We start from the raw sequence: 111,887 nt of genomic DNA, 5'->3' as shown, positions 1-111,887 counted from the left end.
TGGCGACGGTGGGCGAGCGCAACGGGGACTTGGACGCCGCGCTCGCTCAGCTGCCGGACTTCACGCACCAGCTTCAGCAGGCCACCGGAAGCGTCGGCGCGCTGAGCGCGCAGCTGAACCCGGTCCTGGACAAGCTGCGCGAGGTGAGCGGGACCCTGCCCGGTTCCCTCGAGAAGTTCACCGGGACAGTCGACAAACTCGGGGAGACCGTCGACTCCGCGCGACCGGTCGTCGACAAGGCAGCGCCCGTGGTTCGAGACCTGCGTCCGTTCGTAGGTGACCTCGACGCTTCGCTCGGTGACCTACAGGGCGTGACCGGACGGCTGGGCCCGATCACAACGGCGGTGGTGCCGTACCTCGACGACCTCGGCGCGTTCGTCACGAACTCCCGGTCGATCACGAGTCTGCGTGACGGGACCGGCGGCGCGTACCGAGCCATCGCCCAGCTGTCGCCGGAAAGCATCACGGGCCTGCTGCCGCTGTTGCCCGCCCTCCTAGCCGCTGCTCGATAGGGAGTGTCCAATGAGGATTCCCAGTAGGCAGGTGCCGCACATCCGGACCTTGGTGCTGGCCGTGTTCATCGCCGCCTGTGCCGCACTGTTCGGGTACCTCTGGCTGAACTCCGGCGGCCGGCTCCCCGGCATCTCCAAAGCCGGGTACACCGCCGACGTGCAGCTCCGCACGGCCTCGAACCTGGTTTATGACTCCGACATCACCATTGCCGGGGTCAAGGTCGGCAAGGTCCAGGCGCTGCGCACCGAGGGCGACTTGGCGCACGTCACGATGCGGCTGGACCGGAACGCTCCACTGCATGAGGGCGTGACCGTCAAAGTCAGGAACAAGACCCTGATCGAGGAGACATACCTCGAGATCACCGATGGCCAAGGCCCCGCGCTGCCGAACGGTGTGGTCCTGCCCGCGTCGGCGGGCAAGGAGGCCGTCGAACTCGACGATGTGCTCACCAGCCTCGACAAACCGACGAAGGAGTCATTGGGATCGCTGGTCCGCTCGCTCGGCGCAGGTACGAAGGACACCAAAGAAGGGATTTCGCAGGCGATGCGGGGCCTCGGTGATCTCGGCCGAGAGGGGCATGGAGCGCTCGACGCGCTGGCGGCTCAGTCCGGGGATCTGCGACAGCTCACCGGCAACACCACCAAGCTGCTCGCGGCGCTCGACACCCGGCAGGGACAGATCGCCGAACTTGTGTCGAACGCCGAAAAGCTGTCTCAGGTGACCGCAGGCAGCGACGCCGAAATCCAAGAGGTTCTGCGGAAGCTGCCTGGCCTGATGGACACCGCCAAGAACGCGAGCGGCGGGCTGAGCCTGCTGTCCTCCGCACTCGCACCGGTCGCGAGCGGCCTGAACACGGCCGCGCCCGACCTCAACGCCGCGCTGCAGGAATTGCCTTCCACCTCAGCGGACCTGCGCGGCCTGCTGCCTTCGTTGAATGGTGTACTCGACGCGGCTCCCGGCACTCTGCAAAGGGTGCCCACGGTGGCTGCGGATCTGTCGACGTTCGTTCCGACTCTCAATGTCGCTCTTGGCGACGTGAACCCGATGCTCTCCTATCTCGTGCCCTACGGTCGCGACGTCGCGGCGTTCTTCACCAACATCGGCCAGGTGACGGCGCGTGGTGATGCCAACGGCAACGCGATCCGCCTTTTCATGGTCTTCAACGAGCAGAGCGTGAAGGGTTTGCCGGTGAACATCGACGCCGGTCCTCTCAAGAAGAACAACCCGTTCCCGGCGCCGGGCCAGTCAGCGAATCCCGGCCCGTTCACAGGGTCCTACCCGCGGGTAGAGAAAGATCCGCCGAAGTGAGGCGCCTGAAGCCGAGGAGGCCGTCCGTCAGGGTTCTGGCGCTGGCGGCGGCGCTGCTCGTGCTCATGGCACTCATCGGTATCGGCATGGGCAAAGCGCGCCTCGAGACCGGTGTCAGCTCGTTCCTTCCTGGCGACGACCCCGCCGTCACCCGCTTCGAGGAGCTGAGCCGGTCGTTCGGGGCCGACCCGGTGGTCGTCCTGCTCGAGGCCGAGGAGCCCAGGCTGTTACTGGACCAGCCGCACCTTCCGTCGCTGGTCAAACTCGAGGGCGAGTTCTCGAAGCTCCCCGACGTCGCGGCCGTCTACGGCCCGGGGACCGTGTTGAACCAGGCCGCGGGCCGGGCGCAGGACCTGATGGCCGAGCTTTCCGGCCGTCGTGACCGGCTGCGCGCGCAGGCTCAAACGCAGGCCAAGGAGAGCGGCTCGTCCGATGCCGCGGCGGTCCGAGCCGCCGACGCCGCGGTCGCCGCGTTCGATCAGCGGTACGGCAAGCTGCTCATCCAGGCACTGCCTGCCGGTCTGCCCACGTTGAAGAACCAGGCGTTCGTCGATGCCGTCGTCTTCGGCGCGGATGGGAAACCACGGCCGCAGTGGCATTTCGTGGTGCCGTCGGAGAAAGCCGCGGCGATCCTCGTGCGGCCCCGGCAGAACCTCGATCAGGCCGCCACCGAACGCCTCGTCCAGGGTGTCCGCGACGCGGTCGAGGCGGTCCACGTCGACGGGGCGAAAGTGACTGTGTCCGGCGTCCCCGTGATCGCCAGCGCGCTCGCCGACGAGGTTCGAGCGGAACTGCCCCTGCTCGGCGGTGCCGCTCTCGTCGCGGTGACCCTGTGTTTCCTCCTGGTGCCGTGGCACCGCCGACGGCACCGGCTTATCCCGTTGGCAGGCTCGCTGGCGGCTACCGCGGTAACCGTGGCGGCGTTCGGCTGGCTCGGCAGGCCACTGTCACTTGGGGTGGTGGCGTTTCTCCCGGTACTGCTCGGGGTCGGCAGCGATTTCCCGGCCTACCTGGCGCGGCGGGCCGATCGGCGGGTGGTGTTCGCGGTCGCCGCGGCCACCGCGGCCGCCTTCGGCGCGCTGGCGTTCGCGCCGCTGCCGTTCGTCCGGGATCTCGGCATCGCGCTCGGCATCGGCGTGCTGATCGCCTTCATGATCGGCTTGGTGTTCCGTCCCTCAGTCGCCGAACCCGAACCCGAACCCGCCGCGGGCGGAAGCGGATCCGCGAGGAGTCTGCCGGTGCGAGTGGGAGTGGGGTTGGTGGTGGCGGCGCTCGCGGTGGGCGGCTGGGCGACACTGCCGAAGCTATCGCTGCAGAGCGACATCGAGAGCTTTGTGCACGGGCTACCCGCGTTCGACGATGCGAAACAGGTTGAGCGGGTTATCGGTTCCTCCGGAGAGGTCGACATCGTCCTGCACGGCCCGGATGTCACCTCCCCCGAAGCGCTGGCTTGGCTTCGTCAAGCGCAGGACGTGACCGTTTCCCGGCACGGAGACCGCCTCCGCCCAGTGATCTCACTCCCGACTTTGCTGAACTTTCTCGGGCCCACACCCACCAAAGAAGAGATCGTCGCCGCGGTCCGGCTACTACCGCCGTACCTGACAGGCTCGGTCCTGAGGGCGGACGCACAGCAATCAGTTCTCGCGTTCGGCGTTCGGCTCGACGACGTCGAGAGCCTGATCGGCTTGCGCGACGATCTGCTGAGCCTGCTTCCCGCGCCGCCACCGGGTTATCGCTCCGAGTTGACGGGGCTTCCGATCGTCGCGGCACGTGGGTACGAGCTGGTGTCCGGCAATCGGTACTGGACCAACGGTCTCGGCATCGCCGTCGCCGGGCTCGTCCTCGCTGTGGTGCTCGCCCGGCGGAAGGACGCTTTGCGCGCGGTCGCCACCGCCATCCTCGCGACCGGCGCCGGTTTGCTCGGCATCTGGCTGACCGGTACGGCCCTGACACCGATCACCATGGCGCTGGGATCCCTTATCGCCGCCGTCGGCTGTGAGTTCGCGGTGCTGCTGGCCGAGGCCGAACGTCGTCGTGACCACGCGTTGCGCAGATCCGTGCTGCTGGTCGCCGCGGTCTCGACCGCCGGCTATCTGGCTCTCGCGCTCTCCAGGCTCGACGCGATCCGGCAGTTCGGTCTGCTGCTCGCGGCCGCTGTCCTGCTGTCCATCGCCGCGGCGCGGCTCGTTGTCTGGCTCGCACCCAGCCGCCCCCGGGCCGTCTCCGCCTCCGAAACCATTCCGGCAGCCGATCCAATCGTGGGAGTGACCTCATGAAGCTTGCCGCACTATCTGGCAAGGTCCGATTGCCGCGTACCCGCCGTGGGCGAATTCTGATCTTGCTGACGCTCATGGCGCTGCTCGGCGGAGCCGGGTTCGGTTGGTGGTCGTCGCGTGCTGACGAACTGCCCGAAGGCGTGGCTTTCATTTACGGTGATCAGAGTCTGACCGTCGAACAGCTGCACAATCGGATCCAGACCTTGAAAGCGCTGTACGGGGTGGAGCCACCGGATCCACAGGACACCGTCAAAACAGATGGATTCCGGCGTGATACGGCGAAGGCGGTCGCCGTGGGAATGGTGCTCGACCGGGCGGCGCGTGATCGAGGGATCGTCGTCGCCGACAAGGCCGCCCGAGATGTATTGACCCGGTTCATCTCGAAGCAGATCGGGGAGGGGCCGGACGCGAGAAGCAAGTTCGTGCAGGCTCTGGGCACGACCGGGACATCGGAGGACGCGGTGCTCGACGAGATCAAGCGCCAGCTCGCGGTTTCACAGTTGTTCGATTCGGTCACCAAGGGGACGGTGGTCGCCGACGCCGACGTCGCGGACGCGTTCGCCAACCGGAAGGCGCAGTTGGACGCTCCGGAACGGAGGCAGATCTCCAACATCGTGGTAGGGGCGAAGGAGGACGCCGAGCGGGTACTTTCCGATCTCAAGGCAGGCGCGTCGTTCGAAGCGCTGGTGGCGCAGCGGAGTCTGGACGGTGCTACGCGCGACAAGGGTGGCGACCTGGGACAGGTGAAGGCGGCGCAGCTCGAGGACGAGTACGCGAAGGCGGCGTTCACGGCGCCCGTCGGCGGACTGTTCGGTCCCGCGCAGACGACGCATGGCTGGAACGTCGGCCGGGTCCGCCAGATCTTGCCGCCTCAGCCCGCGGTCTTCGATCAGGTCAAGGACGAGCTGAAACAGCAGCTGGTGCTGGAGAAGGCGCTCGCCACCTGGCGAGAATGGCTTGGCGCGCAACTCGTGGGGGCGGACGTCCGGTACGCCGAGGCATACCGCCCCGTCAACCCGGCCGAACCGCCACAACAGGCGCCGGGCTGGTCTACGGGACAGGTCCCGCAGCAGGGACCCGTACAGCCTCGGCCGTCGCGATGATCGCGGATCTGACGATGTTCACGGTGGTGGGTGCGGCGCTGCTGGCGATCGGATGGTGGGGCCGCCGCGCGGCGGCCGAGAGGATCAGCCCCGCCCTGCCTGAACACGAGCGGCTGCGACGCATCGGAAAGCTACGTGTGAGCGGATACGCGCTCCAAGCCCTGGGTGGGGTGTTCATTCTCGCCGCGCTGTCGCGGCTCTGGTGAGGCTCAGGCGGGCGCGTGGGTTTCCCACGCCCGCTGCATGCGCAAGAACAATGAGACCGCTTCGGCTCGGTTCGCGGCACCCAGCTTGCGTAGAATCTGCTTGACATGGGACTTCGCGGTGTCCTCGGAGATCGTAAGGCGGTTGGCGATGCCGGCATTGGTCTTACCGTCGCCCATGAGCTTGAGCACTTCCAGCTGACGGGGGGTGAGCGCCGACTCCACAAAGGAGCGGGCCGGCACCGGTCCGGGCGGCGGGATCGGGTCACCGGGGATCGGAGTCGTGGGAAGGCCGGTGCTCAGTATCCGGTCCATGGCGGCGGAAATGTTCATCGTGAACTGGCCGACCTCGGTCCGCAGCGACTGGAGGCGTTCGACGAGCACGGTGCGCCTGAAGGCGATGCCAAGCCCCTGGGCGAAGGTTCCGAGTACTTCGCGGTCGAAGTCGTCGACCTGCCGACCTTGGACATGCCGGTCCGCGTGTACCAGCCCCAGGACGCCGTCGTCACCGATCACGGGAGCGACCACATAGGACTCCAGCCGGGCGGCCTCGACCAGGCAGGCGAGTCCACGGGCTTCGCGCTGCGCATCGGAGACGAGCAGGGCACGCCGTCGGCGCACGGCTTCGGTCTCGACGACCGTATGATCGAGTACCGGGGACTCCGCGCGGCCGATCCGCAGTATGTCCGCGGCCCAATCTGGATCACCTAGCACGACGCAGGATTGCGGCACCCACACCGATTCACGGATCTCGGAGAACAGCGCTCGGTCGAAGCCGAGCTGACACGCGGCCTGTGGAACGCACTCCGCGAGCTTGGCCACCGAGTGTGCGTCCTGTAGCCGGGTCAATGCCTCCTGCACTTGGGTATGGACGCTCACGCGAAGATCGAGCTGGGCTTGACGCAGGCGTTCGCGGACGTTGGAGACCGCGACGAACAGCTCGAGAACCTCGCCATCGCGATCGGTCGTGGCGAGCTCGCCGACTCGTTCGGCGGCTTCAGCCAGAATCTCCTGCGCGACGGAGAAATCATCTGCCACTTCCGGAGCGGGGTCGCTGCCGGACAGGGCCGAGACACGCGTGATGACGGCTCGGATCTCACGCAGAACGACTTTGGGAACTTGGTACCCGCGGGCGAGCCGAGGCGGAGTCAACGCTGACTTCATGATTTCCTCTCAAGCCGGGACGAGATACGCGGGAGGCCGGGCCCGCTCACGACACCGTCGTCGAACGCACCCGGCGTGCCGTGGCCGGAAAATCAACCGTCAGCGGAAATGGCGGTGGTGACGGCGAAACCCGCGACCCATTCCGGCACCGGCTCATAGAATCGATAATTCATCACATACTTCCCGCGGGCTGCCAGTGCGGCATACGCGGCGATCCAGGTCCGCACCTCGTGTGAGGAATTCCCGGCCTGCTCCGCGAACCAGGTGTTCTCCCAGGCGTCGATGTGCTGAAGCTCGCCTGCCGAGACCAGGTCGAGAAACTGTCCGTCCCACTCCGGGTTGATCGGACGCATCGAGGACGTGCCTGCTGCGAGGTCCAGGCCGGAGGCGATCACCCGGGCCTGCCGCCTGGCGCGCTCTTCGGGTGTCGGGTTGCGGCCGTCGATAAGGCGAGCCGCGACTTCTTCGGTGGCGTTCTCCAGTTGAGGCACTGGGGGATCGTGTGAGAGGCCACCAGAGCCAAGGAAGAGTACGCGCTGCTCGTCGAGTCCCGCGCTCGCGTGGCCGATCGCCGTGCCGAGCTGTCGGATGCGGCTGACGGGGCAAAGCGGCGCGGCGACAGAGTTGATGAAGACCGGGACGACCGGAACCTTGTCGAGCCCGCCGAAAAGGATCTCCAGCGGTTGGGCGAATCCGTGGTCGACATACATCCTTTCGGAGACCGCGATATCAATACCGGCAGCCAGCACGTCCCTGGCCAGAGTACGTGCCGATTTGGCGACGGAGAGTTCGCCCGCCGCAGTTCCGTAGTCGCCGAGCGCGGTAGCCCGCATGCCGACACAGAATTGTGGCATCATATCGTAGAAGAAACCATTGTAATGGTCTGGTGCGAAAAGTACGATCAGATCTGGGTTGAATTCCGAGATAAAACTCCGGGCCCGTTCAAAAGCGGCTTCCACGCGGTTTTCGACAGCCTTTGGTGGATGGTTGAAGCCGATCAGTGGTGAATGGGACAGGGCACATGCGGCTACGGGCACAGATCCACCCTCCTCGCGTTGTAGACATTGTCCAAGGCGGTCAACATGCTAGAATCTTAGCATACCAACCCCTGGTTTCGCGGTTGCGCGGAAAGGACCTGGCATGGCAGAGCCGATTCGGAATCGTAGCGAAGGTAGTCACAGGGCGCCCCGGGTAAAGCGAAGGCAGATGCGAGAGCGTCACCGGGCCGGGACCGCCGCCTACGCGGCTGTCGCGATGGCGAGCGTGGCCGTCATCGGAGGCGGGGTGCTGGTCGAACCGGTTGCGGACGGGCGGGCTCTCTCGAGCACCCCCATAGGCCGGACGTGGTCGGCCTTGACGGCGGAACCGGCTTGGCCGCCCGTTCCGATGAGTGGCCTCCCGGCGCTGCTCCCTGGAGTGACCGCGCCGCCGCCGCTTGCGGCACCCGCGGGTCACCAGCTCGGAGTTACCGCTGGAGAGGATCGAAGTGCGGGTATTCCGGCCACGGTTCTCGATGCCTACCGCCGAGCCGAGACCTCGCTCAAGGGTGCGAAGCCGGGTTGCCGCCTGACTTGGGCGTTGCTTGCGGGGATCGGCAAGATCGAGTCCAACCACGCCCGCCGCGGCGACGTTGATCCACATGGCACTCTGGTACGTCCGATCTATGGCCCCGCCCTGGACGGTTCGCCGGGCTTCGCCACGATCGTCGACCGGCGGACCGGGAAGTGGGCCCGCGCCGCCGGCCCGATGCAGTTCATTCCTTCCACCTGGGAAAAGTGGGGTACGGACGGTTCCGGTGACGGCAAGGCGGATGTGCAGAACATCTACGATTCCGCCGAGTCGGCGGGCCGATATCTCTGCGCGGGCGATCGCGATCTGGGGACCGGGACGGGACTGCGCGGCGCGATCCTCAGTTACAACAATTCCGAGAACTATCTGAACAACGTCGTGGCGTGGATGCGAGCCTATTCCGCCGGATCGTTCGCCATCCCGGATGCTCCTGGAAATACCGACCAGGATCAGCTGAGCGACGGTAAGAACGCGGGCGTTCCCGTCCGTCAGGCTTCGGCGTCCGGCAGTGGCGCCCCGGAGCCCGCGCCGGTGAAGCCCGCGCCCGCTGAGCCGGTCAAGCCCTCCACGCCTCCGGCGCCCGCGCCTGCCCCGCAACCCGCTCCGGCTCCGGCTCCGGTCGGGGGTCTGCCGGTCAGTGTGCCCGCCCCGCTCGACAGTGTGCTCACGGATCTCGGGCGGACGGTAGGCGGGCTTCTCGGCCCTCTCGGCGACTCCTGATCTCACGTGAACGCCCTGATGGCGCCGCCCCGGCTGGTTGGGGCGGCGCCATCAGGTCCGCGGCCCGGACGCGTTACACCCAAACGCGCCCGGGTGGGTTTCAGGAGGTCGAGCCGCGAACTTCGCCGACCAGTCGGCGCCAGCGGCGACCATTTTCACGTGCCCCTTCTGCATAGGCATCCGGGACGATGTGATACGGCGGACGTGCGGGACCCGCGGTGACGTAACCGGCTTCGTCGAAACGGATCTTCTCGAGGGTGATGTTGTACTTCGAGAACTCTGGAAAGTTGGTTCTCGCGAGGAACGGCTCGTAGGTCCATTCGATGCGGTGGGTGAGGTGCCGAGCCCTCTCGACGTCGCCACAGCGGATCGCGTCACGCAGGGCGAGCACTGGCTGTGGTCCGCAAAGGGCACTGCTGCTCCAGCAACCGAGTGATGCTTCCGGGTGCAGCGTTTGTGCCGAGAGCCAGTCGCTCTCGAGCGGCAGGAGCCGGATCCGGCCGGCGACCGCCGTCAGATCCGCGGTGAACTTCGGAGTGATCGCAATGTATTTCGCGCCGATGATCTGAGGCACTTCGGCAAGCTGGCCGTAGACCTCGGACGGGATCGGGCCCTTGAACGCCTCGGGGTTGTCGTAAAGAAGGATGGACATCTCTGGGAACAATTCCGCGACGTCGCGGTAGAAGGCCAGCAGGGCATCGAAGCCAAGCGCGCTCCACATCGGGCGGCCGAGGATGACACCCCGTACACCAAGATCACGTAGAAAATGGATCCTGTCGACGGTTTCTCTCGTATTCGGGGTGGTCGCGCCAATGAACAATGGCAGGTCCGGGGAGGTTTCTGAAACCGCATCCGCGACGCAGGCGGTGAAATCCTGCCATTCTTTCACCGTCAAGGTCGCCATCTCGCCGAGCGTACCGTTGGTGATGATTCCGTCCACACCGTCGGCGATCAGCGCGCGAATCATTCGGTCGGACTCGTTCAGATCGACGGTGTCACGTGCGGTGAGCCTGTCCGCCCCAGGCGATGCGGGGGTCGGCGTGACGGCGATGACACCGCTTATATCGTCCACACCGAATTTTTGCGACACACGGTCTCCTGTCTTGTGGGAAGGGAGATTCGCCCGGAGTCCGGGCGGGGGGATTCCCGATGCTCCGGGCGAATCTCGTCTTGGTGGAGCCGTCAGGAAGCGTGGCCGAACGACTCTGGCGGCTGCAGACCCCACGGGCTGAACGCCTTCGGGAAGTCCTCCCACACCACTGGGTCATTCCGTCGCACCCGCGGCATCTCGGCTGAAAGCTCGTAGCGGTTGCCCGCGGCCCAGAAATAGGTGTAGACATTTCCGCCGACACCGTGCCTGCCGGGGCCGACCTCGATCGGTACTCCGTGCCGAGCGAGTTCGTCAGCGGCCAGCTTGAGGTGGTCGAACGACTCCATTCCGAGTGCGTAGTGGTGCAGCGACTTCCCCGCCTCGGGAGTGGAAATGACGGCGATGTCGTGATGCAGCGTGCTGGCCCGGCACCAGGCCGCGCCGATCACCCCGGGTGCCGGGGCGAAGATGTCGGAGACCTGGAAGTCCAGCAGTTCGACGAGGAAGTCGACCAAGGGTTTGGGGTCTTGGGCCTGGACGGTGATGTGGTCGAAATCCAGAGCCCGGATCCCGCCGCGCCGGCCGGCCTTCGACGGATGAATGTACTGCGGACCGGATGAAAGCAACGCCAGTTCCATGACATGCCCGGAAGGCGCTTGGAACTGCAGAGACTGGACCACTCCGGGGTGTTCGTCAGTACGGGTCTCGGCCTTGACGCCCGCTTCGGCGAGGCGTCGCGCGTACCTGTCGAGATCCGCGACGTCGTCGACACGCAACGCGAACTTCCGGACCCCGGTCCCGCCGGAGGTCAGTACCAGGTCGCAGCTTCCGTCGACACCGACCGAGAGCCGTACCGCGCCGTCGGAGCGGCCCAGTTCCTGCATACCCAGGACGTCGGTGTGGAAGCCGATCGCTTCATCGAGGTCGGCGACGGCGAGTTCGGCGTGGGCCACCTGTGAAATACCCATCGGTGGATCAACTCCTGTCCATCTTGTCGTACGGGATGTTCCCGGCGCTTTCCCGCCGGTTGATACCGAGGGCATCGAGCTGCCGCGAGTTTTCTACGAGGATCATGCGGACCAGCCCCGCGCCGTCGTTGTAGTGCCGGTGCCACACCCACGGCGGGGTGTAGACGAAGTCCCCGGCCGACCACCGCAGGACTTCCGGACCGATCTCCGAGTAGCCTGCCCCTTCCAGCACACAGTGCACGGACTCGTGCAAGTGACGCTGAAGGTCGGTCGCGGTGCCGGCCGGGATCTCCTGGAGGTAGAACTCCATCGACTTCGCCGGCACGTCTGCCAGCACGCCGACCCTGCTCGGGTTGCCTGTCACTTCCTCTTCGAGCCATCGTGCGGTCGCCGAGCGGGTGATCAGATGTTCGGGCATCGATCGTTCTGGATCATAGTCCTTCATCTCGTGGAGTTTGTGCATCCACTGGTCGAAGTTCGTCATGGTTCTCCACCTAGGTCGAGGTCATCCCGCCGTCGATGACGTGTGTCTGTCCCGTTTGGAATCCGGTGTGGGGCGAGCAGAGGTGGGCCACCAGCTCGCCGACCTCCCGGGGGCGTCCCCACCGGCCGACGGGCAGTTCGTCCGCCAGCTGCCGTCGTTCCAGTTCTTCGACTGCGACGCCCGAGGCGGCCGCGCGGGTCGCGACCAGCGAACGACGTCGCGGTGTATCGATATGAGCGGGGGCGACCACGTGCGTGGTAACCCCGTGCGGTGCGACCTCCGCGGCCAGTGATCGCGCGAGGGCGGCGACACCCGCCCGCATCACATTGGACAGATGCAGCAGTGGCAGGGGCTTCACGACGCCGACCGAGGTGATGTAGATGAGCCTTCCCCACCCGGCCGATGTCATCGCCGGCAACACCGCACTCGTCAGACAGATCGCGCTCTCGAGAAGCAACCGGTAGGCCGAATCCCAGTCTTGCGCCGAGAGGTCAGCGGCCGTCGCCGCCCGGGTGCCGCCGGTGTTGGACACCAGGATGTCGATGCCTCCGAGCGACTCACTCGCGGCGGTCGCCGCCTCGGTCGCGGCGCCGGGCTCGGTGAAGTCCGCGATCGTCCAGCCCGCCGCACCGATCTTGCGCGCGATTTCGCCGGTGTGCGGCCCGGTTCCAGTGATGAACACTTCCGCTCCACGTTCGCGCAGCGAGGTCGCGATCGCGGCTCCGAGCCCGCTTGACCCGGCGGTCACGAGTGCCCGGCGCCCGTGAACCGTCATGCTGCGGAATCCTCCGTGGTATTGCCGGGCAGTACCCCTGATTGCTTGATCGAGCTGGCCAGTAGCCCGTCGACCAGGCTGAGAGGCTCCGTCCAGTCGTATTGGTTGAACTGGGTGTTGACACGGAGGAACAGCGGGTCACCCGCGTAGAACCGCTCGTAGAGTTCGTGGCGGCCACCGAAGGCGGAGACGGCGAGATCGGCTGCGATCTTGTAGATCGCGATGCGGTCCAGGCTGTTGGTCTCCGGTCCGCGATAGAAGCGGGCGATGTCTTCGGCGATCGGCGAGTCGAACGCGCTCACGTCGGCGGGCTGGTAGAGCAGGCCGCCGGCGAGGATCTGTTGCAGGATCTCCCGCACTCGCGGGTACCAGCGGTTCCCGGAGTTGCGAATCGCGTAGAGCGGGCGTACATCGGGGAACAGAATTCCGTCGGCGCCGTGCCGTGCGCCGGCTTCGGACGCGTGAACGGCGGCCCTGGTCAATTCGATATAGGTGGTGATCTCGCCAAGCGCGTCGCGGACCTGCGGGAACTGGTCGGTCTTGACGACTTCCGTGGCGCGTTTGGTCAGGCCGGCGACGAACTGGAGTTTGGCGAGCAGCCGGACCGAGGTCTGGACGCCGGTGAAGGCATTGGAGTTGATCGCCCAGATGTTGTTGACCCGTTCGTAGTCCTGGTTGATGAAGACTCGTTCCCAGGGCACGAGAACGTCATCGAACACGACCACGGCGTCCATCTCGTCGAACCTGCTGGACAGCGGGTGATCGAATCCGTTTCCGCCGCCGAACGGCTCGCGGCAGATCAGCCGGACGCCCGGCGCGTCGGTCGGGATGGCGAACGCGATGGCATAGGGCTTTTCCTCGGCAGCGTACTTCCTGAGCGAGAACGGCCAGACGAGGATCTCGTCAGAGTAGGGCGCCGCGGTGGCCAGCATTTTCGCGCCGCTCACGATGATGCCGTCCGGGGTCTCGCGTTTCACGCCGAGATAAGTGTAGGGGTGGGGCTGTTGTGACGGAGGCTTCGAACGGTCGACCGGTGGGTCCGCCAGCGCGTGGGACAGGAACAGGTCGTTGTCGCGGACGTACTTGTAGTAGGCGCGCACCCGGTCGGCGCCCTCCCCGAAGAACTCTGCGTTGGCGTTCCACGCCACCAGCATCGCGCTGACGAAGTCTGTACTGCGCCCCATCATGCCAAGACTGGAATCCGCCCACTGCTTGTGCATGACACGGCGAAGTTCGAGGTCCGCCGCGGTGCGGGGCATCAGGAACTGCACTCCGGCCGAACCGTCACCATCGCCGGGCGTGAAGAGCAGGTTGTTGTCTTCGAACTGCAGATCGTAGAGGCGGGCGATCTCGGCCGCGGCGCCGGACGTCGCCTTGTGCCCGGCAACGTCGGTGATCTTCTCGGATCCGACCCACAGTTCGGGACTGTGCGTGCGCAGCCGGTCGAGATAGCCGGCGCCGTTTCGTGCGGTCATCACTTTCCTTTCAGGAACTTGGTGTGGGTCTCATTGAACTGGTCAGGCTTCTCCCATTGGGGCCAATGACCCGCGCCTTCGATGATTTCGAGCCGACTGCCGGGGATGAGCTCTTCCAGTAACGACGCCTCGTCGACGGACGCCGTCGGGTCATGGTCGGTCCACAGCAGCAGCGTGGGCGCCGCGATGTTGTGGCACCACTGCGGGGACCAGATATACGGGCGGCGGTGTTCCCAATCTTGAACCGCGAGGATGTTGCGCATCGCGTTTTCGAAGCCCGGTTGGCTGTAGATCCGCAGCCGCAATTCGACGAGTTCATCGGTGACCAGGCTCTTGTCGTGAAAGAGCCATTCCACTCGAGTGCGTACGGTCTCGCGGCTTGCCTCACGGACCGCCTTCAGGCTCGATTCCTTCAGGCGTTCCATGACTTCGGGTTTGTTCGTGACGTTGCCGGGCGTGTTGAGTACCAGTCGATCGACCCGGTCAGGGTGATGTGCCGCGGTCCAGGCTGCCACCCAGCCGCCCAGTGATTCGCCCGAAAGATGCGCTTTATCGATCTCCAGCGCGTCCAGCAGTGCGATCAAATGGTCGCTCAGGTAGTCGATCGTATAGGGCCGGTCGGGCTTGGCCGAGTATCCGTGTCCCGCCATGTCGTAGAGGACGATCCGAAACGTCTTCGCGAGGTCGCGGAGGTTGCGGGAATACGCCTCGAGGTGCCCACCCGTTCCATGCACCATGACCAGAGTCGGACCGTCCCCGGCTTCGACCACCCGGGTGGCGACGCCACCGGCGTCCACCGTTCGCTGGCGAAGGTCGACTCCGGTCAAGTCGCCCCAGATGCTCACGTGCTGCTCCACGGCACTCCTTCCTGTGTCAGGCTTCCATATTGGCATACTAGAATCTCAGGGGCAACCGTCAGGTGACGAAGCCTTCGCTGGGTGACGAAACAGAAATCGGGTGTCATGGCCGTGTGGTCATGACACCCGACTGTGGCGTGAGGGGCTACACTTCCACGAACTTCCAAAATCGTGAAACATGTTCCTCCATGAGCCGTCCCGCGTGCTCCGCGTCCCCGCGTCCGATCGCCTTGGCGATTTCGGTGTGCTCGGCCTGTGCCTTCGTCAGGTCCGTGCTCAGTCGGTTCTTCTGAAGGTAGAAATCGTTGAGATCCCAGGTGTCCATGGCCAGTTCGGCGAGCCGTTGGTTTCCGCTGGCTGCCAGGACTGCCGAGTGGAAGTCCCGGTTGGCTCCGGCGAATGAAATCGCGTCGTTGCGTTTTGCCGGGCCGGCGCCTCGTTGCAGCATGTCCTCGATCTCGGCGAGCTGGGCGTCGGTGGGCATGGTCGCCGCGAGGCGCGCCCCCGCCCCCTCGAGTATGCCAGCCACTGCGAAGTGGTCGCGCACTTTGTGCTCGCTGGGAATCGCGACCTGGCAACCGACTTGCGGAATGATCGAGATGAAGCCCGCGGTGGCCAGCCGCATCACCGCATCCATTACGGGCCGACGGCTCACGCCGAACTCGGCCGCCAGTTCGTAGGTACTGAGGATTTCTCCGAACTGATATCGTCCCTCGAGTAATTGTGTGAGTAGCGCGCTGTAGATCTGGTCCGTCTTGTTGACTGTCGCGATCATGGGCATGGGTTTACCCGGCCCTTCGGTGTGGGAAGGTCGGTTCCTGTGTACTGGAGATCACTCAGAGATTCTAGCGTGTCAGTGGGTTGACTGAGAGTGATTTGCGGTACAGGCCGGATGAAACGGTCCACATTAGGCTGATTGCGCGGGGTGGAGTCGACCAGGTGGTGGCGCCCCTGGAGCCGAAGTGTGCTGACTTCGGCTCCAGGGGGATCGCGGCTTCAAGGCCTCGGTCAGCCGACCGACCAGTCGGTGTCGTCGACCTGTCCGAACATCAGCATGGCGGCCTCCAGGCCGGGCAGATTGCTGAGTGCCACTGACATGGCACCTCGGAACTTGACCTTCCTCGTGACCATCGCCTTCGCCGCGGGCAGTTCCCCGGCGCCGAGGCGCTGCCAAGTCTCGACCTTCGCCGTGAGCACGAAGTCGGACTTCACGCCTTCGACCGGCGCGCCGGCGCGCACGACTTCCCCTTCTTTGACCTCGATCTGCCCCGCGCGGGTTTCGTCCTCGGCGAGTCGGTACTCGACGAACATGCTCAGCTTCTTGAGGCCCTCGCGGGTGGCCTCTGTGGAGTTCCAGATCTCGGCGTAGGCCTTCATCCACTCCGGCGACAGGACGGGTGTTCCCATGTGAGCTCTCCTTCGGTTCGCCTCCGCGGCGGCCAAGTAGGGTTTGACAACTCCGGTAAAGATACTAGTATCTTAGAAAGCCAGTCAAGCTGTCGACGCGGACCCGCTCCCCGCTGGGCCGCGATTTTCGGAGGAGACAAAGATGTCTGACACCAAGGCGGCCACATGTTGAGGGACGAACTTCGGCAGATTCTGGAGAAGGGGCTTCGCGACGTAGAAGCCGACTGGACCGTTCCAGCCGCGATTATCAACGATCCAGAGATGCATGACGCGGAGCGCGAGCGGGTATTTGGTCGATCCTGGGTCTTCCTTGCGCATGAAAGTGAGATTCCGGAACGCGGTGACTACGTGGTCCGGTACATCTCGGAGGATCAGTTCATCGTCTGCCGGGACGAGGACGGTGAGATCCGCGGCCACCTCAACAGTTGCCGCCATCGTGGCATGCAGGTGTGCCGCGCCGAAATGGGAAACACATCGCACTTCCGCTGCCCCTATCACGGCTGGACGTACAACAACAAGGGCAGTCTGGTGGGTGTTCCCGCTGGTCGGGAGGCGTACGGCAACAAGCTGGACAAGTCCCTGTGGAAGCTGAAGCCGGTTCCGAAATTGGGAACCTACAAGGGCCTCATCTTCGGCTGCCTGGACCCGGAGGCACAGTCTCTCGAGGACTACCTCGGCGACATGAAATTCTACCTCGACATCGTTCTGGACCGTAGTGATGCCGGGCTGGAGGTCGTCGGCGCCCCGCAGCGCTGGGTCGTGGACGCGAACTGGAAACTCGGCGCCGACAACTTCATCGGCGACGCCTATCACACGATGATGACGCACCGGTCCATGGTGGAACTCGGGCTCGCGCCGCCGGATCCGAAGTTCGCGCTCTACGGCGAACACGTGCATACCGAGAACGGCCACGGGCTTGGCATCATCGGCCCACCGCCCGGTATTCCGCTCCCTGAATTCCTTGGCATGCCGGAGAATATCGTCGAGCAGTTGCAGCGCCGGCTTTCTCCGGAACAGGTCGAGGTATTTCGGCCGGTCGCGTTCATCCACGGCACCGTGTTCCCGAACCTGTCGATCGGCAACTTCCTGATGTCGAAGGACCACGTTTCGCCGCCCACGTCTTTCCTGACCCTTCGGCTCTGGCATCCGATCGGCCCCGACAAGATGGAGGTCATGTCCTTCTTCTTGGTCGAGAAAGAGGCGCCGGACTGGTACAAGGAAGAGAGCTATCAAGCTTACGTTCGAACCTTCGGCATCTCCGGTGCCTTCGAACAGGACGATGCTGAGAATTGGCGGAGCATTACCCGCGTGCTCGGCGCTCAATACGCGAAGACCATGGAGCTCAATTACCAGATGGGTCGTGGTGTCTACGAGCCCGATCCCGACTGGCCCGGACCGGGTAAGGCGTTCCCGATGGACTATGCCGAGGCGAACCAGCGCAACTTCATGGAGTACTGGATGCAGTTGATGGTCACTGACCCGGCGTCGCGCAACGGCAAGGTCCCCGCCGCCGCCGCCGAGGCGCTCGCACGGGCGGAGGCGTAGAGCCGATGTCCACTGTAACGGAAGTCACCGACAGCACGATTCGCGAAGTCACCGATTGGCTCTTCGCCGAGGCCGAACTCCTCGATGGTGGCAGGTATCGGGAATGGCTGGACCTGATCGCAGCAGATCTGTCGTATGTCGTGCCTCTGCGCGTCACTCGTGAGCGTGAGGCCGACTCGGACATCGTCGAGGGAATGACCCTTATGGACGATGACTGGGACTCGATGGAAATGCGTGTCCTGCGGCTGGAGACCGAATACGCGTGGGCCGAGGATCCGCCTTCTCGTTCGCGTCATTTCGTCACGAACGTGCGGGTCGCGGCCGGCGAGTCGGCGGACGAGGTGGCGGTGAAGTCCAACTTGCTTCTCTATCGCACCCGTGGAGACGTCCCGGTGTTTGACATTCTTTCCGGTGAGCGACACGACGTGCTCCGCAGGGGGGAAGCCGGTTTCCGGCTCGCGAAACGGGTAGTCGTACTGGACCAGACCACAATCATGACTCATAACCTCGCTCTGATCATGTGACGGAGGCTGTTCGGTGACGATCATCAACAATGAGGGCCAAGACCCGATCATTCAGATTGCGAACGAGTTCACGGTGATTCAGGTCAGCTATACCACTACTGGTCAGCGTGAACGCCTCCTCATCAACTCCCCCCGGCTGGGGTTTCAGACCCTGCTGGACCCGCTGCAGCTGGAAAGCCTTACCTGGCAGACGCCGGAAATGTATTCGAAGCTGCTTGACACCCCTTACGGACCCGGTGTGAAGCTCGACGCGCGTCCGTTGTCGGCTCTGTTGGGAAAGGACTGATTCACTTGGGTTTCCTGGACGGAAAGGTGGCACTGGTCACCGGTGGTGGGTCGGGTATCGGCCGTGCTGTCGTCGAGCTGTACGTCAGCGAAGGGGCCAAGGTCGGGGTCCTCGAGATCTCTCCGGACAAAGCCAGGGATCTGCGGGAAAAATTTCCCGACGACGCCGTCGTCGTCACGCAAGGCGACGCGACGTCGATGTGGGACAACGAACGCGCCGTGGCTGATGTGACCGAGGCGTTCGGCCCACTGACCACACTTGTGTGTGCGGTGGGGGTGTTCGACTATTTCACCGAAATACCGCAGTTGCCGAAGGACAAGATCGGTGAAGCGTTCGACCAGCTATTCGCCGTCAACGTCAAAAGTAACCTTCTGAGCGTGAAGGCGGCGCTGGATCAGCTTGTCGAGAACCGAGGGCAGATCATTCTCACCATTTCCAACGCCGGGTTCTACCCCGGCGGCGGTGGCCCCCTCTACGTATCGTCGAAGTTCGCTGTCCGAGGTCTGGTGACCGAGCTGGCGTACGAACTCTCGCCGCATGTACGGGTCAACGGGGTGGCGCCCGGCGGGACGATCACGGATCTGCGCGGAATTCCCGCGCTGTCAAGCGAAGCTCAGTCGCTGAAGGACGTCCCGGACATCGAGGGATTGATCAAGGGGATCAATCCGCTGGGTATCGTTGCCCAGCCGGACGATCACTCCTGGGCTTACGCGTTCCTCGCCGCGAAGGAACGTGCACCAGCGGTCACCGGCACGATCATCCACAGCGACGGCGGCCTGGGTGTGCGCGGGATGACGCGCATGGCAGGACTCGAACCCTGAGCCTGCCCGCACCAGCCGGGAGGCGATCTCGGGATCCCCGAATTTCGAGATCGCCTCCTTTCCATCCTTGCAAGGAGGCTTCGATGAAGACGGTAGTGGCTACCGAGGAGAGCCAGGCCGACCCGGCTACGGCAGTGTGGATCTGTGATGTCTGTCAAGACGTGTACGACCCCCGTCTCGGCGACCCAGAGGGCGGTATCGAGCCGGGTACCGCGTTCGGCGACATTCCCGATGATTGGGTATGCCCGGTGTGCGGCGCGCGTAAGAAGGAGTTCCGGATGCTTGCCCCGGGGGAAGAGTACGACATTGACGAGGAAATGTACGCGGGAGTGCAGGGGTGAGCAGGCCGGGCCGTATAGTCGTCTGCCTCAAGCAGATCCCGGCACCTGGCCGAGGTGCCTTCGACCAGCGCACCAAACGCATCCTTCGTGACGATGATCAAGCCGTCACCAACCCGCCCGACCTGCCGGCGCTGGCGCAGGCACTGGCTCTGCGAGGGCAGACCGGCTGGGAAGTGGTGGCCGTGACGATGGGACCTCCGTCGGCCATCGAGATCCTCCGCGACGCGCTGCGCCGTGGTGCCGACCGGGCCGTGCACCTCGTCGACCGCCGGTTCGCCGGTGCGGACACGCTTGCGACCGCCCGTGCGCTTGCCCGGCTCGTCGCGAGGGAGGAACCGGAGCTGGTGCTTACCGGCAGGTGCACGCTTGACGGTGGTACGGCCCAAGTCGGGCCTCAAATCGCCGAGCTCATGGGACTGCCGCAATTGACCCAGGCCACGAACCTGCGGGCCGACGCCGATGTGGTGTCAGCTGAAGTGGAGACCGACGTCGGCCACGAGACCTGGACCGTCGCATTGCCCGCGGTGATCTCGCTCGGCAGGGGGGCCGAACCGCCGTGCGTAACAGAGGCGGACCCCTCGGCTATCGAAACATTGTCCGCGGAAGAACTCGGGGGAGGACCGAGGGAGTTCGGCACGCGGGGGTCTCCGACGTTTGTCTCGGAGATCAGGGAGGGGGGCGGCGAGCGCGCCTCGACGTACACCGACGTCGGCTTCGATGCCGCAGATCTGCTGAAGTACGCCTTTGCGTCGACGGGCACTGCGACCGAGAGCGATGTCTCCGTGCCGTCGCGAGAGATTTGGGCCGTTGCCGAGCCGCTGCCTGGAGGTGGCCTGCACCCCACCAGTCTCGAGGCGATTTCCTGCGCCCGGACGGTCGCGGGTTCTCTGGGGGCCACGATCGTAGCGGTGCTGCCGGACGGGCTGCCGGACGACTTGCCCCGGGTGCTCTACGCGCACGGTGCCGATCGCGTGCTCGTTCTGCGCGGCGTCGAATGCGCGGAGTACCGTACGGAGCTGGTCACCGCGGCGTTGGCCGGGGCTATCGCCGAGTATTCGCCTTTCGCGGTGATCGCCCCGTTCAGCGCCCGTGGCCGGGACTACGCGCCACGCGTCGCCGCACGCCTCGGCCTTGGCCTGACCGGGGACTTCACCGCGCTGGAAGTTCGTGACGCCGATACCGACGAGCCGGATCTGCTGTGGCTCAAGCCGGCGCTGACCTCAGATGTGGTCGCCCCGGTGATCGCGCATTCCACGCCGTCGATGGGCACGCTGCGTCCGGGTTCGTTCGAGGCGGGTGTCGTTCGCGAACAGCGCGAACCGCAGATCGATTTCATCGCCGCTGCCGGGGACGAAGGCGGCGGGTACACGCTGGTCGAGCGCCGGGTCGAGCTGCCGGACGCCCCGAAGCTGGCTATCGCTCGGCTTGTGCTCGGCCTCGGAAGAGGCCTTGGCACCGGCGCACGTCGTGTCGCCGAACGCATCGCCGGGACCCCGGGGATCGCGCTCGCGGCGACGTCGGCCGCGGTCGCGGCGGGAGAGGTCGCTCCTCAGCTCGAGATCGGGGTGATGGCACGAAGCATCGCACCCGCGGTCTATCTGGGACTGGGGCGGCACGACCTCGGCACTTTGCATGCGGTCAGATCCGCCGGTCGAATCGTGGTGGTCGATCCAGGAGCCCGGCTCCAGGAGTTTTCCGGCCTGCTGGACACACTCGTCGCCGCCAATGTCGAGGGGGTGCTGCTGGATCTCCTGCTGGCGACGACGGACGCGGTCAAGTGCTGACAGTTTCAAGATGGGCCAGCCCTTTCTCTTACTGGTCGAGCCATCGCAACCTTGAGGAGAGCTATGGAGATCGCCGTTCCGACGCCGAGCGTTGATCCGCGGCGGTTTCGCGACGCCATGGGCCGGTTCGCTACTGGTATAACGATTATCAGCACGCCGACCCCCGCCGGACCGCACTGTATGACCGCGAACGGTTTCATGTCGGTTTCCCTCGAACCCGCTCTGGTCGTGATTTCCATCGCCAAACGTGCGAAGATGCACGCCCACCTGTTGGCCAGTGGAGTCTACGGCGTAAGCGTCTTGTCCGCCGCCCAGGAGCCGGTGAGCAGACACTTCAGCGGCAGGCCGGATCCGGATCTGACGCCGCGATTCGACGATCGGGGCACTGTCCCTCTTATCGCGGGAGCGCTGGCGCAAGTATCCGCTGAAATCGTCCAATCGCACTCCGCGGGAGATCACACGTTGTTCGTCGGCGAGGTGCGACACCTCTCCGACGGAGCCGGAGAACCTTTGGTTTTCCACGCGGGCCGCTACCGTCATCTGCTCAGCCCGGCGGCGGACCCTGAGTACTCTGAGGCTTGGTCCGGCTTCTGTCTCGATCCGTTCGGTCTTCCTGCATACGCATGAACTTGGAGGTTCCCGTGTTCGCTCGTCCTGTTCGGCGGCTGCCTTGAGTGCGCCCGCCATCCGCGAAGCCGCGGATCTACTGCGGAACGCCACCGAAGCCGGCAAGGCATGCTTTCCGGTTCGTGACCTCTTTACGTTCGGTGATATCGAGGCCGCCTACTCGGTACAGCGACTGAATACCGAACACGCGCTAAAAAAGGGGCGACGCCTGGCAGGTCGTAAAGTCGGCTTGACTTCGCCTGCTGTCCAGCGTCAGCTCGGTGTCGCCCAGCCCGACTTCGGCGCGCTCTTCACGGACATGGCGGTAGCCGACGGCGGTATCGTGCCGGCGCGGCGGTTGTTGCAGCCCAAGATCGAGGCCGAGGTCGCTCTCATGTTGAATGATGACCTGCCGAATCCGAATTGCGGCATGGCGGAACTCGTTCACGCCACCGAGTTCGCGGTCGCCGCACTGGAGATCGTGGACAGCCGTATCGAGGGCTGGGATATCTCGATTGTCGATACCGTCGCGGACAACGCCTCATCCGGCCTTTTCGTGCTTGGTGGCACGAGGGTGACGCTCGACTGCGTCGACTTGCCTTCGGTTCGCATGACATTGTCACAGAACGGCGCGGTGGTGTCGGAAGGTACCGGCGCGGACTGCCTTGGCAGTCCCCTGAACGCCGCACTTTGGCTGGCCTCCACATTAGCCCGTCGAGGCGATCCTTTGCGCGCGGGTGACGTGGTGCTCACGGGTGCGCTCGGGCCGATGGTCACCGCTGCGCCGGGAGACTTTTTCGTCGCGGAACTGTCCGGACTCGGTTCGGTGAGTGTGGGCTTCGCGCTCGATGAGAAGCTTTCCCCCATTCTGTAGTTCCAGGTAACGCGAGAAACCCGCAGGCGAAGGAGACGGCGAGGCGATTTCGGTGGCGGTGCCCCTGGTATCAGGTCTTCGCCACTCGCGACCGCCCGCGAAACCAGGCAGTCAGGCATGAGGCGACCGGCAGTTACCCGAAAATGGGCTATGTCGACACCAAAGGCCTCGGGTGGCCGAGAACTTGCCGTTCAGCCGATGAAAGCCTGTGCGTCACAGCGTCCACGACCTGCCCCGTTTGCCTTGCCCTCGGAAAATGGCTGAAACGCGTTGTCGCCGACCGGGAGACCGCGATTCGGGCAAATCGGTTCGGGGCCGACGAGGGTCCCCGTTCACTCGTGGACGAGAATTGTGACGACGGGCTCGACTGGGTCTGGTCTTCGGGCGGTTGAGGTGTCCGCTCGACGGCGTGCTTCGCATTGGCCAATGCCGATGCACGCTCCCCGTGACAGCGGCGATGGTGCCGTCCTGTCGAGCACCATTCACCCGCTTGGGCTCAGCGAGTCGGGTGGCTTTCGTGGAACCGCAGTGGATCGAAGGGGGTGAGTGCCGGGGCGGGCTTGCCTGTGGTGATCGCCTCGACCAGCAGCTTTGCGCTGATCGGGCCGAGGGTCATACCGAGCATGGCGTGGCCGGTGTTGACGAACAGGCCCGTCAAGCCCCGAACCGCGCCGAGCGCAGGCAGACCGTCGGGCAGCACCGGCCGGGCACCGGACCAGAGTCGCGTGCGTGGCCCCGTGGTCCAGTCGGCATAGGTCGACGCGGCCTGCGCGATCGCCGCGATCCGCCGAGGCTCGACGCGCGGCCGTGGGCTGGTCAGATCGAATCCGCCGGAGACTCGGACACCACCCGGAAGCGGGGTGACCGCGATCTTGGCATCGAGCAGGTAAAGCGGCCGCTGCGGGGTGATCGCGGGAGCGACGTGAAAGCTGTGCCCGGTGCCGGCGCGGATCGGGATCCGCAGGCCGAGACGGGCTGCCAAACGACCGGTGGCCGTCCCGGAGGCCAGCACCACGGCGTCGGCGGGCACGATTCCCGCGCTCGTCCCGACGCCTTGCACGGTGTCCTTGCGGATCACGACTTCCTCGGCCGGGCAGTCGAGATGGATCTCGACACCAAGCTCCGCGACCCGGGCCGCCAACTGTGTGAGCAGCTCGGCGGGGTCGATCGAGCGGTCGGTGCCGACGATGAACCCGGACACGTCGGCGGCGGTCAGCGCCGGTTCGAGCGCACGCAGCTCGGCGTTGTCCAGAACCGTTGCGGGAACCTCACAGCCGTAGGGCGCGAGGGGTTCGAGCGCTTTCAGTGCCCTGCGGGTCGTTCGGCCGCTCTTGCCGACGTAGAGCAAGCCGGTGCGCGCCAGGTGAAAGTTCAGGCCGTCAGCGGCCAGCTCGTCGTAGCAGGCCAGGCTGTCGCGGGCGAGTTCAGCCGTCGCGCGTAGACCGGCTTGATGCTGTGTGGCCGTACAGTGTCTCCAGAACCGATACAGCCACGGAATGGCCGAAAGAGACTGGCCGGCCGGGATGCTGAGCGCACCGGAACGGGAGACCAGTGCCTTGGCCGCCACGAGGTGCATCCCGGGTGCGGGTAAGGGTGCTACGAGCGAAGGCACCAGCCAGCCCGCGTTTCCGGTGGATGCGCCTTCGCCCACTCGAGTTCGCTCCACGACCGTCACCCGGTGTCCTGCCCGGTGCGCGTAATACGCGGTAGACAACCCGGCGATCCCGCTTCCCACCACCACGATATGTGCCACACCTCGATTGTGGTGGGCCGGACTCGTGACGGCGATCGACGGAAGTCGCATATCGTGTAGCTGAACACGACACCTGTCGCCAGAGTTCGACGTTACGATAAGGCGATGCCGATGCTTGACGACTTGCAGCGTCTGGTCGACGACCTGGCCAGGCGGTTGGGCCGGGCGGTGGCCATCGACGACCCTCATCTGCGGTTGATCGTGTACTCGGCGCACGACCACGAGGTCGATCCCGTGCGGAAGGCGGTCATCCTCACGCGGAAGGCGCCACCGAGTGCGGCCGCATGGGTGCAATCGCTCGGCATCGCTCTTGCCGAGGAGCCGATACGTATTCCTGGGAACGACGAGTTCGGCAGCTTGCCCAGGGTGTGCATTCCGATGCGGCTACATGGGGTGCGGTTCGGGTATCTGTGGCTGATCGATGCCGAGCAGGGCGTCGACGAGTCCGACCTGGCCGCCGCTGTCGCCGCCGGGAACGAGGCGAGCGTGATCCTGTTCCGGGACCGGGTGCTCGGCGAACGGGTGCGGGCACGTGAGCGCGAGCTCCTCGCCGAATTGCTCGGAACGGAGCCGGACACGCACGGCTTGGCCGCTGAGGAGCTCCTTGGCCGGGACGCGTTCGTCCGCGGCCAGCCGGTGCGGGTGCTGATCGGGGCGCCTGGCAGTGAACGGCTCGACGAGGAGCGCTTCCTCGCGCTCGAACACGACATCGGGCGAATGGTCTCCGGCCTTCCGCGGCGACACACGCTGGTGATGATGCGGTCGAACCATGCCGTGCTGCTGATCACTGCCAAGGCACTGGCGCGCAACCCGCATACTCCCGGCCTTCTTCTCGGCAGCTGTCGCGCCGCTGACGCCGGCGAGCGGACCGCGGTCGTCGCGTGCGGATCCGAGGAACGCGATCTCCGGGGAGCGTTCACCTCGTACCAGCGAGCCATGGTCGCGCTGCGGGTCGCGACAGTCGTGCCGACGATGCGCCCCATTGTCTCCTGGGACGCGCTGGGCGTCTACGGCATGCTGGCCGGTCTGCCCGTCGACGCGCTGCGCGCGACCGCGCTGCACCCCGGCGTCGACGCCTTGCAACAGCAGGCTCCGGAGCTGGTCGAGACCCTCGAGACCTTCCTCGATCTCGCGGGCGATACCCGACGCACGGCAGAACGACTCGGCCTTCATCGAGCGAGCGTTTACCAGCGGCTCGCCCGTGTCGAGCGGATCACCGAGCTGGACCTCCGCAACGGCGAGCACCGGCTCGCCGCGCACCTGAGCGTCAAACTCACCCGGCTCGCGGGGGACACTCAGTCCTGAGCGGCGACCGCGGCGACCGCGCACAGCTCGATCCGGGCACCCGGTAGGGCCAACGCGCAGCCGAGCGTGACTCGCGGGGCTTGATGATCGCGGAAATAACGCCGATAGACCCGATCGAAGCCGGCGAAGTCGACATCGACGTCGGTGAGGAAGATCTGGATGAGGCACACGGTGCCCAGATTGGCACCCGCGGACGTGAGGACCGCGTCGAGATTGTCGAGGGTTTGTGTTGTCTGCGCCTCGATGCCACCGGTCACCACACAGCCAGTCGAGGGATCGATCGGCACGACACCTCCGGTGAACACCGTGCCGCCGACCGCGGCGGCCGGGCGAAGGGATATCCCGGATAGTCGAGGGCGTTGCCCACACTGATCAGTCGCATTCGCCTGCTCATTTCTCGCTCGGGTTGCCGAAGTGGTCGAAACGCCCCGGGGTGACCACCGGGACGTTACGGATGCCGGTTGACCGTGACAATCAACTACCGTCGTGTGGGCCGGGGCCGCGGGTCGCACGCTGTCGGTTCCGGGGCCGAGCCCGCTCTGCGCGCCCATGACCACCGGCGCGGTCGACGGTTGTCTCATGGATGGCGTCCCGATGTCGACAACTTTCGCGTGCCGGTGGTGCGGCCGCTGGATACGCTGAGGTGGCCGAGGCCACAGGAGTGGCGGTCCTCGGCTCCACGAGTCCTGTTCGGCACGCATTCCGCCGGACTGGTGACGAAACGGTGCGTCGTCACTCCGCATCGACCTCAGACAAGGAGCGCCACATGGTCCGGAGCGAACGGCTGTCCCGCTTCATCAGCCACTCCACGAGCGACCCGGTCAGAGCGCTGGAGGCGTTACGGAAGGACCTTGACGAGGCCCACGGGCCGTTGGTGGAGGACATTCCCGGTAGTGACAGCCTGCTGGTGACGTTCGTCTACGAAGCGCCGTCCGATGCGAGATCCGTGCGGATCTCGTGTGAGCTCTGGCCGTACGAGCTGGAGAAGCCGACCCTCGGGCCGGAGCTGACACGCGTGGCGGACACCGACGTCTGGTTCGCCTCGGTAGAGGCTGATCCTCGCTCAGTGATCCCGTACCAATTTCAGATCGACCCGCCCTCCTTCGGCGAGAGCCTGGAGGAGGCGCATGCCTTGATCGCGGACGAGGAACGGCTGGCCGTATTCATGCGGCGGTTGTTCGACCGCGGGAGAGCCGACCCCTATAACCCGAATTGCTACTACCCGTACAACGCGCTCATGGGGGGAGACCCCGACGGGACGTCCGGCCGGGACAAGTGGGAGTCGATTCTCGCGCTACCCGGAAGCGACACCTCTCCGGACCTCGTCGGGCAGCCACTGCGGGGCCGCCTGGAGCGGCACACGGCGACATGGAGGGCGCTTCCGGGAGAACGGAACGTCTCCGTGTACCTCCCGCCGAGCTATGTGGCAGGCGATGATCACCCGCTCGTCGTCATGCTCGACGGCGAGTTCATGCTCCAATGCGGGCGCTTGGCCGAAGTGATCGACTCGGCCATCGAGCGGGGCGTCATCCCCCCGCTCGTCGCGGTGTTCTGCGACAACGTGACGATCACCTCCCGCATGACCGAATTGGCCTGTAACCCCGCACTTCCGGACGCCCTCGCCGACGAGCTGCTGCCCTGGGTGCGCGCCACGTACGGCGTGACGGCCGCCCCCGCGCAGACTGTGATCGGCGGGCAAAGCTACGGTGGTCTCGCCAGCGCATGGGTACCGTTTCGGCGTCCCGACGCGTTCGGCGCCGCCTTCATCGTGTCGCCTTCGCTCTGGTTCACGCCGTCCGAAGCGGATGAGCCGGAGGAGGGCGCTCCTGGCGGCTGGTTGACGCGGCAGTATGTCCTGGCTGATCACAAGCCGATCCGGATGTTCGTCTCCGTCGGAGCCCAGGAGAGCCGGCCGTTCCCCGCCGGCCCGGCCGCTGGGCAGTCGATGGTCGACCTGGCGCGGCACTTCCGGGACGCGGTGACCGGCAAAGGCTACGAGGTGGTCGGCTTCCGCGAGTTCCCCGGCGGCCACAACCATCTCACGGTGCGGCACCTCTTGATCCCCGGTTTGAGCGCACTTCTGGGAGGGAGCGACCGGTGACTGACCGGCTGCCCGGTGAGGAGGTCCGGGTTCACCTCGAGCGGCGCGGGCTTCCTCCGATCACACCCGCCCCTGAGTATCGACGAGTGCGGGCGACCCAAGGACGACTCGTCCTCACCGGTCTCACGGTGATCGACGGTACTGGTGCTCCGCCGTACGGTCCGATGGACATCGTCATCGAGAACGGCAAGTTCGTCGCGATCGGTCCCCGATCTTCGAAGGAAGCGCCGCCTCCGTCGGCCGACCGGGTGATCGATGCGTCGGGGATGTATGCCATCCCCGGGCTTGTCGACGCACACGGTCACTTGTCGATGGCCTGGCACGGCACGTTCGGCGCACCGCCGCCCGCCGCGTACGTTCAGAAGCTCTGGCTCGCGCACGGGGTCACGACCGTCCGTGACGCGGGCGCGATGCACGGGCTCGGAATGGCGCTCGACGAGAACCGTCGCGCCGAATCCGGGGAGATCGCCGCACCCCGCGTCGTGCCACACGCATACGTCCCGATCGACGGTGGTCACTTCGCCGGCACTCTGTTCGACGAGACGCAGACCCGCCGCTGGGTCAACGCGGTCGCCGACCGCGGGGCCGCGGGGCTGAAAATCTTGGGTGGAAGACCGGACCTGATGCGGGCGAGTATCGACGAGGCCAACCGCCTCGGACTTCGCACCATGTGCCACCACGCCCAGCTCTCCGTCGCGGAGCAGAACGTGCTCCACAGTGCCCGCATGGGCCTGACGAGTATGGAGCACTGGTATGGCCTGCCCGAGGCACTGTTCGATCGCCGGACGGTGCAGGACTACCCGACCGGCTACAACTACCTCGACGAGGCGGCCCGCTTCGGTGAAGCGGGCCGCCTCTGGGAGCAGACGGCCGCCCCGGGATCGGCGAAATGGGATCGCGTCCGTGACGAATTGTTGTCGCTGGATTTCACGATCGACCCGACCTTCGCCATCTACGAGGCCAACCGTGACGTCATGCGAGCCCGTCGCGCCGACTGGCAGGACGAATACGCATGGCCCGCGTTGACGCGCTACTTCGAGCCAAGTCCGGACGCGCATGCTTCGCACTACTTCACTTGGACGACCGCGCACGAGGTCGCTTGGCGACGGAACTATCAACGCTGGATGCAGTTCGTCGAGGACTACAAAAATCACGGTGGCCGCGTCACGACCGGGAGCGACGCAGGCTTCTGCTACCAACTGTACGGCTTCACAATGATCCGGGAACTCGAAATGCTCCAGGAGGCCGGGTTCCACCCGCTGGAGGCCCTTCGCTCGGCCACTCTGCACGGCGCCCAGGTGGTCGGGCTCGCCGACGAGATCGGCAGCATTCAGGTCGGGAAGCGCGCCGACCTCGTACTCGTCGCCGAGAATCCTCTCGCCGACTTCAAGGTCTTGTACGGCACGGGCGCCTTGCGCTACGACGCGCACGCCGGCTCCAGCGGACTGCGTCAGCTCGTCAGGTACACGATCAAGAACGGTGCGCTCTACGAACCGGCCCTGCTGCTCGCCGAGGTGCGTGATCTCGTCGCGGAGCAGAAGGAGAAAGAGCTGGCCAAGGCAAGGGCTTGAGTCGCCGCGCCCGGGGCTCGGCAAGGAAGGAACGGTATGTCGCTTCAACAGTTGAACGACGAGCTGCAGGCGATTCTCGCTGGTCAGAGTAATGTCACAGGGGTCGCCGGGGCAGCGGTTGGGGTAGCGGTGGGCGATGAGCAGATTCAGCTGGCGCACGGCGTGGCGAACCTGAACACCGGTGAGTCGTTCCGCACCGATACCCGATGGCTGATCGGCTCCGTCACCAAGACGCTGACGGCGACGCTGTTGCTGCGCCACGTCGCCGACGGCACCGTCGATCTCGAACAGCCGGTCAAGAAGTACGTGCCGGAGTTCGCCCTGCGTGACTCCGACGCCGCGGACGCGATCACCGTCCGGATGCTGCTCAACCACACCAACGGCATGGACGCCGACACGTTGATGCCGGCCGGCGTCCGTGGCCGCCACGCGCATCGCCAGTACACCGAGTCGCTTGCCGAGCGTGCCTGCCTGTTCGAGCCGGGAAGCTGGCTCCACTACTCGAATCCTGGTTTCGTTCTGGCCGCCCGGATCGTGGAGGAGCAGACCGGATACGCCTTCGAGGATGCGATAGACCGGTATCTGTTCGGTCCGTGCGGGATGACTTCGGCGACCGCGATCCAAACCCAGGCGTTGCTGCACCGGACCGCCATCGGGGCCTTCGCCGGCACCGACCGGCGATTACGCGCGTCACGCTTGTTCAGCCTGCCTGAATCAGCCGCGGGTGCGGGCGCGACCCCTATCGCGACCGTGGCGGACATGCTCGCCTTCGGCCGGATGCATCTGCGCGCAGGGTGCGGCCCCGCGGGCGAAAGGATACTTCCGGCCGTCCTGACGGAGGCAATGCGCAGCCCGACCTTCGACGCGGATCTCCCTCAAGCACCACCCATCGGCATGGGCTGGTGGCTCGTACCGCTCGCCGGGACGACCGCGGCCTGGCACGGCGGCGGCTCTCCCGGCGGTACGTCGAGTCTGTGCCTGCTCCCCGAATACGACGCGGTGATCGTCAGCTTTGTCAGCGGTCCAGCAGCGGCGCTGCACGACGCGCTGGCCATCGCGACCGTCGAGCACCTGACCGGCCGGGCGGTCGAGCCACCTCTGCACTTCACTGACGCCGGCATCCCGGCCGACATCGGTGGCACGTACGCGACCTTCCAGATCAAGAACAGGGTCGCCATCGATGAGGGCCTGCTGCGGGTTACCACCCGCTTCCTCCCGTGCGACCAAGACCACCACACGATCATGCAGGACTACGGCCTGTCCGATGCTGAGCAGACTTATCGGAGCGTGGCGCCCGATCTGTTCGCGATCGTGGATGCCGACGCCTCCGCGCACCGGGGTCTGTGGGGGCCACGGACGCTTCTCGGATACGTCCCAGCCGGGCCTGGCCGTCCAGCAGGGCTGCAGCAAGGTACGCGATTCATGCCGTTAGTGGACAACGCATTGGAGGAAAAGACATCGTGAGTACCGAGCGTTTCGGGACGTTTCCGTTCGGCTTGGACGAGCAGCAGGAAGCCCATGCTGCCCGGCTGCACAACGAGTCGATCATCGTCGACACCCTGTTCCAAGGGCCGGTAGGCTACCGGGTATTCGACGACGAGATGAATTTCGAGCTGCGGTCCCGATTCGAAACCCACCACGATGTCGCGCGCGCGATGTTCGATGCGATCGACCTGCCCGTCCGCCGAGCCATCGACGGACGACTGGCCGGCTTCAGGCAACATTGGGACGCCAGTGGCGTCACCTGCGGAAACCGGCAAGTCGATCTGGCCGACGACCGACTCCGCGATTCGACTTTCGGCATCACCCAGCTGCAGTTCGATCACTTCGACTGGCTCACGAAAGCTCTGACCGCAGCCGACATCCGCCATGCTCACACCACAGGAGGCCACGCAGGCATCGTCAGCGCACAGGTCCTCAGTGGTCCCTGGCGTGACTTGGACGCGCTGGGCCACTATCACGACTTCGGTTTGCGCATGTGCCAGCTCACCTACAACAGCCTCACCGCCGTCGGGGCCGGGTGTACTGAGCGTACTGACGCCGGCCTCTCGTCCTTCGGGGTCGCGAGTGTCAGGGCGATGAACCAGCTCGGCATCATCGTCGACATCGGACACTCGGGGCGGCAAACCACCCTGGACGCCTGCGAAGTCTCCGAGAAACCCGTCGTGGCCTCGCACACCGCGGCCCAAGGTGTGTATGACCACCCCCGAGGGAAGAGCGACGCCGAGCTGTGCGCCATCGCCGCGAGCGGCGGGATCATCGGTGTCGTCACGGTCCCCTTCTTTCTGGCCGACGGCACGGATGTCGACATCAACGTGATGCTCGACCACATCGAGCACGTGGCGGAGGTGGCGGGAATCGACCATGTCGGCGTCGGTACCGACTGGCCTATGCAGATGCCTGACTGGGTACTAGCCGACGTCATGCAGCCCCTTGCCGCCGACATCGGCTTCCGGCCCGAGGACGGCATCGTCGCCACCCAACGGCTCATCGGCTTCGACGACTACCGCGACTTTCCCAACATCACCCGTGGACTCATCGCTCGTGGGTGGACCGATAGCGATATCCGCAAAGTGCTCGGCGAGAACTTCCTTCGTGTCTTCGAAACCGTCTGCGGCTGACGCTGGATCGATATCACGTCGGAGAGGGCGTTGCGGATTCTCCATTGTTTGCCGTCGATTAGTTCGAATTGGAGTGTGCCTCAGCAAGATTCCATCATGGCATTGCCCTGGCAATCGCCGACGGTTCCCCAGGGAAGCGAGCAGTCCAGCCGTGCGGGGTCGTCGTTCGAATTCCCCATCAGGCGAATCGTGGCCGGAACGCGGGACTGTGGCGTCCTCCCTCGGGATGACGGCGGGGCGAGATCGAGGGACATGGCGCCGTGGCCCGCCAGGAGCTGTCCTGTAAGTCATCGAAGCCAGAGGACGATCGCGGCGATGGTGAGTTCGGCCCGGTGGTAGGCGGCACGTTCGACATAGCGGGTGGCCAGGTCGCGGAATTGTTTGAGCTGGTTGAAGCACCGTTCAACCACATTGCGCTGCTTGCAGACCTCTGCGTCGAAGGCCGGTGGTCGCCCGCCGCGGGAGCCTTTGACGACACGGCGGGCGATCTGGTCATCGCGTTCCGGACTGACAAACGTGATCTGCCGGTCCCGCATAGCCCGGCGGGTCGAGGGATGCGAGTACGCCTTATCAGCGATCACCGTCTCCGGCCGGCACCGCGGACGCCCCGGTTCGATACGGGCGACGCTGATGTCGTCCAGCAGCGGAATCAACTGCGGATTGTCCCCGGATTGACCAGGGGTGAGCAGGAACCGCATCGGCAAATCCCGGCCGCCGACGGCGAGACGGATCTTGGTGCTCAGCCCGCCGCGGAACACTGCACGCCGAACCTGGCGCGATGTTCGGAGATGAACGGCTAGACAGGGCTGGGGTGCCACGACGTCTCCGATTGGGCTCCGTTGCCGAAGTGGAGCCTGATACGGCCCGGCATGGTCTGGCACTCGGATGGGTAGGGAAGTGCCCGTTGACCTGTACGAATGGCCAAAATCCGGCACCGTGCGGCACTCGCTGACATGGCGGGGAGGCGTCTTGTAAACAGAAGGTCAGGGGTTCGAGCCCCCTTGGCGGCTCAAGATCAAATATGGCTCCGAGCAGTACGTTTCTTCGGAAAAGGCTCGGGCGGACCACTCTGAAGTGGATCTTGGTCCACATATCGGTCCACCGACCCTGCTAGCTTGAATTTCGTGGCGACCACGGGCTCGATCGAAGGCGGGCGGCAGCGCGGCAGCGTTCGCCGCCACCGTGATGCGTTCCAGGTGCGAGTGTCCGCCGGGAAGGACCCCGTGACTGGGGAGCGGATCGTTCTCACGGAATCGGTGTCGATCGAGAGGCCGGGGAACGAGAGGTCCGAGCGTGCCGCCTTGAAGGAAGCCGAGAAAGTCAGGACGCGGCTTCAGCATGAAGCCGACTCCTTGAAGGTCGCCCGAACGAGGTCGACTTTCGGCGCACTCCTCGACCAGTGGCTTCCACAGGCGGAGATTGATCCCACGACCCGCATGAACTACGAGTGGATGATCAGGGATCACATTCGTCCTGTGCTCGGCGACCTTCCGTTGGTTCTGCTCATGCGTGACGCTCCAGAGCGCTTGGAGAAGTTCTACGCGGACTTGCGTCGCTGTCGCCAGCGTTGCGACGGAAAGCCGTTCGTCGAGCACCTAGTCGACGGAAAGCACGAGTGTCGAGTTGTGGTGAGACATCGTCGGCGACCTGGACGACCCACTGTTGAGGAGTTGACGAACCACGACTGCGAGTCGGCAGGTTGTGAAGTGGTCGAGTGCCAACCACATGTATGCAAGCCCTACTCGGCGTCCTCGGTTCGTTCGATCCATGGCGTCATCAGCGGAGCGCTGAGTGCGGCTGTGCGTTGGAAGCGGATTCCATATAACCCGGCGCCGAGTGTTCGCCTGCCCGCCAAGCGGAAGACGCAACCTCGCCCACCGTCGAGCCAAGAGATGGCGCGGATAATTGAAGCTGCACACGAGGTCAGCCCCGAGTGGGGAACCTATGTCTGGCTGTCCGCGGTGACAGGTGCTCGCCGCGGCGAGGTCGCAGCGCTCCAGTGGAAGGACGTCGACCTCGATGCCGCGGTCGTGACTCTGGATGAGAACTACGTCCGTGGGCCGGGCGGAATGATCCTTAAGGACACCAAGACTCACCAGGGAAGACGAGTGTCTCTTGACCCTGAGACCGTGCGGTTGCTCGAACAGCTTAGGGCTGCCACGATTCGGCAGCTGTCGAGTCTGGGGCTCGCACTGAGCGGTGAAACTTGGGTCTTCTCCGCGCAACCTGACTTCAGCAAGCCTCGGGACCCTAGTTCGCTCACCCGCCGGTATGGCCGGCTCGTTCGGAAGCTCGGCGTGAAGACGCAGCTCAAGGAGCTACGTCACTATTCGGCGACACAGCTGCTTACCGCCGGCGTAGACCTTCGGACGGTTGCCGGTCGACTCGGACATGGGGACGGCAGTACCACGCTTCGGCACTACGCGGCGTGGGTCGGAGCTGCCGACAAAGCCGCGGCAGAAACGATCGGTAGCACGATGCCGAAGCTTCGACAGCCCCGGACCGCATCCGAAGACTAGGCTAGGGGCTTACAGAACGACTGCCGCTAACGCCTTGTCGTCGCTGACCTTCGCTCGCGGGAGTGCATGGCCGTTTGGGTCGTTTCGTTTCTCCCAATCCGCGCAGATGTCCAGTACGTTCGCCAGCTCAGCTTCACTTCCGTGTGCCAAGCGTGCCCAGTTCGCGAGTCCTAAGTGGAGCATTGGACTGTAAGCGCCGTCGGTCGCGAGTACCGCCCACGAGATTTCCTTTCGCGGAACGGTCTTCACAACCGCGTGAAAGGCGGCATCCGGGTCTGCCTCGGCTATCCAGTAGCCGCCCGCTCGGTTGCGCCGCTTCCGCTGCTCGCGTTGCAATGCCGCGAGCAATTCGCGGTGCCGGGAGTCGTAGCCGTGGCCCGCTGCCACTCGTTCGCGGTAGGCCTTGTGCTCGGGAATCCCGAGCTTGGACAGTCGAGCGTCGGTCAGCATGTTGACCTCATCGCTGTCCGCGCCGTAGTAGATCGCACTGTCGCCTAAGCAGAGTAGATCGATATGGCTTTCACGGGCGCGGAGCAGGCTGATCGTGCTGGACGGCGAGTTGCCTGGGTGAAGTCCGAGCCTGCTTGCGGTGTCTCGGATCGCGTCGGCGACGACCGTTCGCAGGTCGACGTCGTGCTCCTCCTCAAGGTAGGCCTGGATCGAGGCTGCGAGGTAGTCAACGTAGAGCGCCGTCGACACGTCAACGGGTTCAAAGGCGCTGGCTCCGTCGAGAACAAGCACCATGCGCTCGTTTGCCAGCACCCGGTCCTGACTTTCCGAAGGGGGAGGCGTTTGAGCTGTAGCCGTCCGCATACGCGTCACCACCTGTATGGGCCTGCGACCAGTTCGCTCGACGTAACCGTTGTGTCGCTTGAAAAGCTGCACTTGACGATCATGCTGAACGAGACGTCACCTTGCTTCGTGAACAGATCTCTCACGTTTGTTTGTAGGTAGTGCAGCACGCCGCTGGAGCCGACCGCGGTGATGCCCGCCACGTGGATCACGACGCGATCTTCTTCGCGGTGTCGCGCGAAGTAGCCGAACTCTTCGTCGCGAGGAGGCTCTTCGAGTCGAGGTGAGAAGTAGCGCTCGCCCGAGTCGCGATCGTCGATTCGCCAGCGTTCGTCCTCACGTGTGAAGCCGAGGTGGTTGTCGCGAGCTAGGAGCCGTGATCCGACGGGAGCTGAGCGCGGGCCGCAGATGACGATCGTGTCGCCTGCCGGCGGCGTCTCCAGATCCGGTTCGATATTGAAGGTCTCCGCAGCCAGCGAGAGGCTTGCAAGGATGCCTTCAGCCTGAGCTTGAGCGGTCATGTCCGCAGCGTCGACGTACGTCCGCATCCGGTGGTCGGTGCCGTGCCGGAGCGGAACTCCGACACTCACCGGTCCCACGCCAAAGAACGCGCGCTCCGGAGCAGGCGCACTGCCTCGGATTTGGGTGATCCGACCCTTCGTGATTCCGAGTGCTTTCGCGATCTCGGTGTAGCTCAGGTTCAGGTCGCGGTGCGCTTCTTCGATCGCGGCTTTCCGCAAGCGAGACAACTCGGTGGCCCGTTGCTGGTAGTGCGTCTGTAACGCCGCCGCGCGGCGCGCGCGGCGAATCGGATCGTTGTCCCCGCGCACAGCGTCGAAGTCATCCACATCCGCCATGGCCGTCAGTTTAGAGGGGGTTGACACCTCTCGCGGAAGGGGCCTACTCTACCGTTTATCCCCCCTAAACAACGCGATGCCAACCATGCGGCTCACAGAGTTTAGGGGGAGTAAACACCGGGTGGAGTGGCCGCTCGGTCCAGGGGAAAGGCTCTCACGTGGACAACGCAGTTCAGGCAGGTCGATCGCCGGAAAAGCCGTCGTCACCTGCACACCTTCGAACCGAACCGACCTTCTACAACGTCGCTGAGGCTGCGGGACTGTTCCGCCTCGACCAGTCGACGATGTATCGCCATCTGCGTTCCGGAAGCTTTCCGGGGCTCAAGATCGGCGGGCGCTATGTCGTGCCCCGCGTCGTCGTCGAACGCCTGATCAGCGACGTGCTGGCCGTGGGCCAGTGCGTCGATGTCGCCGAATGGGCGTCGCGTTGGCGCGACCAGGCGGCCGCAGCTGGGGGTGCGGCCTGATGCGCACGTTCGGGGCTCTTCTGACGGCGGTCGTGTTGATCGCGCTGGGCAATTTGTTGAGTGACTGGCATGTGAAGGCCGCGGTGGTGTGGCCGTGGTTCGTGGTCGCGGGTGTCGCGGCCTGCGTGTTCGGCCTGGCGGAGCTGGTGCGCGGGAACGCGGCGCGCCTGGTGACCGTGGCGGCCGGGCTGACCGGGTTGTCGATCTGGTTCGCGGGCTGGGTCCCGGAGGTGACGCCGGGCTACGACGTGTGGCCGTGGGGTCTGCTGCTGGGCGGCCCGGTGCTGGCGGTCGCGGCGTTCCTGGGGCTGCGGGGCCGGAACGGTTCGGCGGGGTTGATCGGGAAGTGGTCGCGTCGTTCGCGCCGCAATGGCGGTGTGGCGTCGCGGTGGCAGATCTGGCGGGTGGCGTCGAAGTCGGCGATGCGGCGCAAGGTGAAGGTGCTGAAGCCGGGGTTGAAGAGGGCGATGTGGTGGACCCGCCGCCAGGTTCCGGTGACCGAGTACGCCACGGCGGTGGCGCGGGTGGGGTTCCAGCGGATCTGGTCGCCGGTGGAGGACGTGACGCTGCGGCTTGGTGGGCCGCGGTCGGGCAAGACGGGGGAGCTGGCGTGCCGGATCCTCGACGCCCCGGGCGCGGTGATCGCCACCTCCACGCGGACGGACCTGATCGAGCTGACCGCGCAGCTGCGCGAGCAGCAGCACGGCCCGGTGTTCGTGTTCAACCCGTCGGGTTTGGGGAAGCTGGACTCGACGATCACGTTCGACCCGTTGGCCGGGTGCGCGAACCCGGTGACCGCGACGCACCGCGCGTCGGATCTGCTGCCCGATGGGGGCAGTGACGAGCGGGAGCACTGGGTGTCGCAGGCCCGCCGCGCGCTGGCCGCGCTGATGCACGCCGCCGCTCTGGGCGAGCTGGACATGGTCGATGTGCAGTCGTGGGTCGCGGACCCGGACGGTGCGGCCGATGAGGTGCTGCGCTTGCTGCGCCGCTCGCCGGAACCGGCGTTCGAGACCACCGCCCGGCAGTTCCTGACCACGAACGACCGCACGAGGTCGTCGATCACGACCACGATCATGCCCGCTCTCGGGTGGCTGACCGACCCGACCGCGCGGGCCGCGGCCACCGGTGGCGCGTTCGACGTCGCCGAGCTGCTCGACACGCGCGGCACCGTCTACATGCTCGGCGCCGAGGAGGGCCACACGGCGCCGCTGGTGGCGGCGCTGACCGCGCACATCGCCCGCGAGGCCCGCCGCATCGCCTCCGAATCCCCGGGCGGCAGGTTGGACCCGGCGTTGACGATGGTGCTGGACGAGGCGGCGCTGATCTGCCCGGTTCCTTTGGACAACTGGACTTCGGACATGGGTGGCCGCAATATCACCATCCACATCGGTGCCCAGTCCCGCGCGCAGCTGCGTAAGCGGTGGGGCGACACCGGGTGCTCGGCGATCCTGACGAACTCCTCGACGCTGCTGGTGCTGGCCAACCAGAAGGACCCGGACGACCTCCAGGCGTATTCGCTGCTGACCTGCGACCGGCAGGAGATGGTCGCCACCGAGGACAACGACGGCCGAGTGACCGGGCGGACGCCGCAGCGGGTGCCGGTGCTGTCGCCGGGACAGATCTCCCAGCTCCCGGAGCTGCACGCGGTGATCATCCGGCGGGGGATGCCCGCCGCGATCGGGAAACTCCAGATGGCGTGGAAGCGCCGCGACGTCAAGGCCATCGAGCGCCGCTGGCGCCACGCCGAGCTGCTGATCCGCTGGGCCGACCGGCGCGAGTTGTGGCTGACCAAGGCCGGGGCGTTCGTCGACATGCTCGCCGACCGCGTCGAGCCGTGGGTCGCCCGCGCCCAGGACTGGGCCGCCGAGCGCCGTGCTGCCCGCGTCGAGGCGGTCGTGCCGCCGCAGGCCGAGCACGAGGCCGGGACGGTCCGGGTCGAGGCCGTGCGCCTCGACGGCGACCCAGGCCCCGTCGCCGGCGACCGCACCGCGGATCCGCTCGCGGCGCTGGACGCCGAACTCGACGCCCACATCGCCGGGACGAGCGAGTTCCCGGGCACCGATGAGCGCGGGGAAGGCCGGACGCGATGAACTCGAACCAGCCCTTCATGCCGGTCGACACGTTCCGGATCACGACCGTCATCGGCCAGCTGACCCGCGAGTTCGTCGAGCACTCCGGAGAACAGACCCGCTTGGTGGCGGTGCTGGTGGAGATCACCGTATGGCGCACCGTGCACGGCCAGACGGCCGGGCAGATCACCCGGTTCCTCGACGCCCACGTCGCACCCGGCGTGCGCGAGGACTTCGTCGCCTGGGTGGTCTCCGAGACCGGCCGTCGCCTCGCACCGGTCCCAGGTGGGGGTGCGCGATGAAGGTGCACATGCCCGCCCTGGTCGACTCGACCCGGCTGCGCGTGGCCGTCGGGTACCGCGCCGACGAGCCGTTCGCGGTGACGCTGACGTTCCCGACCGAACCGGAGGCCCGGTGGGTCCTCGGACGGGAACTGCTGGACCTCGCCCTCAACACCGGTACCGCCGGGCTCGGGGACGCGCGGCTCACCGCCCGCGGTGACCTGCTCGTGCTCGCCCTGTCCACACCGGACGGTGAGGGCACGGCGATCTTCCGCCGCGACGACCTCGCGACCTTCCTGTCCCTGACCTACCGGATGGTTCCGGCCGGGACCGAGGAAATCGACTGGTCGGCCGCCGCCAAGGTGTTCCCGGAGGTGACGTTCTGATGAGCGCCCCCACCGCGCCGCGCGTGTGGCTCGCCGCCGGCGTCGCCGACAAGCCCGCCCCGGCCGACCACCCGGTGGTCCGCGACGAGCTGATGCACCTGTGGTTCCCCGGCGATGACGGCTTGTGGCACACCGCCGACGGCCGCCACCACGCCGCCTGGACCGAACTCCATGCCCGGTTCGACCTCGTGGAGGTCCCCCGATGAGCACGAACGAGAAGAAGGAGCCCGAGTTCGCGACCACGGCCGCGGTCGCGGGTCTGGCCCGTGAGGTTGAGGGCCTGCGGATGACGCTGGAGGCGGTGACGCCGCTGCCGGAGCAGGTGCAGACCTTGCACGAGCTGGTGGAGCCGTTGCCGGAGCAGGTGACGAAGCTGGCGAAGGTCGTCAAGGGCCTGGTGGAGCAGCTCAACGACGAGGAACCGGGGACGAAGACCCGGCCGTTGTCGTGGCTCGATCTGGCCGACGGCGAGGACGCCGACGGCGCCGACGAAGCGCAGACGGTCCTGACGGAGTTGTCGTTGTGGCTGAGCCGGGTGTATCTGCGCTACCACGGCGCCGAGCTCCCGGAGTGCTGGTGGTGGCACCCCGACGTGGTCGAGGAACTCGTCAGCCTGATGCGGTCGTGGCTGGCCGCCTACGTCGACCGGGACGCCACCGTGGCCCGCGCCGCGGACTGGCACGACCGGTACCGGCCGGGTGTGGTGAAGCGGGTCAAGGCGGCGACGGCGAACTGTTCGCTGGAGAACCACCAGGACGGCGGCACCCTGTTCCTGCCCGGACCGCGTGTCCCGTCCGGGACGGCGCTCGCGCCGATCGCCGCATGGTGGGGTACGGCCCGCACCGAGACCGCGCCGGAACCGGACGCTGATGTCGTCGCCGACGCTCGTGCGGCCGAGGCCGCGCGCCGCCGCGCCGGGGGTGGTCGGCGATGACCGAGTGGATGGATCAGCTGACCCAGGCCGCGACCCGGCTGGCGGCGGAACGGCACCGCGATATCGCGTTCCTGCGCTCCACCGCCGCCGCCGGGGCCACCGACCCGGTGGTGCGGGCACGGTTGGAACGTGAAGCCGCCGAGGCCACCGCTCTCGCCGACGGCTACGCCGCCCGGGCCGCCGAGCTGGCCGTCGGCAACGAGCCGTGGGAAGAGGTGGAGATCGAGCAGCAGGTCGAGCAAGCTCGTGTGGCCGCGACGTATGACGTACTCGACGATCCGGGTGAGACCACGGAGCAGTTGCGGCAGCGGGAGATCGCCGACGCGACGATGCTCTCGTACCTGACTTGGCAGCGGGAAGGTGTTCCGCCGCAGGAGATCGCGCACCGGCTGGAGCGGGTCTCGCCGATCGGTGCGAAGGCCGTCAGCGACTACGAGCAGCTTCTCGCCATCGGCTACGAGCCTGACGAGGCGCGGGCGATCGCCGCCGACACCGCCGCCCACGACCCCGTCCCCGCAGACGGCGCCGCCGAGGACGAGGCCGAAGTGGAGCTGTTCGAGCCGGACGTGCCCGACCCCGTCGCCGCCGAGGTCGAGCAGCTGGCGTTCGACCACAACGACCGGGTCGGGCGGGACGCGGTGGCGTTGTTCGAGAAGGCCCGCGGGGACGGGCGCAGCGAGGACGACGCCTCTGAGGAGGTGCTGGGCACCTTCCCCGTCGAGGACGTCCCGGTCGCCGACACCGCGCTCGGTCACTACCTGGAATACCGCCGGGACGGGTTGGAACCGACCACCGCCGCCGAGCTTGCCGCCCTGGTCGCCGCCGACGAGCTGACCCCTTTCGAGTTCGGACGCGAGCCCACGGTGGACGACACCGACACCGACAGCGTCGACGATCCGGAGGTGTTGATCGACCCGGACGAGCTGATGCCCGCCGGGGAGGCGATGCGGAATTACTTCGTCGCCGAGGACGCGGTGGGCCGCTTCGCGCAGCTGCGCTCCGAGGGCTGGGACGACGACGCCGCGCACCGCCGGGCGGTCGAAGCCAGTGACGACGACCCAAGGCTCGCGAACGCGGCCGTCCTGTCCTACCGCAGCCAGCTCGCCGCCGGCCAGGACCACGAGGCGGCTCGCTTCACGGCGGTGAGCGATACGGCCACCGCATTCACCTCACGTATCAGCGCCGAGCAGGCCGAGCAGGTCCGCGCCGCGCTCACCCAGCCCGCTGACGCCACCGAGCACGCGGCGGCCCACGACACCGAAGAAGAGTCCACTGTGGACGACTACGAGCTGACGAACTCGGCCCAGGACGCCGGTTCGCGCGAGGACTACGACGACATTTTCTCCGAAGAGGCGTACGCCGAACGCGACACCGCCGGCGCGGGGTTCTGGGCCGAGGTCGCGCAGCGCCGGGAAGCGCTCATCGCCGACGGCATGGAGATGAACGAGGCCGCGGACCGGGCATGGCTGGACGTGTGTGGTGAACGCGGCATCGATCCGGCCTCGACGGTGTCGACCGCCCAGCCCGACGAGAGCGGCCTCGACCCCGCGATCGGCGAGCGCGACGTCGACGACGCCGGGATCGCGTACATGGACCCGACCTCTCCTCTGCCCGAACGCGCCCCGGAGGCGGGTAGCTGGATCGCCCGCAACCTGACTTACCACGAGCAGGACGAGGCCGACGCGCGCGCCGAAGACCGGGAGGAGATGGAGCGCGCACGGGATGTGGTGCGGAGCCTGCCGGACGGGCCGATCACGGACGACGACCTCGCGCGGGTGGGAGTCACGGCCGAGCAGTACGACCGGCTCATGATCGAGGAGTGGAGCCCCGAGGCCGATCGCGCCCCGGAACCGGGCAGCTGGATTGACCGCAACTTCCCGGCCCAGGCCGCCGAATCTCCCGACGTCCCGATGTATGAACGGGACGCGGGCGACCGGTTGCAGGACTGGATCGAGGAACGCGAAGACGAGCTTGAGGCCGACGAGCGCGACGCCACCGAGCAGGTGCTGGACGAGATCGACGACGTGCTCGCCGAGGAACGCGGCTACGCCCTGATCGACCGGGAACGAGCCAGGCGCGAGAACGCGGCAAGCGATGCCGACACCGCCGAGCCGCCGTTGGCGGACCGGATCGCGGAATGCGAGCGAGCCGTCGAGGCGGTCGCAAACTTCGTTCCGCACCACGAGACCAGTGACGAGGACAGCGAGCGCGCCGAGCGGTGTGCCCGCTGGAACGCCGAGGACGCCGCCGCCGAGCAGGCGGTCGAGAAGACCGAGGGGTGGGGCCAGTGAGCGGGTCGGGAGGCAAGTGGGCGACGGCGGGGTTCTGGCTGCCGGGCCTGGTGGTGGCGATCTGCGCCGCGGTCGCGACCGCGCACGGCCTGTTCGAGGTCGTGGTGGCGTCCGGGGTGCTGGCGAGTATCGCGTGGACCTACCCGGTGATCACCGACGGTCTGGCGATCGTGGCGTACGTGGCGACCTCCCGACTGTCCGGCGCGGGCCGCCGGTACGCGTGGGCCGTGGTGATCCTCGCGGCCGGGTTGTCCGGGTTGGCGCAGGCGATCTACTTCGTCGGTGGCTTCACCGCGCCGGTCCCGCCGGGGCCGAACGGTGAGCCGGGAGCGGAGGGGAATCCGCCGCCGGAGTTGCTGCGGTTCTGGGTGGGGGCGTGGCCGGCGATCGCGGCGGCGATCGTGGCGCACCTGCTGTTCATGCTCAGCGAGCTTCGCGCCACCCGGAAGGCGTCCACCGCATCGGGCATGAGCACCGTTCCGGGCCCCGAGGCTGTCGCCGCGATCTCTCCAGGCGACGCGCAGCCGACGGACGTTCAGGCGCGGCCCGTCCAGTCGGACCGTCCGACGAGCGTCGACGTTCAGTCGCCATCCGTCCAATCCGGGCTTGTCCAGCCGAAGCCGTTGGACGCGCCAGGGTCGCCGGAGCGGTCTGAACGTCCAGTCCCGGAAGCGTCTTCCGTTCAGCCCGAGACGTCCGTCGCGCGCGGTGCGGAGGAGCCGAAGCCGGAGCGTCCAGCCGTGGCGCCGTCGTCGCCGAAGCGGGATCGAGCGTTGCACGAGGCCCGGAAGTACCAGGCGCTCCACGGCAGTCTTCCGACGGTCGACCAGCTCCACGAAGCGGCCGAGGTTTCCCGAGGCACTGCCGGAACCGTCCTCAAGGAACTCCGGGAACAGCCCCACCACCTTCACGTCATCACCAACCTCAGCGCCACCAAGGCCAACTCATGATCAGCACGTCACCCAGCACCACATCACCACTCAGTAAGCCATCAAGTCAGGCCAAGACACCCATCAGCAGCTCACCCAGCACGTACTCACCTACCAAGAAATCAGATGCACACCTATGCATCACGATCTGTCGGGCCGGTGCGCCCTGGCGGGCGCCCGGGAACACCACCGCCGTTGTTGATCTTCAAAGCCCGCGTGTTGATCTTGAAAGGTGGCCGGGATGCTGACGTTGTCGAACGGATACTCGGTCTCCTACCTGACCGAGGAGGTCGCGAAAGGCCGCGAGAACTACTACACCGACGCGGTCGCCGAGGGTGAGCCGCCGGGCCGCTGGTACGGCGGAGGGGCGGAGAAACTCGGCCTGACGGGGCTGGTCGACGAGCAGGACATGCAGGCGGTCTACGAGCAGTTCGTCGACCCGCGCGACGAGGCGTTCAAGGATCCAGCCCGATGGGCGCAGGCGTCCACTCTCGGCCACACCGGGCGGAACTATCCAACGGCGGACGAGTTGTACGCGGCCGCGTTGGACAAGGAACCGGGTGCGACGGGTGAACGCCGCGAGGAATTGCGGCTGGAGGCGAACAAGGCCGCGCGGAAGAACGTGGCCTTTCTGGACGCCACGTTCAGCGTCCAAAAGTCCGTCACCGTGTTGCACACCGCGTTTGAGGCGCAGCAGGTCCGCGCTGAACGGACGGCTGGACGACTGGACGACGCGCTCGCCGCCGCCACGGCGGCGGGCGCGTCCCCGTCCGAACTCGCCGAGCTCGGACGGCAGCGCGACGACGCCCGCACAGCGGCGGACTCGTGGCGGGCGCACCGCGACGCGGTGGAGGACGCGATCTGGGCCGGGAACCGCGCGGCGCTGGACTACCTGTCCGAGCACGCCGGGTACTCCCGGGTGGGGCATCACGGCGGGGCCGCGGGCCGGTTCATCGACGCCCACGATTTCGTGGTCGCGAGCTTTTTTCAGCACGACTCGCGTAACCACGATCCGCAGCTGCACATCCACAACGCGATCCTCAACCGCGTCGAAGGCGCCGATGGGCAGTGGCGCACGCTGGACGGCCGCGCGCTGTACGCGCACCGGGGCGCGGCGGCGGCGGTGGGGGAGCGCACCACCGAGGAACACCTCGCGAAGGCGCTCGGGGTCCGGTTCGCCGCCCGCCCGGACGGGAAGTCTCGCGAGGTCGTCGGGATCGATCAGCAGGTGATGGACCTGTTCAGCTCGCGACGCCGCGCGATCACGAAGAAGACCGCCAGCCTGGTCGAGGCGTTCGAGGCGCGGTTCGGGAGGGAGCCGAACTCGCTGGAGCTGGACCGCTTGCAGCGGCAGGCCACGTTCGCCACCCGGAAGGCGAAGTCGCACGACGGCGAGACCACCGAGGAACGCCTGGAACGCTGGGACCGCGAGCTGCGCGCGGAGGTCGCCGACGGGCTCGCCGGCGTCGCCCGTGACGTCCTCAACCTCGACCACGGCCCGCGCGAAGCCGCCCAGTGGTCGCCGGACGACGTGCTCAAGACCGCGCTGGCGGACGTGCAGTCCACCAAGTCCGGATGGACCGCGCCGGACCTGACGCGCGCGATCTCCGACGCGCTGCCGGATCACCTGGGCGACCTCGACGGCGCCCAGGTCGCGCGGCTGCTGGACACGCTCACCGCCGAGGGCGTGAAGCTGGCGACCCCGCTCGCCACCGACCGCCCCGGCGTCGCCGTCCTGCCGGACGCGCTGAAGCTCGCGAACGGCGAATCCGCCTACGAGGCCCCGGGTCGCCGTCTCTACGCGACCCCGGAGCACGTGCACACCGAACGCGCGCTCGCCGCCGCGACCGCCCGGGGCGGAGCTCCGGCGCTGGACGTGTCCGACGTGGACGCCTTCATGTCCGCTTTGGCGGATCACGGGATGGTGCTCGGGGCGGACCAGGCAGCCGCGGTGCGCGGGGTGCTGACCTCCGGCGCGGCGGTCGAGTCGCTGGTCGGACCGGCCGGGACCGGGAAGTCCTTTGTGGTCGGCGCGCTGGCGAAAGCGTGGCAGGACAACGCTTTGTGGGGCGGGCAGTCCCGCCGCGTGGTCGGGTTGGCGTCCAGCCAGGTCGCCACCGACGTCCTCGCTGGCGAAGGGCTCACGGCGCGGAACATCGCGCGGTGGCTGGGCGTGCAGGAGAAGCTCGCCGAGGGCTCGACTCACCCCGAGCACGTCGAGTGGAAGCTGAACCCCGGCGACATGGTGGTGGTCGACGAGTCGGCGATGGCCAACACCGCCGACCTCGCCCGCATCCACCGCCACGTGGAGGCGGCTGGGGCGAAGCTGCTGCTGACCGGTGACCACCGGCAGCTCGCCGCCGTCGGCGCCGGAGGCGGCATGGACCTCATGGCCACCGCCGGGGCCGCGTATGAGCTGACTGAGGTCCGCCGGTTTCAGGCCGAGTGGGAACGCGGCGCGTCGCTGCGGCTGCGCGACGGCGACGAGACCGTGCTCGGCGAGTACCACAAGCACGGCCGGATCCTCGACGGCGGAACCCGCGAGCAGGCCGAAGCCGCGGCCGGGAAGGCGTGGCTGGCGGACACGCTGGCGGGGAAGCACTCGATCCTGATCGTGGACACCAACGAGCAGGCCGCGCACCTGTCGGCCGAGCTCCGCAACGAACTCGTCCGGCTCGGCAAAGTCCAGGAAGCCGGTGTGCCGCTGGGGATGCAGGGCACCTACGCCGGCGTCGGGGACTTGATCCAGGCCCGCCGCAACGGCTGGCACCTCACCGGGTTCGACGGCAACCCGGAGGCGCCGATCAACCGCAAGCAGTACCGCGTCCTCGACACCCGCGACGACGGCGGACTGATCGTCGCCCGCGTCCTCGGACGCGAGGACGGCGTCGGCGAGGTGCTGGGGGAGCGGATCACGCTGCCCGGCGCCTACGTGTCGGAGCATGTGGCGCTCGGCTACGCCTCGACCGTCCACAGCGCCCAGGGCCTCACCGTCGACACCAGCCACGCCGTCGTCACCGACGCCACCGGACAGGAAGCCCTCTACGTCGGCCTCACCCGAGGCCGCGAGGGCAACACCGCGCACGTCACCACGGCGACCGCCTACGAACTCACGTCCCGGGTCGGCGAGGACGACCGGCCGCACGGCGGGCTGATGGTGCAGGTGGACAACCCGACCGGTGACGTTGTCGACGTCGTGCGGAAGTCGCCGCTCGCGGTGCTCGCCGGCGCGTTCGACGGCGCGAGCCCGCAACGGTCGGCCCTTCAGGAGGCGGCCGAGGCCGCCGCCGACAACGAGGCGATCCGCACCCCCGCCGAGCTGCTGGCCGACGCGACCGAGTTGGCCACCGCTGGCCGGACGCAGCGGTGGCTCGACGAGCTCGTGGAGGAGGGGAAGCTGACGGAGAACCAGCGCGCGAGGATCGCCGCCGAGGACGGCGGCCCCACGCTCGCGCGGCTGCTGCGCCGCGCCGAGCTCGCCGGGCACGACCCGCGCGAAGTCCTCGACCACGCCGTCACCGCCCGGACGCTGTCCGGGTCGCGGCAGCTGACGAACGTGATCCACCACCGGATCACCGACACCGTCACCCTCGACCCCGTCGGCGATTCCTACGCCGACTGGCTGCCCAAGGTCGACGACCCCCAATGGGCAACCTACCTGCGCACGCTGGCCGACACTGCCGATGCTCGCCGTCTGGAGCTGGGGGAGCAGCTGGCGGCGGAGCCGCAGCAGTGGGCGATCGAGGCGTTCGGGCCAGTACCGGAAGATCCCGCCCTGGCGAAGGAATGGAGCAAGCAGGCCGGAACGGTCGCAGCGCACCGCGAGCTGACCGGACACGACGACGAGGAGACCGCGTTGGGCGCGGCCCCGAAGTCCGGCCAGGTCGAGGCCTACGCGTCATGGCGCTCGGCGTGGCGCGTCCTCGGGCGTCCGGAGTCCGGGCGGGACGAGCTGGAGATGTCCGACGGACAGCTGCTGGTCCGGATGCGGGCGTGGGAGCGGGAGAAGGCGTGGGGACCGGAGTTCGTCGGCCAGGAACTCGCCGGAACCCACCAAGCCCTCGACGCCCGCCGCCGGGACGCGGCCATGCGCCGCGCCGAAGCCGACGCCGCGGCCAACGAAGAAGAGCGCGAGCGGATGCTCCAGGAGGCAGCCGAAGCCGACGCGCTCGCCGACACCCTCGCCGCCCGCGCGGCGGAGCTGGAGGGCGCCGACGAGGCACGGGCGCTGTGGTACGCCCACACCGCCGAAACCCGCGCAGCGGCCGACCGCGCCAGCGCCGAGATCTCCGCCCGCAACCTCGACACCACACCCGCGCCGCTGGTCACCGCTGACGAGTGGCTCGACGTCCACCACGAGCACATGGCCGCCGAGGACGTCCACCGCGAGGTCACCGCTGACCACGACCTCACCGACGTCGCCCAGCAGCGCGCCGCCGACGTCGACACCGTCACCACTCCCGATGACGTCGAGGACGTGGTCGCGGAGGTCGAGGTGGCCGATGTGCGCGAGGTCGCGGCCGACGAGGACCCGGTCGTCGAGTCCGACGAGGTCCGGGTGCCGACGGCCGAGGAGACCGCCGGAGCGGTCGAGCAGGCGCAGCGTGCGTTGAAGGAGATCGCCGCCCGCCAGGCCGTCGAGGAACGGCACGCCGAAGAGGAAGCGCAGGCGGCGGAGCTGTACCGCCGCAACACCAGCGACGCCGCCGACGCGGCCGATCTGGCCGACGCCGACGGCGCGGTGTACGGGGGATGAGCAGGTCAGCCCTGGGAGTGGGCGGGGACGTCGAGCGGCGGAACACCGCTGCGGTGCCACGCCCACTCCAGGGTGGCCACGATCGAATCGAGCCAGCCGGGCCGGTTCGCGACATAGCTGGGAACCGGCCGGCGCAGCGCGAGACGCTGAGCGGCCAGGCATTCCGCTTCGATGGTCTCTTCGTGCGCGAGCCCGGTTCGCTCCGTGATCGGGGCGTAGGCGAGGAACGTGCGGCCGGTTTCGAGGCGGACGGTCGCGCAGGCGATCCAGCGGCACACGTCGACCACACCGAGGGCCGCCCAGGTGCGCTCGCGGTCGTACTGGCGTTCAGCGGCGAGCCACAGGCGCGCGAACTCCACCACCGGCACCCGCACGTTGCCGCGGGGGATCCGGTCGAAGTCGCGTCCGGTCAGCTCCATGGAATCCATGGTGACACGCGCCCCCGACAGAAACCGTCCACCGACCGGGGCAATCCGCCGGCGCATGGTCGCCTCCACCGACAACCGCCCTCTGCGGGCGGAACAAGGTCCGCGCAAGCGCGGCCTGTGTTTTTGAGCTTCGCAGCCCGGCTTAGCACGGCCCCAACCTCACGGTAAAGGGGCGCATTCCGAAAAGTTTTCGAGCGCGAAAAGCGTGCGCTCAAAAACTTTTCGGCCTGACCCCTTGACCGCGAGCCTCTGGGGCCGCGCGGTGCGCCGAAAAGGGGCAGCGGCAGAGCCGACGCCCCGCCCTACGGGCAGCGAAGAAAGACCGGACCAGCAAGCAGCACACAGGTTTCAGTACCCGTCCGCCAGAAAGGGAAACCGCAATGGACCTCACTACCGCGATCGACATGGTTCTCGCCCACGCGCGCGAAGAGGACCCCGAACAGGAACTGACCGACCGCGAAATCCTCGCCGAAGTCCGCGCCTTCGACCACGCCGAAATCGACAGCTGGATCGAGGACGAGGTCATGGAGCCCGGCGAACGCGAGGCCGCCTACCGCGCCGTGCTCGACGCCTCCGACGACGAGATCACCGCCAGCCGCACAACGCGCGTCGCCACCCGCACCGACACCGACGAGGACACCGACTGCCTCTGAAACCCCACCCGGATGCGGGGCCACCCCCGGCCCCGCATCCCTCCACCACAGACAGGAGAACGTCATGGCAGCACAGGGAAAGAAGAAGACCAAAGACGAACTCGACGCCGAAGCGCTCGGCATGACCGTGGAGCAACTCCACGAACTCAAAAGCCAGGTCGGAGCCGCGAAGGGACGCGGGAAGCGCCCGGCCGGGACCTCCGGCGCCGACACCAAACTCGCCGCCTGGGGCCAGGTCGACGGACAGGAAGAACTGTTCGCCTGCGACCCGAAGCAGGCCGCGTCATGAGCTGCGCACATTGGTTCTTCTTCACCGTCGCCGGAATCGCGACCTGCCTCGACTGCGGCCACCAGTGGCACATCTGAGAAAGGAACTCAACTCCATGTCGCAGTACCTCGACAAGGCCGCCGACCTCATCGCCAAGGCCGCCGTCAACAACGAACACCACAACGGTCCGTCGGCATCGTGGCCCAAGCCCGCCGCGTATCAGGAAAACGCGATCCAGCTCGCCGACGCCTATACCGCCCTCGCCGCGATCGAGCACGGCGTGCTCCCGGCTGCCCTCGTGCAGCGCGTCCTCGACGCCATCCCCACCGCCGTCAACCAGTCGTGCTGAGGAGAACCCCGTGAGCAATTCCAATGACGACCGGTGGTTCGAGCGCGAGCAGCAGATGCGCCGCGCCCGTGTCTTGGCTGACCTCCTGGTTGCCGCCGAGCAGGCCGAGATCCCGCCGCTGCGCTGGAGCCTCAGCACCGCCGCCGGATCGTGCGTGCACGGCGAGATCGACGACCCGTTCGACACGAACCCTCAGGCGACGTTCGACGCCTGGACGCGGTTCCTCGGACTGCGCGTGAACAAGCACGGCGACCGCGCCAGCGGCACCTGGAACCAGACAGTCATCGGTATCCACAACCCCCACTCTTCGACCACAAAGGACTGAACGCCATGACCGAGCAGCAACCCGCCTACACGCTGCCTCCTGCTTTCTCCGCCTGTTTCGAGGGCTGGACCCCCAACCCCGAGGATCTGGAGCAGTGGCCCAACAGCGTCCGTGTCGAGGTAGTCGAGGGCTATGACCCGACCTTCACCGGAGAGGTCTCCGACGAGGACCTGGAGTACGCCGACTGCGGCGAAGAGCGTCACCTCGTCGAGGTCGACACCAACTACAAGCCCACCCGCGACAGCGATTACCCCGTGCGGCTGACCCGGAGCGACGCTGTCCAGCTCGCCGCCGCGTTGCTCGAAGCCGTCGAGGACACCTTTCACTACTCCCGTTGCGGACGGCTCCGCCCCGCCGAGGCCAAGAACCTCTTGGACGCGATCCGCGGCACCGAGCACCAGCTCGCCGAGCTGCGCGACCACGCCCTGAACGACCTGCTCGCCGGGACCGGCCTGACGGACGACTCGCTCGCCGCCGTCGAGGAGAACCAGCGATGACGAACCCTCCTGCCGAACTCACGTGGACCGATGCGCAAGGGCTCTACCTGACCGAGCACGACGACACCGTCTGGGCGCTGGCGGCCCACAGCGTCCACCGCGGCAAGAGCGGTTGGTCGGGCACGGACGAGTGGCACCTGCACCGGGCCTACCCCGATCTCGAAAACGTGGGCTGGACCGCCGGGACGCTCCCGCTCGACCACGGCCGCTGGATCGCGCACCCCGGCCACCGAAACCTGCCCCGTGCGAAGCGGATCGCGGCGTGGATCATCGCCAACCCCGACGTCGCCGACCGGATGATGCACCAAGAGATCGCACGGGCCGCAGGAGAGGACCGGTGACGTTGTGCACCGGCGAAGCCGGTCCTGGCACGCGAAGTAGAGTGCACGGGGAGTGGCCGTCCGCGTACGACATTCCCCGCCACCTGGGACGGACCTGGAGTTCCGTCGACGAATGCGGAGGAGGGCAGCGCGATGAGTGATGGTTCATCGATCGAGTGGACCGAGGCGACCTGGAACCCGACGACCGGGTGTGATCGAGTGTCGGCCGGTTGCGATCACTGTTACGCGTTGACGTTGGCGAAGCGGCTCAAGGCGATGGGGTCGGCGAAGTACCAGACCGATGGTGATCCGCGTACGAGCGGCCAAGGGTTCGGGGTCGCGACGCACGCCGCGGCGCTGGGGGAGCCGTTCAGGTGGCGGCAGCCCCGGCTGGTGTTCGTGAATTCGATGAGCGATCTATTCCACGCGAAGGTACCGGTGGAGTTCATCCGACGTGTGTTCGCGGTCATGGAGGCGACACCGCAGCACACCTATCAGGTGCTGACGAAGAGGTCTCGCCGGATTCGACGGCTCGCGTCCTCGCTGGACTGGCCGGCGAATCTGTGGCTCGGGGTGTCGGTCGAGGATGAGCGTGTGGCTTATCGGATCGACGACCTGCGCGAGGTACCTGCGGCGGTGCGGTTCCTGTCCTGCGAGCCGCTGCTCGGCCCGCTGTCTCAGCTGAACCTTGCTGGGGTCGAGTGGGTCATTGTGGGCGGCGAATCCGGTCCGAGGGCACGCCCAATGGCGCCCGAGTGGGCCACGGAGATCCGAGACCAGTGCCAGCAGGCCGATGTCGCGTTCTTCTTCAAGCAGTGGGGTGGCCGTACTCCGAAGGCCGGCGGCCGTGAACTTGACGGCCGGACGTGGGATGAGCTTCCGCGGCAGGTCAGGCTGACACCCGGGTTGTCGGCCTGACCGGGATGAGTAGCTGCCGATGGAAGTTGTCTCCAACACCGGTGTTTTGCACGACGTGTTGCCGATGTAGGGACTTCACGGCTGCCCTGACTTGCGGGGCCGCAGCGGCCCCGAAGACGCCGGCGTAGACCTCCTCGAGTCGTTCGCCCAGCACGAAGGCCCCGTGGTGGAGCAGGAGTTTCCGGATGTTCTGCTCAATAATCCGTTCCCAACTGGCCCGGTTCTGCTTCACGTACTCTTCGACGTCGAACGACTCTGGAGCAGGAAGAAGCTGGTCGGCGCTGAAAAGGGCCTGATCGTCGTAAACCTCGGCACGCGCCTTAGCCTGCCGTAGTTCGGCGCCCTGCCAGGCCCCTTCCCACTCCCTGCCGGCCTTGCCGACTGCGTCTGCGAACCACCACAAGCCATCGACGTGCCGCGTGAACAGCACCAAAAGGTACTTGGGCAGCTGGTTCGGCTTGTGCCGGATCGGCATGCTGAGAGACATACACCCGGTGGAAGCTCTAACACCTGCCTGGTACTCGGAAGCAACCTTCAGCGCAGCTTCCGTCGCAGGGGCTTCGTCGGCCTTGCCTCTTACTGGCTCAAAATATCGCTGCCACCACGCTCCGCCGAGGAAGCGGTCAGCATGGTCGACAGTCTTCTGATCTGCCGCGCTGAGAGGCTTACCCTCTACCCTGCGTTTCCGGAGCAGGCCGCCCATTCTGGCCACGGTGCTAATACTGATGTGGAGAAGCACTTCCGTCGGAGCTCTATCGCTGCGCCTGTTCAACAGCTGTCCAACCAGCTGGTTACGGTCCAGCGCGGTGCCGAAGGGGTCCAGGAACGCGAACAGCGCAGCGCCTTGCGCGACGTTCAGGATCTCGGGCAACAAGTCCCGGAGATCGCCGCCGCGCACGATGTCCTGGGCACGTCCACGCTTCGCCATGACTTCGCGCAGGTTGAGGTAGTCGTCTTTGTTGCGTTCGACGTAGATGCCGGTGACGCTCCGAAAGCCCCCGACTCGTTCGGCCTTCTGGGAAAGCAGGACCGGCGAACCGGGCGAGCCATCTTCGTACTCGCCGCGGCCTGCGTAGCCATCGAGGAAGACAACGGGCCGGCCGCGGCCAGCCTTGGAGGCAAAGACCACCGGATATCGAGCCAGGATGGCGTGCTTAAAGACCGCTTGCGCCTTCCGCTCCCGGAAGAAGTCCCGACTCGCGTTCATCGCCTGGCCTCCGAACAGCCGCCGTCGCGCGCACTGCCAGTCGGCCCGTAGGCCCCTTTCACGAGCGTGGCAGATGACACGTGACCAGTAAGTCGGCCACTGGAGTGGACTCGTTACGCTAGGTGGGTCCGTGTTGTCACAGTGAGTTATCGGTGTGGGATTGGTCGTAGGGTTCAGCGCCTGTTCGGCGCAAGACCGACAGCGGTGCGGAGCCGTCAACCGCACGAGGTCGGGCACACCGGGACGGTGTGGGCTGGGGTAGGGGGAGAGATGTCCATCAGTAAATTGACCGACGGCGACGCGGTCCTGCGGGCGATTCGCGAGCACCGCGACCGTGGTGAAGCTGAATTTCTAGCTGATCATGATTTCGGGGCCCCGGGCCAGTACTACGTGAGGTTCGAGGATCGGCTCTACGGGGCGAAGGCCATTGCGGGGGTCGCCTACGGCTACCAGTTCCCGGAACAGGGCACGCTGCCGCATGGCAAGTTCAACGGAGGCAACGCCGCAGCAAACCGGGTGTTACGCCGACTCGGCTTCGAGATCATCGATACCAAGCCTGACACTGTCGAGGGGGAGCGGCAGTGGCGGCTGGCCGTTGGCGCTCACCTGCTAGCGGTCAACAAAGGTGGGCGCGGCCTCGAACCGGGGATCGTCCGTGGTTTCGGCGCCTACGGCGGCGCTCAGGGTGTGTGGGTGGACTCGGTACGAACTCGCCAGCTCGACAGCCGCGGTATCACTGTCGGCGTCCTCAACACGGGCCGGCACTACGCAGACGTTTTCAGCGACAGCGATGTCTTGTATCACTACCCCAACACGGACCGGCCGGCCGGCCGGGATCGAGCCGAGGTCGAGGCGACCAAAGCCGCTGGCGAACACCAGATCCCGGTGTTTGTGATCACTCCCGCGGGATCGAGCGCGTCACGTCGTGATGTCCGGCTCGGCTGGGTCGCCGGCTGGGACGACAAGAGCGAGCTGTTCCTAATAACGTTCAAGCAGGACGCCCCGAAACGACTGCTCAACGACGACTCGTCCGACGAGGACGAGTTCACCCTGTACGGCAACAACCGCCGACGGCAGACCCGCGAAGTAACCGAACGTCCCAGCCAGAACACGTTCAAGCTGCGCGTGTTCCAACGCTACGGGGCACGCTGCCCTCTTTCAGGCGTCGCAGTGCCCGAGATGCTCGATGCGGCACACCTCGTACCTAACGCCTCTGACGGCAGTGACGACCCACGCAACGGGCTACCGCTCAACGCCGCGCTTCACCGCGCCTTCGACGCCCACCTGTTCACCATCGACCCCGATACCTACGAAGCGGTCACCAAGCACAACGGACCAACGCTGGCTGACCTGGGGATCACCACCTCGACACTCAAATACCTGCCGAAGCTCCCGCACCGCGATGCCCTCAAAGCCCGCTACAACGAATGGCTCAAGAAGTAGCCGATAACTACACCGGGCTAGCGAGACCTCGGTGGGCGCGACCGTGGTCGCCTACGTGGTGTTTGCAGCCCAGTAGTTCGTTGTGTTGTCTCTGAGCTCGCCCAGGAAGGTCAGGTAGGTGATCGGTCCGTAAGTCTGTCGCCGCCGCGGCTGCGTCGCCATCGCTAATGGGGTGACCGGGCTCGTGGGAGGCCCACAGAGCTCGATGCGGGTCGTCATGCCGATGTCCACAGTCCCGTGCCGGCTGAGCTGGACTTTTGGGGTGGTCGAGCAGAAAGGTTCAGGGTCTGCGCACCCTCCTCAGAACCGCCACCTGGCGAGCACGGTAGGTTCTAAATTCACCAAATAAGAAGTAGTTGTGGTTTAACCCGTTGTCTGTGTAGTCTACATCTCAACAGTTGGCATAAGTTCTTAACCTCGACGATAAGGAGTAGACATGACGAACACTGCGCCCGAGATGCAGATCGACACGGACCAGATCTCCGGCCCCCGCAGGGAGAGCACCTATATCGCTCAGCGTTCGTTCCAGGGCGGCCGCACCGTATACAGCGTCCGAATCCCGCTCACGAACCTGGACCTGATCCTGACGCTGCCGAACCCGGACGAGCCCGACCCGGACAACCGCAAGGTCGACGGCCGCCACGCCAAAGCGTTCGGTGAGTACATCGGCCAGCAGGAAACCTGGGTGGCGCCCACGCTGCTCGCGCGCGACAACGGCGGCTGCACGTTCAAGGAAGCACCTGGCAGCGAAGGCAGACTCGGATACCTGACCGTCCCGTGGGCCATCGGCGCGCTCTCGCCGTTGTCCACCATCGACGGCCAGCACCGCATCCTCGGCGTGCACCTGGCCATCCGCACCCTCGGAGAGCAGATCAAGAAGATCGACCGGGAGATCACCAAGACGACTAGGGCCGACAAGGTTGAGAGCCTCACTGCGAGCCGGGACAAGCTGAGTGCGCAGCTTAAGCGGCTGGAGAACGAGTCGGTCGGCGTGGACATCTACGTCGAGCCGAACAACGTGCTTGCCCGGCAGATGTTCGTCGACGTCGCCGACAACGCCAAGGGCATCTCCAGCGCCCTGCGTGCTCGCTTCGACAGCAGCAAGGTCGCCAACCGGATCCTCGACCGGGTCGTCAACCACGCTCTGCTTAAGGGCAAGGTCGACCTCGAACAGGACCGCATGACCTCGAAGAACCCCAACCTCATGGGCGCCAAGCATGTCGCCGACCTCACCCGCGGCGTCGCCGTAGGCGTCGCGGGCAGGATCGGGAAACAGCGCGAGCGCGAACTGGCCGACGAAACCCTGGTCGAGCTCGTCCACGGTTACCTCGACTGCCTCTCCGAGGGGTTCAAGGACCTGGCCGCCGTCGCCGAAGGCACTCTCAAGCCCATCGACCTGCGCTCCCACTCCCTGCTGGGCTCCATCGGTATGCTCCGCGTCTTGGCCGGCGTATACCACGAGCTGCTGGAGAACCACGACGCCAACGACGAGGACATCGTCGCGTTCTTCACCAAGCTCGACCCGCACATGAACGCCCCGGTCTCGGACAGCAGTATCTGGCGTAAGACCGACGCCAGCGCCGACTTCGAGGTCAACGCTTCGGCCCCGGTCATGCGAACCCAGAACCTCGTGCACCTGGTCAAGGTCATCGTCGGCTGGTACAAGACCCCGCCGGCCGCGTTCTGACTGAACTTGCGCGGAGCCTCTTGCGGGCACGCACCTTGATGAGGGTCCCGACTGCAAATCGGGACCCTCATCATGTACGTGCAGCCGCGCCACTGATAGACCGCTTCTGTCTCTGCATATCCCAGGCCGGCAATCGGAAATCCGCGCTACCGAACAGCTTGACCGTGTTTGAAGTGCAGGCAGATCTCGGCTCCGACGGGTCTCCGGCTGTGTGTAGCGTGGTCCACGCCCCGGTCCACGAACTGATGTCCACTGGTGCCTGATGAGCTCAGATTTGAGTAACTCGCGCCGCCGGTGACCAGCGGATCCACGTATCGCCACGGTAGCGCTGGAACTTGTAAACAGAAGGTCAGGGGTTCGAGCCCCCTTGGCGGCTCCCCTTCACCGCCGTTCTCAAGGCGCCGCGGTGACCGCCGCTTCCCGTGCGGGGCGGATCCGGCTCAGCTGCACGAGGCTGAAGCCGAACAGCAGGACGCCGAGCGGGACGTGGACCGCCGTCACGTGTGCGATCCCGAGGAACACCTGCGCCAGCGTGAGGCCGAGGAACACGGCCGCGGGCAGGATCGGCTTGGCGGAGCCGCCGCCCGGTCGCCACACGAGGATCGCGATGAGCACATGCAGCGTCGAGACGACGAACAGCGTGTAGGCCGTGGCGCTGTGCAGTGTGTGGCCACTCGGCACGGTCAGCAGGATGCCGGCCGAGATCGGGGTGAGGAAGACGGCCAGGGTCTGCACGGCGATCGCGACGCGCAACGGGGTCGGCATGTGAGCTCCTTCGAATGGTCGTGTCACCACCTGGACGAGTGAGCCGTCGGAAACGTGACCGCTTGACATGCAGCTGAGTGGCTGCCTAATCTGCAAAGGCAGCCAAGAGGCTGCATATCAGGGAGAGCGGCATGGACGAGGTCTTCAAGGCGTTGGCGGACCCAAGCCGTCGCCGATTGCTCGACGACCTGAACGCCCGCAACGGGCAGACCCTGCGTGAGCTGTGCGCGGGGCTGGACATGGCGCGGCAGTCGGTCAGCAAGCATCTGGCCGTGCTGGAAGCGGCGAATCTGGTGACCACGGTGCGTCGTGGCCGCGAGAAGTTGCACTACGTGAACGCGGAGCCGATCAACGCGATCGCCGAGCGCTGGATCGACCGCTACCACCAGGGCCGCGTCGACGCGCTCGCCGACCTCAAGAAGGCATTGGAGCAGGAACCCATGAGCACCGACGAATTCGTGTACACCAGCTACATCAGGACGACGCCGGAGCGGCTGTGGCGGGCGCTCACCGATCCGGCCTTCACCAAGCGGTACTGGGGCTGCGAGTTCACTTCGGACTGGAAGCCCGGGTCGACGATGGCCTGGGAGCAGCTCGGTGTGAAGCTGGAGGACCCCGAACAGGTCGTCCTCGAATCCGATCCGTACCGGCGGCTGTCCTACACGTGGCACACCTTCACGCCGGAATTCGCCAAGTCGGTGGGGCTCGACGACGACGTGTCGGCGAAGCTCCAGGCGGAATCGCGGTCGAAGGTCACCTTCGATCTCGAGCCTGTCGGTGACACGGTGAAACTGACTGTGGTGCACGACGGTTTCGACCCGGGCAGCACCGCGCTGGAGATGGTCAAGGGTGGCTGGCCGTCGATCCTGTCGAGCCTCAAGACGCTGCTCGAGACCGGTGAGCCGCTGCCCGACCCCGCGTAACCCGGTCGACGTCGCCGGGGTGATCGGGCACGATGCGCAGCGTGCCCCTGGAGATCGCCTGCGACGAGTCCGGGTCCGAGGGCGAGAAACTGATCGGCGGGGAGACCGGCGTGTTCGCGCACGCGGGAGTCCGGCTGAGTCTCGACGAGGCCGCCGCCTGCCTGGTCGAACTGCGGCGGAGGATCCGTTCGCCGGCGGTCGAGTACAAGGCGAACCATCTGCTCCGCACGAAGCACCGGCGTGTCCTCGAATGGTTCCTCGGGCCGCTCGGCCCGGTCCACGGGCGAGCCCACGTGTACCTCGTGGACAAGAAACGGCTGCTGGCGAACGAACTCCGCGCCCTCGCCGGCCCGGAGATGCAGCCGGACGACGAACTCCTCGCCGCGTTCAACGACGTGCTGCGGACCAGGAACCGCCGGGATCCGGCGGCGGGGTCGTTCTTCGCGATGGCCGGGGACACCGCGGAATTGAGGGCGAAGGTCGCCGCGGCACGGGACGCCAAGATCCTCGATCCGCTGGTGCCCGCGATCCTCCGCGCCGTCGAGTACTGGAGCGAGGGCGGGGAGCAGGTCTTTCTCGTCCACGACGAACAACCGTCGCTCAAAGGGGACCGGCTCGCCCGGATCGAGTCCACACCGGGATTGGCCGGGGTGAAGTTCGTGGATTCACGGACGGATCCACGGGTGCAGGCCGCCGATTTCCTGGCCGGTGTCGCCCGCCGGATCGCCGAGGACGAATTGAACGGGAACGGCGACGAGGAATTGGCCGGAATGCTCGCGCCCTATGTCGATCCGGTGTCCCTCTGGGACTGATTCACTCCATGGCACACCGAATCGCTCGGCTGGACGGTTGCCCGGCGCGGCGGCGGGCTGGAAACGTCGGAGCGGATCCGACACCGGCCCGGGAGGCAGTCGCAGATGCAGGCTTTCACCTTGCCCGAGTTCTACGTGCCGCATCCGGCCAGGATGAATCCGCACCTCGAAGCGGCGCGAGCGCACAGTATGGCCTGGGCCAGGGAAATGGGGATGCTCGATTCACCGTCGCCGTCCGGTGACGTCGTCTGGACCGAACAGGCACTGGCGAAAATGGACTACGCGCTGCTTTGCGCGCACACCCATCCGGACTGTGACGGGCCGTCCCTCGATCTGGTCACGGACTGGTACGTGTGGGTGTTCTTCTTCGACGACGATTTCCTCGCGCAATTCAAGTACACCCGGGATATCGAGGGTGCGAAGGCTTATCTGGACCGCCTGGAACTGTTCATGACCGGGCCGGGGGAAACGTCGCCGGAGCCGGGGAATCCCGCCGAAGCCGGACTCGAAGACCTTTGGGCGCGCACCATTCCCTCGATGTCGGAGGCGTGGCGCCGTCGTTTCGTCACCAGTACGCACAACCTGATGGTCGAATCGCTCTGGGAACTGGACAACATCGACCGCGGCCGGATCGCGAACCCCATCGAATACGTCCAGATGCGGCGCCGGGTCGGCGGGGCGCCGTGGTCGGCGAACCTCATCGAGTACGCCGTCGCCGCCGAAGTGCCGGACGGGATCGCGGCGACCAGGCCGATGGAGGTCCTGCGCGACACGTTCGCCGACGCCGTCCACCTTCGCAACGATCTCTTTTCCTACCAACGCGAAGTACGTGAAGAGGGAGAGAACTCCAACGCGGTTCTGGTCTTCGAGAAGTTCCTCGATCTTCCGACGCATGAGGCGGCCGATCTCACCAACGACCTGCTGACCTCGCGCCTGCAGCAGTTCGAGAACACCGCGCTCGTCGAGGTCCCCGCGCTGCTGGCCGAACGCGACGTCTCGCTGTCCGAGCAAATCGCGGTCGGCCTTTACGTCAAGGGCCTGCAGGACTGGCAGTCGGGCGGGCACGAATGGCACGTGCGGTCGAGCCGGTACATGAACGAAGGGGCGGCCTCCGGTGGCAATGGGCTTGGCCTCGTTCAGCGGGTGCGGCAGCAGGCGCCGCCGCCGTTCGCGAAGGTCGGGCAGCTGCCCCTGCCGGAATTCCGTATGCCGTACCCCGTGCGCATCAGCCCTCACCTCGCCGCCGCCCGCGAGTACGGGCCGGGCTGGGCGCGCGAGATGGGGATGTTCGACGACGTGGTGTGGGACGAGCGCCGGTATCTCGGCATCGACCTGGCGCACTGCGCCGCGATGATCGACGCGGACGCGGACTTCGAACGGCTGAAGCTGTCGACCGACTGGCTCACCTGGGGTACCTACGGTGACGACTACTTCCCGCTGGTCTTCGGCGCGAAACGGGACGCGATCGCCGCGAAACTGTGCAGTGACCGGCTTTCCTTGTTCATGCCCCTCGACGGCGAGCCGGTGCCGAAACCGTCGAACCCGATCGAGCGAGGCCTCGCGGACCTGTGGGATCGCACCGCCGGGCCGCTGACCCCGCGTGGGCGGGCGGGGTTCCGGCGGGCGGTCGAGAGCATGACCGCGAGCTGGGTGTGGGAGATGGGGAACCAGGCGCAGAACCGGGTCCCCGACCCGGTCGACTACGTGGAGATGCGGCGGCGGACGTTCGGATCCGACCTGACGAAGAGCCTCGCGCTCCTCGAACTCGGCGACGTCCTGCCGCCGGAACTCTTCCAGAACCGGGTGCTGTCCGAACTCGACACCGCCGCGCAGGACTACGCGGCGTTCGCCAACGACCTGTTCTCGTACCAGAAGGAGATCGAGTACGAGGGCGAGGTGCACAACCTCGTGTACGTCGTCGAACGGTTCCTGGAGGTGGACCGGATCGAGGCCCGCGACATCGCCGCCCGGCTGATGAACGCGCGGCTGGAGCAGTTCGAGCAGCTCGTCGGCGAGGGCATGCCGCGGATGTGCGACGACCTCGGGCTCGGCGACGACGTCCGCGCGGCGCTGACCGGCTACGCGGACCACCTCAAGGACTGGATGGCCGGAATCCTGGAATGGCACCGGAAATGCGTGCGGTACACGCCGGTGGAGCTGGAACGTGTCCGCGCCACGGAGCCGCCGTCGTTCTCGCTCGTGCCGAGCGGGATCGGGATGTCGGCCTGGCGGATCGGGAGCGGGGTGCGCTGAGTGGTCGCTGGTGGTGGGGCGTGTCGCGGGCCGCTGGCGGCGGGCGTGTTGCGAAAGCCACTTTCGCAACGTTGAGGGTTGTGAAAGCCACTTTCGCAACATGGGGCCCGGCGTGTGGGCTGCCACGCTGCCACCCCGGACGTGTCGCGAAAGCCACTTTCGCGACGTCAGGTGTCCCGAAAGTGGCTTTCGCGACAGCAACGGCGGAAGCGGACCCAGCCCCCCGCGGTGAAGGGGCCCTTCCCCGCAGCGGGAAAAGCCCCCTTCACCCCAGCGCCTAGAAAGCCGTCAGAATGATCCGCGCGGTCCGCGGATCCCCGTCGTGCACCAGCGACTCGAAGTGCCCGACGTCGTCGAAAGCGAACCCGTACGCCTTCCCGTCGACCATCTGCTCGTGCACGATCCGCGAGTAGTGGTCGGTCACGGCCTGCTTGTAGAACTGGCCCGCGTCGTAGGTCGGCTGCGTGTGCAGGGTGCCGAGGGTCGAGCGGTGCAGCGCCGCGCACAATGTCCGCGCGATCGGGCCGACGACCTGGTCGTTCGGCGCGTGCAGCCGTCCGTCGCAGTTGAAGACGTCACGGGTGCTCGGCTTGCTGAACGACGCCACCGTGGCGCCCGAGGTGTCGGTGAAGCGCAGGACGTCGTCCCCGCCGGTCCGGCCGGTGAACTTCTTGCCGGGTTCGGCCTCGAACGGGACCACGGTCAGCGGTGTCGACTTGTAGGCGTTCCAGGCGCTCGTGACGTAGCCGTCGAGGTAGGTCCCGCTGAACTTGCCGGTGTCGAGCCCCTTGCCGGGAGCGAGCACCCGCAACCGGTTGTACACCAGGTTCGAGAAACCCGACTGTCCTTGGACGGCGTTGAAGATGGCTTCGCGGCCACCCGCCTTGAGCCGTCCGGCCTCCTTGTTCGTCCCCGCCCCGTTGGTGAGCCCGACGGCGTGCGGCACGCTGAACATGTCGACCTGCGAGCTGTTGATGAACAGCCCGCCGTTGTCGTAGGTGAATTCGCTCCAGTCGAACAGGATGTCGCGGTTCGGGTCGCCGTCGGCCCACGGCGCGGGCTGCACCAGCCCGTCCGGGGTCAGGAAGAACTTGATCTTCTGCCCGAACGACATGTAGACGCGGCCCGAGAGCATCCGCGGGATCCGCAGCGTGGTCGAGCCGCCGTTGCCGGGGCCGGCGATCGAGACGTCCGGCGCGGGGCTCGGCGGGTTCGCCCCCGGCGGCCACGGGGTGAAGGCGCCGTCGGCGTTGACGTAGCCGAGTTTGCCGGTGTTGAGGTTCGTGCCGAGCACGTAGAGGTGGACCGCGTCCGAGCGGTTCGAGTTGTTGGTGACGGTCAGTGGCAGCGGATCGGGGCCCGCGGCGACCGCGGTGGGTGCCGAAAGCGCCGAAACTCCGGTGACCAGGGGGAGGGCGACCGCCAACGCGGTCAAGACGCGCCGGATCTTCTTGCGGATGCGCACAGTTCACTCCTCGGCGGAATCCCGCCGCGGAGCGTGGACGCGCCGCGGCGGTGCTTGCGGATGTCGGCCGGGGGCGCGTTCCCGGCCTGGGCGTGACCTTGGCGAGGGGTCTCAGCACGGGAAGTTACGTCGCCGGGCGCGGAGATGTCCAGACCACTGGTGGGAATCTGTCCGGTTTTCCGCCGGGTCGGACAATTCGTCGCGGGCCTTTCGGCGATTGAGGTGGCCGGATTCCTCGACTACCGTTGGCCGGGTTCCGTCCTGGACCCCGGCGGCCGGGTTTTCTCATCCGTGGGGAGCGGGACATGCGTGACGAGTTTCCGATGCGAAGAACCGGCGGCGGTGAGACGTGGATTTCCCCCGCCTGCTGGGACGGCCTCGCCAAGGCCGCGGTGGACGGCGAGCCAGACGGGATGGACGAGCTGATGGCCGCCGTCGCGAGCTGGGCGCGGCAGTACGCCAGGACCCGCCTCGGCGGTCATGAGCTGACCTATCTCGAACCGGCCGACGTGGCGCAGGAGATCTGCCTCGCGGTCTTCGTCGCGGTCCCCGGCTACGGCCGCCGCGGCGGCTCCTTCCTGTTCCTCCTGCGCGCCATCGCGGCGAACAAGGTCGCCGACGTCTTCCGGAAGGCCGCGCGGAGCAAGCAGGTGCTGACCGGCGAGCTCCCCGAACGGCCGGCCGGGGCCGCGGAGGAACCCGAGCAGCGAGCCCTGCGGACCGATCTCGGTCTCCGGCTCGGCAGGCTGATGCGGACGCTGCCGACCTCCCACCGCGAGGTGCTGGGCATGCGGGTGATCGGCGAACTGACGTCGAACGAGACCGCGGCGGCGCTCGGGACGACGTCGTCACGCGTGCGGGTGACCAAACACCGCGCGATCAGCAGGCTGCGCGCCTGCGCTCAGCGCCAGGACGCCTTGAGCTGAATGCGGATCAGCAGCCGGACAAAAGGATTCTCCCGTTTGGCACGGGTTTCGAGAATGCGAACGCACATGGCCCCTCCAGAGCTCGCCGTCGAGTGCCGCCGCCGGGGGCCGGGACGAGCGGTCTCGGGTTCCACCCTATGCGCGGACCGGTGAGCCGGAACCGGCCGAACGGACCATTGGTGCCGGGCGATTCGCCACGGAAAACGTGGGAGGATGGACGTAGTGCGGACAAGCCGTACCTGTTTCGCCCCTGCTCCCGGCGAGCCCGTTCGATTCGGGGCAACGCCGGGAGGCACGCCATGGGGATTCGACAGCATGATCGCGCCGCTTCGATCTGGGCGAAGATGTGTTTTCTCGCTTCGGAAACCGATTCACCGGTCTCGATCGAGCACGCCTGCGTCATTTGCGGACAGGTTCTCGACGCGGTGGGAGTCGGGCTCACGCTCACCGCCGCCGGAGGTCTCACCGAGCCGGTATTCGCCACCGATGAACGCAGTCGCGAATTGGAGGATCTGCAGTCCACCTTGGGTGAAGGTCCGGCGGTGGAAGTGGTGCGCGGCGGTATGCTCGTCGTCGTAACCGATGTGACGAGTTCGGAGGCGTCACTCCGATGGCCGATATTCGCGCCGGAGGCGGTCGACCGGAGCGTGAAATCGATCATCGCGGTGCCGATCCGGGCCGGTGCGGTCAAAGTGGGCGTCGTCGACTGTTATCGCGAATTCGCCGGTGCCCCGTCGAGGGAACGGCGGGCGCAGGCGCTCGTCTGCGCCGAAGCGGTGATCACCCTCGCCATCGCCGAGGCCGACGCCGGCGGGCCGGGGCTGGCCGGATTGATCGACCGCGGATTCACCGGCCATCGCGACCGGGTGCATCAGGCCGCGGGCATGGTGTCGGTCCAGCTCGGCATCGGGCTGGCGGACGCGTTCGCGCGCTTGCGCGCCTTCGCCTACGCCAACGACCGGAAGCTCGACGAGGTGGCCACGGACGTGGTGCTTCGCCGGGTCACGTTCCGGTCCGGACCATGACGATCTGAACGCGAGGAGACAGCGGAGACGATGACCGACCTGACGGCCGGCTTGCGCGAGACCTTCGTCCAGCTGGCGGACACCCTCGTCGAGGACTTCGACCTCGTCGAGTTCCTCGATCTGTTCGCCTGCAGATGTGTCGAGCTGCTCGGGGTCGGTGCGGCCGGGCTGGTGCTCGCCGACGCGCGCGGCACGCTCACCATGGTCGCCGCGTCAGATGAAAAGACCCGCCTGCTCGAACTGTTCCAGCTCCGGAACTCCGAGGGGCCGAGCCTGGACTGCCACCGGCACGCCGAGCCGGTGGACTGCCCGGATCTGGCGAAGACGGGCGAAAGCTGGCCGAAGTTCTCCAAAGAAGCCGAAAAGGCCGGATTCCGTTCCGTATACGCCGTGCCGATGCGGCTTCGTGAGGAAGTGATCGGTGCACTGAGCCTGTTCGGCGCGAGCCCGGCGTCGCTCGACGCCGCCGGATTGTGCTTGGGGCAGGCGCTCGCGGACGTCGCCACGATCGGCATCCTGCACCACCGGATGTTGCAGCGGCAGGAGATCGTCACCGCGCAGCTGCAGACGGCGTTGAACAGCAGGGTGATCATCGAGCAGGCGAAGGGCGTTCTCGCCGAACGCCTTCGGGTTTCGGTGGACGACGCGTTCGGCGTATTGCGCGCCTACGCGCGGAGCAACAATCGCAAGATCCTTTCCGTGGCGGCCGGGATCGTCGACCGCACAGTGGAAATCCCGCATTGAACGATACCGATTCGGCGCTTGTCCGCCCCTCGGCGATACCTAGACTGGCTGGGTGTTTTCCCTGGAGCAGCTGGTGAGTTTCGTCGCGGTGGCCGAGGAACTGCACTACGGCCGGGCGGCGGAGCGGCTCTCGATGACCCAGCCGCCGTTGAGCAGGCGGATCCAGTTGCTGGAGCGGGAACTGGGGGTCGAGCTTTTCGACCGGAGGCATCGCGCCGTCCGGCTGACTCCAGCGGGACGGGTTTTTCTCGCCGAGGCAAGGAAGATCCTTCGTTCGGCGCAGGAGGCGACGCTGTACGCCCGGCGGGCGAAGAAGGGCGAGGCCGGGGTCGTCACGCTCGGTTTCACCGCCACGGCGGCGTATTCCTATCTCGAACGCGTCATCGCCGTGGCGAACGCCGAGGTGCCCGGTGTCGATCTCGTGCTCCGGGAGATGGTGACGGCGGCGCAGGTGGAGGAGCTGCTGGCGGGCGGGATCGACCTCGGCATGATCCGGCCGCCGGTCACGGGGGCCGACGTCGTGACCCTGCCGCTGTGGCGGGAGCCGCTGCTGGCGGCGCTGCCGTCGGCGCACCCGTTGGCGCGGCGCAAGAAGAATCCCGATGTCCGTGACTTCGACGGCGAGCCGTTCATCATGTATTCGCCGTCGGAGGGCCGCTATTTCCACGACCTGCTCGTGGCGGTGTTCCGCGCCGCCCGGGTGGTACCGGAGTACACGCAGTACCCCTGTCAGGTGCATACGGTGCTCGCGCTGGTGAAGGCGGAACTCGGGGTCGCGCTGGTGCCGGCCGCGGCCGCCACGCTGCGCTTCGAGGGGGTGGTGCTCCGCCCGGTGGACGGGGTCGAGAACCGCCCGGTCGAACTCGAACTGATGTGGCGGCGGAGCAACGACAATCCGGCGCTGGGCGCGTTGCTCGCCGCCGTCGGCAATCAGGTGCGGCGGAATCGTCAGTCCACTGTGGACTGATCGGGCCAGGCGTCGCCCCATTCGGCGTCGCGGGCCGCTCGGTAGGCCGCGCCGTGCCGTTTGGTGACGATCGTTTCGGTGAGCCCGGCCCCGGCACAGAGGGAGAGGCCGACCATGCCCTTGCGTTTGGCCGGATGCCGCAGGATGCGGGCTTCGGCGCGTTCCGGCGCCGTGCGCGACGCGACGACGTAGGAGAACTTCTCGTCCTCGAAGCCGAGCGTTCCGGACTTGAGCTGGCGGTGCAGGCCGGTGCGCGGGAGCCGCGCGGCGAAATGGCACCAGTCCTTGCCACGCGGGATCGGGCACGCGCCCTCGTGCGGACAGGGCGCGACCAGGGAGAGCCCGAGTTCGACGAGCTGATCGCGCGCTTCGACGATCCGTTCGTAGCCGGCGGGGGTGCCGGGCTCGATCAGGACGAGCATCCCGGCCTTCGCCGACAGCCAGCGGACGGTGTCGGCCCGGCGGGCTTCGGGCAGCTCGCCGAGTACATAGGAGAGGGTCACCAGGTCGGCCTCCGGCGCGGGCGCGGCCGGGTCGATCAGGCCACGCCGCCAGGTCGAGCCCCGGACGGCCTTGTCCCCGGCGTTCCCCGCGAGCCGCCGCCCCAGCGCGATCGCGCCCGGGACCTGCTCGACGACGGTGCTCTCCTCCAGCGAAGGCCACACGTCAGCCGCCGCCCAGATCGCGGCACCCGTCCCTCCGCCGACGTCCATCTGCGTCCGCGGAGCGAACCCAGGAGCGCGGATGGCGGCTTCGGCGAGAACGGCGTGTACGGCCGCGTACGTGGCCGGCATCCGGTAGCCCGCGTACGCCGCGATGTCGACGTCGGAAGAGAGGATGGGCGCGCTCGCGGGGTTGTTCTCGCGGTAGCGCGTGCTGAGCCGCTCGACGGACCGCGTCAGCCGGTTCTGCGGGTACTTGCCCAGCTCTTCGTCGAGGGCGGAGCGGAGGGTTTCGGGGAGGGACGCCACGGGGGGACATTCTCGCATGAGCGCTTGACCTGCGGTTTTCCGGCTGCTCGAATGACCGCGGAAAAAAGTTCGGGGACCGTGTCGAAACCTGGGGTGCCCGATCGACGCGTAGATGTGGCAGGGACGAGCCCCGCCGGGAACGGAGACTCAGATGCGGTTCATGGTGATTGTCAAGAGCGACGAGAAGACCGACGTGGCCGGTGCGCAGCCGAGCGCCGAAGAGCTGCAGGAGATGGGGAAGTTCAACGAGGAACTGGTGAAGGCCGGCGTCATGCTCGCGGGTGAAGGCCTGCTGCCCAGCGCCGAGGGATTTCGCATCCAGTACTCCGGCACCTCGGAGGCCAGGGTCGTCGACGGGCCGTTCGCGGAGAGCAAGGAACTCATCGCGGGTTTCTGGATCCTGCAGGTGAAGGACCGGGCGGAGGTCGTCGAATGGATGAAGCGCGCGCCGTTCCGCGAGGGCGAGATCGAGATCCGCCGGATCGCCGAGCTGGAGGATTTCGACAACGCGACCCCGGAGATCGTCGAGCACGAGCGCAAGCTGCGGGAGCAGGCCGAGGGGAACTAGGCGCTGTCCGGTGAGTCCGTTCGCGGTCCAGGGGGTCGTGAGTGGCGTTTCGGGTTAGAACCCGAAACGCCACTCACGACCCACCCGGCCCGGACACCGCCAGGGTTGCGGTCGTCGCGCCGACGATGTTGATTGGTCGGCGTGACGGCAACAGCAGACCCCCGTTCGGCGATCGACGCGGTGTGGCGGATCGAATCGGCCCGCCTCATCGCCGGCCTCGCGCGGATGACGCGCGACGTCGGACTCGCGGAGGAACTGGCGCAGGACGCGCTGGTCGCCGCGCTCGAACAGTGGCCTGAGTCGGGCGTCCCGAGGAATCCGGGCGCCTGGCTCATGACCACGGCGAAACGTCGCGCCGTCGACACCTTCCGGCGCAACGAGCGGTACGAGAAGAAGCTCGGCGAGATCGGCCGCGAGCTGGAGTTCGAGGAGGACCCCGACTTCACCGCGGGGCTCGACGACCATATCGAGGACGATCTGCTGCGGCTCGTGTTCACCGCCTGCCACCCCGTGCTGTCGACCGAGGCCAGGGTGGCGCTGACGCTGAAGATGATCGGCGGACTCCAGACGCACGAGATCGCGCGGGCGTTCCTCGCCAAGGAGACCGCCATCGCTCAGCGGATCGTCCGGGCGAAGAAGACCCTCGGCGACGCCAAGGTGCCGTTCGAGGTACCCGAAGGCCAGGACAGGGTCGCGCGCCTGTCCTCGGTGCTCGAGGTCATCTACCTGATCTTCAACGAGGGTTATTCGGCGACGGCGGGCGAGGACTGGATGCGCCCGGCGTTGTGCGAAGAGGCACTGCGGCTCGGCCGGATCCTGGCCGGGCTGATGCCGAAGGAACCCGAGGTGCACGGCCTCGTCGCGCTGATGGAGATCCAGGCGTCGCGGTCCGCCGCGCGCGTCGGGCCGAACGGCGAACCCGTGCTGCTGATGGATCAGGACCGGACGAAGTGGAACCGGCTCCTGATCGGCCGTGGTCTAGCCGCGCTGGAGCTCGCCGAGTCGCTGGCGGACGGCGCTTTCGGCGTCTACGCGGCGCAGGCCGCCATCGCCGCCTGTCACGCGCGGGCGCGGACGGGCGACGAGACCGACTGGGCGCGTATCGCCGTGCTGTACGAAGGGCTCGGGAAGCTGAACCCGTCGCCGGTGATCGAACTGAACCGGGCCGTGGCGCTGTCGATGGCCGTCGGGCCGGAGGCGGGGCTCGAAGTCGTCGACAAGCTGCTGTCGGAGCCCGCGCTGAAGTCGTACCACCTGCTGCCGAGTGTGCGCGGCGACTTCCTGTCGAAGCTCGGCCGCCTCGACGAGGCCCGCGCCGAGTTCGAGCGCGCGGCCGAGATGACCGGGAACGACCGGGAGCGCACCCTGCTGCTGAACCGGGCCGCGGAGTGCACCCCCCGCGTTTAGGCCGTGTCCTGCAAGTCATGTTCGCGGTCTCCGCGCCCAGGCGCTCCCAGACGGCACGGGCGGGCTCGGCCGAGTACGACCCGGTACGAGGCCGACCCGCCCGCACCGTCAGGAACCACCTGGATCACGAAGCCCATCGAACATGACTTGCAGGACACGGCCTAGTCAGGCGGGGGCGGGACGCAGGGCGCTCAGCGCCCGGTGCTGCCCCAGCCGGACGGCCTGGACGGAGCAGCCGAGCGCCAGCGCGGTGTCGGCGGCGGAGAGCCCGACGAGCGACCGCAGCACCATGATCTCGCGCTGCTGGCCCGGCAGTCCCGAAAGCGGGTTCGGCAGTTCGGCGGCGGTCCGGTGGAAGTCGTCCACCAGGCCGCGCATGACGTCGTAGGCGAACGTGAGGAGCGCGGGAGCGCCGGCCGCCCCGGCGATGATCTCGCGGCAGCTGTCCCCGGCGACGGCGTCGGCGATTTCGTAGGTGCCCGAACGGCGGCCGATCCGCGCCCGGCAGTAGCGCACGACCAGGACGCGGACGGTGTCGACGAGTTTCGAGGCTGTCTCCATCCGCCCGCCGGCCTCCTCCGGCCGTCGCGAACCGTGTCCTTCCATCGGCTCCCTCTCCCACCTTTCAGATGAGCACGCCGGAGGGGGAGGGAGGTACGGTCTTTTTGCCGACACGGGCGGCTCAGGCCTCGATGAAGACGATCCGCTCCGGCTCGATCGTCAGGTTCACGGTCTGCCGCTTCACGCTCACCAAGGTCTCGAATTCCGTCGCGTGCCCGTCCGGGACGGTGAACAGCCGGTCGTTGCGGGAATCGAGGAAGTCGGAGAAGCCGCTCAGCGAGACCCCGCCGCTTTCGTCGAGCGCGAGGTAGTCGACGAGCCTGCGGAACAGTTTCGGCAGGATCACCAGTTCGTCGGCCAGTTGCCGCCGCGACGAGAGCTTGAACCCGGAGTTCGTGACGTCACGGGGCCACAGCCCGAGCCCGTTCTCGCGCGCCTTGACCGCCGCCTCGGCCAAGGCGTCACGCAGGTCGGGGTAAAGCAGCGAATAGAAAGTCGGGTAGACGAGCCCGTCCGCGACCTGCCGGTAGTTCGCGGAGTTCTTCAGCGTTTTGACGTCGAGATGGACCTTGGAAAGGTCCGCCGACCGTCCCGGCCGTTGCCCGGGAAAGGCGAACGCGACCGCCCGTCCGTATTTGTCGGCGAATCGCGTCAGTATGTGACCGGCTACCTTGATCGGCGTCGAGGAAGTGACCGTTCCCCGTTCGTCGCGTTCGACGGTCTTGAAACCGAGCGCCTTCAGCAGGTTCGCCGCGGCGGCGTCCGCGAACTCCGCGGGCTGATGCCACATCCCGCCGGTTCCCCTGGCCTGGTAATGCGTTTCGAGCGCGTCGATCGCGTCGAGCCGCAGCTGCATCCCGCCCCGCGAATTGAGCCGGACCTTCAGGCCCGCTTTCTTGGTCGCCTGTGGATCCTCGGGATAGAACCGTACCGAATCGCCGTCCGGTGAGGCTCCGACGAGCTGGAACGTACCTTTGATCAGCGTCATGGGCATGAGGACAACGGTAGTTCTCATTCCGGTGAACGAACCATGCGTTCATCCATCCAGAGCAGTCGCGGGTTAAGAACGGGTGACCATTGTGGACATTCTCGGAGATCTTCGGAGCGGTTGGCACGGAATGATCGTTTCGTGGATGCCGGCGGCCCGGTCCGGTTTTTGGAACGGCATCCGGCGGCACAGCCTCGGCTGGGTCGCAGCCCACGACGGCGCCGCGCACGCCTTCCTGCTCGACACGAAGACCCGCGGGACCCATCAGCACCGGGGCATCGGCACGGCGGGCTGCGAATGGCCGCACGTCGACTACGTGCCGGAACTCGGTCCGTTCTACTTCGTCGCCTGCGGTTTCCGGCCGACGAAGCGGGCCTGATCCGGCTCAACGACCAGGGATCATGAAGTCCAGCACCGTCGCCTGAAGCAGCGAGATCACCCCGACCACGGCGGTCAGGGCGACCGACCACAGGAAGGTCTGCCGCAGCAGCGCGCCCTCCTGCCCGGAGCGCCCGATCGCGGTGGCGCCGATGGACAGGTTCTGCGGCGAGATCATCTTGCCCATCACACCGCCGGAGGTGTTGGTCGCGCCGGCGAGGATCGGGTCGACGTGCAGCTGCTGAGCCGAAATCACCTGCATCGGCCCGAAGAGGCTGTTCGTCGACGCGTCCGATCCGGTGAGGAAGACGCCCAGCCAGCCGATGTAGGCGGAGAACAACGGGAACAGCACGCCGGTGGTCGCCAGCGCGAGGCCGAGGGTCTGTGTCGCACCCGAGTAGTTCATGACGAACGCGATCGCGAGGATCATGAAGATCGTCGCCAGCGCCCAGCGCATCTGGTGCAGGGTCCGGCGATAGGTCGCCAGCAGCAGCCGCGGCTTCGCGCCCATCAGGAATCCTGCCCCGATCGCCGCGATCAGGGCCACGGTTCCCGGCGAGTAAAGGAAATCGACGGTCAGCGTCGCCGCGTACGGGGTGTCCTTCGGCGTGATCGGCGCGTGCTGGACGACCTCCTTGTGCAGTCCCGGCCACGCGAACACCCAATCGGCCTTGTGCAGCAGCTTCGTCAGGTCCAGCCATTCGGGCAGGTCCTTGAAGATCGTGCCGATGCGCGAAAGGAAGATCGCCGCGATCAGGACGATGTACGGCGCCCAGGCGTACAGCGCGCCGCGCCCGGCCTTCGCCGCGCCGAGGCTCGCCCCGGCCCGCACCGGTTCTTCGCCGTCGAAACGCCAGACCGTCGACGGCTGCCAGAACCGCGTCAAGATCCACAGTGACGCCATCGCGGCGAGCGCGGCGACGACGTCGACGAGGCTCGGGCTGATGAAGTTCGAGGTGACGAACTGCATGACCGCGAACGACAGCCCGGCCGTCAGCACGGCGGGCCAGACCTCGATCATCCGTTTCCAGCCCGCGAGGACCACGATCAGGAAACCGGGAACGATCAGCGCCAGCAACGGAAGCTGACGGCCGACCATCGACGAGAACAGTTCCGTCGCCTGTTCCTGTTGCATCCCGAGGATCGGCGCGGTCAGCCTGCCCAGCACGATCAGCGGATTGCCGAGGCCGCCGAACGCGACCGGCGCGGTGTTCGCCAGCAACGCGAGCACGACCGCCTTCACCGGCGGGAAACCGAGCGCGGCCATCATCGCCGCGGTGATCGCGATCGGCGAGCCGCCGCCCGCGATCCCTTCCAAGAGCGCGCCGAAGCCGAACGCGATCAGCAGCGCCTGGAGGCGGCGGTCCTCGCTGAATCCGGCGAGGACCGCCTTGATGTCGTCGAAGCGTCCCGTCGCGACGGTGACGTTGTGGAAGTACACGGCGTGGAACGCGATCCAGGCCACCGACCACACCCCGAACACGAGACCCATGGCCGCGGAATCGAGGGCGAGCCCGGACGGCATGCGGTACAGCAGTACCGCGACCAGCAGCGCGGTGATCAGCGCCAGCGCCGCCGAGAGATGCGCCGACCGGCGCAGGACCCCCAGCGTCACCAGCAGCACGATGATCGGCAGCGCCGCCAGCGCGGCGGACAGCCAGAGCCCGCCCGCCGGCTGGTAGTCCTGGACCCAGCCCACCTCAGCCCCTTTGCGCGCGGACGTAACCCAGCCGGAGCGACAGCGCGGCCGCGGTGCCCGCCACCGTCGCGCCCAGTTCGTCGGTGCGGCGGAGCACCCGGCCGGCGGGGCCCGCGATGCTGATCGCGGCGATCGGCCGTCCGGTGTGGTCGCGGACGGCGGCGGCCACACAGCCAACGTCCGGCTCGTTCTCGACGTCGTCCACGGCCCAGCCACGGCGGCTGGTCCTGGCCAGGTCGTCGAGGAGCCGGGTGGGATCGTTGATCGTCTTGAGCGTGAGACTGTCGAGTTTCATCCGGCGGATGCGTTCGACGCGGTCCTGTTCGGGCAATGCCGCCAGCCACGCCTTGCCCAGCGACGTCGCGTGCTGCGGGCGGCGGGTGCCGAGGCGGCAGGCCAGGGTGACGGCGTTGGCGCTGCGTTCGGTGGCGACGTAGACCATCGTGTCGTTGTCCGGCACTGCGAGATATGTCGTTTCGCCGCTGCGTTCGGCGAGCGACGCGAGATAGCGCGGCGCGCAGCGGTGGAGGTCGGTCGCCGCCATCGCGCGGGCGCCGAGTTCGACCAGCCGGGTACCGAGCCGCACACGGCCGGTGGCGCGATCGGCTTCGAGGTATTCGAGGTTCTTGAGGGTGCCGACGATGCGGTACGCGGCGCTCCGGGAGAGACCTAGTTGCCGGGCGATCGCGTTGGTGGAAATCTCCTGGTTCTGACCGACGTGCTCGAGAACCGCGAGCCCGCGCTCGAGTGTGCCACTGGAATCCAGGCCCCGTGGTGTGCCCACTTCGCCCCTCCGTTGGACCGGGGTGCCGATGACCGGCACCGGTTTCCGCTAAGCGGATTCGGACGTTAACAGCTCGCCCGACCCTTGGGAAGGTTTCTTAACAAACTGACGACCGGACAAGTTTTCCCAGTTCGGAGGCTTCTGGTCAAGATCACCGGTTTGGACCAATCCGTTCGGTGGATCCGAATCGGGGTATGACTTCAAAGGTCAATTCTTTGTTCACGGATATGAACGAACCCCCGCCGGAAAATCGTGGCGGGGGTTCGGCGCGAAGTGCGTTTCTAACGTACGGACAGATTCGCGACCGCTCGGACGACGGCGGTGCAGCGGTCTTCGACGTAGGCCAGCCCGCCTTCTTCGGCGATCCGGCGGGACTCGGCCGAGACGATGCCCTGCTGGAGCCAGAGCGCTTTCGCGCCGATCGCGACCGCCTGTTCGGCGATCGGCGGGGTGGTCTCGGACGGCCGGAAGACGTCGACCAGGTCGACCGGCTCGGGGATTTCGGTGAGTGAGCGGTAGACCTTCTCGCCCAGCAGCTCGTCGGCCGAGGGATGGACGGGGATGATCCGGAACCCGTGTGCCTGCAGCACGGCGGCGACCCCGTGCGAGGCCTTCGCCGGATCGCGGCTCAGCCCCACGACGGCGATCGTCTTCGATCCGGCGAGGATTTCGGTGGCGCGATCGGTCATGCCGGGTTCAACGATGGCGGACGGCCGCGCATTCCTAGAGCTTCCAGAGCCGCAGGCCGCGCACCCGGTACACCGGCCAGACGACGTGCCAGGCGCGGCGCCGCAGGAAGACCGCGGAACAGGTGAGGACGCTGCGCGCGGACGTCGTCGCGACGTCGTGCCGATCGGGCCAGATCTCGCCATGCCGCCCGGCGGCGATGCGGAAGACGTTGACCAGGCCGCGGCCCTGCAGGTCGAATTTCGCGCCGGTGTCACCGGAATCCGGTGTCAGGGAAGCGATCTCCGGGCCGAACGCGGCCGCGGGCGCGGGCCCCGCGTCGGCAGGGAGGTCACCGACGGTCGTCGACACCGCCTTGCCGTAGAGACGGCGGGTGTAGCGCTGGAGCAGCAGCCGCTCCCACAGCGGCAGGACGCGGCGGTGCTTCAGCAGCGCCGAACACTCCGCGTGCCCGATGGCGAAGATGTCGGTCAGCTCGTCGTAGGCGTTGTGCGCGGTGGGCTCGTTGAGGTGCACCCGCACCTCGTAGCGGATGCGCGCGGTGAGCTCGTCGAGCTCTTCGCGGCGGTCGATCCTGGCCTTCGCCCGTGAGAGCGCCCAATCGGACATGGGAGCAGGCTAGGTGATGACCGAGGTCCCGCGAGACCCTTTCGGCCTAATCAGTCGTTCCCGAGACGAGGCCGCCGATCGCGGGGCCCCTGAGGCGCGGTCACCGATCGTCGGCGTGTCGCGAAAGCCACTTTCGGGACATCAGACGTCGCGAAAGTGGCTTTCGCGACACGGCGGCGGCCAAGACTCGGCCTGACCCGTGCGTACCGGCCAGTGGAACGGGCGTCTTGTGCGGGCATCGGTGACGGGGCAGAGTTCGGCTGTCGGAAGGAGCCCATGGACGCCAGCACGCTGCAGGAGGCCGCGGCCGCGCTGCTCAGCGCGTACGAGACCGGCAAACCGATCGCGCCCCTCATCGAGTCCTATCCCGGCGCGACCCTGGAGGACGCGTACCGCATCCAGCAGCGGCTCGTCCGCCACTGGGCCGAACGCGGCGACGAGGTGCGCGGGCACAAGGTCGGGCTCGCGTCCGCCGCCATGCAGCGGCAGATGGGCGTCGACCAGCCCGACTACGGCCACCTGACCGCCTCGATGTTCCACCTCGAACACCAGCCGATCCCGATCGGCGGCTTCCTGCAGCCGCGGATCGAGCCGGAGATCGCGTTCGTGCTCGGCTCGCGGCTGCGCGGCCCCGGTGTCACGGTGGCGGACGCGCTGCGGGCCGTGGACTTCGTCGTCCCGGCGCTGGAGATCGTCGATTCCCGCATCCAGGACTGGAAGATCAGCATCGTCGACACGATCGCGGACAACGCGTCTTCGGGCGGTGTCGTCCTCGGCAGCAGGCCGACCGCGATCGGCGACGTCGACCTGCGGCTGGTGGGCTGCGTCCTGCACCAGAACGGCGAGATCGCGGCGACCGGGGCCGGCGGCGCGGTGCTCGGCTCGCCGGTGAACGCGCTGGTGTGGCTCGCGAACACGGTCGGTCCGCTCGGTGTCGCCCTCGAACCGGGCCACGTCGTGCTGCCGGGTTCGATGACGCGCGCGATCCCGGTGAGCCCCGGCGACACCGTCGTCGCGACGATGGCGGGGCTCGGCAGTGTCACCGCGAAGTTCTCCGGGGAGGAACGGCCGTGAGCCTTGGTGTGCGGGAGGCGGCGGAAGCGCTGCTGTCCGGGGAAGAACGCGAACCACTGACCGACGCGTGGCCCGATTTGGACGTCGATACCGCCTATGCGATCCAGGACGAGGCGCTGCGGCTTCGGCGTGCGCGCGGTGAGACGGTGGTCGGCGTCAAGCTGGGCCTGACGTCACGAGCGATGCAGCGGCGCATGGGGATCGACTCGCCGTTGCTCGCGTGGCTGACCGACGCGATGGTGCTGCCCGCCGGTGTCCCGGTGCCGTCGCTGATCCACCCGCGTGCGGAACCCGAGCTGGCTTTCGTGCTGGGGGAACGACTCGCGGGCCCCGGCGTGACCGCGGCGACCGCGATGGCGGCGGTGAGCCGGGTCCACGGCGGTATCGAGATCGTCGACAGCCGCTACCGCGACTACCGGGGCAAGCTGCCGGACGTCGTGGCGGACAACGGTTTCTCGGCGTACTTCACCCTCGGCCCGGTCGGCGCCGAACCGTCCACAGTGGATCTTTCGCTGGAGGCGGCGCTGCTGGAGGTCGACGGCGCCATCGTCGACACCGCCACCGGCGCGGCCGTGCAGGGGCATCCGGCGGAGGCCCTGGCGCTGGCGGCCAACATCCTCGGCGCTCGCGGACTCGCGCTGGAGCCGGGCTGGATCGTGCTCACCGGAGGGATGACCGACGCCGTCGACGTACGCCCGGGTTCACGGGTGGCGGCGCATTTCTCGCATCTGGGCTCGATCACGCTCGCCGGGTCTTGACGTCGGCGCGGTCGGCCGTCCGGACCAGGCCGCGGGTCAGCCGCGGCCAGATCGCGCGCGGGAGGTCGTGCCCCATTCCGGGGACGATGTCCACTTCGGACTCCCGCAGCGCGCGGGCCGTCGCCCGGCCGCCGGACACGTGGACGAGCGGATCCTTCGAACCGTGTACGACCAGCGCGGGTACTTCGAGTTTCCGCAACGCGCGGAAGCGATCCCGGCTCGAAACGATCGCCGCCAGCTGCCGCGCTGTGCCGCCGGGGTTGACGCCGCGATCGAACGACCGCTCCGCCCGTTCACGCATCCGCGCCTCGTCGAAGGGGTAACCGGGCGAGCCAATGACGCGGAAGGTGCGCACCAGCGAATCGACGTACTCCTCGCGGCCGCGCGGGGGCGCCGTCAGCAGCATCGCCATCGCCTTGGCGCTCGGCCGCCCGACGAACCGGTTGCCGGTGGTCGACATGATCGACGTCAGCGACCGCACGCGCGACGGGTACTCGATGGCCAGCGTCTGCGCGACCATCCCGCCCATCGACGCGCCCACGACGTGCGCGCTCTCGACACCGAGCGCGGTCAGCAGTCCCGCGGCGTCCCTCGCCATGTCCGCCAAGGAGTACGGCGCCGTGCGCAGGGCATACGCGAGCGGCAGGTTCGCCCGGCCGGACATCCGGCTGGACCGGCCGGCGTCCCGGTTGTCGTAGCGGATGACGTGGAACCCCTCGGCCGCGAGGTTCTCGCAGAGTTCGTCGTCCCACCAGATCATCTGCGACGCCAAACCCATGATCATCAGCAGCGGCCTGCCATCCGGCGAGCCGAACGTCTCGTGGCACAGCTGGACGCCGTTCACTTCGGCGATCTTCTCCGGCATCAGGACAGTGTGACCGCCCGAGGCGGAAACGGCTACGCGTCCTCGATGTGGACGGCTTGGCTTTCCGGCCCGGCGGTCCGCTGCGTGCCCTCGTCCTCGGCGATCTCTTCCGGCTCGGTGTCGCCCGGTTCTCCGCCGTCGGGCCTGCTGAGCTGGACGGCCTCTTCGGACGCGTCGGCCGGGCTCGGGCCGTCGGCCGCTTCGCGATCTTCCTGGTCGGACATGGTTCCCTCCGGTGGATCGGGGTCGTTCCCGTCCACCGGTTACCCGCTCATTCGCCGCGATACGCGCGAGCCTGGATTTCGTAAAGCTCGTGGTAGAGGCCTCCTTCCCCGATGAGCTCGGCGTGCGTGCCCTGCTCGATCAACCGTCCCTTGTCCAGCACGAGGATCCGGTCCGCGGAGCGGATGTTGGCCAGCCGATGGGTCACCAGGATCGTCGTGCGCCTGCCCGCCCCGGAAGTGCTCGCGTGCCTCAGCCCCGCGAAGACCCGGGCCTCGGCCTTCGCGTCGAGCGCGGCCGTCGGCTCGTCGGCGACCAGGACGGCGGCGTCACGGTAGATCCCGCGGGCGATGCCCATCCGCTGCCACTGCCCGCCCGAAAGGTCCTGCCCGTCGTCGAATTTCTTGGACAGCACGGTCTTCTCCCTGGCGGGCAAGGAATCGATCACTTCGTCGGCGCCGGAGGAGGTGATCGCGTCGTGCCACGCGGCGCGCTCCGGGTCTTCCCGGCCGAGCCTGCCGACGGTCACGTTGTGCTCCGCGGTCATCGGCCATTCGGCGGGATCCTGGGCGATGACGGCGATGTTGGCGTGCACCGACTCGTGATCGGCGCCCGCGAGATCGACGTCGTCCCAGTACACCTTTCCCTCCGAGGGCGGATAGAGCCCGGTGAGCAGCTTGCCCAGCGTGGTCTTGCCCGAGCCGTTCTCCCCGACGAGGGCGACCACCTCGCCGCGCCGGATGGTCAGCGAAACCTCGCGCAGCGCGGGGTTCTCCTGGCCGGGATAGGTGAAGCCGACGTTCTCCAGCCGGATCTCCGCCGGATCCGGCGGGGCGGCGACCCCGCCCTTCACCGGGCCGCGTTTCCCGGATTCCACCAGCAGCCGGTGGAAGAAGGCGATGTAGAACGACTCCTCGTACAGGGAGTTCACCGCGTGCATCGTGATGGACAGCGAATTCGACGACGTCCGCATGGCGAGCGCGGCCGTCCCGGCGAGGGCGAGCTCCATCTGGCCGGTGTAGAGCAGGAGACCGAGTACGAGATACGCGATCGCGGTGCCGACCCCGGCCGCCGCGCGCCCGGTGAGGCGGACCATGTTGCTGCGATGCGCGAGCCGGACCTCTTCGCGCATCAGGCTGTCGGTGATCCGCCGGTACTCCGCGAGCAACGGCTCTTGGAGCGTCAGGGCGTGCCGCTCGAGCGCGAACTCGCGCCACGTGGCGACCTCCTCGACGATCCCCTTCCGGATGTTGCGGCCGACGGTGTCGAGATAGTGCCGGTAGTTCAGCTTCGCGACCTTCGCCGCCGCCCAGCCGTCGGCCACCGCCGCGAGCAGCAGTACCGGCGCGAGCCACGGGTTGAGCAGGCCCGCCGCCACCAGCGCGGCGACCAGCGAGATCAGCGCCGACGTGAGATCCGCGAGCCAGCGGAGGCTCATCTCGATCGACCGGACCCCGTACCGAGCACCCTGCCGCGCCAGCTCCCGGAAATCCGCGTCCTCGAAGGCCAGCAGCCGGACGCGGACCATCGCGGCGGTGACCTCGTCGCCCGCCGACGTCACGACCCGCGGCCGCAGCGCGCCCTCGACCGCGGCCACCGCCGTGTCGAGCAGCGCGCGCAAGGCGTACGTGCCGACGACGATCAGCAGCGCGGGCAGCGATTGCAGCACCCTCTCCGGCGTCGGCCCGTTCTCCAGCAGCGCGATGAACACGTTCGCCGTGGCCAGCAGGCCGAACGCCGTGACACAGCCGGAAAGGAGGTGGACGACGCCGGCGAGCAGGGTCAGCCGCGGGGACGTCCGCCAGGCCAGCCGCAGCACGATGGCCACGGCGGACGGGAGCGTGCGGATGGCCTTGACCATCCCCGCCGAGGCCACGGTCTCGTCGACCGTGGCCCATTCGGGCATCTTGAGGTTCTCGACCCCGATCAGGGGCACGGTCGCTTCGGGCACTCCTCCTTCTCTACGCGCACCCACCGACATTTTTGGTGCGGTGTGCTTCGTGATGCGTCACCGCGCCTCGGTCGCGGAGCGCGTTGCGAAAGCCACTTTCGCAACCTTCAGCGTTGCGAAAGTGGCTTTCGCAACCTGTGCTCGGGGCGACGCCGGGCGCGGGTGGTAGCAAAGGTCCCTTGCTCCCTCGGGTGACTGTGTGGGTTTCGGGACGTCTGACGTCCATAAGTCCTCACTGTCGGTCATGGTGGTTACGCGGGGTAAGGGGTGTGTGGAATTAGGGACGCTCAACGTCTCTATTTCCACACACCCTCTTGTCTTGCCTCGCGGTAGGAAAGGCCCCTTGCTCCCTCGGGTGACTGTGTGGGTTTCGGGTCGTCTGACGGCCACAAGTCCTCACTGTCGGTCATGGTCGTTACGCGGGGTAAGGGGTGTGTGGAATTAGGGACGCTCAATGTCTCTATTTCCACACACCCTCCTGTCTCGCTCCGCGGTAGGAAAGGTCCCCTGCTCACTCGGGTGACTGTGTGGGTTTCAGGTCGTCCAACGCACTGAAATCCACACGGTCGGCCGACGCGAGCAGGACTAAAGGTCCCTTCATCTCTCGCCCACGATGGGCTACGCTCTCGCTAGAGCGATCTATCAAGTCGCAAGGGGGCGAACATGGAAACTCTTCAAGACCGGGGACTCACCGCGTTACGGCTGATCCTCGCCTTCACGCTGCTGTCCACCACACTGCACTACGCGCACAACGTGATCCGGGCCGCGGACTATCCGCAGGTCGAAGGGGTCTCGGTGGGCATGGCCGCCACCTTGGTCGTCGTCGCGTACGTCCTCTTCACCGTCTTCGGCGTGCTCGGCTACCGCGACTACCTGCGCGGACGGTACTGGCGGGCGCTCGCCTTCCTGATGGTCTATTCGCTGTCCGGCCTCGCGAGCCTCGGCCACTTCCTGGTCGCCGTGCCGCAGATCCCGGCCTTCTGGTTCGCCACGATCTACACCGACACGGCGGCCGCGCTCCTGCTGTGGGCGTTCGTGGTCTGGGCGGCGACGAAGCTCAACCGGGTGACCTCGGCTGACCAACTTTCTACACAACATTGACGCTGATCAGTACCGTGTAGACAATCGGAAGGGTGACGCGGACCACACCGGTGACGTTCGAACGTCATCCCAGCGGCTACCGGCACTGGAACCTGTCCACCGACGGCGACATCGCGTGGCTCGAACTCGACGTCGACGCGGACGGCGGGCTCGTACCGGGTTACGAGCTCAAGCTCAACTCGTACGACCTCGGCGTCGACATCGAGTTGTACGACGCGACGCAGCGGCTGCGGTTCGAACATCCCGAGGTCCGTGTGGTCGTCGTGACCAGCGCGAAGGACAACGTCTTCTGTGCCGGCGCGAACATCCGCATGCTGGCCTCGTCGTCGCACGAGTGGAAGGTGAACTTCTGCAAGTTCACCAATGAGACCCGCAACGCCATGGAGGACGCCACCGCGCATTCCGGGCAGATCTACGTCGCGGCGGTCAACGGCACCTGCGCCGGCGGCGGCTACGAGATCGCGCTCGCCTGCGAAAAGATCCTGCTGGTCGACGACAACTCCTCGACCGTCGCGCTGCCGGAGGTGCCGCTCCTCGGGGTCCTCCCCGGCACCGGTGGGCTCACCAGGGTGGTGGACAAACGCGGCGTGCGGCGGGACCTCGCCGACGTCTTCGCCACCCGCCCCGACGGGGTGAAGGGGCGGACCGCGGTCGACTGGCGGCTCGTCGACGAACTCGTGCCGCGGCAGGGTTTCCGCGAAGCGGTGCTGGCCAGGGCGAAGGAGTTCGCGCGGACGAGTGAGCGGCTCGACGGCGAAGGCGTCGAACTGAAGCCACTGACGCATCGCTATGTCGACATCGCCCGCGGCAAGTCCGAGGCGACGATCACCGTCAAGGGGCCGGAGGACGACGACGGCTGGCTGCTGGACGTCACCCGTGAACTGGACGACGCGATCCTCCGCCTGCGCACCAACGAACCCGAGCTCGGCACGTGGGTGCTCCGCACCGAAGGCGATCCGGCGAAGGTCGTCGAACACGAACGCGCCGTGTTCGACGCGAAAGACTGTCTGAGCAACGAAATCGTCCACTATTTCAAGCGGACGCTGAAGCGGCTGGACGTCACCAGCCGCAGCCTGATCGCGCTCATCGAGCCTGGCAGCTGCTATGCCGGGCTCCTGCTGGAACTCGCGCTCGCCGCGGACCGGCAGTACATCTTGGACGGTCCGCCGATCGACGACGAAGACAGTGAAGAACGTGCGTCGATCACGTTGTCCGAGGCCAACTTCGGCCGCTTCCCGATGGGCAACGGCTTGACGCGCCTCGAATCCCGCTTCTTCGGCGACCCGGACCAGGTCACGGGGCTCGCGGAGGTCCGCGGCAAACCGCTGAGCCCCGCCGAGGCGAACGGACTCGGCCTGGTCACCGACGCTCCGGACGACCTCGACTGGGAGGACGAGATCCGGATCGCGCTGGAAGGACGGGCTTCGCTCAGCCCGGACGCCTTGACCGGAATGGAGGCGAACCACCGGTTCGTCGGTCCCGAGACACTGGAAAGCAAGATCTTCGGCAGGCTCGCCGCCTGGCAGAACTGGATCTTCACTCGTCCGAACGCATCGGGCCCCGAGGGGGCGCTGCGTCGCTACGGTACCGGTCAGAAGGCCGTCTTCGACAGGAAGCGGGTTTGAACAGCTCATGCCCACCAAGATCGATTACGACGCCAAGATCCCCAACAACGTCGACCTCTCCGGCGATCGGCGCCTCCAGCGGGCGCTGGAGGGCTGGCAGCCGAAATTCCTGGACTGGTGGGGCGAAATGGGCCCCGCGCTGCGGACGCAAGGGGTCTACCTGCGCACCGCGGTCAGCGTCGGCCGGGACGGCTGGGCGCATTTCGACCACGTCGACGTGCCCGACTACCGGTGGGGGATCTTCCTCGCCGAGCCGGATCCGGACCGGGTGATCGGCTTCGGCGAGCACAAGGGCGAGCCCGCCTGGCAGCAGGTGCCCGGCGAATACCGCGCCGACCTGCAACGGCTCATCGTGATCCAGGGCGACACCGAACCCGCGTCCGTCGAGCAGCAGAAACTGCTCGGCCTCACCGCGCCGAGCCTCTACGACCTGCGGAACCTCTTCCAGGTCAACGTCGAAGAAGGCCGCCATCTGTGGGCGATGGTGTATCTGCTGCACGCCTACTTCGGCCGCGAAGGCCGGGACGAAGCGGAAGGACTGCTGCTCCGGAACTCCGGAAGCCCGGACGCGCCCCGGATCCTCGGCGCCTTCAACGAGGAGACCGCGGATTGGCTCGCGTTCTACATGTTCACCTATTTCACCGATCGCGATGGCAAATACCAGCTCGGCACCCTCAAGGAAAGCGGCTTCGACCCGCTTTCCCGCACTTGTGAATTCATGCTCAAGGAAGAGGCGCACCACATGTTCGTCGGCACCACGGGGGTCGACCGGGTGGTCACCCGCAGTGCCGAACTGATCCGCGAGCACGACACCTTCGACATCGCCGGGCACGGCGGGATCCCGCTGGACGTCATCCAGCGTTACCTCAACTTCCACTACACCGTCTCGCTCGACCTGTTCGGCGGCGAGACGTCGACCAACGCGGCGAACTACTACACCGCCGGGCTGAAGGGCCGCTGGCAGGAGGCCCGCCGCAAGGACGACCACAAGCTCACCGACGCCGCCGGATCGCTGTCCCGGCCCAGGGCCGACGGCACCTGGGAGACCGAGGAACTCGCGGCCATCCTGCTGCTGAACCTCGACCTGCGCGAGGAGTACCGCGCCGACTGCCAGACCGGCGTCAACCGCTGGAACAAGATCCTGGAGGAGGCGGGCGTCGACTTCCGATTCGTCCTCCCGCACCCTGGATTCAATCGCGAAGTCGGCATAAACTCCGGCCACCATGTGACGCCCGACGGCACCGTTGTCGACGAGCGGACCTGGCTGGCCGGCAAACGCAAGTGGCTGCCCACTCCCGAAGACCTGTCCTTCGTCCGATCGCTGATGCACCCGGTGTACGAGCGAGGAAAGATCGCGAGCTGGGTGGCGCCGCCACGCCAGGGCATCAATGGGAAACCGTTCGACTACGAATACGTTTACCTGAGCTGAGCGATAGAGGTGCGCCCGTGACCGCTGCTGCTACCGGGTTCAACGCGGCGAGCTACCTGCTCGACCGGCATCTGGCGGAAGGGCACGGGGCGAAGGACGCCGTCGTTTCCCCGCGGCGGAGCCTCACGTACGCGGAGCTGACGGCCGAAAGCCGCCGGGTCGCGGCGGGGCTGAAGGCGATCGGCGTCCGCCCGGAGGAACGGGTCCTGTTCTGCATGGTCGACGACGTCGAGCTGCTCACCGGGATCCTCGGCGCGATGCTGGCCGGAGCGGTCGCGGTGCCGGTGTCCACCATGGTCACCGGGCTGGACCTCGGCAAGCTGCTCGCCGATTCGCGGGCGAGGGTGCTGTGTGTTTCGGGCGAGTTCGCCGCGCAGGCGACGGTCGCGCTGGGGCTGGCGCCGGAGGTCACCGACGTCGTGCTGGACAGGGCCAAGGTGGCGGAACTGCCGCCCGGGGTCCGCGCGCACGAGTGGAGCGATCTGTCCACAGTGGACGAAGCCGGTTTCCGGCCGGCGCAGACCTGGGAGGATTCGCCCGCGCTCTGGCTGTACACGTCGGGAACGACGGGCAAGCCGAAGGGCGCGATGCACCGGCACGCGAGCATCCGCGCGGTCTGTGAAACGTATGCGCGCGGCGTGCTGGACATCGGGCCGAACGACCGGTTCCTGTCCGTCCCGAAGCTGTTCTTCGCTTACGGCTTGGGGAATTCGGCGTTCTTCCCGCTCGCGGCGGGCGGGACGACCCTGCTCGAACCGGCGCGGCCGACCCCGGGGCTGATCGCCGCCAGGGTCCGCGCGGAGCGGCCGACGTTGTTCTTCGCCGTCCCGACGTTCTACGCCGCGCTGCTCGCCAGCGACATCCCCGACGACACGTTCTCCTCGGTGCGCCAAGCGGTTTCGGCGGGCGAGCCGCTGCCGGCCGTGCTGTACGAACGGTTCCGCGACCGCTTCGGCGTCGAGATCCTGGACGGGATCGGCTCGACCGAGGCGTTGCACATCTTCCTGACCAACCGGCCGCGGCAGGTCCGTCCCGGCAGCACCGGGGTGCCGGTGCCCGGCTACGAGATCGCGCTGCGCGACGAACAGGGCGGGCCGGTGCCGGACGGGCAGCCCGGTGAACTGTTCGTCGCCGGGCCGTCGATCGCGACGGGGTACTGGGCGCGGTACGAGACGACGAAGCACGTCTTCCAGGGTGAATGGCTGCGGACCGGCGACAGCTTCGTGCGCAACGCCGACGGGAGCTACACCTGTCTCGGCCGCTTCAACGACATGCTGAAACCGGGCGGGATCTGGGTGTCGCCCGCCGAGGTCGAGGACAGGCTGCTGCAACATCCGGCGGTCGCCGAGGTCGCGGTGGTGGCCGCCTTCGACGCCGACGGTATCGAGAAACCGGTCGCGTGCGTGGTCGGCGTGCCCGGCGGCAGGCTGGACGCGGACGAGCTGATCGAGTTCTGCCGGGCCGGGCTGGCGTCGTTCAAACGGCCGCGAAGCATCGTCGAGCTGGGCGAACTGCCGAAGACGGCGACCGGGAAGATCCGCCGCAACGTCATCCGGGAACTGGTGCGGGACATGTACGAGGTCCAGACCCCCGCCCCGCCGCATTTGGTCCTTTGAACGCGGTAGGTGTCAAGCGCCGTTGACGGTGCGCAGCGTCCGCATGGCCTCGGCCAGGTCGTGCGCGCCGTCCCCGAGCGGGGTCAGGACGATGCGCCGCAGGATCTCGGCACACGCTTCCCTCGCCTTCTCGGCGACGTCGAGACCGTGGTCGGTGAGCGCCGCGAACGTGACCCGGCGGTCGTCCGGGCTGGGCACGCGGCAGATCAGGTCCGCGGCGACCAGCCGGTCCGCGACCTTGGTGAACCCGCCGCTCGACAGCGCAGCCTCGACGGCCAGCCGCGTCATCGGCATCCGGTGCTCCGGCGACCGCACGAGCCGCAGCAGGATGTCGAACGACGCCGGCGCGAGGCCGAACCGTTCGGCGATCTCGCCCATCAGCTTGTTCTGGGTGGCCAGGTAGCCCTCGATCACCAGGCCCCACCACGTGACCACTTCGTCGTCGTCCGGTTCCTCCGGTTTCGCCACTGTCACGCGAGCGAGGGTACACCAAGAACTCTTCCTGGAATATATCTTGCGCGCGAGAGGTTATCGGGCTAGCTTGAGTTCACCGGCTCCCAGAGGAGGGGCACCATGTCGATCAAGACTTCGGGCCTGCACCACGTCACCGCCATCGGTGGCGACCCCCAGCGCAACGCGGACTTCTACACCCGGGCACTCGGCCTGCGGCTGGTGAAGACCACCGTGAACTTCGACGACCCCGGCACGTACCACCTCTACTACGGCGACGAGTCCGGCAAGCCCGGCTCGCTCATGACGTTCTTCCCGTGGCGGGACGCGCCGAAGGGCCGTCACGGCACCGGCCAGGCGACCACCACGTCGTTCTCCGTGCCGGAGTCCTCCCTCGGCTGGTGGAAGCAGCACCTCGCCGAGAACCGCGTCGAGACCAGCCAGGTCCGCAACGCCGACGGCGAGGAGACGCTCACCTTCCTCGACCCGGACGGCCTCGAACTCGCGCTCGTCGCGCATCCGCAGGGCGACCCGCGTGACCCGTGGGACACGAAACTGGTCCCCGCCGAGCACGCGATCCGCGGGCTGCACTCCGTCACGCTCTCGGTGTCCAAAGAGGACGCGACCGCCGGGATGCTGACCGACGGCCTCGGCCTGACCTTCGTCCACCAGGACGGCAACCGCCTGCGGTTCTCCGCCGGTGAGGGCGGCCCCGGTGCGCTCGTCGACGTCCTCGTCACACCGGACGCCCCGCGCGGGCTGGTGGCGGCGGGCACCGTGCACCACGTCGCCTGGCGCGCGCCGGACGAGGACACCCAGGCCGCCTGGCGCGACGAGCTGATCGACGACGGCGTGAACGTGACGTCCATTTTGGACCGTCAGTACTTCCGCTCGATCTACTTCCGCGAGCCGGGCGGCACGCTGCTCGAGGTCGCCACCGACGAACCCGGTTTCGCGATCGACGAGCCGCTGCTGGAGCTCGGCCGCGCGCTGAAGCTGCCGCCGTGGCTGGAGCCCAAACGCGAGGACATCGAGGCCATGCTGCCGAAGCTGGACCTGCCGAGCGAGAACAACCCGCGATGAGCACCTTGGAGCACAAGTACGTCGAAGGGGCGGACGACGAGCCGGTGCTGCTGCTCCTGCACGGCACCGGCGGCGGCCCGGACGATCTCGTGCCGCTCGCCAGGCAGCTGAGCCCCGCGTCGGCGCTGCTCGCGCCCGCCGGGCCGGTGTCGGAACACGGTGCGGCGCGATGGTTCCGCAGGCTGGCGGAAGGCGTTTTCGACCACGAGGACGTCGTCTTCCGCGCGAACCAGCTGGCCGATTTCGTGCTCGCCTCGCGGGCGGAGTACGGCCTCGGTGACCGGCGGCTGGTCGCCATCGGGTTCTCCAACGGCGCCAACATCGCCGCCGCGGTGTCCCTGCTGCGCCCGGACGCCGTCAAGGAGGCGGCGCTGTTCGCGGCGATGTCTCCTGTGCCCGGCCCGCCGCCGAATGACCTGTCCGGGACCAGGGTCTTCCTGTCGAACGGCGAGCACGATCCGATGGCGCCGCTGGCTTCGGCGGACACGCTCGTCCGTGACCTGCGCGAGCGCGGCGCGGACGTCGTCGCCCACCGGCATCCCGGCGGGCACCAGGTCACCGGCAACGGTTTGGTAGCGGCCGCGGGGTGGCTCAACCCATGGCGGGGAGAGCAAAGCACGCGAACGTAGCATCGGCCGATGACTAACGGGGACCTCGTCCGCGCCCAGGCCCTGCTCGACAGGGTCCTCCTCGCGGACGGGCACAACGATCTGCCATGGGAGCTGCGGGTCACGACCGGGCCGGATCCGGTCGAGGCCGTGGCCGGCACGGATCTCACGATCCGTCAGCCGCACCTGCACACCGACTTCCCGAAGCTCGCCGAAGGCAGGCTCGGGATGCAGTTCTGGTCCGTCTACGTGCCCTGCCAGTTCGAGGGCCACAGCGCGGTGACGGCGGTGCTCGAACAGATCGAGATCGTGCACCAGATGGCCGAACGCTACCCCGATCGCCTGACCCTCGTGGACACGGCCGACGAGGCGGAAAGCGCTTTCCGCAACGGCAGGATCGCGTCGCTGCTCGGCGCCGAGGGCGGCCACAGCATCGCCGAATCCCTTGGCGTGCTGAGGATCCTGCGTCGCCTCGGCGTCCGCTACATGACGCTGACGCACAACTACAACACCACCTGGGCCGACTCCGGCACCGACGAACCCGAGCACGGCGGGCTGACCGAATTCGGCCGCGACGTCGTCCGCGAGATGAACAAGATCGGCATGCTCGTCGACCTCTCGCACGTCGCGCCGAGCACGATGCGGGCCGCGCTGGAGGTCAGCTCCGCGCCGGTGATCTTCAGCCACTCCTCCTGCACCGCGGTCAACGACCATCCCCGCAACATCCCCGACGACGTCCTGGAGACGTTGGCGGCCAAGGACGGCGTCGCGATGGTGACGTTCGTGCCGGGCTTCATCTCGCCGAAGGTCGCCGAGTGGGACGACCGGCTGCGCCAGGACATGGAAGCCGCCGGCAAGGACTACCGCAACATCGACCAGCGCACGAAGTTCACCGCCGAACGAGGCGGCCCCGAGAAGCCGAAGGCGGGCATCGACGACGTCGTCGCGCACATCGAGCACGCGCGCGAAGTGGCCGGAGTCGACCACATCGGACTCGGCGGCGACTACGACGGAGTCGCGACGCTGCCCGAAGGCCTCGAAGACGTCTCCAAGTACCCGGTGCTCTTCGCGGCCCTTCTGGAACGCGGCTGGAGCGAAGAGGACTGCGCGAAGCTGGCAGGGAAGAACACCTTGCGCGTGCTGCGCGCGGCGGACGAGGTCACCCGTTCGGACGCTTGAGAGCGCGATCAAGCCCGCTTCGGCGGACACTGTCCAGCATGACGCAGCCGGAGGAGGGCGCCGCCCAGGTTCCCGTCACGCCGTCCGACACCGCGGGCGGCGCACGCCACAGCGGTAAATTCGAGGCCGGCCCGAAGCTCAAACGGACGCGGGTGAGCGGCACCTGGATCGCCGTCATCGTGGCGTTGATCGTGCTGGTGTTCCTGCTCGTGTTCATCCTGCAGAACCAGGACACGGCCACCGTGCACTTCCTGGGCATGTCCGGAAGCATGCCGCTGGCGGTCGCGATGCTGTTCTCCGTGATCGCCGGTGGCGCGCTGGTCGCGCTCGTCGGCGGGGCCCGGATCCTGCAGTTGCGCAAGCAGGCCAAGAAGTCGCGGCATCAGCTGCGCTGAGGGACCCCGCGCCGGAACTCGCTCGGGTTGACGCCCCGCACGCGTTTGAACGCAGCGCTGAACCCGAACGCGTCGGAATAGCCGACGGTGCGGGCGATGTCGGAGATGGTCGCGGGCTCCGGACCGGCGAGTAGATCCGCCGCGAGGGTCATCCGCCAGCGGGTGAGGTAGGTCAGCGGCGGTTCGCCGACCAGGTCGGCGAACCGTTTGGCCAGCGTCGACCGCGACACCCCGGTCCGCCCGGCCAGCGTGCCGACGGTCCACGGTGCCGCCGGTTCCGCGTGCAGCAAACGCAGGGCGTCGCCGACCACGGGATCCCGCTGCGCCGCCCACCAAGCCGGGGGCTCGCCGCCCGGCCGCTCGAACCACTCGCGCAGGGAGCAGACCAGCAGCCAGTCCAGCAGCCGGTCGAGAACCACCTGCTGCCCCGGCGCGTCGACGGCGACCTCCGCGGCGAGGTGCTCCAGCACGGGGTCGCCAGCGCCCCCGGAGTCCACGCGCAGCACGACGGGCAGCGCGTCCAGCAGCGGGCGGCCGATCTCGCCGCGCACCGGGTACGCGCCGACGATCAGAGTCGTCTCGCCGCCCGGGTCGTCGACCCAGCCCAGCCGGTGCCGGGTCCCGCCCTGCTCGGGCGTCGCGCAGTCCTCGCCGCACGCGATCGGCTCGGCCGGGGTGCCGACCGCGTCGACGAAGGCGAACGTCGCGGGGCCGCGCACGATGACCGACTCGCCCGCGCGAAGCGGCTCGGGCGGGCCGTCCTCCGGGACGATCCAGCCCGCGCCGGTGAGCACCGCGCACAGGGTCAGCGGCGCGCCGTCCACGAAGTGCAGATTCCATGGCGGGGACAGGGTCGAACTGCCGAACAACGAACCGTGGGAGCGCACCCCGCGGATCAGGTCACTGAACACGTCCACCCGGCCGAGGTTAGACGAATACACAGGCGATCCGGTCTTTCACCTATGGGATCGTCCGAATCCACCGTGTTGAATCGAGCTCATGCTGACTTCTGACGACCTCGAATTCCTCCGCAGGCCGCTGCACGGGTTCCTGGCCGTGGCCGACGGCCCGGTCCGGCCGGTGTGGTTCGAGGCCGCCGACGACGGCACGATCCAGCTCTTCACGCCTCGCGAGTCACCCAAAGTGCGGCGGCTGAAGGACGACCCCCGCGCGTCGATCATCGTGGCCGCGCCGGTGGGCGAACGCGAGCGCTGGGTCTCCGTCTCCGGCGGCGCCACGGTCGAGCCCGACGGGGCGCACGAACTGGCCGCACGACTCGGCGCGCGTTACTGGGACCTCGACGACCCCGCCCACGCGGGCGAGCTCGCCGGGATCCAGAGCCTCGATCTCGTGCGGCTCGTCATCCGGCCGGAGAAGGTCAGCCGTTACTCGATGTGATGATCGACGTCATCCCGAGCAGGGCGGCGCAAACGTTTTCGTCACCCTCGGCGGTGACCCGGCCGCGGTCCGCCGGATTCCGGGTGCACAGCCGCCAGAAGGTGTCCGCGTCCGTCGTCACCGAGGCCAGCGGCGCGCGTGACGTCGGCGCGGCCCGGTCGAGTTCCCAGCCGTCGGCGCTCCGCCGCGCCGTCCACTTCCCGCCACCCTGACCGGTGACGGTGTAGGCGACCTGCCTGCCGACCCGGGCGTCGATGTCACGCAGGGTGTGCGGCATCGCCCGCATGAAGGTGTCGACCACCGGGCCGCGGAACTCCGCCTCGTCCAGCATCCGCGCGCCCACGGCCTCGCGGATCTGCTGCTGGTGCACCCAGAACTCGGTGTACTCGCGGGCGACGTCGAGCCAGACCGGCGCGGGTTCGTCCCCGGCCCAGCTCACCGGTTCGCCGAGGGCGTCGAGGTCGGCGCGACCGAACATCTGGGCGATCTGCGAGGTGCTGTCCACCAGCATCGCGAACAGCACCTCGGGGGACAGCCGGCGGCACGCGACGACCCATTCGTCGTTGATCCGGTCGATGAAGTCGCCGAAGCGTTCGCCCTCGCGCGGTGCCGTCGTCCGGTAGTCGTCACGGTCGCGGGACAGCCTGCCGAGTTTGTCGCCGAGGATGTGGGCGGCCAGATCGTGCACCGTCCAGCCCGTGCACACCGTCGGCGCGGCCCACTGATCCGCGTCGAGTCCCGTCAGCACGTCGAGCAGGGCTTGCTCCTCCCGTGCGAACAGCGGGAGGACGTCGATCGGCGGACCCCAGCGCGTGAAGCTCATGGTCACCATCCAAACACCCAGGTCCATCACATTTTCGGCCATTCGGCCTACTCGCAGGTAGCATCAGCGCGAACGCGAGGGGAGTGCCCGTGAGCAACGATCGACCCGCCGGTGAAGACCTGGCCGCTTTCGCCAAACGAGCGGGACAGCTGGCGGGCTGGGCCGCGCGCACGGGCTTCGAGTTCACCCGCAAACTCCCCGGCGTCGAGATCGCCGAACAGATCGTCAAACAGGGCGAGCGGCAGCTGCTTTCGGAGCTGCGCCGCCGCCTCGACGAGGTCGACGACCCGTACCACGCCGCGCTCACCGCCGCGTCCGCGATGAACCGCCCCGACACCAACGGTTCGCGGCCGGTCGAGGCGACCGTCACCCTTGTGCACACCCGCGCTCAGCTCGAACCGCTCCGCGCCGCGATGGCGGAGCTCCTGAACCACTCCATCGGCTTCGGCCGCGAGCGGGCCCGCGAGTACCTCTACGCGATCATCCTGCGGCAGCTCACGCCGGACGAGGCCCGTATCCTCTCCGCGCTCTCCGACGGCTCGCCGTTCCCGGCCGTCGACGTCGCCGAGCGGACCAGCCTCGGTGCGGCCGGGCGGTTCGTGCTCCGCAACGCCTCCACCGTCGGCAAGGCCGCCGGGGTGTCGCTGCCGGACCAGGTGCCCGGCTACCTCACCAGGCTGATCGGGCTCGGCCTGGTCGAGCTGGACGAAGAGGTGCCCGCGCTGGAGACGCAGTACGAGATCCTGTTGACCGACGAGACCGTCCGCGAGGCGGAGAAGTCGGTCAAACGGGCGAAGTTCGTGAAGCGCACGGTCCATATTTCCCGCCTCGGCGCCCAGTTCTGGCAGGCCTGCGACCCGAGCGCCGGCTGACTTCGGCATGGGTGCGTTCCTCGACGGGATCCTCGCCGATTTCGGCGAGCACTGGCCGATCTACGTCTCCATCCCGATCGTCGCCGCCCTGATCGGCTACACCACCAAACTCGTCGCGATCCGGATGATGTTCCAGCCGGTCGAGTTCGTCGGTGTCAAACCCTTCCTCGGCTGGCAGGGCATCGTGCCCAAACGTGCCGCCCGGATGGCGAGCATCGCCTGCGACACGATGACCGAGCAGCTGATCAAACCGGCGGAGGTCGTCGCCCGGCTCGATCCGCAGAGAATCGCCAAGGAGATCGAAAAACCGCTCCAGGCGGCCGTCGAGGACATCGTGCGCGCCGTCGCCGCCCACTACCAGCCGGGGCTTTGGGAATCCCTGCCGGTGGGCATGCAGCGGCTGGTGATCCAGCGTGTCCAGGCCGAGACGCCGCGGATGGTCGCGGCCGTCCTGGAGCTGATCAAGTCCGATGTGGACAGTGTGTTCGACCTCAAGGGCATGGTGGTCACCGCACTGGTCAAGGACAAACGGCTGCTGAACCGGATCTTCCAGGAGGCGGGCGACAAGGAGTTCAAGTTCATCGCCCGCTCCGGCATCTTCTTCGGCGGGCTCATCGGGATCATCCAGATGGTGGCGTGGGTGCTGTTCAAGTTCCCGCTGATCATGCCGCTGTTCGGGCTCTTCACCGGCTGGTTCACCGACTGGCTCGCGCTGCGGATGATCTTCTACCCGATCGAGGAACGCCGGTACTTCGGCGTGCGCTGGCAGGGCCTGTTCCTGAAACGGCGCGGTGAGGTCGCGGAGGCGTACGGCGCGCTGATCGCGCAGGAGATCATCACCCCGCACAACGTGATCGAAGCGGTGCTGCGCGGCCCGCTGTCTGACCGCGTGCTCGGGCTGATCCAGCGCCAGCTCGACGAACAGCTCGGGCGCCGCGTCGGCGTCGGGAAACCGCTCGTGGTGTTCGCGGTCGGCAGCAAGCGATATCAGGACATGAAGCTGAACATCGCCGAGAAGATCATGGACAAACTGCCGGAGACCATGCGGTACATCGAGGACTACGCGACCGACGCGATGGACATCCGGAACGTGCTGGTGACGAAGATGAAGGAGCTGTCGCCGCGCGAGTTCGAGGGTCTGCTGCGGCCGGCTTTCCAGCAGGACGAATGGATCCTGATCGCGACCGGTGCCGTCCTGGGTTTCGCCGTCGGCGAGGCGCAGGTCTTGTTGCTGGAGCACTTCGCCGCCTGACACCCCGCATTCAGAGGACGGAATGCGTGCGGTTACGAGGCCTTCGTGGCGTCGTAGGCCCGGCGCGCTTCGCCCACGATCGCCCGGTGCTTCGACGCCCAGGCGGAAAGCGCGTGCAGCGGCTCGTCGAGTTCGGCGGCGTGAGGCGTGATCGCGTACTCGACGCGCGGCGGGACCTCCGCGTAGACGGTCCGCGTCACGAGGCCGTTGCGTTCCAGGTTCCGCAACGTCAGCGCGAGCATCCGGCGGCTGATCCCCTCGATGCCGTGCTCGAGTTCGCTGAACCGCCGCGGCCCGTCGGTCAGCCGGACCAGGATCTGCATCGTCCACTTGTCACCGACGAGCCCGAGGACCTCGCGCAGCGAACAGGGCTCCCCGTCACCGTCGGCTGCGTCGCCTGGGCAGGCCGCCGACGTTGCGAAAGCCACTTTCCCAACCTTGAACGTTGCGAAAGTGGCTTTCGCAACACTCCACTCGCGAACCGAACCGGGAGTTTCGCCTGACTGCGGGGACGGCACGTGTGATCAGACGAACGACACGCGTGATTGAACGGACGGCACGTGTGCCGTCCCGCTGGACACGCGTGTCGTCCGTCTGATCACGTGTGTCGTCCGTCCAAGCACGCGAAACCGCGCGGCCGCGGGGACCTTGCCCTTCCGGGCGCACCATCGGCGGTACCCGGGGTCCGCCGTCCGGTCTAGAGTGCCCCCTGCACAAAGCCTTGGGGAGGGCGCACATGGCCGACGCGGGGAGCCCGTGGCCGCAGGAGATCCGGCTGGCGATGACCATGGTGGGCGGGGCGAGCCTCGCGGTCTGGATGGGCGGGGTCGCCACCGAGACCTCGCATCTGTTGCAGGCGTCGAGAACGCCGGAATCGAAAAGCCCGTACCGGGCCCTGCTCGATCTGCTCAACGCCACCGCCTCGCTCGACGTGCTCACCGGCACGAGCGCCGGCGGGATCAACGCGGCGTGCCTCGGGCTGGCCGAGGCGTTCCGGTCGAGTCCGCAGGTGCTGCGCGACACGTGGATCAGCACGGGCTCGCTCGACAACCTGATCCGCGACCCCGGCGAGAAGGAGCCGCGTTCGCTGCTCGACGGCGACAAGGTGCTGCTCGGCGATCTCAAGGACGCGCTGCACCGGATCACCGACAACGCGACGGTGAAACCCGACTGTCCCGACATCACCGTGCTGCTCACCGGCACGATGATCGACGGCGAGACGACCAGGTTCGACGACGCGCTCGGAAACCTGGTGCGGGACACCGAACATCGCCTCCTGTTCCGCTTCGACGCTCCTTTGTGGACGGACGACGTGGTCGGCCCGCTCGCGCTCGCGGCGCGGTCCACCGCGTCGTTCCCCGGCGCGTTCGAACTGTCCCGGATGCCGATCGGCGAGAAGACCGGCCCGCTGCATCCGGACATGACCAAATACACCGACGTCACCCGTTCGCATTGGCTCACCGACGGCGGGGTGCTGCTGAACAAGCCGCTGCGACCGGCGTTGCGGGAGATCTTCGAGCGGCAGTCGCATTCGGACGTCCGGCGGCTGCTGCTGTACGTGGTGCCGACGGCGGAACGCGAAGCCGAGCGGGTCGCGGTCGATCCGGAGCGGCCCCCGCTGCTGGGCAGCGCCCTGAGCAAGGTCGTCGGCACCGTGCTGAGCCAGACGATCAGCGCCGAGCTGGAGGACCTGACCAGGCACAACGACGCCGTCGTCCGGACCAGGGGCACCCGCGTTTCCCTTGCCGCGATGGGGGTTCGCGGCGGCCCGGACTCGCTGGTCGACCAGCGGCTGATGAACGACTACCGCGACCGGCGGGTGCAGGAGGACGCCACCGCGCTGGTCCGCGAGGCGACCCGCAGGCTCTCACTGTCCGATGTGGAGGATCAGGGCCGTCAGTGGGCGTCCGGCACGGCGGCGCAACTGCGTGCGGCCGCGGCGGCCGGGCTGCGGGACGGCCTGCCCACCGAGCCGCCGAAGGACAGCTGCGAACTCGCGGACCTGGTCGCCTTCCGCACCACCGCGCTCGACGATTCGGTGGCCACCGGGCTGCAACTGGTGAACGCGGGCTTCCGGCTCGATCCGGCGCCGGAGCAGGCGGTGCAGCTCAACCGCTGCCGCGTGCTGCTGCACGAAGCGCGGCACAAGGCCGCGCGAGGCAAGCGGCTCGCGGGCTGGGTCACCGAACAGGAGCCGCCCGCCTCCGACGTCACGCTGGCGGCCTGGATCGAAGGCCTCGCCAAGGAATGGGCCGCGCTCGGCCGTTCGGACACGCTGAAGGAGGCGTGGCCGCTCGTCGTCGCCGCCCTCCGGCAGGCCACACCGATCCTTTTGCCGCTGGCGCAGGCGAAACCCGACACCGAAGCCGCCGACACGGTCAGCACGCTGCTGGCCTGGACCGGGCTCACTTCGGACGACGAAAGCGCCGGCGATCCCATTGTCACCTCGCGGCTCGTGCGCCTGCACATCGCGACCCGGGGACTGCTCGCGCAGCCGCCCTCGGTCGACCAGCGGGTCGATCTCGTCCAGGTCAGCGCGGATTCGCGGACGCTGCTGGACATGAAGCGGCGCCGTTCGTGGGACAAGCTCACCGGGATGCAGGCCGACTACTTCGGCGCGTTCTACAAGGCGTCCTGGCGCGCGAACGACTGGATGTGGGGCCGCGTCGACGGCGCGGGCTGGCTCGTGCAGTGCCTGCTGGACCCGAACCGGCTGCGCCTGCTGCGCGACGTCGTCGGACGGGAGGCGTTCCGGACGCAGGTGCGAGACACCTTCAAGGAGATCGGCTGGCGACAGCCCGGCACGGAAGACGGGCTGTCGCAAGAGGAAGCGGACGCCCTGCGCGCGCAATTGGCCGGGGAACTGGCTTTCCTCGGCCTCGACGGCGAACTCGCCGACGTGGAAACCGAAGCCGCGCTGCCGATCAGCATGCCGGTGACGGCGATGGTGCTCGCCAGGGTGCGGCAGCTGGAGATCGCGCGCGAGGAGCTGCCGTGTGTCGGCCTCCACTGCGGACACGACGCGAAAACGGCCAAGGGGAACGGAAAACCGTCGGAACGGTTCAGGAGACTCGTCGAGAACGAGCCCGAAACCGACGAGCAGACCCAGCGCGCGTTCCAGGCGTGCCAGGTCTCCGGCGAGCGGTTCGAACACGAACGCGGGACGATGCTCCTGACGAAGACGCTGGTCAAGGCCGGTGCCGCCGGGCTCAACGCGGCCGCCGGGGCGACCAGGGTGCCGAAATCGGTCCAGCCCGCGGCCACCTTCGCCAAGGCCGCCGGGCGCAGCGCGTGGTGGATCACGCGCGGGGCGGCCACCCTGCCGTCGCCGTGGAACGTGCTCGCCGCGCTGATCACCGTGCTGGCCGGGTTCGTCCTCGGTGGACAGGGCGGCCCGGTCCTGCAGTGGGTCGGCGTGCCGGTCGCCGCGGGCGCCGTCGTGTTCCTGGCGGTGAGCCTGATGACGTTGCGCAAGACGTGGCGGATGGTGCTCACGGTGCTCGGTGTGCTGGTGGTGGCGGCCCTGCTGTTCGCCGCGTTCCTGCCACCGGTACGCGACCCGCTGTTCGGCTGGCTCGGCGGCGTCGTCGCGGGCTGGCGACGCGGCGAGGCGCCGGTCTGGTGGCTGGTCGTCTGCCTGTTGCTCGTCCTGCCCGCCATCTGGACGCCGCTCGGTTCGCTCGTGGGTCGCAAGCGGCGTCGTGAATAGCGGAATCGGATGCCGAATGGTGCCCTGAGCCTGCGACGAAGCGGTAACGGTTGGTATCGTCACATGCAGTGAGACCGCAGCGGAGCGGCCTTACCCACAAGTGCTGCGCTTCAAACGTTACCGTTACCTTTGTCACGTGTGTTTCAGGGTTGTTGCAGGTAGCCGCGTTGCCGCCGCCGCGCTGATCTGACCGCGCCCGAATCCTCCGGTACGTTTCTTGGACATGTCCGGAAAGCACTTGATCGAAAATCCGACCAAGGCAGACGGTGCCGCGCTCTGGAGAATCGCCCGCGATTCGAAGAAGCTCGATCTCAACACGCCTTACGCCTATTTGCTGTGGTGCCACGATTTCGCCGACACGTCGGTGGTCGCGAAAGTCGACGGCACGCCGGTCGGCTTCGTGATCGGGTACCGCAAGCAGGACGTCGGCTTCGTCTGGCAGGTCGCGGTCGACGCGTCCCAGCGAGGAAAAGGCCTGGCCGGAGCTCTGCTCGATGAGCTGTTCGGCCGGCTGACCGCCCAGGGCGTCCGGTACCTCGAAACGACGATCACCCCGGACAACGAGGCTTCGATCCGGTTGTTCGCCTCGTTCGCCAAGCGGTGGAACGCCACCGTGGAACGCCAGGATCTGTTCTCCGCGACGGATTTCCCGGCCGAGGAAGGAACGCATGAGCGGGAGGACCTGTACCGAATCGGTCCGCTCAGCAGTCAATAGAACGTAAATCCGGGGATCTCAGGGAGAAAGAAAACGTCATGAGCATTTTCGAGGAACTCGAATCCGAGGTGCGCAGCTACAGCCGCGGCTGGCCCGTCGTGTTCGACAGGGCGCAGGGGAGCTACCTCTACGACGAGGACGGCAAGCCCTATCTCGACTTCTTCGCCGGCGCCGGCGCGCTCAACTACGGGCACAACAACCCGGCGCTCAAGCGGGCACTGATCGACTACATCGCGCGAGACGGCGTGACGCACGCGCTCGACATGTTCACCGTCGCCAAGCGGGACTTCCTCCAGACCCTGCAGGAGAAGATCCTCCGGCCGCGGGATCTGGACTACAAGGTCGTCTTCCCCGGCCCCGGTGGCGCCAACGCGGTCGAGGCCGCGCTGAAGCTCGCCCGCAAGGTGACCGGCAAGGAATCGGTCATCAACTTCACCAACGCCTTCCACGGGATGACGCTGGGCGCCCTCTCGGTGACCGGCAACTCGATGAAGCGCGGTGGCGCGGGTGTCCCGCTGGTGCACGCCACCCCGATGCCGTACGACAACTACTTCGACGGCTCCATCCCGGACTTCCTCTACTTCGAGAAGCTGCTCGAAGACTCCGGCAGCGGCCTGAACGAGCCCGCCGCCGTGATCGTCGAGGGCGTGCAGGGCGAGGGCGGGATCAACGCCGCGCGCGTCGAGTGGCTCAAGGCGCTGGACGACCTGTGCAAGAAGCACGGCATCCTGCTGATCCTCGACGACGTCCAGATGGGCTGCGGCCGCACCGGCCCGTTCTTCAGCTTCGAGGACGCGGGTATCAAACCCGACATCGTCTGCCTCTCGAAGTCCATCGGCGGCTACGGCATCCCGATGGCGCTGACGCTGATCCGCCCGGACCTCGACGTCTGGGAGCCGGGTGAGCACAACGGCACCTTCCGCGGCATCAGCCCGGCGTTCGTCACCGCGACCGAGGCGCTGCGCGTCTACTGGAGCGACGACGAGCTGGAGAAGTCCACCAAGGCCAAGGGCGAGCGCATCGCCGCCGCCTTCCAGGGCATCGTCGAGGCGTACCCGGAGGCGAACCTGTTCGCGAAGGGCCGCGGCCTGGCCCGGGGCATCGAGTTCGCCAACGGCGACCTCGCGGGCAAGGTCTGCGCCGCCGCGTTCGAGCGCGGGCTGCTGATGGAGACCTCCGGGCCCGACGGCGAGGTCATGAAGGTCCTCCCGCCGCTCACCCTGACGGACGACGAGCTCACGAAGGGTCTCGCGATCATCGACGAAGCCGTCGCCACAGTCCTGAACTGACCGCCCTCAACCAGGAACGAGAAGGAGTTTTCCGTTGCTTGTCAGAACACTCGACGAGGTCACCGACACCGACGCCGACATCAAGACCCCGAACTGGCGCAGCAAGCGCATCGTGCTGGCCAAGGAGGGCGTCGGCTTCTCGGTGCACGAGACCACGCTGTACGCCGGGACGGTCAACGACTTCTGGTACGCGAACCACATCGAAGCGGTGTTCATCACCTCTGGTGAGGGCGAGCTCGAAAACACCGCGACCGGCGAGGTCTTCCAGCTGAAGCCGGGCACGTTGTACCTGCTCAACGACCACGACAAGCACCAGGTCCGGCCCAAGACCGAGATCAAGTGCGTCTGCGTGTTCAACCCGCCCATCACCGGCCGTGAGGTCCACGACGAAAACGGCGTGTACCCGCTCGTCACCGAACCCTAGAAATCGCTCGAGGAGGCGACTGCATTGACGCTGACCGACACCCGAGTCGACGACAGTTACCCGACCCGCATCACGGGTAAGCCCGAACACCTGCCCAGGACGCACCCCACCGTCTGGGGCACCGAGGCCGACGGTCCCTTGGACGCGGCCACGCTCGCCAACCACGAAACGCGTGGTTACACCGTCGTCGACCAGTTGCTGTCGCCGGGCGAGGTCCAGACCTACTGGCAGGAACTCGTCAGGATGTCGTCGGGGGACCACAGCGGCGACGAACGCGTGATCACCGAGGCCAAGACCGGTGAGGTCCGCTCGATCTTCGACGTCCACGAGACCAGCGAGCTGATCGCGGAACTCGTCCGCGACCCGCGTGTGCTCGACCGGGCCCGACAGATCCTCGGCTCCGAGGTCTACATCCACCAGAGCCGCGTGAACTACATGCCCGGCTTCAAGGGCACCGGGTTCTACTGGCACTCGGACTTCGAGACCTGGCACGCCGAGGACGGCATGCCGGTGCCGCGCGCGGTCAGCTGCTCCATCGCGCTCACCGACAACTACCCGTTCAACGGCGGGCTGATGGTGATGCCGGGTTCGCAGCGGACCTTCGTCCAGTGTGCCGGGGAAACCCCGGAGGACAACTACAAGAGTTCGCTGAAAGAGCAGCGGGTCGGCGTCCCGAGCGAGGCGGACATCACCGCGCTCGCCGCCGAGTACGGGATCGACCAGTTCACCGGCCAGGCCGGCTCCGCGCTCTGGTTCGATTCGAACGTGATGCACGGTTCCTCGAACAACATCACGCCGTACCCGAGGTCGAACATCTTCCTCGTGTTCAACAGCGTCGAAAACGCGCTGCGGGAGCCGTACGCCGCGATCGAACCGCGTCCGGCGTTCATCGCCGGCCGCGACTCGACCCCGCTGTCGCGCTGACGGAACCGCAGGTAGCGAAGGCCATGATGGGGCGCTTGTAGCCGTCGGTGTGCGCCCTGTTACGTTGTCGCCACGTGAGCGGGCCAGTGGGCTCGCTCACGTAGGTGTTGTCGACGACCGAACGGGTTCTTCGCTCGGGGTGAGCCCACCCGGACGGACGTGGACGCCGATGTCCGATGTGGGTCGCGCCCCCAGGCGGCCCAAGTCGGACATCCCCCGGCTCCGTGCCATCAGATCGGGACTGATGGCACGGAGCCTTTTCTTTTTCGTGAGTGAATGCTGTGTGTTCCTGAAGCGCGTGAAGGCCCCCTTCCCTCGGCTCAGCCGAGGGAAGGGGGCCTTCACGCGCTACCCGCCGTTGGAGTCCACAGTGGACGAAAGGTGCCCGCTTAGGTGCCTTTGTCCGGATCGGTCTGGTCGTGAAGGCCTCCTTCTCTCCCCTGAAAGTAGGGAAGGAGGCCTTCACGGCCTCGAGTGTCCTGGTTGGCGGGCTCTCCGCGCGGTAGGTTGGCTGTTCCGGTAAGGGGAGAGATCGGAGGGAGGGGGGCTTGTCATGGCCGAAAGCGGTTCCCCTGCCCGCTTCCAGCTCCTCGGTCCCGTGCGCCTCCTCGACGGCGATCGGCCGGTCCCCGTCGGCGGTCCCGGCGTCCGCGGCCTGCTCGCGCTGCTGGCGCTGAAGGTCAACAAGGTCGTCGCGCTCGACGAGATCATCGACGCGCTGTGGGGGCACGACCCGCCGGCCACGGCCCGCACGATCGTCCACGGCAACGTCTCGCATCTGCGCCGCGTGCTCCGGGGCATCCAGGGCGACCACCCGGACGGCGCCCGGATCCTGACCGCGCCGCCCGGCTATCAGCTGACCGTGGATCCCGAGCGGATCGACGTCCATCGCGCCCGATCCCTGCTGGAGCGGGCATCGGCGGAAGAGCCGGAGAAGGCTTCCGCGCTGCTCACCGAGGCCCTCGCGCTCTGGCAGGGGCCCGCGCTCGCCGGTGTGCCGGGGTCGGTCCGTGCGCCCGAACTGGAGGATCTGCGGCTCGCCGTCCACGGCGCCAGGGTCGACGCGGACCTCGAACTGGGCAGGCACGCGGAACTCATCGTCGAGCTCAGCCCGCTCGTCCGGGCGAATCCGCTCGCCGAGCGCACGGCCGGTCAGCTGATGCGCGCGCTCTACCACGCCGGCCGCCGCGGAGACGCGCTCGAGCTCTACCGCACGGTGTCCCGGGCGACCCTGCGCACCCTCGGCGTCGAACCCGGCGCGGACCTGCGCTGGCTGCACGAACGCGTCCTCAACGACGACCTGCCGGTCAAGGTCGTCGCGGAACCGAAGGCCGAGGCGGCGCCCGTCCAGCAGCTGCCGCCCGCGGTGCCGAACCTCGCCGGGCGCGAGGCCGACCTGGCCTGGCTCGACGAACTCGCCGAACGCGCCGAAGCGGGCGAGACCGCGGTCGGCGTGGTCACCGGGACGGCCGGGATCGGTAAGAGCAGCCTGGTGGTGTGGTGGGCGCATCGTGCCGGCCGACGCTTCCCCGACGGCATCCTTTTCGCCTCGCTGCGGGGTTTCGACCCGCATCATCCGCCGCTGGAGCCCGCCGACCTGCTCACCCAGTTCCTGCTCGGGCTCGGCGTCCCGGCGGAGGGCGTCCCGGAACAGGTCCACGAACGCGTCGCCCTCTACCGCTCGATGATCGCCGGGCGCCGGATGCTGGTCATCCTCGACAACGCCCGGAGCGCCGAGCAGGTCCGGCCGTTGCTGCCGCCCGGGTCGCGGTCGATGACGCTGGTGACCAGCCGTTCCCGCCTCGACGGGCTCGCCGTGTCCAACGCGGCCAAACTGCGAGTGCTCGGCACCCTCGCGCCCGGCGACGCCGTCCGGCTGATCGAGGAACTCGCCGGGCCCGCCGGTTTCGACCTCAACCACGCGCTCGCCCGGCTCTGCGGTTATCTCCCGCTGGCGCTGCGGATCGCGGGTGCCCGGCTCGCCGCGAGCGCGCAGTGGACCGCGCAGGATCTGGTCGACGAACTCGGCAACGAACGGACGAGGCTCGCCGCGCTCGACGTCGAGGGCCCGGACGACGGTGTCCGCGCGGCGTTCGACGTCTCGTTCCGGGGGTTGCCGCCCGAGGTCGCGGACACGTTCCTGCGGCTCGGCGTGGTCCAGTGCGTTTCGGCCGGTTCGCATCTGACGGCGGCGATCGGCGGGATCACCGTCGCCGAGGCGCGGCGGCATCTGCGGGTGCTCGCCGCGCACAACCTGCTCGCCGAAACCGGCCGCGATTCCTTCGTCCCGCACGATCTCGTCCGCCTGTTCCTCCGCGAGCTGGCGGAGAACGAACTCGACGAAGCCGACCGCGAAGACGTCCTGTCGCGTTCGGTGCGGTTCTATCAGGCCGTCGCCGACCGGGCCCGGCGGAAGATGCTGCGGATCGTCGACCCGCTCGACTTCACCGGGGAGCTGACCGACGCGCAGACGCCGCCGATCGGTTCCTTCGACGAGGCGCAGGACTGGTTCACCGCGGAATGGGAGAACCTGATCGAGGTTCTCGAAGCCGCCCGCGCCGCCGGACGCCACGACGACGTCTGGCGGCTGGCCAGGGTCGCCCACACCTATCGCGCGGTGTACCCGTTGCTGGACGAGTGGACGCGGCTGGTCGAGATCGGGCTGGAGGCCGCCGAGCGATCCGGCGACGTCCTCGGCCGGTGCTGGATGCTGATCTCCCGCTGCGCCATCGCCCTCACCTTCGAGCTGCCGCAGGGCTGCCTCGCCGACGCCGAACGCGCTCTGGAACTCGCGACCGCGATCGGCGACGACCGGCTGACGATCTCCGCGAACATCCACCTCGGCTCCGCGCTCACCTTGCTGGGGCGGCACGACGAGGCGATCAGGACACTGCGGCGCGTGGTCGAGGAGACCGAGCGGACCGGCGATCTCGAATTGCGCGGGCAGGCACTCAACAACTGCGCTGAGGCCGAAAAGCGGGCGGGACGGTTCATCGAGGCGATCGGGCATCAGGTCGCCTCGCTGGAGATCGACCGCACGCTCGGGGACGAGAGCTACGTCGTCGTCTCGCTGAACAACCTGGCCGAATTGAGCCTGCGGATCGGCGAGCTCGCCGCGGCCGAGCGGTACGTGTGGGAAGCGGTGGACCTGACGATCAGCAGACGGTTCGTCCTGCAGGAGGGCGTCCTGCGGCTGACGCTGGGCAGGGTGCTGCGGGCCGGGTCGGATGTGGACGGTGCCCGCGAGCAATTCGCGCTCGCGCTGAAGATCCTCGCGGATGCCAATCCCAAGCTCGCCGCGCTGGTCCGTGCGGAACTCACGGACCTCGGCGAAAGTCCGTGAGTGATCCTTAGCGGATTCTTAGTGGCCTCGCCGCGCACGCGCGTAGGGTCCGGTTCAGTGTCGATCGAGCCCTAGGGGAGGGGCACGCGGTAGTGATCGGCGCTCGGGCGGGCCCTTCGCGGGTCCCGTCCGAAGAGCCGCCAGGAGCGGCTCGTGGCGGTCCGGCCGGTGGAGGTGGGGGCGATACCGGCCGGCCGCCAGGCGGCACCCCCGCAGAGGATCAGCCGGTGCCGGCGGTGCACAGGGCGATGGTCTGGCCCTTGTTCTCCGCCACCTTCTTGCCGTTCACCAGGATCGTGCAGGCGATCTGGTTGCTGACCGTCGAGTTCCGGGTGTCCGCGGTGACGGTGAGCAGGTAGTCGCCCGAGTTGAAGGACGCCGTGCCGCGCCATTCGTCGGTGCTGGCCGGGGTCGTCTCGGTCCGCTGGTCGTTGAGCGAGCCGTACCGGATGGTCGCGCCGCCGGAAGCGCTGACGACGAACTCGACGGTGTTCTTGTCCCCGGCGACCGCCGGGACGTGCAGCCCCGACTCGCCGGTCGCGAAGAAACTGGTGTAGACCAGTAACCCGCCCGCGGCCAGCAGTCCGGTGATCGAAAGCGCGAGCCCCGCGATCCCCATTCCCTTCTTGTCCGCTTCACCCTTCTTGATTTTGGTCAAACCGATCACGGAAAGAATCACTCCGATCACGGCGAGCGGCCAGGCGGCGATCCCGGCGACCGGGACGAAGGCGACCCCGAGCGCCGCCAAGCCGACCAGGAAACCCGCGATGACCACGCCGTTCTTGGGTTTGCGGTGCCGGGTTCCGTGCGCGGCGAACCCAGGGCCGTAGCGGGTGGCAGGCGGGTGCGGGAGAGGTGGATCGGTCGGCATACATGCCCTTTCGGAGGCTTCCGTCCGAAGACGTTAACCCATCGTTCGGGGCAATGGCCGAAATTGTTACCTGCCGGAAAAAGTCATCATTCAACGATGATCAAGCGGTCACCGACATTTTCTGACGAGAATTGTGGCATCGCCGAATGTCGGAAACCCGATCACTGATCGAACAGGCTGACTTCCGGGGTGATCTCCAGCAGTTCGTGCACCGGGCGGCCGCGGCGGCCGTCGATGGTCGTGGTGCGCACGACGCGCAGCCGCGCGGTCACCGGCCGGTCCAGGTTCTCCTTGATCTCGTCGAGCAGATCCGGCGCGACCGCGCCCTGGATCGTGCCGCCCGACTCGCGTTCGAGATAGAAGATCCGGCGCCGCGTGCGGACGCCGTCCAGCCTGCCGCTGACCGTCTCGTAGCCGACCGCTTCCCGCGACTCGCGCAGGCTCCCGGACAGGATCCTCGCCTGCTCGGTGGTCATGCTGCGGGTCAGTTCGTCGCCGGACGTCGGGGTCAGCGCCATGCCGATCCCGGCGTGCTTGCTGACCGCGTTGACGATGTCGCTGACCGCGTTGCGGACGGTGTCACGCTGCAGCAGCACCGCGTCCAGCGCGCCGTCGTCGGAACCGTTGGCGGGCAGGAAGTCGCACAGCTCCTTGACCGCGCGTTCGGACAGCGACTCGATCCCGTCGTGGATGAGCGCGTCGTCGAGCGCCGGTTCCGGGAAGCCGAAGAAGATCGCGTTGCCCGCCTGCCCGCGCTGGATCAGCGGGGCCTTCTCGCGGTCCGCGGGCTGGACGAAGGTCACCTCGCCCGACGGATTCCGGATGATGTGCCCGATCTTCGCCGTCGCGTCCTGCAGCGCGCGGCTGATGTCGGAGAAGGTGTACGCGTCCAGATGCGACTCGCCGAGCACGGAGACGCGAAGCAGCGGCGAACGCGACGTCCGCTCGAACTTGGCGTACGCGGCCATCGCCGACGCGCGGGCGAGGTCGTCTAGCCAGGTGCCGCCGGGGATCTCGTCGGCGATACGCCGGAATTCGTTCCTCACCAGATCACTTCCGGAATTCCCCTGCCACCCGATGCCCACACTTCCTCCCAGATCTCCTCGTCGCCGGGGCGGCAGAGGAAACCGTCGAGCATGCCGCCGACGGGCTGGACCTGGTCCAGGTACATGGCGGGCTGGCCGACGATGACCCCGCGCAAGGTCAGCAGCCCGTACAGCGCCGAGCGGCCCGCGTCGTCGAGCCGTTTGAGCGCGCCCCATTCGTCCGGGATCAGCACCACGTCGAGCCCGCGCGGCGCGTGCGGGGTCCTGGCGGTCAGATCCCCGCCGATCCACGCGCGGCCGGTGGGCATGATCCGCCGGGCGACGCCGAGGTAACTGTTCAGCGCGCTGAACAGGATTTCACGGTCGTTCTGGTGCGGCGCGTCGAAGACCAGCCGCTCGTAGACGTCGGCCAGATCGGCGGGATGGCGGCCAGGAGGCAGCAGGTTGTGCGGCGTCCAATAGGGGAGCGCCAATCGGAGCCTCCTTCGTGTGCCGGAGCTCCCGATCGAAGAAACGTACCCGGCGTCCCGCTCACAGTGCGTAGCCGAATTTACCAGGCGAGTGTCAGCCGCCCTGCCCCGGCCGGTGCCCGGCGGGTGGCCAGTCCTCGTCGCTCGGCCAGACGGGTTCGGGTTCGTGGCCGCCCTCGCCGTTGCGGGCGGCCGCTTCCGGCGCCCCCGGCTGGTAGGCCCGCACCGCTTCCGGCGCCAGCTGGCCCTCGCGGTGGCCTTCGGCCTCCTGGTCGTACGGCTCGTCGTCGTCCTGCACCCGCGCGGGCGGCAGGAACTGCGTCCGTTCGGTGGACAGCAGTTCGGGCACGGGTTCGGGATCCGGGTCGTGCTGGACCGGGACCGCGGCGCGCGCCGGCTCGTGGACCGCCGGTTCCGCGGCGGGACGCTCACGTCGTTCGCCGCGCATCAGCAGCCAGGTGACACCGCAGCCGAGGGCGAACGAGATGAGCAGCCACAGCCAGATCTGCCCGAAGAGCCAGAGCATCAGGCCATCACCTCTGTTCCGCCGTGATGTCGACGCGGCGGCCCTCGCCGCTCGCGCCGTCGGAGTTCCTGCGCTGGGTGGAGTACGCCTGGTCGCGTTTGACCCCGTTGCGCTCCAGCAACCGCTCGACCGTCAGTGCCCGGTTCAGCGCGAGCTTGCGGTCCGAACCGGTCGCGACCGACCCGGTGATCCGGAACCGCAGTTCGCGAGGCGCGTCGGTGAGCAGCTTCGCGACCTCCAGCGCACCGCGTTCGCCGTCCGCGGTGAGGTCGGTGGTGTCCGGTTCGAACGTGATCGGCGTGGCCGCCAGCAGCCGGTCGAGCTCGGCCTGGAAGCCCGCCTTGTCCGTCGGCTTGGCCGGCGTCGGCGCGGGACTCGGCGGCGGGCTGGGCGCGGGCTGGCTCGGCGGCTCGCCGCTGGTCGTCACCGGGCCCGCGGGCGGGGCGGTGTCGCCGGAGATCTCGACCGTCCGGACCCCGTCGATCCGCTGGATGGCGTCCATCGCCTGCGCGGCCTTGTCCGGCGGGAAGCCGGTGAGGTTCGCGTCGCGGCCGGAGAAGCTCACCTGGCCGCCGGAGACGCCGACGTCGGCGAGCGCGTTCTTCGCGCGCGCGGTCAGCTCGGCCTCGATGTCGTCCGAGGCCGACCAGACGGTGATCGCCGTCAAGGCGAGCGTGACCAGCAGCGCTGTAGGCAGCAAGCGGCTCCAGCGTGTACCGGGCATGAAGGGACTGTAAGCCGCGTACGTCCGGTTAGCGAACCGGCTTTCCCCCTGCCCGGCGCTCTCCGCGAAGTGCCGCGTACCTGGTCTGGCCTGCGACGTCGACCGCGGCCCGGACCTCGCCTCGGCCCGGACGGGGTCGGCACATGACCCTTCTGGGTGACATCGATCGATGGCCCTGATGCGCGTGAAGGCCCCCTTCCCTCGGCTCAGCCGAGGGAAGGGGGCCTTCACGCGCGGTTCAGCTCGCGTGGTGGTGGATCTCCCGCAGCTCCTTGGCCGGGAGGGTGACGCCCGTCGTCTCGATCTGCTCCAGCGGGAGCAGCGGCGCGAGCTCGGGGCGCTTCGGGGACAGGCCGTCGCCCATGGACTCGCCCTTGAGCTGACGGCGGATCCACGGCAGCAGATGCGCCTTCGTCCACTCGAGGTCCGAGCGGCGCGACGTGATCCAGGTGCTCGGCTCCTCGGACGCCGGCCACGGCTCGCGCCAGTCGTCGGCGACCGGGACGCCGAGGACCTCGGCCGCGCGCAGCGCGATCCGCCGGTGGGCCTCGGGGGTGAAGTGCAGCCGGTCGTCGCTCCAGGCGCGGCGGTCGTGCAGCGGGGCCATCGCCCACATGTCGACCATCTTGGCGCCGTGCCGGTCGGCGATCGCCCACAGATGCGCGTTGTAGATGCCGACCTTCCCCCGCAGGACGTGCATCACGGACAGGTACTTGGTGTCCGGCCCGTTGAAGATGAGCACCGGGATCCCGGCCTCGCGCAGCTTGGCGACCCCCGCCTCCAGCCGCGCGGCGACGGCGTCCACGTCCGCGCCGGGCACGATGATGTCGTTGCCGCCCGCGCACAGGGTGACCAGGTCGGGCTTCACCGCGAGGGCGATCGGGAGCTGCTCTTCGAGGATCTCGTCGAGCATCTTCCCGCGGAGGGCGAGGTTCGCGTACTGGAAGTCGGGCCTGCCTTCGGCGAGGATCTCCGCCAGCCTGTCCGCCCAGCCCCTGAAGCTGCCGTCGGGCAAGCTGTCGTTGAGTCCTTCGGTGAAGCTGTCACCGATCGCCACGTAGCTGTCGAATCCGTACACGTTGGGTCCCCTTCCGTCCGTGTGCCCCCGGTGGTACTTGTACACCACAACTAACAGCTGAGAGCGCCCCTGCAATCCCACCCGGCCGAAACCCGTGGTTCAGCCCGTTGACACAGTCTCTTATTTTGTCGGACGTCCATGCATCTCCATTACCGGGATGTACACTCCTGGGCTGCGTAGATTCCCCTCAAGTGGACGTAAACCGGACACCTCGTGTGGCGAACGTCTCCCCGCCCGGGTGTTCCGGCTCATAGATCCGGCAGGCTGTAAGGGTGACCTCACGACCCTCGCGCGAGTCGCTCGCCCAGATCCTCGGCGGGCGGCGAGGCGCCATCGACGCGAGTATCCCGCCCGCGGCCTTCGTCCTCGGCTGGCTGATCGCCGGCCGGTCGATCGCCTGGGGCGCCGGGGTGGCCATCGGGGTGGCGGTGCTGCTCGGCGGGTACCGGGTCGCGCGCGGCGACAAGGCCCGCGCGGTCGTGGTGAGCCTCGCCGCGGTGATCGCCGCCGCGCTGATCGCCCTGCACACCGGCCGCGCCGAAGACTTCTTCCTCATCCAGCTGCTGTCCAATGTGGCCAGCGCGCTGCTGTGGGCGGCCAGCATCGTGGTCCGGTGGCCGTTGCTCGGCGTCGTGGTGGGGCTCGTCATCGGGCAGAAGACCCGGTGGCGCCGTGATCCCGCGCTGCTGCGCGCGTATTCGCGGGCGAGCTGGGTGTGGGTCTTCCTCCAGTACACGCTGCGGGTCGCCGTGTACGGCTCGCTGTGGTGGAGCGGGCAGGTGGTCGCGCTCGGCATCGCGCGGACGGTGCTGTCCTGGCCGCTGGTCGCGGTGACGGTCGCCGTGAGCGGCTGGGTGCTGTACCGCACGCTGCCACCGGAACATCCCGGCCTGCGGGTGGTGGAGGAGAACGGGGATCCCTCGGATTCCGCGCCCGATGGGCTGCCAAGGACATAAGGCGGCCCCCGGCGAGGGGGGAGGGTCCGGGGGCCGGGTCCTACGGTACCCGGAGTTCGGCCCCGGAGTCGATGGTTTGGTCTTTTCGGGCTCGGTCCGGGTGTTTTTTCAGGATGACACCGGCCGCGGGGCGCTCTCCCCGTAGGCGTCGACGGCGGCCAGCCAGGCGGCGCCGAGCACCCCGTCGGTGCTGGTCAGGACCTCGATACCGGCGAGCGCGGCACGGACCTTCGCCCCCACCGGCCCCTCCGGCGACAGCACGCCGCCCACGAGGACGACCGGCGTGTCCTCGCCGGGGTCACGGGCGGCCATGACGTTCGTCACCAGCAGGGCGGCCGCGCGGGTGGCGATCTCGTCCGCCGCCGGATCGCCTTCGCGGTAGGCGTCGCTGACGAACGGGGCGAACCTGGCGAGCCGGATCGGGGCTTCGGCGTTGGCGCTCGTGATGAGTGCGCGCCAGAGCGGTGCCCGGTCGCTCGCCGGGTCCACTGCGGACGGTCCGAGCGCTTCGGCGAGCACGGCGCGCGCGAGCGGACCGGGTTCGCCGCCGCGGCCGAGAACATCCAAAGTGGAGCGAACGGCTTCGCGACCGAGCCAGTAGGCTGAACCTTCGTCGCCGAGCAGCCAGCCGTAACCGCCGGCCGTGGACACCATCCGCCTGCCGCGGATCCGCCCCGCGATCGACCCGGTGCCCGCCACGAGCACCGAACCGTCCGGCGCGGAAGTCGCCGACGCGTAGGCGACTTCGGGGTCGGGGACCGTCCGCACCGGACTGATCCCCACGTCCTTCCACGCGGCTTCGAAGATCTCCGCGATCGCCGGATCGCTCAGCTTGCTGACGCCGGCCATGCCGACGACGCACGCCGCCGTCGCGGCCGGATCCAGCCCGCCGAGCGCGCCGGTGATCGCGCTCGCGATCCGCGCGGCGGCTTCCGACGGCGGATGGGAATTGGGATTCGCCCCGCCCGCGCGGCCCGTGCCGAGGACGGCGCCGGAGGCGTCGACGGCGATCGCTCGCGTCGACGTGCCTCCGGCGTCCACACCGATGACGTGGGTCACCGGGTCTTGGTCACCTTGAGCAGCCCGCGCGGGCTGTCCGGGTCACCGCCGCGCGCCAGCGAGAGACCGAGCGCGATCCGCTGGATCGGCAGGATCTCCAGGATCGGGGCGACCTCTTCGGCGGACGGCGCGACACCGATCCGCAACGCCGCGGGGACGTCGGCCGAAGCGGAGCCGACCGCGAGCACGTCCGCGCCGCGTTTGCCGACGGCCTCCAGGACCTCCTGCATCGCGCCCACACCGTGTCCCTGGCTCGTCACGGCGAGCACGGCGGTCTCACCGTCGACCGCGGCGACCGGACCGTGCAACAGGTCCGCGCCGCTGTACGCGCGGGCGGCGAGATAGCTGGTTTCGGCCAGCTTCAAGGAACCTTCCAGCGCCGTGGCGTACGAGTAACCGCGGCCCGTGGTGAGCACCCGGTCGACGAAGCGGTAGCGGTCCACCGCGCGCTGGACGCCTTCTTCGGAGCCGTCGAGGGTCTGCTGTGCGAGCTCGCCCAGTTTCTCCGCGTCCTCGCCCTTGCCACCGCGGACCGCGTCGATCAGAAGGTAAAGCGAAAGCAAGGTGGCCGAGTAGGTCTTGGTGGCGGCCACGGCCTTTTCCAGTCCCGCGCCGATGTCGACACCGAGTTCGGCGGCGGCGCGAAGCGGCGACTCCGGGGTGTTGGTGACCGAAACGGTCAGCGCTCCCTGGCGACGCGCGGTTTCGGTGACCTCGATGAGATCCGGGGAACCACCGCTTTGGCTTACTGTGATGAAGAGAACGTCCCGCAGATCGGGACGGGCGCCGTACAGAGTCGCGGTGGACGGTGAGACGAGACCGCAGGGGAGACCGAGGAGTACTTCGATCAGGTACTTCGCATACAGGGCGGCGTGGTCGCTGGAGCCCCGGGCGGCGAGGAGTGCGAACCTGGGCGGGCGCTTGGAGATGGCTTCGGCCACCTCGGCGATTTCGGCCTGTCGCTCCACGATTCCTGCCAGAATGGCGGGTTGCTGGGAGATCTCCGCGGCCATGTGCTCGCCGGGGCGCTGTTCGGTCATCTCGTTCCCTTCCACCGGGACGTACTTCGTCCCCCGAGTAGGTCTAGACCAATGCTA

Annotated in this window: 109 protein-coding genes (1 of these 109 cut by a window edge); 68 read left to right on the top strand and 41 right to left on the bottom strand. The window is 67.7% G+C overall.

Going from position 1 to position 111,887, the window contains the following annotated elements:
- From ACZ1DY_RS40385 to ACZ1DY_RS40365, 5 genes are all read left to right on the top strand, one after another.
- Window positions 1-512, top strand: the 3' portion of a protein-coding gene (locus ACZ1DY_RS40385) for an MlaD family protein (protein ID WP_465482791.1). 748 nt of this gene lie to the left of the window's left edge; only the last 512 of its 1,260 coding nucleotides appear in the window; its start codon lies off the left edge, out of view; it ends in the stop codon at window positions 510-512.
- Between the two features lie 10 nt (window positions 513-522).
- Window positions 523-1,821: an MlaD family protein gene (locus ACZ1DY_RS40380; protein WP_465482790.1), complete on the top strand. Its 1,299-nt coding sequence runs from the start codon at window positions 523-525 to the stop codon at window positions 1,819-1,821.
- A complete protein-coding gene (locus tag ACZ1DY_RS40375) occupies window positions 1,818-4,097 on the top strand; it encodes an MMPL family transporter (RefSeq protein ID WP_465482789.1) in 2,280 nt (759 codons plus the stop codon). The genes ACZ1DY_RS40380 and ACZ1DY_RS40375 overlap by 4 nt, the downstream gene beginning before the upstream one ends.
- 62 nt (window positions 4,098-4,159) lie before the next feature.
- A complete protein-coding gene (locus tag ACZ1DY_RS40370; RefSeq protein ID WP_465482788.1) occupies window positions 4,160-5,200 on the top strand; it encodes a peptidylprolyl isomerase in 1,041 nt (346 codons plus the stop codon).
- Window positions 5,197-5,406 carry a hypothetical protein gene (locus tag ACZ1DY_RS40365; RefSeq protein WP_465482787.1) on the top strand — a complete coding sequence of 70 codons (210 nt, stop codon included), beginning with the start codon at window positions 5,197-5,199 and terminating at the stop codon, window positions 5,404-5,406. Before ACZ1DY_RS40370 ends, ACZ1DY_RS40365 begins: the two co-directional genes overlap by 4 nt.
- Before the next feature lie 3 nt (window positions 5,407-5,409).
- Here the strand turns inward: ACZ1DY_RS40365 and ACZ1DY_RS40360 are convergent, their stop codons facing one another.
- Window positions 5,410-6,567, bottom strand: a complete 1,158-nt coding sequence (locus tag ACZ1DY_RS40360) for a LuxR C-terminal-related transcriptional regulator (RefSeq protein ID WP_465482786.1) — start codon at window positions 6,565-6,567, stop codon at window positions 5,410-5,412.
- 92 nt (window positions 6,568-6,659) lie between these two features.
- Complete coding sequence (locus ACZ1DY_RS40355) at window positions 6,660-7,604, bottom strand: 3-carboxyethylcatechol 2,3-dioxygenase (protein ID WP_465482785.1); 945 nt, start codon at window positions 7,602-7,604, stop codon at window positions 6,660-6,662.
- A gap of 379 nt (window positions 7,605-7,983) precedes the next feature.
- Here ACZ1DY_RS40355 and ACZ1DY_RS40350 point away from each other — a divergent pair, with 379 nt between their 5' ends.
- On the top strand, window positions 7,984-8,856 hold the full coding sequence (locus ACZ1DY_RS40350; protein WP_465482784.1) for a lytic transglycosylase domain-containing protein: 873 nt from the start codon (window positions 7,984-7,986) through the stop codon (window positions 8,854-8,856).
- A 100-nt stretch (window positions 8,857-8,956) separates the two neighbouring features.
- Here the strand turns inward: ACZ1DY_RS40350 and ACZ1DY_RS40345 are convergent, their stop codons facing one another.
- The 8 genes from ACZ1DY_RS40345 to ACZ1DY_RS40310 all read right to left on the bottom strand — a co-directional run bounded on the left by ACZ1DY_RS40345 (window position 8,957) and on the right by ACZ1DY_RS40310 (window position 15,912).
- Window positions 8,957-9,946: a dihydrodipicolinate synthase family protein gene (locus tag ACZ1DY_RS40345; RefSeq protein WP_465482783.1), complete on the bottom strand. Its 990-nt coding sequence runs from the start codon at window positions 9,944-9,946 to the stop codon at window positions 8,957-8,959.
- Window positions 9,947-10,038: 92 nt separating this feature from the next.
- On the bottom strand, window positions 10,039-10,914 hold the full coding sequence (locus ACZ1DY_RS40340) for a VOC family protein (protein ID WP_465482782.1): 876 nt from the start codon (window positions 10,912-10,914) through the stop codon (window positions 10,039-10,041).
- A 7-nt stretch (window positions 10,915-10,921) separates the two neighbouring features.
- Window positions 10,922-11,398: a cupin domain-containing protein gene (locus ACZ1DY_RS40335; RefSeq protein ID WP_465482781.1), complete on the bottom strand. Its 477-nt coding sequence runs from the start codon at window positions 11,396-11,398 to the stop codon at window positions 10,922-10,924.
- 10 nt (window positions 11,399-11,408) lie between these two features.
- Window positions 11,409-12,173, bottom strand: coding sequence for an SDR family oxidoreductase (locus tag ACZ1DY_RS40330; RefSeq protein WP_465482780.1), 765 nt, complete (start codon window positions 12,171-12,173; stop codon window positions 11,409-11,411).
- Complete coding sequence (locus ACZ1DY_RS40325; protein ID WP_465482779.1) at window positions 12,170-13,648, bottom strand: 4-hydroxyphenylacetate 3-hydroxylase family protein; 1,479 nt, start codon at window positions 13,646-13,648, stop codon at window positions 12,170-12,172. Before ACZ1DY_RS40325 ends, ACZ1DY_RS40330 begins: the two co-directional genes overlap by 4 nt.
- Window positions 13,648-14,505 (bottom strand): alpha/beta fold hydrolase, encoded by an 858-nt coding sequence (locus ACZ1DY_RS40320; RefSeq protein WP_465482778.1) that lies wholly within the window; start codon window positions 14,503-14,505, stop codon window positions 13,648-13,650. Before ACZ1DY_RS40320 ends, ACZ1DY_RS40325 begins: the two co-directional genes overlap by 1 nt.
- Window positions 14,506-14,650: 145 nt before the next feature.
- A complete protein-coding gene (locus tag ACZ1DY_RS40315; RefSeq protein ID WP_465482777.1) occupies window positions 14,651-15,280 on the bottom strand; it encodes a GntR family transcriptional regulator in 630 nt (209 codons plus the stop codon).
- 233 nt (window positions 15,281-15,513) lie between these two features.
- The gene (locus ACZ1DY_RS40310; RefSeq protein ID WP_465482776.1) at window positions 15,514-15,912 is read right to left on the bottom strand and encodes an SCP2 sterol-binding domain-containing protein; all 399 of its coding nucleotides are present in this window, start codon (window positions 15,910-15,912) and stop codon (window positions 15,514-15,516) included.
- Between the two features lie 165 nt (window positions 15,913-16,077).
- On the opposite strand from ACZ1DY_RS40310, the gene ACZ1DY_RS40305 reads away from it, so the two are divergent.
- The 8 genes from ACZ1DY_RS40305 to ACZ1DY_RS40270 all read left to right on the top strand — a co-directional run bounded on the left by ACZ1DY_RS40305 (window position 16,078) and on the right by ACZ1DY_RS40270 (window position 22,693).
- Window positions 16,078-17,457 (top strand): Rieske 2Fe-2S domain-containing protein, encoded by a 1,380-nt coding sequence (locus tag ACZ1DY_RS40305; protein WP_465482775.1) that lies wholly within the window; start codon window positions 16,078-16,080, stop codon window positions 17,455-17,457.
- 5 nt (window positions 17,458-17,462) lie between these two features.
- Entirely contained in the window at window positions 17,463-17,981 is a 519-nt protein-coding gene (locus ACZ1DY_RS40300) for an aromatic-ring-hydroxylating dioxygenase subunit beta (protein WP_465482774.1), read from the top strand.
- Between the two features lie 13 nt (window positions 17,982-17,994).
- Window positions 17,995-18,267: a dihydrodiol dehydrogenase gene (locus tag ACZ1DY_RS40295; protein ID WP_465482773.1), complete on the top strand. Its 273-nt coding sequence runs from the start codon at window positions 17,995-17,997 to the stop codon at window positions 18,265-18,267.
- A gap of 5 nt (window positions 18,268-18,272) precedes the next feature.
- Window positions 18,273-19,088, top strand: coding sequence for a 3-(cis-5,6-dihydroxycyclohexa-1,3-dien-1-yl)propanoate dehydrogenase (gene hcaB / locus ACZ1DY_RS40290; protein ID WP_465482772.1), 816 nt, complete (start codon window positions 18,273-18,275; stop codon window positions 19,086-19,088).
- Between the two features lie 83 nt (window positions 19,089-19,171).
- The gene (locus ACZ1DY_RS40285; protein WP_465482771.1) at window positions 19,172-19,429 is read left to right on the top strand and encodes a rubredoxin; all 258 of its coding nucleotides are present in this window, start codon (window positions 19,172-19,174) and stop codon (window positions 19,427-19,429) included.
- Window positions 19,426-21,213, top strand: coding sequence for an electron transfer flavoprotein (locus tag ACZ1DY_RS40280; protein ID WP_465482770.1), 1,788 nt, complete (start codon window positions 19,426-19,428; stop codon window positions 21,211-21,213). Before ACZ1DY_RS40285 ends, ACZ1DY_RS40280 begins: the two co-directional genes overlap by 4 nt.
- Window positions 21,214-21,276: 63 nt before the next feature.
- Window positions 21,277-21,840: a flavin reductase family protein gene (locus ACZ1DY_RS40275; protein ID WP_465482769.1), complete on the top strand. Its 564-nt coding sequence runs from the start codon at window positions 21,277-21,279 to the stop codon at window positions 21,838-21,840.
- 43 nt (window positions 21,841-21,883) lie between these two features.
- Window positions 21,884-22,693 (top strand): 2-keto-4-pentenoate hydratase, encoded by an 810-nt coding sequence (locus ACZ1DY_RS40270; RefSeq protein ID WP_465482768.1) that lies wholly within the window; start codon window positions 21,884-21,886, stop codon window positions 22,691-22,693.
- 496 nt (window positions 22,694-23,189) lie between these two features.
- Here the strand turns inward: ACZ1DY_RS40270 and ACZ1DY_RS40265 are convergent, their stop codons facing one another.
- Window positions 23,190-24,497, bottom strand: a complete 1,308-nt coding sequence (locus ACZ1DY_RS40265) for an NAD(P)/FAD-dependent oxidoreductase (protein WP_465485777.1) — start codon at window positions 24,495-24,497, stop codon at window positions 23,190-23,192.
- A gap of 54 nt (window positions 24,498-24,551) precedes the next feature.
- Between ACZ1DY_RS40265 and ACZ1DY_RS40260 the strand changes: the two genes are divergently transcribed.
- On the top strand, window positions 24,552-25,751 hold the full coding sequence (locus ACZ1DY_RS40260) for a PucR family transcriptional regulator (protein ID WP_465482767.1): 1,200 nt from the start codon (window positions 24,552-24,554) through the stop codon (window positions 25,749-25,751).
- Here the strand turns inward: ACZ1DY_RS40260 and ACZ1DY_RS40255 are convergent.
- Window positions 25,742-26,302 (bottom strand): RidA family protein, encoded by a 561-nt coding sequence (locus ACZ1DY_RS40255; protein ID WP_465485776.1) that lies wholly within the window; start codon window positions 26,300-26,302, stop codon window positions 25,742-25,744. The genes ACZ1DY_RS40260 and ACZ1DY_RS40255 overlap by 10 nt on opposite strands.
- Before the next feature lie 215 nt (window positions 26,303-26,517).
- Here ACZ1DY_RS40255 and ACZ1DY_RS40250 point away from each other — a divergent pair, with 215 nt between their 5' ends.
- From ACZ1DY_RS40250 to ACZ1DY_RS40235, 4 genes are read left to right on the top strand one after another with little or no spacing between them, the layout of a single operon-like run.
- Window positions 26,518-27,852 carry an alpha/beta hydrolase-fold protein gene (locus ACZ1DY_RS40250; protein WP_465482766.1) on the top strand — a complete coding sequence of 445 codons (1,335 nt, stop codon included), beginning with the start codon at window positions 26,518-26,520 and terminating at the stop codon, window positions 27,850-27,852.
- Window positions 27,849-29,423, top strand: a complete 1,575-nt coding sequence (locus tag ACZ1DY_RS40245) for an amidohydrolase family protein (protein ID WP_465482765.1) — start codon at window positions 27,849-27,851, stop codon at window positions 29,421-29,423. Before ACZ1DY_RS40250 ends, ACZ1DY_RS40245 begins: the two co-directional genes overlap by 4 nt.
- 36 nt (window positions 29,424-29,459) lie before the next feature.
- Complete coding sequence (locus tag ACZ1DY_RS40240) at window positions 29,460-30,887, top strand: serine hydrolase domain-containing protein (RefSeq protein ID WP_465482764.1); 1,428 nt, start codon at window positions 29,460-29,462, stop codon at window positions 30,885-30,887.
- Window positions 30,884-32,044, top strand: coding sequence for a dipeptidase (locus ACZ1DY_RS40235; RefSeq protein ID WP_465482763.1), 1,161 nt, complete (start codon window positions 30,884-30,886; stop codon window positions 32,042-32,044). The genes ACZ1DY_RS40240 and ACZ1DY_RS40235 overlap by 4 nt, the downstream gene beginning before the upstream one ends.
- Before the next feature lie 287 nt (window positions 32,045-32,331).
- Here the strand turns inward: ACZ1DY_RS40235 and ACZ1DY_RS40230 are convergent, their stop codons facing one another.
- Window positions 32,332-32,802, bottom strand: coding sequence for an IS5 family transposase (locus ACZ1DY_RS40230; protein ID WP_465482762.1), 471 nt, complete (start codon window positions 32,800-32,802; stop codon window positions 32,332-32,334).
- 366 nt (window positions 32,803-33,168) lie between these two features.
- Here ACZ1DY_RS40230 and ACZ1DY_RS40225 point away from each other — a divergent pair, with 366 nt between their 5' ends.
- Window positions 33,169-34,563: a tyrosine-type recombinase/integrase gene (locus ACZ1DY_RS40225; RefSeq protein WP_465482761.1), complete on the top strand. Its 1,395-nt coding sequence runs from the start codon at window positions 33,169-33,171 to the stop codon at window positions 34,561-34,563.
- Between the two features lie 9 nt (window positions 34,564-34,572).
- Here ACZ1DY_RS40225 and ACZ1DY_RS40220 read toward each other — a convergent pair whose 3' ends face one another.
- Both ACZ1DY_RS40220 and ACZ1DY_RS40215 read right to left on the bottom strand, forming a co-directional pair.
- Window positions 34,573-35,325: a protein phosphatase 2C domain-containing protein gene (locus tag ACZ1DY_RS40220; protein ID WP_465482760.1), complete on the bottom strand. Its 753-nt coding sequence runs from the start codon at window positions 35,323-35,325 to the stop codon at window positions 34,573-34,575.
- 56 nt (window positions 35,326-35,381) lie between these two features.
- The gene (locus ACZ1DY_RS40215) at window positions 35,382-36,212 is read right to left on the bottom strand and encodes a hypothetical protein (RefSeq protein ID WP_465482759.1); all 831 of its coding nucleotides are present in this window, start codon (window positions 36,210-36,212) and stop codon (window positions 35,382-35,384) included.
- 158 nt (window positions 36,213-36,370) lie between these two features.
- Here ACZ1DY_RS40215 and ACZ1DY_RS40210 point away from each other — a divergent pair, with 158 nt between their 5' ends.
- The 9 genes from ACZ1DY_RS40210 (at window position 36,371) to mobF (ending at window position 48,328) form a co-directional block, all read left to right on the top strand.
- On the top strand, window positions 36,371-36,679 hold the full coding sequence (locus tag ACZ1DY_RS40210; protein ID WP_465482758.1) for a helix-turn-helix domain-containing protein: 309 nt from the start codon (window positions 36,371-36,373) through the stop codon (window positions 36,677-36,679).
- A complete protein-coding gene (locus ACZ1DY_RS40205; protein WP_465482757.1) occupies window positions 36,679-38,772 on the top strand; it encodes a type IV secretory system conjugative DNA transfer family protein in 2,094 nt (697 codons plus the stop codon). Before ACZ1DY_RS40210 ends, ACZ1DY_RS40205 begins: the two co-directional genes overlap by 1 nt.
- Window positions 38,769-39,053 (top strand): hypothetical protein, encoded by a 285-nt coding sequence (locus ACZ1DY_RS40200; RefSeq protein ID WP_465482756.1) that lies wholly within the window; start codon window positions 38,769-38,771, stop codon window positions 39,051-39,053. The genes ACZ1DY_RS40205 and ACZ1DY_RS40200 overlap by 4 nt, the downstream gene beginning before the upstream one ends.
- On the top strand, window positions 39,050-39,418 hold the full coding sequence (locus ACZ1DY_RS40195; RefSeq protein WP_257488368.1) for an SsgA family sporulation/cell division regulator: 369 nt from the start codon (window positions 39,050-39,052) through the stop codon (window positions 39,416-39,418). The genes ACZ1DY_RS40200 and ACZ1DY_RS40195 overlap by 4 nt, the downstream gene beginning before the upstream one ends.
- The gene (locus ACZ1DY_RS40190) at window positions 39,418-39,624 is read left to right on the top strand and encodes a hypothetical protein (RefSeq protein WP_465482755.1); all 207 of its coding nucleotides are present in this window, start codon (window positions 39,418-39,420) and stop codon (window positions 39,622-39,624) included. The genes ACZ1DY_RS40195 and ACZ1DY_RS40190 overlap by 1 nt, the downstream gene beginning before the upstream one ends.
- Window positions 39,621-40,352, top strand: coding sequence for a hypothetical protein (locus ACZ1DY_RS40185; protein WP_465482754.1), 732 nt, complete (start codon window positions 39,621-39,623; stop codon window positions 40,350-40,352). The genes ACZ1DY_RS40190 and ACZ1DY_RS40185 overlap by 4 nt, the downstream gene beginning before the upstream one ends.
- Entirely contained in the window at window positions 40,349-42,643 is a 2,295-nt protein-coding gene (locus ACZ1DY_RS40180; protein ID WP_465482753.1) for a hypothetical protein, read from the top strand. The genes ACZ1DY_RS40185 and ACZ1DY_RS40180 overlap by 4 nt, the downstream gene beginning before the upstream one ends.
- The gene (locus ACZ1DY_RS40175) at window positions 42,640-43,593 is read left to right on the top strand and encodes a DUF2637 domain-containing protein (protein ID WP_465482752.1); all 954 of its coding nucleotides are present in this window, start codon (window positions 42,640-42,642) and stop codon (window positions 43,591-43,593) included. The genes ACZ1DY_RS40180 and ACZ1DY_RS40175 overlap by 4 nt, the downstream gene beginning before the upstream one ends.
- Before the next feature lie 220 nt (window positions 43,594-43,813).
- Window positions 43,814-48,328: a MobF family relaxase gene (mobF, locus tag ACZ1DY_RS40170; protein ID WP_465482751.1), complete on the top strand. Its 4,515-nt coding sequence runs from the start codon at window positions 43,814-43,816 to the stop codon at window positions 48,326-48,328.
- 5 nt (window positions 48,329-48,333) lie between these two features.
- Here mobF and ACZ1DY_RS40165 read toward each other — a convergent pair whose 3' ends face one another.
- Window positions 48,334-48,747: a hypothetical protein gene (locus ACZ1DY_RS40165; protein ID WP_143267210.1), complete on the bottom strand. Its 414-nt coding sequence runs from the start codon at window positions 48,745-48,747 to the stop codon at window positions 48,334-48,336.
- Window positions 48,748-49,136: 389 nt separating this feature from the next.
- Between ACZ1DY_RS40165 and ACZ1DY_RS40160 the strand changes: the two genes are divergently transcribed.
- From ACZ1DY_RS40160 to ACZ1DY_RS40130, 7 genes are all read left to right on the top strand, one after another.
- Entirely contained in the window at window positions 49,137-49,409 is a 273-nt protein-coding gene (locus ACZ1DY_RS40160; RefSeq protein ID WP_465482750.1) for a hypothetical protein, read from the top strand.
- A gap of 64 nt (window positions 49,410-49,473) precedes the next feature.
- The gene (locus ACZ1DY_RS40155) at window positions 49,474-49,698 is read left to right on the top strand and encodes a hypothetical protein (protein ID WP_465482749.1); all 225 of its coding nucleotides are present in this window, start codon (window positions 49,474-49,476) and stop codon (window positions 49,696-49,698) included.
- Window positions 49,699-49,792: 94 nt separating this feature from the next.
- On the top strand, window positions 49,793-50,026 hold the full coding sequence (locus ACZ1DY_RS40150) for a hypothetical protein (RefSeq protein WP_465482748.1): 234 nt from the start codon (window positions 49,793-49,795) through the stop codon (window positions 50,024-50,026).
- A gap of 10 nt (window positions 50,027-50,036) precedes the next feature.
- The gene (locus ACZ1DY_RS40145) at window positions 50,037-50,351 is read left to right on the top strand and encodes a hypothetical protein (protein ID WP_465482747.1); all 315 of its coding nucleotides are present in this window, start codon (window positions 50,037-50,039) and stop codon (window positions 50,349-50,351) included.
- A 5-nt stretch (window positions 50,352-50,356) separates the two neighbouring features.
- On the top strand, window positions 50,357-50,848 hold the full coding sequence (locus ACZ1DY_RS40140) for a hypothetical protein (protein WP_465482746.1): 492 nt from the start codon (window positions 50,357-50,359) through the stop codon (window positions 50,846-50,848).
- The gene (locus ACZ1DY_RS40135) at window positions 50,845-51,189 is read left to right on the top strand and encodes a hypothetical protein (protein WP_465482745.1); all 345 of its coding nucleotides are present in this window, start codon (window positions 50,845-50,847) and stop codon (window positions 51,187-51,189) included. Before ACZ1DY_RS40140 ends, ACZ1DY_RS40135 begins: the two co-directional genes overlap by 4 nt.
- A gap of 132 nt (window positions 51,190-51,321) precedes the next feature.
- On the top strand, window positions 51,322-52,086 hold the full coding sequence (locus ACZ1DY_RS40130) for a DUF5131 family protein (RefSeq protein ID WP_465482744.1): 765 nt from the start codon (window positions 51,322-51,324) through the stop codon (window positions 52,084-52,086).
- Here ACZ1DY_RS40130 and tcmP read toward each other — a convergent pair.
- Window positions 52,058-53,293: a three-Cys-motif partner protein TcmP gene (gene tcmP, locus ACZ1DY_RS40125; protein WP_465482743.1), complete on the bottom strand. Its 1,236-nt coding sequence runs from the start codon at window positions 53,291-53,293 to the stop codon at window positions 52,058-52,060. The genes ACZ1DY_RS40130 and tcmP overlap by 29 nt on opposite strands.
- Window positions 53,294-53,563: 270 nt before the next feature.
- On the opposite strand from tcmP, the gene ACZ1DY_RS40120 reads away from it, so the two are divergent.
- Together ACZ1DY_RS40120 and ACZ1DY_RS40115 are read left to right on the top strand one after the other, a co-directional pair.
- On the top strand, window positions 53,564-54,736 hold the full coding sequence (locus ACZ1DY_RS40120) for an HNH endonuclease (protein WP_465482742.1): 1,173 nt from the start codon (window positions 53,564-53,566) through the stop codon (window positions 54,734-54,736).
- A gap of 436 nt (window positions 54,737-55,172) precedes the next feature.
- Window positions 55,173-56,423, top strand: a complete 1,251-nt coding sequence (locus ACZ1DY_RS40115; RefSeq protein ID WP_465482741.1) for a DNA sulfur modification protein DndB — start codon at window positions 55,173-55,175, stop codon at window positions 56,421-56,423.
- A gap of 393 nt (window positions 56,424-56,816) precedes the next feature.
- Here the strand turns inward: ACZ1DY_RS40115 and ACZ1DY_RS40110 are convergent, their stop codons facing one another.
- Entirely contained in the window at window positions 56,817-57,188 is a 372-nt protein-coding gene (locus tag ACZ1DY_RS40110) for a hypothetical protein (RefSeq protein ID WP_257483966.1), read from the bottom strand.
- Window positions 57,189-57,319: 131 nt separating this feature from the next.
- Here ACZ1DY_RS40110 and ACZ1DY_RS40105 point away from each other — a divergent pair, with 131 nt between their 5' ends.
- The 3 genes from ACZ1DY_RS40105 to ACZ1DY_RS40095 all read left to right on the top strand — a co-directional run bounded on the left by ACZ1DY_RS40105 (window position 57,320) and on the right by ACZ1DY_RS40095 (window position 61,176).
- Window positions 57,320-58,111, top strand: coding sequence for an ArsR/SmtB family transcription factor (locus ACZ1DY_RS40105; RefSeq protein ID WP_126730256.1), 792 nt, complete (start codon window positions 57,320-57,322; stop codon window positions 58,109-58,111).
- 32 nt (window positions 58,112-58,143) lie between these two features.
- Entirely contained in the window at window positions 58,144-58,923 is a 780-nt protein-coding gene (locus tag ACZ1DY_RS40100) for a DUF3800 domain-containing protein (RefSeq protein ID WP_465482740.1), read from the top strand.
- A gap of 105 nt (window positions 58,924-59,028) precedes the next feature.
- Window positions 59,029-61,176 carry a terpene synthase family protein gene (locus tag ACZ1DY_RS40095; protein ID WP_465482739.1) on the top strand — a complete coding sequence of 716 codons (2,148 nt, stop codon included), beginning with the start codon at window positions 59,029-59,031 and terminating at the stop codon, window positions 61,174-61,176.
- Between the two features lie 277 nt (window positions 61,177-61,453).
- Here the strand turns inward: ACZ1DY_RS40095 and ACZ1DY_RS40090 are convergent, their stop codons facing one another.
- On the bottom strand, window positions 61,454-62,641 hold the full coding sequence (locus ACZ1DY_RS40090) for a glycoside hydrolase family 64 protein (protein WP_465482738.1): 1,188 nt from the start codon (window positions 62,639-62,641) through the stop codon (window positions 61,454-61,456).
- A gap of 305 nt (window positions 62,642-62,946) precedes the next feature.
- On the opposite strand from ACZ1DY_RS40090, the gene ACZ1DY_RS40085 reads away from it, so the two are divergent.
- The 4 genes from ACZ1DY_RS40085 (at window position 62,947) to ACZ1DY_RS40070 (ending at window position 66,303) form a co-directional block, all read left to right on the top strand.
- Window positions 62,947-63,567, top strand: coding sequence for a sigma-70 family RNA polymerase sigma factor (locus ACZ1DY_RS40085; RefSeq protein ID WP_465482737.1), 621 nt, complete (start codon window positions 62,947-62,949; stop codon window positions 63,565-63,567).
- Window positions 63,568-63,866: 299 nt separating this feature from the next.
- The gene (locus ACZ1DY_RS40080; protein WP_465482736.1) at window positions 63,867-64,592 is read left to right on the top strand and encodes a GAF and ANTAR domain-containing protein; all 726 of its coding nucleotides are present in this window, start codon (window positions 63,867-63,869) and stop codon (window positions 64,590-64,592) included.
- 30 nt (window positions 64,593-64,622) lie between these two features.
- Window positions 64,623-65,336 (top strand): ANTAR domain-containing protein, encoded by a 714-nt coding sequence (locus ACZ1DY_RS40075; RefSeq protein WP_465482735.1) that lies wholly within the window; start codon window positions 64,623-64,625, stop codon window positions 65,334-65,336.
- A gap of 52 nt (window positions 65,337-65,388) precedes the next feature.
- The gene (locus tag ACZ1DY_RS40070) at window positions 65,389-66,303 is read left to right on the top strand and encodes a LysR family transcriptional regulator (RefSeq protein WP_465482734.1); all 915 of its coding nucleotides are present in this window, start codon (window positions 65,389-65,391) and stop codon (window positions 66,301-66,303) included.
- Here the strand turns inward: ACZ1DY_RS40070 and ACZ1DY_RS40065 are convergent.
- A complete protein-coding gene (locus tag ACZ1DY_RS40065) occupies window positions 66,285-67,292 on the bottom strand; it encodes a small ribosomal subunit Rsm22 family protein (RefSeq protein WP_126730266.1) in 1,008 nt (335 codons plus the stop codon). The genes ACZ1DY_RS40070 and ACZ1DY_RS40065 overlap by 19 nt on opposite strands.
- Before the next feature lie 133 nt (window positions 67,293-67,425).
- On the opposite strand from ACZ1DY_RS40065, the gene ACZ1DY_RS40060 reads away from it, so the two are divergent.
- Together ACZ1DY_RS40060 and ACZ1DY_RS40055 are read left to right on the top strand one after the other, a co-directional pair.
- Complete coding sequence (locus tag ACZ1DY_RS40060) at window positions 67,426-67,842, top strand: YciI family protein (RefSeq protein WP_257483976.1); 417 nt, start codon at window positions 67,426-67,428, stop codon at window positions 67,840-67,842.
- 132 nt (window positions 67,843-67,974) lie between these two features.
- Entirely contained in the window at window positions 67,975-69,249 is a 1,275-nt protein-coding gene (locus tag ACZ1DY_RS40055; RefSeq protein WP_126730270.1) for an RNA polymerase sigma factor, read from the top strand.
- Window positions 69,250-69,414: 165 nt separating this feature from the next.
- Here ACZ1DY_RS40055 and ACZ1DY_RS40050 read toward each other — a convergent pair whose 3' ends face one another.
- Together ACZ1DY_RS40050 and ACZ1DY_RS40045 are read right to left on the bottom strand one after the other, a co-directional pair.
- The gene (locus tag ACZ1DY_RS40050) at window positions 69,415-69,810 is read right to left on the bottom strand and encodes a sigma factor-like helix-turn-helix DNA-binding protein (RefSeq protein ID WP_465482733.1); all 396 of its coding nucleotides are present in this window, start codon (window positions 69,808-69,810) and stop codon (window positions 69,415-69,417) included.
- 121 nt (window positions 69,811-69,931) lie between these two features.
- Complete coding sequence (locus tag ACZ1DY_RS40045) at window positions 69,932-70,804, bottom strand: nuclease (protein ID WP_126730273.1); 873 nt, start codon at window positions 70,802-70,804, stop codon at window positions 69,932-69,934.
- A gap of 139 nt (window positions 70,805-70,943) precedes the next feature.
- Here ACZ1DY_RS40045 and ACZ1DY_RS40040 point away from each other — a divergent pair, with 139 nt between their 5' ends.
- A complete protein-coding gene (locus ACZ1DY_RS40040) occupies window positions 70,944-71,177 on the top strand; it encodes a hypothetical protein (RefSeq protein ID WP_465482732.1) in 234 nt (77 codons plus the stop codon).
- Between the two features lie 6 nt (window positions 71,178-71,183).
- Here ACZ1DY_RS40040 and ACZ1DY_RS40035 read toward each other — a convergent pair whose 3' ends face one another.
- The 4 genes from ACZ1DY_RS40035 to ACZ1DY_RS40020 all read right to left on the bottom strand — a co-directional run bounded on the left by ACZ1DY_RS40035 (window position 71,184) and on the right by ACZ1DY_RS40020 (window position 74,955).
- Window positions 71,184-72,875 (bottom strand): L-lactate permease, encoded by a 1,692-nt coding sequence (locus tag ACZ1DY_RS40035; protein WP_465482731.1) that lies wholly within the window; start codon window positions 72,873-72,875, stop codon window positions 71,184-71,186.
- Window position 72,876: 1 nt separating this feature from the next.
- Window positions 72,877-73,659, bottom strand: coding sequence for an IclR family transcriptional regulator (locus ACZ1DY_RS40030; protein ID WP_465482730.1), 783 nt, complete (start codon window positions 73,657-73,659; stop codon window positions 72,877-72,879).
- A gap of 281 nt (window positions 73,660-73,940) precedes the next feature.
- Window positions 73,941-74,348, bottom strand: a complete 408-nt coding sequence (locus ACZ1DY_RS40025; RefSeq protein ID WP_465482729.1) for a CoA-binding protein — start codon at window positions 74,346-74,348, stop codon at window positions 73,941-73,943.
- A gap of 34 nt (window positions 74,349-74,382) precedes the next feature.
- A complete protein-coding gene (locus ACZ1DY_RS40020; protein ID WP_257483981.1) occupies window positions 74,383-74,955 on the bottom strand; it encodes a hypothetical protein in 573 nt (190 codons plus the stop codon).
- A gap of 276 nt (window positions 74,956-75,231) precedes the next feature.
- Here ACZ1DY_RS40020 and ACZ1DY_RS40015 point away from each other — a divergent pair, with 276 nt between their 5' ends.
- Window positions 75,232-76,029 carry a 2-keto-4-pentenoate hydratase gene (locus ACZ1DY_RS40015; protein ID WP_465482728.1) on the top strand — a complete coding sequence of 266 codons (798 nt, stop codon included), beginning with the start codon at window positions 75,232-75,234 and terminating at the stop codon, window positions 76,027-76,029.
- On the top strand, window positions 76,026-76,787 hold the full coding sequence (locus ACZ1DY_RS40010; protein ID WP_257483984.1) for a 2-keto-4-pentenoate hydratase: 762 nt from the start codon (window positions 76,026-76,028) through the stop codon (window positions 76,785-76,787). Before ACZ1DY_RS40015 ends, ACZ1DY_RS40010 begins: the two co-directional genes overlap by 4 nt.
- Here the strand turns inward: ACZ1DY_RS40010 and ACZ1DY_RS40005 are convergent.
- Genes ACZ1DY_RS40005 through ACZ1DY_RS39995 form a run of 3 tightly spaced genes read right to left on the bottom strand, consistent with a single transcriptional unit; the run spans window position 76,768 to window position 79,825 of the window.
- Window positions 76,768-77,652, bottom strand: coding sequence for an alpha/beta fold hydrolase (locus ACZ1DY_RS40005; RefSeq protein ID WP_465482727.1), 885 nt, complete (start codon window positions 77,650-77,652; stop codon window positions 76,768-76,770). The genes ACZ1DY_RS40010 and ACZ1DY_RS40005 overlap by 20 nt on opposite strands.
- 32 nt (window positions 77,653-77,684) lie before the next feature.
- Window positions 77,685-77,876, bottom strand: a complete 192-nt coding sequence (locus tag ACZ1DY_RS40000; protein WP_126730283.1) for a hypothetical protein — start codon at window positions 77,874-77,876, stop codon at window positions 77,685-77,687.
- Between the two features lie 47 nt (window positions 77,877-77,923).
- A complete protein-coding gene (locus ACZ1DY_RS39995; RefSeq protein ID WP_257483987.1) occupies window positions 77,924-79,825 on the bottom strand; it encodes an ABC transporter ATP-binding protein in 1,902 nt (633 codons plus the stop codon).
- Between the two features lie 663 nt (window positions 79,826-80,488).
- Here ACZ1DY_RS39995 and ACZ1DY_RS39990 point away from each other — a divergent pair.
- From ACZ1DY_RS39990 to ACZ1DY_RS39975, 4 genes are read left to right on the top strand one after another with little or no spacing between them, the layout of a single operon-like run.
- The gene (locus ACZ1DY_RS39990) at window positions 80,489-80,926 is read left to right on the top strand and encodes a hypothetical protein (protein ID WP_192743874.1); all 438 of its coding nucleotides are present in this window, start codon (window positions 80,489-80,491) and stop codon (window positions 80,924-80,926) included.
- Between the two features lie 32 nt (window positions 80,927-80,958).
- Complete coding sequence (gene boxC, locus ACZ1DY_RS39985) at window positions 80,959-82,551, top strand: 2,3-epoxybenzoyl-CoA dihydrolase (RefSeq protein WP_465482726.1); 1,593 nt, start codon at window positions 80,959-80,961, stop codon at window positions 82,549-82,551.
- A gap of 7 nt (window positions 82,552-82,558) precedes the next feature.
- Window positions 82,559-83,980, top strand: coding sequence for a benzoyl-CoA 2,3-epoxidase subunit BoxB (boxB, locus tag ACZ1DY_RS39980; protein WP_257483990.1), 1,422 nt, complete (start codon window positions 82,559-82,561; stop codon window positions 83,978-83,980).
- 17 nt (window positions 83,981-83,997) lie between these two features.
- Window positions 83,998-85,596, top strand: coding sequence for a benzoate-CoA ligase family protein (locus ACZ1DY_RS39975; RefSeq protein WP_465482725.1), 1,599 nt, complete (start codon window positions 83,998-84,000; stop codon window positions 85,594-85,596).
- A 12-nt stretch (window positions 85,597-85,608) separates the two neighbouring features.
- Here the strand turns inward: ACZ1DY_RS39975 and ACZ1DY_RS39970 are convergent, their stop codons facing one another.
- The gene (locus ACZ1DY_RS39970; protein ID WP_185926966.1) at window positions 85,609-86,070 is read right to left on the bottom strand and encodes a MarR family winged helix-turn-helix transcriptional regulator; all 462 of its coding nucleotides are present in this window, start codon (window positions 86,068-86,070) and stop codon (window positions 85,609-85,611) included.
- Between the two features lie 99 nt (window positions 86,071-86,169).
- Here ACZ1DY_RS39970 and ACZ1DY_RS39965 point away from each other — a divergent pair, with 99 nt between their 5' ends.
- From ACZ1DY_RS39965 to ACZ1DY_RS39950, 4 genes are read left to right on the top strand one after another with little or no spacing between them, the layout of a single operon-like run.
- Window positions 86,170-87,129: a ring-cleaving dioxygenase gene (locus ACZ1DY_RS39965; protein ID WP_465482724.1), complete on the top strand. Its 960-nt coding sequence runs from the start codon at window positions 86,170-86,172 to the stop codon at window positions 87,127-87,129.
- Complete coding sequence (locus ACZ1DY_RS39960) at window positions 87,126-87,758, top strand: alpha/beta hydrolase (RefSeq protein ID WP_126730294.1); 633 nt, start codon at window positions 87,126-87,128, stop codon at window positions 87,756-87,758. Before ACZ1DY_RS39965 ends, ACZ1DY_RS39960 begins: the two co-directional genes overlap by 4 nt.
- Before the next feature lie 9 nt (window positions 87,759-87,767).
- The gene (locus ACZ1DY_RS39955; protein WP_465482723.1) at window positions 87,768-88,916 is read left to right on the top strand and encodes a dipeptidase; all 1,149 of its coding nucleotides are present in this window, start codon (window positions 87,768-87,770) and stop codon (window positions 88,914-88,916) included.
- A 38-nt stretch (window positions 88,917-88,954) separates the two neighbouring features.
- Window positions 88,955-89,311, top strand: coding sequence for a LapA family protein (locus tag ACZ1DY_RS39950; RefSeq protein ID WP_126730297.1), 357 nt, complete (start codon window positions 88,955-88,957; stop codon window positions 89,309-89,311).
- Here ACZ1DY_RS39950 and ACZ1DY_RS39945 read toward each other — a convergent pair.
- Window positions 89,299-90,228, bottom strand: a complete 930-nt coding sequence (locus ACZ1DY_RS39945) for an AraC family transcriptional regulator (protein WP_257483994.1) — start codon at window positions 90,226-90,228, stop codon at window positions 89,299-89,301. The two genes, ACZ1DY_RS39950 and ACZ1DY_RS39945, sit on opposite strands and share 13 nt — an antisense overlap.
- An 82-nt stretch (window positions 90,229-90,310) precedes the next feature.
- Here ACZ1DY_RS39945 and ACZ1DY_RS39940 point away from each other — a divergent pair, with 82 nt between their 5' ends.
- A complete protein-coding gene (locus tag ACZ1DY_RS39940) occupies window positions 90,311-90,709 on the top strand; it encodes a pyridoxamine 5'-phosphate oxidase family protein (RefSeq protein ID WP_257483995.1) in 399 nt (132 codons plus the stop codon).
- Here ACZ1DY_RS39940 and ACZ1DY_RS39935 read toward each other — a convergent pair.
- Entirely contained in the window at window positions 90,690-91,541 is an 852-nt protein-coding gene (locus ACZ1DY_RS39935) for a maleylpyruvate isomerase family mycothiol-dependent enzyme (RefSeq protein ID WP_257483996.1), read from the bottom strand. The genes ACZ1DY_RS39940 and ACZ1DY_RS39935 overlap by 20 nt on opposite strands.
- 80 nt (window positions 91,542-91,621) lie before the next feature.
- Here ACZ1DY_RS39935 and ACZ1DY_RS39930 point away from each other — a divergent pair, with 80 nt between their 5' ends.
- On the top strand, window positions 91,622-92,404 hold the full coding sequence (locus ACZ1DY_RS39930; protein WP_126730302.1) for an Abi-alpha family protein: 783 nt from the start codon (window positions 91,622-91,624) through the stop codon (window positions 92,402-92,404).
- Window positions 92,405-92,411: 7 nt separating this feature from the next.
- Window positions 92,412-93,656 carry a DUF445 domain-containing protein gene (locus ACZ1DY_RS39925; RefSeq protein ID WP_465482722.1) on the top strand — a complete coding sequence of 415 codons (1,245 nt, stop codon included), beginning with the start codon at window positions 92,412-92,414 and terminating at the stop codon, window positions 93,654-93,656.
- 32 nt (window positions 93,657-93,688) lie between these two features.
- On the opposite strand, the gene ACZ1DY_RS39920 is transcribed toward ACZ1DY_RS39925, so the two are convergent.
- A complete protein-coding gene (locus ACZ1DY_RS39920; protein WP_257483998.1) occupies window positions 93,689-94,084 on the bottom strand; it encodes a winged helix-turn-helix transcriptional regulator in 396 nt (131 codons plus the stop codon).
- Between the two features lie 308 nt (window positions 94,085-94,392).
- On the opposite strand from ACZ1DY_RS39920, the gene ACZ1DY_RS39915 reads away from it, so the two are divergent.
- From ACZ1DY_RS39915 to ACZ1DY_RS39890, 6 genes are all read left to right on the top strand, one after another.
- Window positions 94,393-97,365 carry a patatin-like protein gene (locus ACZ1DY_RS39915; protein WP_465482721.1) on the top strand — a complete coding sequence of 991 codons (2,973 nt, stop codon included), beginning with the start codon at window positions 94,393-94,395 and terminating at the stop codon, window positions 97,363-97,365.
- Between the two features lie 223 nt (window positions 97,366-97,588).
- Complete coding sequence (gene ectA, locus ACZ1DY_RS39910) at window positions 97,589-98,080, top strand: diaminobutyrate acetyltransferase (RefSeq protein ID WP_257484000.1); 492 nt, start codon at window positions 97,589-97,591, stop codon at window positions 98,078-98,080.
- A gap of 38 nt (window positions 98,081-98,118) precedes the next feature.
- Complete coding sequence (gene ectB, locus ACZ1DY_RS39905) at window positions 98,119-99,369, top strand: diaminobutyrate--2-oxoglutarate transaminase (RefSeq protein ID WP_465482720.1); 1,251 nt, start codon at window positions 98,119-98,121, stop codon at window positions 99,367-99,369.
- Window positions 99,370-99,403: 34 nt separating this feature from the next.
- Complete coding sequence (locus ACZ1DY_RS39900) at window positions 99,404-99,793, top strand: ectoine synthase (protein WP_007033454.1); 390 nt, start codon at window positions 99,404-99,406, stop codon at window positions 99,791-99,793.
- Window positions 99,794-99,817: 24 nt separating this feature from the next.
- A complete protein-coding gene (gene thpD, locus ACZ1DY_RS39895) occupies window positions 99,818-100,717 on the top strand; it encodes an ectoine hydroxylase (RefSeq protein ID WP_126730310.1) in 900 nt (299 codons plus the stop codon).
- Window positions 100,718-101,270: 553 nt separating this feature from the next.
- On the top strand, window positions 101,271-104,060 hold the full coding sequence (locus ACZ1DY_RS39890; protein ID WP_257484001.1) for an AfsR/SARP family transcriptional regulator: 2,790 nt from the start codon (window positions 101,271-101,273) through the stop codon (window positions 104,058-104,060).
- Between the two features lie 220 nt (window positions 104,061-104,280).
- Here ACZ1DY_RS39890 and ACZ1DY_RS39885 read toward each other — a convergent pair whose 3' ends face one another.
- The 6 genes from ACZ1DY_RS39885 to ACZ1DY_RS39860 form a co-directional block, all read right to left on the bottom strand.
- Window positions 104,281-104,931 (bottom strand): DUF4190 domain-containing protein, encoded by a 651-nt coding sequence (locus tag ACZ1DY_RS39885; protein WP_257484002.1) that lies wholly within the window; start codon window positions 104,929-104,931, stop codon window positions 104,281-104,283.
- Between the two features lie 161 nt (window positions 104,932-105,092).
- On the bottom strand, window positions 105,093-105,977 hold the full coding sequence (locus ACZ1DY_RS39880) for a hypothetical protein (protein ID WP_192743853.1): 885 nt from the start codon (window positions 105,975-105,977) through the stop codon (window positions 105,093-105,095).
- Window positions 105,974-106,450 (bottom strand): DUF6932 family protein, encoded by a 477-nt coding sequence (locus tag ACZ1DY_RS39875; RefSeq protein WP_126730318.1) that lies wholly within the window; start codon window positions 106,448-106,450, stop codon window positions 105,974-105,976. The genes ACZ1DY_RS39880 and ACZ1DY_RS39875 overlap by 4 nt, the downstream gene beginning before the upstream one ends.
- A 91-nt stretch (window positions 106,451-106,541) precedes the next feature.
- Window positions 106,542-106,973 (bottom strand): hypothetical protein, encoded by a 432-nt coding sequence (locus ACZ1DY_RS39870; RefSeq protein ID WP_465482719.1) that lies wholly within the window; start codon window positions 106,971-106,973, stop codon window positions 106,542-106,544.
- Between the two features lie 7 nt (window positions 106,974-106,980).
- On the bottom strand, window positions 106,981-107,697 hold the full coding sequence (locus ACZ1DY_RS39865; RefSeq protein ID WP_257484004.1) for an OmpA family protein: 717 nt from the start codon (window positions 107,695-107,697) through the stop codon (window positions 106,981-106,983).
- 238 nt (window positions 107,698-107,935) lie between these two features.
- Window positions 107,936-108,775 (bottom strand): SGNH/GDSL hydrolase family protein, encoded by an 840-nt coding sequence (locus ACZ1DY_RS39860; RefSeq protein ID WP_257484005.1) that lies wholly within the window; start codon window positions 108,773-108,775, stop codon window positions 107,936-107,938.
- Window positions 108,776-109,047: 272 nt separating this feature from the next.
- Here ACZ1DY_RS39860 and ACZ1DY_RS39855 point away from each other — a divergent pair, with 272 nt between their 5' ends.
- Window positions 109,048-109,731, top strand: a complete 684-nt coding sequence (locus ACZ1DY_RS39855; RefSeq protein WP_126730322.1) for a DUF3159 domain-containing protein — start codon at window positions 109,048-109,050, stop codon at window positions 109,729-109,731.
- A 108-nt stretch (window positions 109,732-109,839) separates the two neighbouring features.
- Here ACZ1DY_RS39855 and ACZ1DY_RS39850 read toward each other — a convergent pair whose 3' ends face one another.
- Window positions 109,840-110,790 (bottom strand): N-acetylglucosamine kinase, encoded by a 951-nt coding sequence (locus ACZ1DY_RS39850; protein WP_465482718.1) that lies wholly within the window; start codon window positions 110,788-110,790, stop codon window positions 109,840-109,842.
- Window positions 110,787-111,830 carry an SIS domain-containing protein gene (locus ACZ1DY_RS39845; protein WP_192743849.1) on the bottom strand — a complete coding sequence of 348 codons (1,044 nt, stop codon included), beginning with the start codon at window positions 111,828-111,830 and terminating at the stop codon, window positions 110,787-110,789. Before ACZ1DY_RS39845 ends, ACZ1DY_RS39850 begins: the two co-directional genes overlap by 4 nt.
- Between the last annotated feature and the right edge of the window lie 57 nt (window positions 111,831-111,887).

Source organism: Amycolatopsis sp. PSD-21 (assembly GCF_055561455.1).
The sequence above is the reverse complement of the archived record's forward strand: the minus strand, read 5'-3'. Positions and strand labels throughout refer to the sequence as shown.

What these genes read in the sequence shown, in the direction of transcription:
- ACZ1DY_RS40335 (WP_465482781.1), bottom strand. Translation starts at nt 11,398, where the DNA reads ATGACGAACTTCGACCAGTGGATGCACAAACTCCACGAGATGAAGGAC.
- ACZ1DY_RS40015 (WP_465482728.1), top strand. Translation starts at nt 75,232, where the DNA reads ATGGACGCCAGCACGCTGCAGGAGGCCGCGGCCGCGCTGCTCAGCGCG.
- boxB (WP_257483990.1), top strand. Translation starts at nt 82,559, where the DNA reads ATGCCCACCAAGATCGATTACGACGCCAAGATCCCCAACAACGTCGAC.
- ACZ1DY_RS40200 (WP_465482756.1), top strand. Translation starts at nt 38,769, where the DNA reads ATGAACTCGAACCAGCCCTTCATGCCGGTCGACACGTTCCGGATCACG.
- ACZ1DY_RS40330 (WP_465482780.1), bottom strand. Translation starts at nt 12,173, where the DNA reads ATGACGGTTCACGGGCGCCGGGCACTCGTGACCGCCGGGTCAAGCGGG.
- ACZ1DY_RS39885 (WP_257484002.1), bottom strand. Translation starts at nt 104,931, where the DNA reads ATGCCGACCGATCCACCTCTCCCGCACCCGCCTGCCACCCGCTACGGC.
- ACZ1DY_RS39990 (WP_192743874.1), top strand. Translation starts at nt 80,489, where the DNA reads ATGGAAACTCTTCAAGACCGGGGACTCACCGCGTTACGGCTGATCCTC.
- ectB (WP_465482720.1), top strand. Translation starts at nt 98,119, where the DNA reads ATGAGCATTTTCGAGGAACTCGAATCCGAGGTGCGCAGCTACAGCCGC.
- ectA (WP_257484000.1), top strand. Translation starts at nt 97,589, where the DNA reads ATGTCCGGAAAGCACTTGATCGAAAATCCGACCAAGGCAGACGGTGCC.
- ACZ1DY_RS40265 (WP_465485777.1), bottom strand. Translation starts at nt 24,497, where the DNA reads ATGCGACTTCCGTCGATCGCCGTCACGAGTCCGGCCCACCACAATCGA.
- ACZ1DY_RS40160 (WP_465482750.1), top strand. Translation starts at nt 49,137, where the DNA reads ATGGACCTCACTACCGCGATCGACATGGTTCTCGCCCACGCGCGCGAA.
- ACZ1DY_RS40120 (WP_465482742.1), top strand. Translation starts at nt 53,564, where the DNA reads ATGTCCATCAGTAAATTGACCGACGGCGACGCGGTCCTGCGGGCGATT.
- ACZ1DY_RS40115 (WP_465482741.1), top strand. Translation starts at nt 55,173, where the DNA reads ATGACGAACACTGCGCCCGAGATGCAGATCGACACGGACCAGATCTCC.
- ACZ1DY_RS39950 (WP_126730297.1), top strand. Translation starts at nt 88,955, where the DNA reads ATGACGCAGCCGGAGGAGGGCGCCGCCCAGGTTCCCGTCACGCCGTCC.
- ACZ1DY_RS40060 (WP_257483976.1), top strand. Translation starts at nt 67,426, where the DNA reads ATGCGGTTCATGGTGATTGTCAAGAGCGACGAGAAGACCGACGTGGCC.
- ACZ1DY_RS40105 (WP_126730256.1), top strand. Translation starts at nt 57,320, where the DNA reads ATGGACGAGGTCTTCAAGGCGTTGGCGGACCCAAGCCGTCGCCGATTG.
- ACZ1DY_RS39870 (WP_465482719.1), bottom strand. Translation starts at nt 106,973, where the DNA reads ATGCTCTGGCTCTTCGGGCAGATCTGGCTGTGGCTGCTCATCTCGTTC.
- ACZ1DY_RS40020 (WP_257483981.1), bottom strand. Translation starts at nt 74,955, where the DNA reads ATGTCCGATTGGGCGCTCTCACGGGCGAAGGCCAGGATCGACCGCCGC.
- ACZ1DY_RS40240 (WP_465482764.1), top strand. Translation starts at nt 29,460, where the DNA reads ATGTCGCTTCAACAGTTGAACGACGAGCTGCAGGCGATTCTCGCTGGT.
- ACZ1DY_RS40095 (WP_465482739.1), top strand. Translation starts at nt 59,029, where the DNA reads ATGCAGGCTTTCACCTTGCCCGAGTTCTACGTGCCGCATCCGGCCAGG.
- ACZ1DY_RS40135 (WP_465482745.1), top strand. Translation starts at nt 50,845, where the DNA reads ATGACGAACCCTCCTGCCGAACTCACGTGGACCGATGCGCAAGGGCTC.
- mobF (WP_465482751.1), top strand. Translation starts at nt 43,814, where the DNA reads ATGCTGACGTTGTCGAACGGATACTCGGTCTCCTACCTGACCGAGGAG.
- tcmP (WP_465482743.1), bottom strand. Translation starts at nt 53,293, where the DNA reads ATGAACGCGAGTCGGGACTTCTTCCGGGAGCGGAAGGCGCAAGCGGTC.
- ACZ1DY_RS40195 (WP_257488368.1), top strand. Translation starts at nt 39,050, where the DNA reads ATGAAGGTGCACATGCCCGCCCTGGTCGACTCGACCCGGCTGCGCGTG.
- ACZ1DY_RS40110 (WP_257483966.1), bottom strand. Translation starts at nt 57,188, where the DNA reads ATGCCGACCCCGTTGCGCGTCGCGATCGCCGTGCAGACCCTGGCCGTC.
- ACZ1DY_RS40140 (WP_465482746.1), top strand. Translation starts at nt 50,357, where the DNA reads ATGACCGAGCAGCAACCCGCCTACACGCTGCCTCCTGCTTTCTCCGCC.
- ACZ1DY_RS40300 (WP_465482774.1), top strand. Translation starts at nt 17,463, where the DNA reads ATGTCCACTGTAACGGAAGTCACCGACAGCACGATTCGCGAAGTCACC.
- ACZ1DY_RS39890 (WP_257484001.1), top strand. Translation starts at nt 101,271, where the DNA reads ATGGCCGAAAGCGGTTCCCCTGCCCGCTTCCAGCTCCTCGGTCCCGTG.
- ACZ1DY_RS40040 (WP_465482732.1), top strand. Translation starts at nt 70,944, where the DNA reads ATGCCGGCGGCCCGGTCCGGTTTTTGGAACGGCATCCGGCGGCACAGC.
- ACZ1DY_RS40205 (WP_465482757.1), top strand. Translation starts at nt 36,679, where the DNA reads ATGCGCACGTTCGGGGCTCTTCTGACGGCGGTCGTGTTGATCGCGCTG.
- ACZ1DY_RS40365 (WP_465482787.1), top strand. Translation starts at nt 5,197, where the DNA reads ATGATCGCGGATCTGACGATGTTCACGGTGGTGGGTGCGGCGCTGCTG.
- ACZ1DY_RS40190 (WP_465482755.1), top strand. Translation starts at nt 39,418, where the DNA reads ATGAGCGCCCCCACCGCGCCGCGCGTGTGGCTCGCCGCCGGCGTCGCC.
- ACZ1DY_RS40080 (WP_465482736.1), top strand. Translation starts at nt 63,867, where the DNA reads ATGGGGATTCGACAGCATGATCGCGCCGCTTCGATCTGGGCGAAGATG.
- ACZ1DY_RS39940 (WP_257483995.1), top strand. Translation starts at nt 90,311, where the DNA reads ATGCTGACTTCTGACGACCTCGAATTCCTCCGCAGGCCGCTGCACGGG.
- ACZ1DY_RS39960 (WP_126730294.1), top strand. Translation starts at nt 87,126, where the DNA reads ATGAGCACCTTGGAGCACAAGTACGTCGAAGGGGCGGACGACGAGCCG.
- ACZ1DY_RS40150 (WP_465482748.1), top strand. Translation starts at nt 49,793, where the DNA reads ATGTCGCAGTACCTCGACAAGGCCGCCGACCTCATCGCCAAGGCCGCC.
- ACZ1DY_RS40380 (WP_465482790.1), top strand. Translation starts at nt 523, where the DNA reads ATGAGGATTCCCAGTAGGCAGGTGCCGCACATCCGGACCTTGGTGCTG.
- ACZ1DY_RS40250 (WP_465482766.1), top strand. Translation starts at nt 26,518, where the DNA reads ATGGTCCGGAGCGAACGGCTGTCCCGCTTCATCAGCCACTCCACGAGC.
- ACZ1DY_RS40045 (WP_126730273.1), bottom strand. Translation starts at nt 70,804, where the DNA reads ATGCCCATGACGCTGATCAAAGGTACGTTCCAGCTCGTCGGAGCCTCA.
- ACZ1DY_RS39955 (WP_465482723.1), top strand. Translation starts at nt 87,768, where the DNA reads ATGACTAACGGGGACCTCGTCCGCGCCCAGGCCCTGCTCGACAGGGTC.
- ACZ1DY_RS40285 (WP_465482771.1), top strand. Translation starts at nt 19,172, where the DNA reads ATGAAGACGGTAGTGGCTACCGAGGAGAGCCAGGCCGACCCGGCTACG.
- ACZ1DY_RS40165 (WP_143267210.1), bottom strand. Translation starts at nt 48,747, where the DNA reads ATGGAGCTGACCGGACGCGACTTCGACCGGATCCCCCGCGGCAACGTG.
- ACZ1DY_RS40260 (WP_465482767.1), top strand. Translation starts at nt 24,552, where the DNA reads ATGCCGATGCTTGACGACTTGCAGCGTCTGGTCGACGACCTGGCCAGG.
- ACZ1DY_RS40255 (WP_465485776.1), bottom strand. Translation starts at nt 26,302, where the DNA reads ATGGGCGCGCAGAGCGGGCTCGGCCCCGGAACCGACAGCGTGCGACCC.
- ACZ1DY_RS39935 (WP_257483996.1), bottom strand. Translation starts at nt 91,541, where the DNA reads ATGGTGACCATGAGCTTCACGCGCTGGGGTCCGCCGATCGACGTCCTC.
- ACZ1DY_RS40180 (WP_465482753.1), top strand. Translation starts at nt 40,349, where the DNA reads ATGACCGAGTGGATGGATCAGCTGACCCAGGCCGCGACCCGGCTGGCG.
- ACZ1DY_RS39865 (WP_257484004.1), bottom strand. Translation starts at nt 107,697, where the DNA reads ATGCCCGGTACACGCTGGAGCCGCTTGCTGCCTACAGCGCTGCTGGTC.
- ACZ1DY_RS40000 (WP_126730283.1), bottom strand. Translation starts at nt 77,876, where the DNA reads ATGTCCGACCAGGAAGATCGCGAAGCGGCCGACGGCCCGAGCCCGGCC.
- ACZ1DY_RS40005 (WP_465482727.1), bottom strand. Translation starts at nt 77,652, where the DNA reads ATGCCGGAGAAGATCGCCGAAGTGAACGGCGTCCAGCTGTGCCACGAG.
- ACZ1DY_RS40325 (WP_465482779.1), bottom strand. Translation starts at nt 13,648, where the DNA reads ATGACCGCACGAAACGGCGCCGGCTATCTCGACCGGCTGCGCACGCAC.
- ACZ1DY_RS40100 (WP_465482740.1), top strand. Translation starts at nt 58,144, where the DNA reads ATGCGCAGCGTGCCCCTGGAGATCGCCTGCGACGAGTCCGGGTCCGAG.
- ACZ1DY_RS40360 (WP_465482786.1), bottom strand. Translation starts at nt 6,567, where the DNA reads ATGAAGTCAGCGTTGACTCCGCCTCGGCTCGCCCGCGGGTACCAAGTT.
- ACZ1DY_RS39915 (WP_465482721.1), top strand. Translation starts at nt 94,393, where the DNA reads ATGGCCGACGCGGGGAGCCCGTGGCCGCAGGAGATCCGGCTGGCGATG.
- ACZ1DY_RS39845 (WP_192743849.1), bottom strand. Translation starts at nt 111,830, where the DNA reads ATGACCGAACAGCGCCCCGGCGAGCACATGGCCGCGGAGATCTCCCAG.
- ACZ1DY_RS40305 (WP_465482775.1), top strand. Translation starts at nt 16,078, where the DNA reads ATGTTGAGGGACGAACTTCGGCAGATTCTGGAGAAGGGGCTTCGCGAC.
- ACZ1DY_RS40315 (WP_465482777.1), bottom strand. Translation starts at nt 15,280, where the DNA reads ATGATCGCGACAGTCAACAAGACGGACCAGATCTACAGCGCGCTACTC.
- ACZ1DY_RS40155 (WP_465482749.1), top strand. Translation starts at nt 49,474, where the DNA reads ATGGCAGCACAGGGAAAGAAGAAGACCAAAGACGAACTCGACGCCGAA.
- ACZ1DY_RS40275 (WP_465482769.1), top strand. Translation starts at nt 21,277, where the DNA reads ATGGAGATCGCCGTTCCGACGCCGAGCGTTGATCCGCGGCGGTTTCGC.
- ACZ1DY_RS39925 (WP_465482722.1), top strand. Translation starts at nt 92,412, where the DNA reads ATGGGTGCGTTCCTCGACGGGATCCTCGCCGATTTCGGCGAGCACTGG.
- ACZ1DY_RS39965 (WP_465482724.1), top strand. Translation starts at nt 86,170, where the DNA reads ATGTCGATCAAGACTTCGGGCCTGCACCACGTCACCGCCATCGGTGGC.
- ACZ1DY_RS40310 (WP_465482776.1), bottom strand. Translation starts at nt 15,912, where the DNA reads ATGGGAACACCCGTCCTGTCGCCGGAGTGGATGAAGGCCTACGCCGAG.
- ACZ1DY_RS40025 (WP_465482729.1), bottom strand. Translation starts at nt 74,348, where the DNA reads ATGACCGATCGCGCCACCGAAATCCTCGCCGGATCGAAGACGATCGCC.
- ACZ1DY_RS40185 (WP_465482754.1), top strand. Translation starts at nt 39,621, where the DNA reads ATGAGCACGAACGAGAAGAAGGAGCCCGAGTTCGCGACCACGGCCGCG.
- ACZ1DY_RS40075 (WP_465482735.1), top strand. Translation starts at nt 64,623, where the DNA reads ATGACCGACCTGACGGCCGGCTTGCGCGAGACCTTCGTCCAGCTGGCG.
- ACZ1DY_RS40340 (WP_465482782.1), bottom strand. Translation starts at nt 10,914, where the DNA reads ATGGGTATTTCACAGGTGGCCCACGCCGAACTCGCCGTCGCCGACCTC.
- ACZ1DY_RS40050 (WP_465482733.1), bottom strand. Translation starts at nt 69,810, where the DNA reads ATGGAGACAGCCTCGAAACTCGTCGACACCGTCCGCGTCCTGGTCGTG.
- ACZ1DY_RS40130 (WP_465482744.1), top strand. Translation starts at nt 51,322, where the DNA reads ATGAGTGATGGTTCATCGATCGAGTGGACCGAGGCGACCTGGAACCCG.
- ACZ1DY_RS40215 (WP_465482759.1), bottom strand. Translation starts at nt 36,212, where the DNA reads ATGGCGGATGTGGATGACTTCGACGCTGTGCGCGGGGACAACGATCCG.
- ACZ1DY_RS40065 (WP_126730266.1), bottom strand. Translation starts at nt 67,292, where the DNA reads ATGCGAGAATGTCCCCCCGTGGCGTCCCTCCCCGAAACCCTCCGCTCC.
- ACZ1DY_RS40085 (WP_465482737.1), top strand. Translation starts at nt 62,947, where the DNA reads ATGCGTGACGAGTTTCCGATGCGAAGAACCGGCGGCGGTGAGACGTGG.